General features: G+C 37.3%; 123 protein-coding genes and 2 other annotated features (2 of these 125 running past the window's edge). Of the genes, 104 read left to right on the top strand and 19 right to left on the bottom strand.

Annotated features, from left to right (window positions below; translation table 11 throughout):
* The 20 genes from MKY13_RS13125 to MKY13_RS13030 form a co-directional block, all read left to right on the top strand.
* Positions 1-343 carry the 3' portion of a Maf family protein gene (locus MKY13_RS13125; protein WP_191700360.1) on the top strand. The gene continues 251 nt to the left of window position 1, outside the view, so the window shows 343 of its 594 coding nt (coding positions 252-594); its start codon lies off the left edge, out of view; it ends in the stop codon at positions 341-343.
* Positions 344-354: 11 nt separating this feature from the next.
* Positions 355-1,053, top strand: coding sequence for a DNA repair protein RadC (gene radC / locus MKY13_RS13120; protein ID WP_318245204.1), 699 nt, complete (start codon positions 355-357; stop codon positions 1,051-1,053).
* A gap of 380 nt (positions 1,054-1,433) precedes the next feature.
* Positions 1,434-2,450 (top strand): rod shape-determining protein, encoded by a 1,017-nt coding sequence (locus tag MKY13_RS13115; protein ID WP_191700359.1) that lies wholly within the window; start codon positions 1,434-1,436, stop codon positions 2,448-2,450.
* A gap of 12 nt (positions 2,451-2,462) precedes the next feature.
* Positions 2,463-3,380, top strand: coding sequence for a rod shape-determining protein MreC (gene mreC / locus MKY13_RS13110; RefSeq protein WP_191700358.1), 918 nt, complete (start codon positions 2,463-2,465; stop codon positions 3,378-3,380).
* Positions 3,380-3,898, top strand: coding sequence for a rod shape-determining protein MreD (gene mreD / locus MKY13_RS13105; RefSeq protein WP_191700357.1), 519 nt, complete (start codon positions 3,380-3,382; stop codon positions 3,896-3,898). The genes mreC and mreD overlap by 1 nt, the downstream gene beginning before the upstream one ends.
* Positions 3,899-3,990: 92 nt before the next feature.
* The gene (locus MKY13_RS13100) at positions 3,991-4,659 is read left to right on the top strand and encodes a septum site-determining protein MinC (RefSeq protein ID WP_191700356.1); all 669 of its coding nucleotides are present in this window, start codon (positions 3,991-3,993) and stop codon (positions 4,657-4,659) included.
* Positions 4,660-4,746: 87 nt separating this feature from the next.
* Positions 4,747-5,544: a septum site-determining protein MinD gene (minD, locus tag MKY13_RS13095; RefSeq protein ID WP_191700463.1), complete on the top strand. Its 798-nt coding sequence runs from the start codon at positions 4,747-4,749 to the stop codon at positions 5,542-5,544.
* 117 nt (positions 5,545-5,661) lie between these two features.
* Positions 5,662-6,201, top strand: a complete 540-nt coding sequence (locus MKY13_RS13090; RefSeq protein ID WP_339213181.1) for a hypothetical protein — start codon at positions 5,662-5,664, stop codon at positions 6,199-6,201.
* Positions 6,202-6,813, top strand: a complete 612-nt coding sequence (locus MKY13_RS13085) for a site-2 protease family protein (RefSeq protein ID WP_191700354.1) — start codon at positions 6,202-6,204, stop codon at positions 6,811-6,813.
* A 45-nt stretch (positions 6,814-6,858) separates the two neighbouring features.
* Positions 6,859-6,935, top strand: a sequence feature (ribosomal protein L21 leader region).
* Between the two features lie 14 nt (positions 6,936-6,949).
* The gene (gene rplU, locus MKY13_RS13080) at positions 6,950-7,258 is read left to right on the top strand and encodes a 50S ribosomal protein L21 (RefSeq protein ID WP_008405205.1); all 309 of its coding nucleotides are present in this window, start codon (positions 6,950-6,952) and stop codon (positions 7,256-7,258) included.
* Positions 7,259-7,274: 16 nt separating this feature from the next.
* On the top strand, positions 7,275-7,616 hold the full coding sequence (locus MKY13_RS13075; RefSeq protein WP_008405207.1) for a ribosomal-processing cysteine protease Prp: 342 nt from the start codon (positions 7,275-7,277) through the stop codon (positions 7,614-7,616).
* Between the two features lie 13 nt (positions 7,617-7,629).
* Positions 7,630-7,926, top strand: coding sequence for a 50S ribosomal protein L27 (gene rpmA, locus MKY13_RS13070; protein ID WP_008405208.1), 297 nt, complete (start codon positions 7,630-7,632; stop codon positions 7,924-7,926).
* A 275-nt stretch (positions 7,927-8,201) separates the two neighbouring features.
* Positions 8,202-8,726, top strand: a complete 525-nt coding sequence (locus MKY13_RS13065) for a Spo0B domain-containing protein (protein WP_339213178.1) — start codon at positions 8,202-8,204, stop codon at positions 8,724-8,726.
* 5 nt (positions 8,727-8,731) lie between these two features.
* Complete coding sequence (gene obgE, locus MKY13_RS13060) at positions 8,732-10,021, top strand: GTPase ObgE (RefSeq protein WP_339213176.1); 1,290 nt, start codon at positions 8,732-8,734, stop codon at positions 10,019-10,021.
* Positions 10,022-10,038: 17 nt separating this feature from the next.
* On the top strand, positions 10,039-10,494 hold the full coding sequence (locus tag MKY13_RS13055; RefSeq protein WP_191700351.1) for an ACT domain-containing protein: 456 nt from the start codon (positions 10,039-10,041) through the stop codon (positions 10,492-10,494).
* 136 nt (positions 10,495-10,630) lie between these two features.
* Positions 10,631-11,503 carry a prephenate dehydratase gene (gene pheA / locus MKY13_RS13050; RefSeq protein ID WP_339213174.1) on the top strand — a complete coding sequence of 291 codons (873 nt, stop codon included), beginning with the start codon at positions 10,631-10,633 and terminating at the stop codon, positions 11,501-11,503.
* 10 nt (positions 11,504-11,513) lie between these two features.
* Positions 11,514-11,903 (top strand): thiol-disulfide oxidoreductase DCC family protein, encoded by a 390-nt coding sequence (locus MKY13_RS13045; RefSeq protein WP_339213172.1) that lies wholly within the window; start codon positions 11,514-11,516, stop codon positions 11,901-11,903.
* A gap of 350 nt (positions 11,904-12,253) precedes the next feature.
* Entirely contained in the window at positions 12,254-12,799 is a 546-nt protein-coding gene (locus MKY13_RS13040; RefSeq protein ID WP_339213170.1) for a sigma-70 family RNA polymerase sigma factor, read from the top strand.
* Entirely contained in the window at positions 12,792-13,187 is a 396-nt protein-coding gene (locus MKY13_RS13035; RefSeq protein WP_339213168.1) for a helix-turn-helix transcriptional regulator, read from the top strand. The genes MKY13_RS13040 and MKY13_RS13035 overlap by 8 nt, the downstream gene beginning before the upstream one ends.
* The gene (locus MKY13_RS13030; protein WP_339213166.1) at positions 13,177-14,469 is read left to right on the top strand and encodes an FtsW/RodA/SpoVE family cell cycle protein; all 1,293 of its coding nucleotides are present in this window, start codon (positions 13,177-13,179) and stop codon (positions 14,467-14,469) included. Before MKY13_RS13035 ends, MKY13_RS13030 begins: the two co-directional genes overlap by 11 nt.
* 51 nt (positions 14,470-14,520) lie before the next feature.
* On the opposite strand, the gene MKY13_RS13025 is transcribed toward MKY13_RS13030, so the two are convergent.
* Positions 14,521-15,048, bottom strand: coding sequence for a transcription repressor NadR (locus MKY13_RS13025; protein ID WP_339213164.1), 528 nt, complete (start codon positions 15,046-15,048; stop codon positions 14,521-14,523).
* A 124-nt stretch (positions 15,049-15,172) separates the two neighbouring features.
* Here MKY13_RS13025 and MKY13_RS13020 point away from each other — a divergent pair, with 124 nt between their 5' ends.
* The 8 genes from MKY13_RS13020 (at position 15,173) to MKY13_RS12985 (ending at position 22,369) form a co-directional block, all read left to right on the top strand.
* Complete coding sequence (locus tag MKY13_RS13020; RefSeq protein WP_339213162.1) at positions 15,173-16,231, top strand: LysM peptidoglycan-binding domain-containing protein; 1,059 nt, start codon at positions 15,173-15,175, stop codon at positions 16,229-16,231.
* Positions 16,222-17,064, top strand: coding sequence for a phosphotransferase (locus MKY13_RS13015; protein WP_339213160.1), 843 nt, complete (start codon positions 16,222-16,224; stop codon positions 17,062-17,064). The genes MKY13_RS13020 and MKY13_RS13015 overlap by 10 nt, the downstream gene beginning before the upstream one ends.
* A gap of 203 nt (positions 17,065-17,267) precedes the next feature.
* The gene (gene ruvA, locus MKY13_RS13010; protein ID WP_191700342.1) at positions 17,268-17,888 is read left to right on the top strand and encodes a Holliday junction branch migration protein RuvA; all 621 of its coding nucleotides are present in this window, start codon (positions 17,268-17,270) and stop codon (positions 17,886-17,888) included.
* A 17-nt stretch (positions 17,889-17,905) separates the two neighbouring features.
* Complete coding sequence (ruvB, locus tag MKY13_RS13005; protein WP_191700341.1) at positions 17,906-18,910, top strand: Holliday junction branch migration DNA helicase RuvB; 1,005 nt, start codon at positions 17,906-17,908, stop codon at positions 18,908-18,910.
* 15 nt (positions 18,911-18,925) lie between these two features.
* Complete coding sequence (queA, locus tag MKY13_RS13000) at positions 18,926-19,963, top strand: tRNA preQ1(34) S-adenosylmethionine ribosyltransferase-isomerase QueA (protein WP_339216937.1); 1,038 nt, start codon at positions 18,926-18,928, stop codon at positions 19,961-19,963.
* Positions 19,964-20,080: 117 nt separating this feature from the next.
* Positions 20,081-21,238 (top strand): tRNA guanosine(34) transglycosylase Tgt, encoded by a 1,158-nt coding sequence (gene tgt / locus MKY13_RS12995; protein WP_339213157.1) that lies wholly within the window; start codon positions 20,081-20,083, stop codon positions 21,236-21,238.
* 128 nt (positions 21,239-21,366) lie between these two features.
* On the top strand, positions 21,367-21,627 hold the full coding sequence (gene yajC / locus MKY13_RS12990; protein ID WP_191700339.1) for a preprotein translocase subunit YajC: 261 nt from the start codon (positions 21,367-21,369) through the stop codon (positions 21,625-21,627).
* 100 nt (positions 21,628-21,727) lie between these two features.
* Positions 21,728-22,369, top strand: coding sequence for a DUF421 domain-containing protein (locus tag MKY13_RS12985; protein ID WP_191700338.1), 642 nt, complete (start codon positions 21,728-21,730; stop codon positions 22,367-22,369).
* On the opposite strand, the gene MKY13_RS12980 is transcribed toward MKY13_RS12985, so the two are convergent.
* Positions 22,349-23,851 (bottom strand): oligosaccharide flippase family protein, encoded by a 1,503-nt coding sequence (locus MKY13_RS12980; protein WP_191700337.1) that lies wholly within the window; start codon positions 23,849-23,851, stop codon positions 22,349-22,351. The two genes, MKY13_RS12985 and MKY13_RS12980, sit on opposite strands and share 21 nt — an antisense overlap.
* Positions 23,852-23,950: 99 nt before the next feature.
* On the opposite strand from MKY13_RS12980, the gene MKY13_RS12975 reads away from it, so the two are divergent.
* From MKY13_RS12975 to MKY13_RS12935, 9 genes are all read left to right on the top strand, one after another.
* Positions 23,951-24,259 (top strand): post-transcriptional regulator, encoded by a 309-nt coding sequence (locus tag MKY13_RS12975; protein ID WP_191700336.1) that lies wholly within the window; start codon positions 23,951-23,953, stop codon positions 24,257-24,259.
* A 212-nt stretch (positions 24,260-24,471) separates the two neighbouring features.
* A complete protein-coding gene (gene secDF, locus MKY13_RS12970; protein WP_339213152.1) occupies positions 24,472-26,745 on the top strand; it encodes a protein translocase subunit SecDF in 2,274 nt (757 codons plus the stop codon).
* Between the two features lie 112 nt (positions 26,746-26,857).
* On the top strand, positions 26,858-27,232 hold the full coding sequence (locus tag MKY13_RS12965) for a lipopolysaccharide assembly protein LapA domain-containing protein (RefSeq protein WP_339213150.1): 375 nt from the start codon (positions 26,858-26,860) through the stop codon (positions 27,230-27,232).
* A gap of 171 nt (positions 27,233-27,403) precedes the next feature.
* Positions 27,404-29,725: a single-stranded-DNA-specific exonuclease RecJ gene (recJ, locus tag MKY13_RS12960; protein ID WP_339213148.1), complete on the top strand. Its 2,322-nt coding sequence runs from the start codon at positions 27,404-27,406 to the stop codon at positions 29,723-29,725.
* Between the two features lie 16 nt (positions 29,726-29,741).
* A complete protein-coding gene (locus tag MKY13_RS12955) occupies positions 29,742-30,254 on the top strand; it encodes an adenine phosphoribosyltransferase (RefSeq protein ID WP_191700332.1) in 513 nt (170 codons plus the stop codon).
* Positions 30,255-30,452: 198 nt separating this feature from the next.
* Positions 30,453-32,648: a bifunctional (p)ppGpp synthetase/guanosine-3',5'-bis(diphosphate) 3'-pyrophosphohydrolase gene (locus tag MKY13_RS12950; RefSeq protein WP_191700331.1), complete on the top strand. Its 2,196-nt coding sequence runs from the start codon at positions 30,453-30,455 to the stop codon at positions 32,646-32,648.
* 21 nt (positions 32,649-32,669) lie between these two features.
* Positions 32,670-33,116, top strand: coding sequence for a D-aminoacyl-tRNA deacylase (gene dtd / locus MKY13_RS12945; protein WP_339213145.1), 447 nt, complete (start codon positions 32,670-32,672; stop codon positions 33,114-33,116).
* Between the two features lie 70 nt (positions 33,117-33,186).
* The gene (locus MKY13_RS12940) at positions 33,187-33,393 is read left to right on the top strand and encodes a YuzF family protein (RefSeq protein ID WP_225223674.1); all 207 of its coding nucleotides are present in this window, start codon (positions 33,187-33,189) and stop codon (positions 33,391-33,393) included.
* A 66-nt stretch (positions 33,394-33,459) separates the two neighbouring features.
* Positions 33,460-34,353 (top strand): manganese catalase family protein, encoded by an 894-nt coding sequence (locus MKY13_RS12935; RefSeq protein WP_191700328.1) that lies wholly within the window; start codon positions 33,460-33,462, stop codon positions 34,351-34,353.
* A gap of 77 nt (positions 34,354-34,430) precedes the next feature.
* Here the strand turns inward: MKY13_RS12935 and hisA are convergent, their stop codons facing one another.
* Positions 34,431-35,192 carry a phosphoribosylformimino-5-aminoimidazole carboxamide ribotide isomerase gene (hisA, locus tag MKY13_RS12930; RefSeq protein ID WP_339213142.1) on the bottom strand — a complete coding sequence of 254 codons (762 nt, stop codon included), beginning with the start codon at positions 35,190-35,192 and terminating at the stop codon, positions 34,431-34,433.
* Positions 35,193-35,353: 161 nt separating this feature from the next.
* Between hisA and MKY13_RS12925 the strand changes: the two genes are divergently transcribed.
* The gene (locus MKY13_RS12925) at positions 35,354-37,849 is read left to right on the top strand and encodes an ATP-dependent RecD-like DNA helicase (RefSeq protein WP_339213140.1); all 2,496 of its coding nucleotides are present in this window, start codon (positions 35,354-35,356) and stop codon (positions 37,847-37,849) included.
* Between the two features lie 341 nt (positions 37,850-38,190).
* Positions 38,191-39,423, top strand: a complete 1,233-nt coding sequence (locus MKY13_RS12920; RefSeq protein WP_339213138.1) for a NupC/NupG family nucleoside CNT transporter — start codon at positions 38,191-38,193, stop codon at positions 39,421-39,423.
* Between the two features lie 69 nt (positions 39,424-39,492).
* Here the strand turns inward: MKY13_RS12920 and yeiL are convergent, their stop codons facing one another.
* Positions 39,493-40,161, bottom strand: coding sequence for a transcriptional regulator YeiL (yeiL, locus tag MKY13_RS12915; protein WP_339213136.1), 669 nt, complete (start codon positions 40,159-40,161; stop codon positions 39,493-39,495).
* A gap of 105 nt (positions 40,162-40,266) precedes the next feature.
* Between yeiL and MKY13_RS12910 the strand changes: the two genes are divergently transcribed.
* The 14 genes from MKY13_RS12910 to mtnN all read left to right on the top strand — a co-directional run bounded on the left by MKY13_RS12910 (position 40,267) and on the right by mtnN (position 53,992).
* Complete coding sequence (locus tag MKY13_RS12910) at positions 40,267-41,415, top strand: MFS transporter (protein ID WP_339213134.1); 1,149 nt, start codon at positions 40,267-40,269, stop codon at positions 41,413-41,415.
* Positions 41,416-41,469: 54 nt separating this feature from the next.
* Positions 41,470-41,677: a binding site (T-box leader), on the top strand.
* 66 nt (positions 41,678-41,743) lie between these two features.
* Entirely contained in the window at positions 41,744-44,416 is a 2,673-nt protein-coding gene (alaS, locus tag MKY13_RS12905; protein ID WP_339213132.1) for an alanine--tRNA ligase, read from the top strand.
* Positions 44,417-44,533: 117 nt separating this feature from the next.
* Entirely contained in the window at positions 44,534-44,806 is a 273-nt protein-coding gene (locus MKY13_RS12900; RefSeq protein ID WP_191700322.1) for an IreB family regulatory phosphoprotein, read from the top strand.
* Positions 44,803-45,219, top strand: coding sequence for a Holliday junction resolvase RuvX (gene ruvX / locus MKY13_RS12895; protein WP_191700321.1), 417 nt, complete (start codon positions 44,803-44,805; stop codon positions 45,217-45,219). The genes MKY13_RS12900 and ruvX overlap by 4 nt, the downstream gene beginning before the upstream one ends.
* A gap of 148 nt (positions 45,220-45,367) precedes the next feature.
* On the top strand, positions 45,368-45,658 hold the full coding sequence (locus MKY13_RS12890) for a DUF1292 domain-containing protein (protein WP_191700320.1): 291 nt from the start codon (positions 45,368-45,370) through the stop codon (positions 45,656-45,658).
* A 71-nt stretch (positions 45,659-45,729) separates the two neighbouring features.
* Positions 45,730-46,242: a DUF1292 domain-containing protein gene (locus MKY13_RS12885; protein ID WP_339213129.1), complete on the top strand. Its 513-nt coding sequence runs from the start codon at positions 45,730-45,732 to the stop codon at positions 46,240-46,242.
* A gap of 223 nt (positions 46,243-46,465) precedes the next feature.
* Positions 46,466-47,557, top strand: coding sequence for an endolytic transglycosylase MltG (gene mltG / locus MKY13_RS12880; RefSeq protein WP_339216934.1), 1,092 nt, complete (start codon positions 46,466-46,468; stop codon positions 47,555-47,557).
* Between the two features lie 537 nt (positions 47,558-48,094).
* On the top strand, positions 48,095-48,727 hold the full coding sequence (locus tag MKY13_RS12875) for an O-methyltransferase (protein WP_191700318.1): 633 nt from the start codon (positions 48,095-48,097) through the stop codon (positions 48,725-48,727).
* A 5-nt stretch (positions 48,728-48,732) separates the two neighbouring features.
* Positions 48,733-49,665: a peptidase U32 family protein gene (locus MKY13_RS12870; RefSeq protein ID WP_339213127.1), complete on the top strand. Its 933-nt coding sequence runs from the start codon at positions 48,733-48,735 to the stop codon at positions 49,663-49,665.
* Between the two features lie 19 nt (positions 49,666-49,684).
* The gene (locus tag MKY13_RS12865) at positions 49,685-50,962 is read left to right on the top strand and encodes a U32 family peptidase (protein ID WP_339213125.1); all 1,278 of its coding nucleotides are present in this window, start codon (positions 49,685-49,687) and stop codon (positions 50,960-50,962) included.
* Complete coding sequence (gene udk, locus MKY13_RS12860) at positions 50,963-51,598, top strand: uridine kinase (RefSeq protein WP_191700315.1); 636 nt, start codon at positions 50,963-50,965, stop codon at positions 51,596-51,598.
* A 352-nt stretch (positions 51,599-51,950) separates the two neighbouring features.
* On the top strand, positions 51,951-52,436 hold the full coding sequence (greA, locus tag MKY13_RS12855) for a transcription elongation factor GreA (protein WP_191700314.1): 486 nt from the start codon (positions 51,951-51,953) through the stop codon (positions 52,434-52,436).
* A gap of 158 nt (positions 52,437-52,594) precedes the next feature.
* Positions 52,595-53,257, top strand: a complete 663-nt coding sequence (locus MKY13_RS12850; RefSeq protein ID WP_339213122.1) for a DUF1510 family protein — start codon at positions 52,595-52,597, stop codon at positions 53,255-53,257.
* Between the two features lie 42 nt (positions 53,258-53,299).
* Entirely contained in the window at positions 53,300-53,992 is a 693-nt protein-coding gene (gene mtnN, locus MKY13_RS12845) for a 5'-methylthioadenosine/S-adenosylhomocysteine nucleosidase (protein ID WP_191700312.1), read from the top strand.
* A 121-nt stretch (positions 53,993-54,113) separates the two neighbouring features.
* Here the strand turns inward: mtnN and sigK are convergent, their stop codons facing one another.
* A complete protein-coding gene (gene sigK, locus MKY13_RS12840) occupies positions 54,114-54,815 on the bottom strand; it encodes an RNA polymerase sporulation sigma factor SigK (protein ID WP_339213120.1) in 702 nt (233 codons plus the stop codon).
* An 85-nt stretch (positions 54,816-54,900) separates the two neighbouring features.
* Entirely contained in the window at positions 54,901-55,440 is a 540-nt protein-coding gene (gene pssA, locus MKY13_RS12835) for a CDP-diacylglycerol--serine O-phosphatidyltransferase (protein ID WP_191700310.1), read from the bottom strand.
* Positions 55,441-55,597: 157 nt separating this feature from the next.
* On the opposite strand from pssA, the gene MKY13_RS12830 reads away from it, so the two are divergent.
* The 12 genes from MKY13_RS12830 (at position 55,598) to MKY13_RS12775 (ending at position 65,398) form a co-directional block, all read left to right on the top strand.
* The gene (locus tag MKY13_RS12830; protein ID WP_339213118.1) at positions 55,598-56,380 is read left to right on the top strand and encodes a phosphatidylserine decarboxylase; all 783 of its coding nucleotides are present in this window, start codon (positions 55,598-55,600) and stop codon (positions 56,378-56,380) included.
* Positions 56,381-56,414: 34 nt separating this feature from the next.
* On the top strand, positions 56,415-56,930 hold the full coding sequence (locus MKY13_RS12825; RefSeq protein ID WP_191700308.1) for a YqeG family HAD IIIA-type phosphatase: 516 nt from the start codon (positions 56,415-56,417) through the stop codon (positions 56,928-56,930).
* A 53-nt stretch (positions 56,931-56,983) separates the two neighbouring features.
* A complete protein-coding gene (gene yqeH, locus MKY13_RS12820; protein ID WP_339213116.1) occupies positions 56,984-58,087 on the top strand; it encodes a ribosome biogenesis GTPase YqeH in 1,104 nt (367 codons plus the stop codon).
* Positions 58,088-58,313: 226 nt separating this feature from the next.
* The gene (gene aroE / locus MKY13_RS12815) at positions 58,314-59,144 is read left to right on the top strand and encodes a shikimate dehydrogenase (RefSeq protein WP_191700459.1); all 831 of its coding nucleotides are present in this window, start codon (positions 58,314-58,316) and stop codon (positions 59,142-59,144) included.
* 5 nt (positions 59,145-59,149) lie between these two features.
* Entirely contained in the window at positions 59,150-59,455 is a 306-nt protein-coding gene (gene yhbY, locus MKY13_RS12810; RefSeq protein ID WP_191700306.1) for a ribosome assembly RNA-binding protein YhbY, read from the top strand.
* Positions 59,456-59,466: 11 nt separating this feature from the next.
* On the top strand, positions 59,467-60,060 hold the full coding sequence (locus MKY13_RS12805) for a nicotinate-nucleotide adenylyltransferase (RefSeq protein ID WP_191700305.1): 594 nt from the start codon (positions 59,467-59,469) through the stop codon (positions 60,058-60,060).
* Positions 60,029-60,589 carry a bis(5'-nucleosyl)-tetraphosphatase (symmetrical) YqeK gene (gene yqeK / locus MKY13_RS12800; RefSeq protein ID WP_191700304.1) on the top strand — a complete coding sequence of 187 codons (561 nt, stop codon included), beginning with the start codon at positions 60,029-60,031 and terminating at the stop codon, positions 60,587-60,589. Before MKY13_RS12805 ends, yqeK begins: the two co-directional genes overlap by 32 nt.
* A 6-nt stretch (positions 60,590-60,595) precedes the next feature.
* Positions 60,596-60,949 (top strand): ribosome silencing factor, encoded by a 354-nt coding sequence (rsfS, locus tag MKY13_RS12795; RefSeq protein ID WP_191700303.1) that lies wholly within the window; start codon positions 60,596-60,598, stop codon positions 60,947-60,949.
* Entirely contained in the window at positions 60,942-61,679 is a 738-nt protein-coding gene (locus MKY13_RS12790; RefSeq protein ID WP_191700302.1) for a class I SAM-dependent methyltransferase, read from the top strand. The genes rsfS and MKY13_RS12790 overlap by 8 nt, the downstream gene beginning before the upstream one ends.
* Before the next feature lie 139 nt (positions 61,680-61,818).
* On the top strand, positions 61,819-62,454 hold the full coding sequence (locus tag MKY13_RS12785; protein WP_318245203.1) for a helix-hairpin-helix domain-containing protein: 636 nt from the start codon (positions 61,819-61,821) through the stop codon (positions 62,452-62,454).
* 84 nt (positions 62,455-62,538) lie between these two features.
* Complete coding sequence (locus MKY13_RS12780; protein WP_191700300.1) at positions 62,539-63,114, top strand: ComE operon protein 2; 576 nt, start codon at positions 62,539-62,541, stop codon at positions 63,112-63,114.
* 217 nt (positions 63,115-63,331) lie between these two features.
* Positions 63,332-65,398, top strand: coding sequence for a DNA internalization-related competence protein ComEC/Rec2 (locus tag MKY13_RS12775; protein ID WP_339213111.1), 2,067 nt, complete (start codon positions 63,332-63,334; stop codon positions 65,396-65,398).
* 158 nt (positions 65,399-65,556) lie between these two features.
* Here the strand turns inward: MKY13_RS12775 and MKY13_RS12770 are convergent, their stop codons facing one another.
* Positions 65,557-65,730, bottom strand: a complete 174-nt coding sequence (locus tag MKY13_RS12770; protein WP_191700298.1) for a YqzM family protein — start codon at positions 65,728-65,730, stop codon at positions 65,557-65,559.
* Positions 65,731-65,974: 244 nt separating this feature from the next.
* Between MKY13_RS12770 and holA the strand changes: the two genes are divergently transcribed.
* Positions 65,975-66,985, top strand: coding sequence for a DNA polymerase III subunit delta (gene holA, locus MKY13_RS12765; protein ID WP_339213108.1), 1,011 nt, complete (start codon positions 65,975-65,977; stop codon positions 66,983-66,985).
* Positions 66,986-67,124: 139 nt separating this feature from the next.
* Here the strand turns inward: holA and rpsT are convergent, their stop codons facing one another.
* Positions 67,125-67,373, bottom strand: coding sequence for a 30S ribosomal protein S20 (gene rpsT, locus MKY13_RS12760; RefSeq protein WP_191700296.1), 249 nt, complete (start codon positions 67,371-67,373; stop codon positions 67,125-67,127).
* Between the two features lie 164 nt (positions 67,374-67,537).
* On the opposite strand from rpsT, the gene gpr reads away from it, so the two are divergent.
* The 14 genes from gpr to MKY13_RS12690 all read left to right on the top strand — a co-directional run bounded on the left by gpr (position 67,538) and on the right by MKY13_RS12690 (position 84,428).
* Positions 67,538-68,566, top strand: coding sequence for a GPR endopeptidase (gpr, locus tag MKY13_RS12755; protein ID WP_191700295.1), 1,029 nt, complete (start codon positions 67,538-67,540; stop codon positions 68,564-68,566).
* Between the two features lie 90 nt (positions 68,567-68,656).
* Complete coding sequence (gene spoIIP / locus MKY13_RS12750; protein WP_191700294.1) at positions 68,657-69,478, top strand: stage II sporulation protein P; 822 nt, start codon at positions 68,657-68,659, stop codon at positions 69,476-69,478.
* Between the two features lie 336 nt (positions 69,479-69,814).
* Complete coding sequence (gene lepA, locus MKY13_RS12745) at positions 69,815-71,644, top strand: translation elongation factor 4 (RefSeq protein WP_339213104.1); 1,830 nt, start codon at positions 69,815-69,817, stop codon at positions 71,642-71,644.
* A 121-nt stretch (positions 71,645-71,765) separates the two neighbouring features.
* Entirely contained in the window at positions 71,766-72,110 is a 345-nt protein-coding gene (locus tag MKY13_RS12740; protein ID WP_191700292.1) for a hypothetical protein, read from the top strand.
* Between the two features lie 74 nt (positions 72,111-72,184).
* Positions 72,185-73,720, top strand: coding sequence for a tRNA (N6-isopentenyl adenosine(37)-C2)-methylthiotransferase MiaB (miaB, locus tag MKY13_RS12735; RefSeq protein ID WP_191700291.1), 1,536 nt, complete (start codon positions 72,185-72,187; stop codon positions 73,718-73,720).
* Positions 73,717-74,154 (top strand): RicAFT regulatory complex protein RicA family protein, encoded by a 438-nt coding sequence (locus tag MKY13_RS12730; RefSeq protein WP_191700290.1) that lies wholly within the window; start codon positions 73,717-73,719, stop codon positions 74,152-74,154. Before miaB ends, MKY13_RS12730 begins: the two co-directional genes overlap by 4 nt.
* 178 nt (positions 74,155-74,332) lie before the next feature.
* Entirely contained in the window at positions 74,333-76,519 is a 2,187-nt protein-coding gene (locus MKY13_RS12725) for an EAL domain-containing protein (RefSeq protein WP_339213100.1), read from the top strand.
* A 120-nt stretch (positions 76,520-76,639) separates the two neighbouring features.
* Positions 76,640-77,209 (top strand): outer spore coat protein CotE, encoded by a 570-nt coding sequence (gene cotE / locus MKY13_RS12720; RefSeq protein WP_191700288.1) that lies wholly within the window; start codon positions 76,640-76,642, stop codon positions 77,207-77,209.
* Positions 77,210-77,389: 180 nt separating this feature from the next.
* A complete protein-coding gene (gene mutS, locus MKY13_RS12715) occupies positions 77,390-80,008 on the top strand; it encodes a DNA mismatch repair protein MutS (RefSeq protein ID WP_339213097.1) in 2,619 nt (872 codons plus the stop codon).
* A gap of 13 nt (positions 80,009-80,021) precedes the next feature.
* Positions 80,022-81,902, top strand: a complete 1,881-nt coding sequence (gene mutL / locus MKY13_RS12710) for a DNA mismatch repair endonuclease MutL (RefSeq protein WP_339213095.1) — start codon at positions 80,022-80,024, stop codon at positions 81,900-81,902.
* Between the two features lie 22 nt (positions 81,903-81,924).
* Positions 81,925-82,842: an alpha/beta fold hydrolase gene (locus tag MKY13_RS12705; RefSeq protein WP_191700285.1), complete on the top strand. Its 918-nt coding sequence runs from the start codon at positions 81,925-81,927 to the stop codon at positions 82,840-82,842.
* Entirely contained in the window at positions 82,835-83,734 is a 900-nt protein-coding gene (miaA, locus tag MKY13_RS12700; RefSeq protein ID WP_191700284.1) for a tRNA (adenosine(37)-N6)-dimethylallyltransferase MiaA, read from the top strand. The genes MKY13_RS12705 and miaA overlap by 8 nt, the downstream gene beginning before the upstream one ends.
* An 85-nt stretch (positions 83,735-83,819) precedes the next feature.
* Positions 83,820-84,050 carry an RNA chaperone Hfq gene (gene hfq, locus MKY13_RS12695; RefSeq protein ID WP_191700283.1) on the top strand — a complete coding sequence of 77 codons (231 nt, stop codon included), beginning with the start codon at positions 83,820-83,822 and terminating at the stop codon, positions 84,048-84,050.
* Between the two features lie 75 nt (positions 84,051-84,125).
* A complete protein-coding gene (locus MKY13_RS12690) occupies positions 84,126-84,428 on the top strand; it encodes a rhodanese-like domain-containing protein (protein WP_191700282.1) in 303 nt (100 codons plus the stop codon).
* A gap of 127 nt (positions 84,429-84,555) precedes the next feature.
* On the opposite strand, the gene MKY13_RS12685 is transcribed toward MKY13_RS12690, so the two are convergent.
* Complete coding sequence (locus MKY13_RS12685) at positions 84,556-85,164, bottom strand: trimeric intracellular cation channel family protein (RefSeq protein ID WP_339216931.1); 609 nt, start codon at positions 85,162-85,164, stop codon at positions 84,556-84,558.
* Between the two features lie 122 nt (positions 85,165-85,286).
* On the opposite strand from MKY13_RS12685, the gene MKY13_RS12680 reads away from it, so the two are divergent.
* The 3 genes from MKY13_RS12680 (at position 85,287) to glnA (ending at position 88,563) form a co-directional block, all read left to right on the top strand.
* Entirely contained in the window at positions 85,287-86,534 is a 1,248-nt protein-coding gene (locus MKY13_RS12680; protein WP_191700281.1) for a methionine gamma-lyase family protein, read from the top strand.
* Positions 86,535-86,782: 248 nt separating this feature from the next.
* Positions 86,783-87,166: a MerR family transcriptional regulator gene (locus tag MKY13_RS12675; protein ID WP_191700280.1), complete on the top strand. Its 384-nt coding sequence runs from the start codon at positions 86,783-86,785 to the stop codon at positions 87,164-87,166.
* Between the two features lie 62 nt (positions 87,167-87,228).
* Positions 87,229-88,563, top strand: a complete 1,335-nt coding sequence (gene glnA, locus MKY13_RS12670; protein ID WP_191700279.1) for a type I glutamate--ammonia ligase — start codon at positions 87,229-87,231, stop codon at positions 88,561-88,563.
* 93 nt (positions 88,564-88,656) lie between these two features.
* On the opposite strand, the gene MKY13_RS12665 is transcribed toward glnA, so the two are convergent.
* Positions 88,657-89,055 (bottom strand): gamma-type small acid-soluble spore protein, encoded by a 399-nt coding sequence (locus tag MKY13_RS12665; protein WP_191700278.1) that lies wholly within the window; start codon positions 89,053-89,055, stop codon positions 88,657-88,659.
* A gap of 294 nt (positions 89,056-89,349) precedes the next feature.
* On the opposite strand from MKY13_RS12665, the gene MKY13_RS12660 reads away from it, so the two are divergent.
* The 3 genes from MKY13_RS12660 to MKY13_RS12650 all read left to right on the top strand — a co-directional run bounded on the left by MKY13_RS12660 (position 89,350) and on the right by MKY13_RS12650 (position 91,494).
* Complete coding sequence (locus MKY13_RS12660) at positions 89,350-90,057, top strand: DNA alkylation repair protein (protein ID WP_339213090.1); 708 nt, start codon at positions 89,350-89,352, stop codon at positions 90,055-90,057.
* Positions 90,058-90,134: 77 nt separating this feature from the next.
* Positions 90,135-90,680 (top strand): 5'-3'-deoxyribonucleotidase, encoded by a 546-nt coding sequence (locus tag MKY13_RS12655; protein ID WP_339213089.1) that lies wholly within the window; start codon positions 90,135-90,137, stop codon positions 90,678-90,680.
* Positions 90,681-90,798: 118 nt separating this feature from the next.
* Positions 90,799-91,494, top strand: coding sequence for a gamma-glutamyl-gamma-aminobutyrate hydrolase family protein (locus tag MKY13_RS12650; RefSeq protein WP_339213087.1), 696 nt, complete (start codon positions 90,799-90,801; stop codon positions 91,492-91,494).
* 83 nt (positions 91,495-91,577) lie between these two features.
* Here MKY13_RS12650 and lexA read toward each other — a convergent pair whose 3' ends face one another.
* A complete protein-coding gene (lexA, locus tag MKY13_RS12645; protein ID WP_191700274.1) occupies positions 91,578-92,201 on the bottom strand; it encodes a transcriptional repressor LexA in 624 nt (207 codons plus the stop codon).
* Positions 92,202-92,363: 162 nt separating this feature from the next.
* On the opposite strand from lexA, the gene MKY13_RS12640 reads away from it, so the two are divergent.
* The 7 genes from MKY13_RS12640 (at position 92,364) to MKY13_RS12610 (ending at position 97,988) form a co-directional block, all read left to right on the top strand.
* Positions 92,364-92,711, top strand: coding sequence for a LysM peptidoglycan-binding domain-containing protein (locus tag MKY13_RS12640; protein WP_191700273.1), 348 nt, complete (start codon positions 92,364-92,366; stop codon positions 92,709-92,711).
* On the top strand, positions 92,698-93,354 hold the full coding sequence (locus MKY13_RS12635; RefSeq protein WP_339213085.1) for a recombinase family protein: 657 nt from the start codon (positions 92,698-92,700) through the stop codon (positions 93,352-93,354). Before MKY13_RS12640 ends, MKY13_RS12635 begins: the two co-directional genes overlap by 14 nt.
* Positions 93,355-93,527: 173 nt before the next feature.
* A complete protein-coding gene (locus MKY13_RS12630) occupies positions 93,528-93,755 on the top strand; it encodes a lactate dehydrogenase (protein ID WP_191700271.1) in 228 nt (75 codons plus the stop codon).
* A gap of 424 nt (positions 93,756-94,179) precedes the next feature.
* Positions 94,180-94,416, top strand: a complete 237-nt coding sequence (locus MKY13_RS12625) for a DUF896 domain-containing protein (protein ID WP_191700270.1) — start codon at positions 94,180-94,182, stop codon at positions 94,414-94,416.
* 136 nt (positions 94,417-94,552) lie between these two features.
* Entirely contained in the window at positions 94,553-96,547 is a 1,995-nt protein-coding gene (gene tkt / locus MKY13_RS12620; RefSeq protein ID WP_339213082.1) for a transketolase, read from the top strand.
* Between the two features lie 215 nt (positions 96,548-96,762).
* On the top strand, positions 96,763-97,326 hold the full coding sequence (locus MKY13_RS12615; RefSeq protein WP_339213081.1) for a DNA helicase: 564 nt from the start codon (positions 96,763-96,765) through the stop codon (positions 97,324-97,326).
* Positions 97,327-97,340: 14 nt separating this feature from the next.
* Positions 97,341-97,988, top strand: a complete 648-nt coding sequence (locus MKY13_RS12610) for a dienelactone hydrolase family protein (RefSeq protein ID WP_191700268.1) — start codon at positions 97,341-97,343, stop codon at positions 97,986-97,988.
* 24 nt (positions 97,989-98,012) lie between these two features.
* Here MKY13_RS12610 and MKY13_RS12605 read toward each other — a convergent pair whose 3' ends face one another.
* The 3 genes from MKY13_RS12605 to MKY13_RS12595 form a co-directional block, all read right to left on the bottom strand.
* Positions 98,013-100,193: an EAL domain-containing protein gene (locus MKY13_RS12605; RefSeq protein ID WP_339213077.1), complete on the bottom strand. Its 2,181-nt coding sequence runs from the start codon at positions 100,191-100,193 to the stop codon at positions 98,013-98,015.
* A 191-nt stretch (positions 100,194-100,384) separates the two neighbouring features.
* A complete protein-coding gene (locus MKY13_RS12600) occupies positions 100,385-100,582 on the bottom strand; it encodes a CsbD family protein (RefSeq protein ID WP_339213075.1) in 198 nt (65 codons plus the stop codon).
* Positions 100,583-100,647: 65 nt separating this feature from the next.
* A complete protein-coding gene (locus MKY13_RS12595) occupies positions 100,648-101,142 on the bottom strand; it encodes a 23S rRNA methyltransferase (RefSeq protein WP_339213073.1) in 495 nt (164 codons plus the stop codon).
* Positions 101,143-101,399: 257 nt separating this feature from the next.
* Here MKY13_RS12595 and MKY13_RS12590 point away from each other — a divergent pair, with 257 nt between their 5' ends.
* The 6 genes from MKY13_RS12590 to MKY13_RS12565 all read left to right on the top strand — a co-directional run bounded on the left by MKY13_RS12590 (position 101,400) and on the right by MKY13_RS12565 (position 106,574).
* A complete protein-coding gene (locus MKY13_RS12590) occupies positions 101,400-101,528 on the top strand; it encodes a hypothetical protein (protein ID WP_263617074.1) in 129 nt (42 codons plus the stop codon).
* Between the two features lie 161 nt (positions 101,529-101,689).
* Entirely contained in the window at positions 101,690-102,736 is a 1,047-nt protein-coding gene (locus tag MKY13_RS12585) for a P1 family peptidase (protein WP_191700264.1), read from the top strand.
* A gap of 353 nt (positions 102,737-103,089) precedes the next feature.
* Positions 103,090-103,773, top strand: coding sequence for a M15 family metallopeptidase (locus tag MKY13_RS12580; protein WP_191700263.1), 684 nt, complete (start codon positions 103,090-103,092; stop codon positions 103,771-103,773).
* Positions 103,770-104,564, top strand: coding sequence for a M55 family metallopeptidase (locus MKY13_RS12575; RefSeq protein ID WP_191700262.1), 795 nt, complete (start codon positions 103,770-103,772; stop codon positions 104,562-104,564). Before MKY13_RS12580 ends, MKY13_RS12575 begins: the two co-directional genes overlap by 4 nt.
* A gap of 12 nt (positions 104,565-104,576) precedes the next feature.
* Complete coding sequence (locus MKY13_RS12570; RefSeq protein ID WP_191700261.1) at positions 104,577-105,674, top strand: dipeptide epimerase; 1,098 nt, start codon at positions 104,577-104,579, stop codon at positions 105,672-105,674.
* Positions 105,675-105,764: 90 nt separating this feature from the next.
* On the top strand, positions 105,765-106,574 hold the full coding sequence (locus MKY13_RS12565; protein WP_339213070.1) for an SH3 domain-containing C40 family peptidase: 810 nt from the start codon (positions 105,765-105,767) through the stop codon (positions 106,572-106,574).
* A 59-nt stretch (positions 106,575-106,633) separates the two neighbouring features.
* On the opposite strand, the gene MKY13_RS12560 is transcribed toward MKY13_RS12565, so the two are convergent.
* The 4 genes from MKY13_RS12560 to MKY13_RS12545 all read right to left on the bottom strand — a co-directional run bounded on the left by MKY13_RS12560 (position 106,634) and on the right by MKY13_RS12545 (position 109,388).
* Positions 106,634-107,209 carry a hypothetical protein gene (locus tag MKY13_RS12560; RefSeq protein ID WP_191700259.1) on the bottom strand — a complete coding sequence of 192 codons (576 nt, stop codon included), beginning with the start codon at positions 107,207-107,209 and terminating at the stop codon, positions 106,634-106,636.
* Positions 107,210-107,227: 18 nt separating this feature from the next.
* Positions 107,228-108,337 carry a flavodoxin-dependent (E)-4-hydroxy-3-methylbut-2-enyl-diphosphate synthase gene (gene ispG / locus MKY13_RS12555; RefSeq protein ID WP_191700258.1) on the bottom strand — a complete coding sequence of 370 codons (1,110 nt, stop codon included), beginning with the start codon at positions 108,335-108,337 and terminating at the stop codon, positions 107,228-107,230.
* 130 nt (positions 108,338-108,467) lie between these two features.
* Positions 108,468-108,806, bottom strand: coding sequence for a hypothetical protein (locus MKY13_RS12550; protein WP_191700257.1), 339 nt, complete (start codon positions 108,804-108,806; stop codon positions 108,468-108,470).
* Positions 108,807-108,881: 75 nt separating this feature from the next.
* A complete protein-coding gene (locus MKY13_RS12545) occupies positions 108,882-109,388 on the bottom strand; it encodes a DUF1189 family protein (RefSeq protein ID WP_191700256.1) in 507 nt (168 codons plus the stop codon).
* Positions 109,389-109,519: 131 nt separating this feature from the next.
* Here MKY13_RS12545 and MKY13_RS12540 point away from each other — a divergent pair, with 131 nt between their 5' ends.
* On the top strand, positions 109,520-109,999 hold the full coding sequence (locus tag MKY13_RS12540; protein WP_191700255.1) for a DUF456 family protein: 480 nt from the start codon (positions 109,520-109,522) through the stop codon (positions 109,997-109,999).
* Positions 110,000-110,207: 208 nt separating this feature from the next.
* Positions 110,208-110,813 (top strand): superoxide dismutase, encoded by a 606-nt coding sequence (locus MKY13_RS12535; RefSeq protein ID WP_339213066.1) that lies wholly within the window; start codon positions 110,208-110,210, stop codon positions 110,811-110,813.
* A 132-nt stretch (positions 110,814-110,945) separates the two neighbouring features.
* Here MKY13_RS12535 and MKY13_RS12530 read toward each other — a convergent pair whose 3' ends face one another.
* The gene (locus MKY13_RS12530) at positions 110,946-111,524 is read right to left on the bottom strand and encodes a TetR-like C-terminal domain-containing protein (RefSeq protein WP_339213064.1); all 579 of its coding nucleotides are present in this window, start codon (positions 111,522-111,524) and stop codon (positions 110,946-110,948) included.
* A 151-nt stretch (positions 111,525-111,675) separates the two neighbouring features.
* Here MKY13_RS12530 and MKY13_RS12525 point away from each other — a divergent pair, with 151 nt between their 5' ends.
* The 3 genes from MKY13_RS12525 to MKY13_RS12515 form a co-directional block, all read left to right on the top strand.
* Positions 111,676-112,434 (top strand): SDR family oxidoreductase, encoded by a 759-nt coding sequence (locus MKY13_RS12525; RefSeq protein WP_191700252.1) that lies wholly within the window; start codon positions 111,676-111,678, stop codon positions 112,432-112,434.
* Positions 112,435-112,561: 127 nt separating this feature from the next.
* The gene (locus MKY13_RS12520) at positions 112,562-113,005 is read left to right on the top strand and encodes a universal stress protein (RefSeq protein WP_339213062.1); all 444 of its coding nucleotides are present in this window, start codon (positions 112,562-112,564) and stop codon (positions 113,003-113,005) included.
* A gap of 245 nt (positions 113,006-113,250) precedes the next feature.
* Positions 113,251-115,343 carry the 5' portion of a penicillin-binding protein 2 gene (locus MKY13_RS12515; protein WP_339213060.1) on the top strand. It continues 118 nt past the right edge of the window, so 2,093 of the gene's 2,211 nt are visible here — the first part of the coding sequence; the start codon lies at positions 113,251-113,253; its stop codon lies off the right edge, out of view.

Genomic DNA, 115,343 nt, shown 5'->3' with positions numbered 1-115,343 from the left:
ACACAAACCTACTTCAAAAGAAGAAGCTATTCAACATTTAACGCAGCTGGCGGGCAATCGTCATGAAGTGATGACGGCAGTAGCGATTATTTTAGCGGATGGAACAGAGCATACATTTGTTGAAAGGACTGCAGTTATTTTTAAACAGGTCTCTCCACAAATGATAGAAGCATATGTGCAGACAGGAGATCCATTTGACAAAGCAGGGGGTTATGGGATTCAAACGAGTGGCGCCATGCTCGTGGATCGCATAGAAGGAGATTATAACAATGTCGTCGGATTGCCGATTGCATCGTTAGTTCAAAAAATGCTTACATTGCAACTACTAAAACTAACCTTTTAGGAGTGATGTCAATGACTGGAACACCATTGTTGAATTTAAAAATCCATGATGTGCTTGAAGTAGACCGTCCGCGTGAGCGCCTTATACGTCAAGGTGCAAAAAGTCTGTCGAACCAAGAACTTATTGCAATTCTTTTAGGAACAGGTACAAAGAAAGAGTCGGTACTAACAGTCGCCAATCGGGTATTGATAAACTTTGAGAAATTGCATAATTTAAAACATGCAACACTTGAGGAAATTATGGATATTAAAGGAATTGGCGAAGCGAAGGCAGTATTATTATTAGCCGCGATTGAACTAGGGAGAAGGCTTGCAACAAAAGATTTAGAGGAACGTTTTACTATACGCTCTCCTGAAGATGCTGCTACCTTTTTAATGCAAGATATGACGTCATTGCAGCAGGAGCATTTTGTGTGCCTATTTTTAAACGTTAAAAATCAAGTGCTCCATAAACAAACAATTTTTGTTGGAAGTTTAAATGCAAGCATTGTCCACCCTAGGGAGATTTTCCGTGAAGCCGTTAAACGTTCAGCAGCATCAATCATCTGTGCTCATAACCATCCTAGCGGGGTACCTACACCTAGTCCGGAAGATGTAGATGTTACATCACGACTGTATGAGGCAGGTAAAATTGTCGGCGTTGATTTGCTTGATCATGTCATAATCGGTGATCATCAGTTCATAAGCATGAAGGAAAAAGGATACTTTTGATAGGGAAGACAAACGTAAGTGCACGTTTGTCTTTTTAATATGAGAATGATGAGAAAGAAATATAGGGAATGTTACATTACAATAACAATTATTATATATTTTAATGATTCATCGACATATTTCGCCTATGCAACTTTTATTTGTTATATTCGTCATATGGATGTGGTGATTTTGTTAAATCTTACATATTAATTTTATTTGTTTCAAAGCGAAAATAGAAATACAATAGTAAGGTAGTGTTATAGAAAAAAACATTCGACAAAAGTCGAGATTAGGAGCATATGACACTATAATTATTTGATGTAATTCGTTATAATAGAGCGTATGATTTTAGTAACATCATAAATAGAAATTGTTTTATAAGAAAGGGAGTACTTAATTTGTTTGGATTAGGGAATAAAGATGTCGGGATTGATCTTGGCACAGCTAATACATTAGTATTTGTAAAGGGAAAAGGAATCGTATTACGAGAACCATCAGTAGTAGCGAAGAATACAAAAACAGGTGACATTGTTGCTGTTGGTAATGATGCAAAAAATATGATCGGACGTACACCAGGTTCTATCGTGGCAATTCGCCCAATGAAAGATGGCGTTATTGCTGACTTTGAAATTACAACTGCAATGATTCAATATTATTTAAGAGAAGCAATGAAAGCATCAGGCTCTAACTGGAAAAAGCCAAATGTGATGATCTGTGTTCCTTATGGTATTACATCTGTTGAACAACGTGCTGTTATTGATGCAAGCCGTCAAGCTGGCGCAAAAGAGGCATTTACTATAGAAGAACCTTTTGCAGCTGCAATCGGTGCTAACTTACCGGTTTGGGAGCCAACAGGTTCTATGGTCGTAGATATCGGCGGTGGTACAACAGAAGTGGCTGTTATTTCTCTAGGTGGTATTGTAACTAGTGAATCGGTACGTGTCGGTGGTGACGCGATGGATCACTCAATTATTGCCTACATCCGCAAGACATATAATTTAACAATCGGTGAGCGTACAGCGGAGAGCATTAAAATGGAAATTGGTACAGCACTTGCTGAAGGTCCTGACGAAGTGATGGAAATTCGTGGTCGCGACTTATTAACAGGTCTGCCTAAAACGATTGAAATTACTTCAAGTGAGATTTCAAAATCTTTACATGAAGCAATCGTTGTAATTCTGGATGGCGTGAAGAAAACTTTGGAACAAACTCCTCCTGAATTATCTGCAGATGTTATGGAGCGCGGAATCGTACTAACAGGCGGTGGCGCACTATTACGCAATCTTGATAAAGTAATTAGTGACGAGACAAAAATGCCTGTATTTATCGCTGAAAATCCTCTGGACTGTGTAGCAATTGGAACAGGTAAAGCGTTGGATAATATTGATTTAATTCGTTCGCAACAAGTGAAATAAGGAGGACTCGCAGTGCCACATTTCTCAAATAAAAAATTAATTATTCTTTTAGTAAGTGTTATTTTTCTTGTGGCATTGATTGGGTTCTCTCTACGTGATCGTCATAACGCAACATTACCCGAGCAAATTATTAAAGATACAGTTGGCTTTGCACAATCGATTGTCGCAAAGCCGACTAATTACATAACAAGTATTTTTAGCAATATTGATTCGCTGTTAAATACGTATGAAGAAAATCAGCGCCTAAAAATGCGCCTTGAAGATTTTGCCGTTTTGCAGGCAGAAGTAAGTACTTTAAAAGCCGAAAATTCTTCATTGCGTGAACTCGCATCAATCGAGGAAAGTTTGCGTGATTTCGATCCGATTCAAGCGACGGTCATTGCGAGAAACCCTGATCAGTGGGAAGAGAAAATTATATTAAATAAGGGTACAGCACATGGTGTTGAAAAAAATATGGCGGTTAGAACTTCTCGTGGTCTAATAGGTAAAATTGTAATTGCTACACCTTATACGTCAGAAGTAGAGCTACTTTATACAAACAATGAAAATTATCGTGTATCTGCTATTGTAGTAGATGAAGACAATAAAGAAATTCATGGTTTAATAGAAGGGTATGACGATGAACGTAACGAATTACTATTAAAACGAATCGATTCCAATATAGATCTTGATGTCGGCGGTAAAGTATTGTCTTCTGGTCTAGGCGGGATTTTCCCGAAAGGTATTTTGATCGGTGAAATTACAGAAGTGACGACAGATGACTTTGGCTTGACGAAAATGGCCTATGTAAAACCGGCAGCGGACTTTTCAATATTAGATCATGTTATTATTGCCAAACGTAACACAATTTCGATAGACGGTTCAGATGGGTCTGGTACAAATGAAGATTTAACGAATGAACCGGTTGTGGAAGTTGAGGGGGATGAATAATGCTCGCTCGGTTTTTAATAGTGTTTGTAGGGATTTTGCTGTTTTTATTTGAATCTGGGTTAGCTATGTTTTCCCCCTTGCAGCTAGGTGAGGAAACTTACTATTTAATTCCGCGTTTTTTAATTTTATATTTAATCTTTTTAGCCATTTATTATAGTCGTAAAAAAGCCATGATTTATGGTCTTATTTTTGGATTATGTTTTGATGTATTCTATATTAATATTATTGGTTTGTACATGGTGTTATATCCGGCGGTTTGCTATATTGCAGCATGGTGTGTGAAGCGTGTCCATCCCCATTTAGTATTTTCAATGTTTTTGGCTTTATTATTAATGGTTATTTTTGAATTTGTAATATATGAATTTTTCTATATTATACAGTTTACAACAATGGCAGTTCAGCCGTTTATCGTAAATCGATTAGTTCCTACAACAATAGGGAATCTATTATTTTTAATAATGCTTGCATGGGCGTTTAAATATTGTATTAGCGCTCGAGTATTTCAACGTGCACAATAAGCATTGTAAAACAAGTGATGAAGAGACAACTCGAACATTGGATTCGGTTGTTTCTTTTCACCATTATGTAGCGCGAGGTGACTTGAAAAGCTATGAAAAAACAATTTATCCATATTAAAGGAACTAAAGATGGATTGGTCCTTCGTTTGGATGATCAATGTTCTTATTCCGAATTAGTGGAAGAACTTGAGAAAAAAGTTACAGAAGGACATCTTGATGGTAAAATAGATGTACAATTGCACTTAGGAAAACGTTACTGTACACCCGAGCAAAAAGACCAGCTTACAAAAGTTGTTGAAGAGCATCAAAAGTTATGTGTAAAAAACATTCAAAGTGATGTCATTACGATGGAAGAAAGTTTCAAACAGTTTGAAACAAATCGCTTTGAAACATACGTAGGAATTGTTCGGTCTGGACAAACACTACGCGTAACGGGAGATATTCTTGTTTTGGGCGATGTAAATCCGAATGGAAGAATTGAAGCAGGCGGTAATGTACATATTGCGGGTAAGCTAAAAGGAATAGTGCACGCTGGTGTAAATGGAAATGATGAAGCGATTGTTTACGCCTCTCATTTTGAACCTACACATGTATTAATTGGTAATCATGTTGAGGTCATGACAAATGAATCGCAATTTATATTAGACCATACTCATCAAATATTTGCATATCTTGGAGAAAATGACATAATTGCATATGATAGAATCCAAGAGTTAAGAAATATACGACCGAATTTATCAACATATAAAGGAGGAAGCTAAATGAGTGAAGACGAATTATTATTCTCTAAGAATATTGATGATGCAATTACTCAAGATGCTACCTTATATAAGGAAGGGGCCGCTAATGTGGGAGAAGCAATCGTTATAACTTCAGGGAAAGGTGGCGTAGGTAAAACGACTACTACGGCAAACCTAGGAACTGCATTGGCACTTCAAGGCAAGAAAGTTTGTTTAGTGGATACGGATATAGGTTTACGTAACTTAGATGTGATTTTAGGACTGGAAAATCGTATTATCTATGATTTAGTTGATGTAATCGAGGGCCGTTGTAAAATGCATCAGGCGTTAGTAAAAGATAAGCGAGTAGATGAACGTTTATACTTATTGCCTGCTGCTCAAAATACAGATAAAAATGCGATAAACCCGGAACAAATGAAGATCGTAATAGATGAGCTGAAGCGGGAATTTGATTATGTGTTAATTGATTGTCCTGCAGGTATTGAACAAGGCTACCGCAATGCTGTTGCTGGAGCGGATCGCGCTATCGTCGTGACAACACCTGAAATTTCAGCAGTGCGGGATGCGGATCGTATTATCGGTTTGCTTGAGCAGGAGCCAATTGAACCACCTAAGCTTATTATTAACCGTATACGTAAAAGCTTAATGACGAACGGAGATGCGATGGATATTACGGAAGTTACAACGCATTTATCGATTGATTTATTGGGAATCATTGTCGATAGTGAAGATGTGATTAGCTCTTCAAACAAGGGTGAGCCAATTGTAATGAATCCGAATAATAAAGCATCATTAGGCTATCGCAATATTGCCCGACGTATTTTAGGGGACTCTGTACCATTAATGAGTCTGGAAGATGACCAGCCAAAAGGTGTATTTGCTAAATTGAAATCATTATTCAAATAAAGTGTAAGCTGTATGGAATGTATCGAACTATTCCATACAGCTTTTTCTATTAGTAGCTTTCTTGAATTGAAATGTCTTTCATGACATATAATAGTTCAAAAAGATTGGATGGTGAGCTTGAAAAAATGGAAATGGCTCATCGCGAGCATCGTCTTTGTGATTATTTATGGCTGTAATTATTATGGGGATATATCTACAAAACGTGTTATTCATTCCATCGTATATAGCTCGGATGACTTAGTCATGATGAGAAAGGCAGTTGTAAATATACTGTCCAAGGATGAAACACAAATCCCTGTAAGTGCAGATATATCAATCAATCAATTACAACTTTTCCAGACGATTGATCGCTTTAACGATGGTTTTTTACTCGCTTATGATGAACCTTTTGTATTAAATGCCTTGTTTGATGGTCTAATTGTTTTTACTGGCCATACAAAATATAATGGGAAAGCAATTTCGATTGTATATGATACAGGGGATACAGTTACATTTGGTTTTGTCGATGATTTTTATGTATTACCCTACACAACTGTAAGTAAAGGGATGGTTGTTGCAACTAAAAAAGCTGGAAAACTGTATGTGCAAATTGAGCGAAATGGGCAAGTTTTGAATATGGAAGAAACGATTAGCTGGCTAAAGGAAAAGTCCATCTAAATGAAAATTTCGATTCACCCATTATTTTTGTTACTGCTCTTATCAATTGTTTTGTATGGGGATATTGCATTTTATACTGTTATTATTGTCTCGTTATTATTTCATGAATTGGGTCATTTTATCGCAGCGAAATTAGTCGGAGCGCACATTACACAATGTAAAATTGTTCCGTACGGCGGAGAAATGACGATAAAGGATGAGATGCGTTTATCCTACAATCAGCTCATTATTATTGCATTAGGGGGACCGCTTGCAACGTGCATTGGAATCTTCGTCAGTGTTTTTTTGCCTCCTATGCTCAGTGAGAGGTTAATAGAAGTTCAACTATTTATTCTAGCTATTAACCTCATTCCAATCTGGCCTCTTGATGGTGGTAGAATATTTTGCTATAGCTTATTAAAATGGCGGCCGTTTTCTAAAATTTTCGAATTTTATTTAACGGCTTCTTTTTATTTACTTACGGTAATAATTATCGTACTATTATATTTATTGCCGCAATCATTGTCATTAACAATCATTGGTCTCTTTTTATGGACCAAAGTTATAGGCGATTGGAAATTTCGAAAATACCGTTCTGCATTTGAAAAAATAGTAATGAATAGGTTGACTTGATATTTTAGATGTGGTAGTATTTGAATGTTATTGTTTGTAGCACCCGTGCTACTGCAACCGCGCTGAACAGGTTTAAGTACCTTTATGGTCACCTGCAATTCCGGGCGAGTCTGAGTCTAAGAGGAGGTGCATTTTAATGTACGCAATTATCGAAACTGGTGGTAAACAAATCAAAGTTGAAGCAGGTCAAGAAATCTATGTTGAAAAACTAGGTGTGGCTGCTGACGAAATCGTTACTTTTGACAAAGTTTTATTCGTAGGTGGAGAAACAGTTAAAGTTGGAGCTCCAACAGTTGCTGGCGCTACTGTAACAGCGAAAGTTGTTAAAGAAGGTAAGCAAAAGAAAATTACTGTTTTCAAACTTAAAGCGAAAAAGAACTACCGTCGTAAGCAAGGTCACCGTCAACCATACACTAAATTAGTAGTTGAAGCTATCAACGCTTAATAAGTAGGTGATGGACATGATTACAGTAACTATTTATAGTGATGAAAATCGTAAATCTTATGGATTTGAAATTTCAGGACATGCTTTATCGGATATCTATGGTCGTGATTTAGTTTGTGCAGGTGCTTCTGCTGTTGCCTTTGGTGCAGTAAACGCAATCCCACAAATTACAGGAATTACTCCTGAGATCGAACAAGGTGCTGAAGGTGGTTACTTAAAAGTAACTGTTCCACAAGCTGAACTGAATGATGAAACAGACGCTAAATTACAAGTTATTCTGAACACAATGGTTACACAGTTCTATACAATGACTGCGAGCTATTCAGAATACATCGAATTGAAATATAAAATGATCTAGGAGGTGGAACAGGATGTTATTATTAACTTTAGATCTTCAATTCTTCGCATCTAAAAAAGGTGTAGGTTCTACTAAAAACGGACGTGACTCAGAGTCTAAACGCCTTGGTGCTAAACGCGCTGATGGTCAATTCGTTACTGGTGGTTCAATTCTTTACCGTCAACGCGGTACAAAAATTTACCCAGGTACAAACGTAGGCCGCGGTGGTGACGATACATTATTCGCAAAAGTTGACGGCGTTGTTAAATTTGAACGCTATGGTCGCGACAAGAAAAAAGTATCTGTATACCCTACAGCTCAAGAAGCATAATTCTTGCAATGAAAGGACTGCATTTATTGCAGTCCTTTTTTTCACTTTTTCACCTTTTTTAACAGGTGTCATAGTTCAGGAGAAAAAGGCTAACTGATTCGCTATGGTCATATAGCTAAATCCGATGGCAATTATGCTAAGTATAATTGATATGAATGGTTGAAATTTTCTTAAGTATCGATTATGTCATTCTTTTGAGGAACAGATGAATAGAAGGAAAATAGATGTGAAACTTGTTATACTAGTAACGATACTGGAAAACGGAGAGTGGAAAAATGGCTGGTTCAAAATTAACTGTAACTGAAGCGTTACGCTATGCAAATCATGACTTTTTAAATCATCTTCATTTGATTCAAATGAATTTAGATTTAGGTCGAGTGGACGATGCAAAAAAAGTGATTTTTGAACAGTCAGAGCATTGTAAGATGCTTTCGAACATCAATCGACTTCAATTACCTAATACGATGGAATGGCTTCATACAGTACAATGGCGTTTCCCAGCTATACAGCTTCAAATGGATAGCGATGTAAATGCCCCAGTTGAAAGCAAGTACGATGAAGCTATTACTCAATACTTGGAAAACACAATTATTCATGTTTATGACACGCTTGATCCATATGAAGAGCACAAATTGCAGTTAAGTATCGAAACAAAAGAAAATAAGTGGAATATTTCATTTCATTTAACGGGAAAATGGGAACAGTCGCTATTTTCAATAGAACAGAATATTTTTGGTGTGGAAACATATGAACAAACGAATACAAGTTGGAAATATGTCCTTCACATGCATGAGGAGTGAAAGAAATGTTTGTCGATCACGTAAAGATTTACGTTAAAGGTGGAGACGGTGGAGATGGAATGGTTGCCTTCCGCCGTGAAAAATATGTACCAAATGGTGGTCCAGCAGGTGGCGATGGTGCCCGTGGTGGTAACGTTGTTTTTGAAGTAGAAGAAGGTTTACGTACGTTAATGGACTTCCGCTACAAACGCCACTTCAAAGCTGAACGTGGAGAGCATGGGATGAGTAAAGGGATGCACGGTCGTCGTGCTGAAGATTTAATCGTTAAAGTGCCACCCGGAACAGTTGTAATGAATGCTGAAACAAAAACAGTCATTGCCGATTTAGTTGAACATGGTCAACAGGCTATTATCGCTAAAGCAGGACGTGGCGGACGTGGTAACTGCCGTTTTGCTACACCATCAAATCCAGCACCGGAATTAGCCGAAAAAGGTGAACCAGGTCAGGAATTAGAAGTTATTCTAGAATTAAAAGTATTGGCTGATGTTGGTTTAGTTGGTTTCCCTTCTGTAGGAAAATCTACATTATTATCTGTCGTTTCTTCAGCAAAACCTAAAATTGGTGCTTACCATTTTACAACGATTGTACCGAACTTAGGAATGGTAGAAACAGATGACGGTCGTTCATTCGCAATGGCCGATTTACCAGGTTTAATTGAAGGCGCGCACCAAGGCGTTGGCTTAGGGATGCAATTTTTACGTCATATCGAACGTACACGAGTAATTGTACACGTAATCGATATGTCTGGGATGGAAGGCCGCGAGCCATATGACGATTATGTAACGATTAACAACGAGTTAGAACAATATAATCTACGTTTACTTGAACGTCCGCAAATTATCGTTGCCAATAAAATGGACATGCCAAATGCGGAAGAAAACTTGGAAGAGTTTAAAAAGAAAGTAGGAGAAGACGTAAAAATCTTCCCGATTTCAGCAGTTTCTCGTCAAGGTTTAAAGCCATTACTATTTGAAATCGCCGATCTTCTAGAAGTAACACCAGAATTCTTATTGCATGATGTATTGGAAGAAGAGTCGGATGCGGTAGTAATGTACAAACATGAAAGCCAAGGCAGCGATTTCGAAATTACACGTGATGATGATGGTGCATATGTACTTTCAGGTTACACTATTGAACGTTTATTCAAAATGACTGACTTCAGTCGTGAAGACGGTATTCGACGTTTTGCCCGCCAACTACGTGCTATGGGTGTTGACGAGCAATTACGCAAACGTGGTGCCCAAAATGGCGACACAGTACGTCTAATGGAATTCGAATTTGACTTTGTCGATTAATTAAGTGGGGGATGACGATGAAAAACGTAGCTAATCAACGATATTATTTAGTGCGTGAGGACGTATTGACAGATGCGATGCAAAAAACGTTAGAAGCAAAACAATTATTGCAAAAAGGCTCTGTTACTTCCATTTGGGATGCGGTAAAAGAGGTTGATTTATCTCGAAGCGCCTTTTATAAATATCGTGATGCTGTTTTTCCTTTCCATTCGATTGTGCAAGAACGTATTTTAACGGTGTTCATTCAACTGCAAGATCGTAAAGGTACACTTGCCAAATTACTAGAAACCGTATCGGATGCACATTGCAATGTGCTGACGATTCACCAAACAATTCCGATTCAAGGGCGTGCAAATGTTACGTTGTCATTGGACGTTACAAGTATGTCGTATGAGTTGGATGAACTCATTCGCAGCTTAAATCATCTTGAATTTATTGAATCGGCTGAAGTTATTAGCTCAGGTGCATTTTAACCTCTAGAATTTCACGCAAATGCACCAAGGAATAACCAAATAATTAGGGCTGTCCAATCTGCTAGGGCAAATGGACAGTCCTTTCTTATAAAAATATTTAACAGAAAATTTAGAACTTGAGACTGAGGTGTACATTATGTCAGAAAATAAATGGGAAAAACGAATTGCCTATCTAGGTCCAGAAGCATCTTTTACATATTTAGCTGCAAAGGGTTTATATCCGCATGATTGGCATATTCCATATAAATCAATTCCGGAATGTATTGAAGCTGTATCGGAGGGGAAAGTCGAGCTAGCAGTTGTACCTGTAGAAAATGCATTGGAAGGTTCCGTGCCATTAACAATTGACTATTTATATCATGAAGCAGAGCTATTTGTAACAGCTGAAGTAATGTCAAAAATTCAACAGCATTTATTGGTAAATAAAAAGTTCGCTGAAAATTTAGAGATGCTGGAAGAAATATATTCACATCCACATGCATTGGCACAATGTCATAAATTTTTATTTTACACACATGGCAATGTGAAGCAAACACCATATGCTTCTACTGCAGCAGCTGCCGAGCTTGTTTCCCAAACCGAAGATCGCTGTATTGCAGCCGTTGCAAATCTTTCAGCAGCTGAAAAATATAACCTACATATTGCAGAACATAATATTCATGATTTCCATTTTAATCATACGCGCTTTTTTGTATTATCAAAGCAAAATATAAAGCATGGTTTAGTACCGTTACAATCACAGCCGAAAACAACATTTATGCTTACATTACCGACAGATGTGTCCGGTGCGCTTCATCAAGTATTATCTGTATTTGCATGGCGTAAAATAAATTTAAGTAAAATAGAATCACGACCATTAAAAACAGGACTCGGGAATTATTTCTTCATTATTGATATACTAGACGATGAAGAGGAACCGATGATGAAAGGTGCTCTGGAGGAGCTTAAGGCTCTTGGCTGCACAGTGAAGTCACTCGGCACATATTTTACTTATGTAACACCAGAATGAGGTGGAGATCTTGAGACGTCTTATACTATTTGATGGAGAATGCAACTTCTGTGATGCAAGTGTTCAATTTATTATAAAGCGTGATCCGAAAGCATTGTTTAAGTTTACCTCACTTCAAAGTGATAGCGGGATTGATATGTTGAAAAAGTTTGGTGTCTCCGAAAAGACGGACAGCATTGTATTGATTGAAGGGGATAATTACTATACTGAATCGACAGCAGCGCTTAAAATTGCACGGAATCTTACAGGCCTCTGGAAGCTATGCTATATTTTCATTGTAGTGCCTAAACCACTGCGGGATATTTTCTATCGGTTCGTTGCAAAAAACCGCTACAAATGGTTCGGTAAAAAAGATGCATGCATGCTACCATCAGCAGAGCAGCGAAAAAGATTTTTATAAAATGAAGTTGTGCACTCGTGTCAATGGAGTGCACTTTTTTATGTTTATTTTAAAGGAATAATGTATGCGCGTCATTTTATTAGAACAATGCTGCGGGATATTAGAAGATGGCAATTGGATATTAGCAAATCCAACGGAGATATTAGATAAAAGTCATTGCATTTTAGCACAATGGGACGTTTTATTAGAAAATCGGGATTTTATTAGAAAAAATAAAATTATATTAGAAGATTTATAAATATATTAGAATTTTCAGGGTTCTATTTAATCCAGTATCCTATTAATTAATTGTAATTAAATCAAACTTTTTAAAAACGGGATTCGTCTAATTGATGAAAGGAGGTATTTCTGTGGAAAGTTATTTAATAAATGATACTGCTAACTTATCAAATGAAACGATTATAGATGAATTAATGCAACATTACGGAGAAGACGTATTAAAGCTTGTCATGCAATATGTACATAATAACGCTGTTGCCGAGGATCTAACGCAGGAGATTTTCGTGAAATGCTACAAGGCACTTCCTTCTTTTCAATATGATTCATCGTTAAAAACATGGCTTTGGCGCATTGCAATTAACCATTCAAAAGATTATTTGAAAAGCTGGTATGCCAAAAATGTCGAAGCAAAAGACGATGAAGTCTTTATGCAAGTAGAAAGCGGTACTTCTGTTGAACGAGAAGTCATACAGCAGCAGGAAGATGAGAACTTAGTCAAGGCGATCATGGCGCTGCCGATCAAATACCGTGAAGTTATTTATTTATGTTATTACGAAGATCAGGCGATGAAGGAAATGGCAGATGTACTGCAAATTAATGAGAACACAGTAAAAACAAGACTTCGAAAAGGGAAGCAGCTATTAAAAAAATATCTGGAGCGTGAAGAAAATGGATGATCGTTTAAAAAATTTGAAAAAAGCGATGGATCGCACTGCATTTTCCAGCACGAAGTTCACAGAGCAGCATAAAGAAAATGTTCAACGACAGTTAAACATGGACGAGTTGAAAAGGTTAATTTTATCACTTTTATTTGAAGCAAAGTCAGGGATTGAAATTACGCAATTACTGCATGTAAGGGGAATACAGGATGTAATCAATAATGAGGGAATCATCTATTCAATTCTTCATGAACAGGAAAGGAATGGGTTTGTGCTCGCAAATTGGACGGACGGCGTTAAGCGGTATGAGTTAACGAAGACCGGAAAAAAACAATTACAGCAAGAGGGGCAAATCAAACTGACATTGAAGGAGCGTCTATTGGGGGTGCGTATGCATGCAGAGTGAACGTTTTTTAAATAAAGTAACAGCTTTTATTCGTTCAAAAGAAGCTCAGGTACATGTATATGATGAATTAAAGCACCATATAGAGCATTCGAAAAATGCCTGGTTAAAAAAAGGGTATACACCCGATGAAGCGGAACGAAAAGCAATTGATGAAATGGGTTCACCATCCGCACTCGGAAAATCGATGGACAAGATTCACCGGCCCAAAGTCGATTGGCTGTTAATTAGTTTAGTTGCACTTCTATTAGGGGCCAGCTTTATTCCTATTTTAACATTTGATAGTACCGTTATTTTTGGGGCAGATATGACTGATTATTTTATTCGAAGCAAATGGGTGCACCTTGTTTGTGCCGCCATATTGATTGCAGCACTGATGTATATCGATTACCGGAAGCTGGAGCGGTTCAGTCTCGCTATATATTTGGGTGCACTTATTTTGTTAATGATATTATATTTCTTTCCGACAGCTATGGTTTCTGGGCAAAGCTATTTAATGGTAGGGCCGATACAGATACAAGCTTGGACCGTTTTACCATTGTTGCTGATTGCTTGGGCAGGCTTTTTTACACAGAAAAAATTTAAAAGTTGGCAGTTAATCGTCTTATTTGTTTTGCCGTTATGGTTTATTTTAAGTGCGCCAAACCTGACAGCAGCCCTTATTTATACAGGGGTAGTAACGGTTTTATTTTATTTAAGTGACTACTCACTAAAATCGAAAATTATGACAAGTATAACTTTAATAGGCCTAATCGCTAGTACAATGTTTCTGATTGCTCCGCAGCTGCATCATTACCAGCTTGTACGTATCTATGCTTTTCTGAATCCGGAAAGTTATGCTACACAGGAAGGCTATGTATATTTGGCAATCAAAAATGCATTAAATGAAGCTGGGTGGTTTGGGGCAGAGACGGTTCGTTATATTCCGGAAGGGCATACAGATTTTGCTTTAGTGCAGCTTATCCAGGAATTTGGTTATATTGCAGGAATTGCTGTCGTATCGGTATTATTCGCCATCGCAATTCGTATACTTTGGAAAGCAAAACAATTAGCCCGTTCCTATGGAAAAATGCTTGTAATTGGAGCAGTATCTTTTTATTGCATGCAGTTTGGATATTCTGTGGCTATGATTCTTGGTTGGTTGCCGATCATCGGATTGTCGCTTCCTTTTATAAGTTATGGTTTTACATCTCTCCTATTAAACTCATTTGTCATCGGGATTGCACTTAGCGTGTATCGCCGGAAGACATTTATCGGGAGTGGCGTGCAACAGAACTATTCATAAGAAAAACAGCTTATTCATTTGACAAGTGTCTTCTGAATAAGCTGTTTTATCTTAGTTTTCAATCAAAAATCCGCGCTGACGTAATTTCTCTTCGGCTAGATTCAAGCTTTCTTCAGAAGTCGAGCTAATGACGTGCAAATGTGTGCCATCGGTAAGAGCTGAAAGATAAAGGGCATTAGTTTCTTGGACCCGTTTTACAAAATGCTCCACTTCTAAGCGGTTAGATACCATAATCGAAGCGGTAATTTCTCCGTATACCGGATGCTCGACAATAACGCTTTCGACCATAACCCCACAATCGACCAATATAAATAACTCTTCTTTTGCTTCCTCTGCATTATGCATGCAGACAATTTTACGTTGTATACGCGTTTGTTGTACGTTATGCATATAAATATAACCTTGGCTTGTAGCGACAATAGGCTCGTTTCGTGCCTTTAATAAATTCATATCATTTACAATGACCTGTCTCGAAACATTTGTATGCTTTGCTAATTCTGTACCTGTTAGCGGTTGTACTGCATTCTTTAATAATGCAAGCAATTCTAGACGGCGTTCTTCGCCTAATAATTTTTTCATCAATTCCACCTCAATTAGCATACCAGTTACATTACATCTTATCATAATTATAGTGTACTTACTGTGAACATTGTGGCAATAGCACAATTTATGCATATGCTATTACGAGAAAAGGAGGAAAGATGTGCGCGTTCATATTGTTCAAAAGGGAGATACTTTGTGGAAAATCGCAAAGCAATATGCGATTGGTTTTGAAGATTTAAAAAGATTAAATGCACATTTAGCTAACCCTGATTATATTGTTCCAGGGATGGAAATATATTTACCAGATTCCGTGCATAAAAAAGAAGTGAAGCAAGTTGTAAAGGAACAGCCAAAAGTAGTGAAGGAGCAGCCAAAGCCTGTGAAAGAGCAACCCGTTCAAATGCCGGCACCCGTACCGACACCAACACCGGTACCTATGCCGCAGCCACAACCACAAAAACCGCTTTGGCAAGGGGATATTTACTTGCAGCCTACTCCTCAGCCAATGCCGATGCCGATGCCAAATTGGCAAACGAATGTTCATGTACAACCAACATTTGAAAACAATATTACACAACCACAACCCGTCTATATGCCACCGATGATGCCACAACAACCTATTATCATTCAGCAACAACCACAACCACAACCACAACCACAACCAATGCCGCAGCAACCAGTCTTCGAACATCAGCCACAGTTTATTCACCCAATGCCAATGCCAATGCCAATGCCTCAAATACCAGTGTGTCCTTCATGCCATAAAATGCCAGTGCATCAAATGCCAGTGCATCAAATGCCGGCTTGTCCGTCATGTCATCGGATGCCAATGGAAATGCCAATGCATCATATGCCAGTGTGTCCGTCATGTCATCGAATGCCAATGGAGTCGCTAATGCATATGCACCAAATGCCGGTGTGCCCATCATGTCAGCATATGCCAATGGAATCAACAATGTATATGCATCCGCAAATGCAACCATTTATGCATATGGAACATCCAATGCATATGCAAATGCAGCCAATCCATCATGATGAGTCTTCAGTAAAAAGAAAACATTGCCCGGATAAAGAGCAATTAGTAAACCATTACTATAATGAAATTGATTATATGATGCACCAACAAAACCCTTGCTGTCACCCACAAATGATGCCTTATCCAGCAAGTATGATGCCTCAAATGCAACCGATGCCACAACCGCCGAAGTCATGTCAATAGTCATAAAAGAGAATTGCTGGAAGTGGGATACACAAAAAGGGTCTTATTTTATGAAGTATTATGAAGATGGATTTATTGCACAAAAAGTGAAAATGATTCATCGTGAGCTTGAAAATATACAATTCCCATATCATATTCCTGTAGAAGAAAATGAAGAGCCAAATATTTTAAAACAACGGTGGTTTGATGGGAAAAGTGTTGATTATAAGCGGTTTGAACATCAGTATTTTGCTATTTATGCGCTCCAACAATTGCATGAAACCAATGAAAAAATTAATTGGGATGAAACAGGCATGCTTTCATTGTACCGAATGCCGGAGAAGTGGATGAGGCGCTTCGAACGCTTTATTGCAAATGAAAGAGAGCTAAGACGCTTATTAAAAAACAATTATGACGATTTAGTTAAGCATGCGTCCAATGCGTTAAATACAATGGCGCAAAGGACTGTACCTTCTGAAACTAAAACAATTTTACATGGGGATGTCGTTCATCATAACGTGATGTTACGTGGTGAAGAAGTAAAGCTTATTGATTTTGATTTAGCTTCTTTAGGAGAAGCATCAGATGAGATTATTTTATGGCTTCATCGCATAATGCCACAAACTAAATATAATTTACAGCAGGCAATGAATGATCATCCTTATTTACAGATTGTTCAGCCGAAGCTTCATTATTTGAATTACCCTAATGAAATTTTGAGGGAATGTTTATTTTATCTCAAATTAAGCGACCGACAAAAAATTGCCTGCTATCCATTCATCCAATCAATTGTGTATGAGTGGCTTAAATACAAAGATTCTTTAGCAGAACAAATTGAAATTTTGCAAAATTAAATTGTAGCATATAATTCTGTGATACAAGATAAAGAATATGATAAACTTAAGGCTGTCTTATAGGACAGTCTTTTTTGTATTTAAAAATGCATAAAACCGAAATCGGTATCCGCATGGCTGTTAGTCTCGAATAAAAGCAACGTACGTTCGGTAACTTACCTTTTCGTATGCTATAATAAATCGAGAAATGTGAGGGATGAACGATGTATGATTATTTAAAAGGACAAGTAACCAGAGTTACACCAGAATATATTGTATTAGAACAACAAGGCATTGGCTGGATGATCTTTACTCCCAATCCATATGCATTCCGAATTTCAGCAAGCGATCAGCAAATATTTGTGTCCTTGCAGGTAAGGGAAGACGCACAAAATTTATATGGATTTAATAGTTTGGAGCAGCGTGAATTATTTAAAAAACTAATTCAAGTATCAGGTATCGGTCCAAAAGGTGCACTGGCGATTTTAGCTAGTGGGAACCCTACTTCCGTAATACAGGCAATTGAAATGGAAGACGAAGCATTTTTAATCCGATTCCCTGGTGTAGGTAAAAAAACAGCACGCCAAATGATTTTGGATTTAAAAGGAAAGCTCGATATGCTGCTTGATTCGGTGGAATTACCGAGCGCAGAAAATGAGCTGCCGTTATTTGGTGTTAATCCAAATGAACATGAACTTCAGGAGGCAATGCTTGCTCTACTGGCATTAGGCTACTCCGAAAAGGAACTGGATAAGGTTAAACCACAATTAAGTGAAGATGAAAGTTTAACGACGACAGATGCCTATATTAAACAGGCATTAAAGCTATTGTTGAAATTGAAATAAAAAAGGAGTGAGATAACATGTCAGACCGTGTACTTTCAGGTGAAGCAACAGATGCCGAAGAGCAATTTGAGCTTTCTTTAAGACCGCAGCGTTTAGTGCAATACATAGGTCAAGATAAAGTGAAGGAAAACCTTAAAATATTTATCGAAGCCGCTAAGCTACGTCAGGAAAGTCTTGACCATGTACTCCTTTATGGTCCACCAGGTTTAGGGAAAACAACATTAGCTATCGTTATCGCTAATGAAATGAATGTAAACGTAAAAATGACAAGCGGTCCGGCGATTGAACGACCAGGGGATTTAGCAGCAATTTTAAGTTCTCTCGAAGCAGGTGACGTACTTTTTATTGATGAAATTCATCGTTTGCCACGTGCTATTGAGGAAGTACTCTATTCTGCCATGGAGGATTTCTGTCTGGATATTGTTGTCGGAAAAGGTCCAGAAGCACGTTCGATTCGTTTAGAGTTGCCGCCATTTACACTTGTTGGTGCGACGACACGAGCAGGCGCTCTTTCTGCACCGCTTCGTGATCGTTTTGGTGTTTTGGCGAGACTGGAATATTATGATGAACAGTCGCTGGCGGAAATTGTTATTCGATCGGGCGAATTGTTTGGGGTTGCATTAAATGAACAAGCGGCCTATGAAATTGCAAGACGTGCCCGTGGAACACCACGAATAGCAAATCGTTTATTAAAAAGAGTTCGTGATTATGCACAAGTATTAGCAGACGGTGTTGTTTCGCACAATTTGGCGAAGCAAGCATTGGAGCTTCTACAAGTTGATCCAAGAGGACTTGACCATATAGATCATAAACTGATGCAGTCGATGATTGAACGTTTCGGTGGTGGTCCTGTTGGTTTAGATGCGCTAGCAGCATCCATCGGAGAAGAAAGAATTACAATTGAGGATGTGTATGAGCCGTTTTTATTGCAAATTGGCTTTATTCAACGTACACCACGTGGTCGAATAGCAACAAACCTATGCTACGACCATTTCGGTTATCCACCGGCACAAAAAGAATAGAAGGAAGTTATGACCGTGAAAGTAGAAGATTTTGATTTTCATTTACCAGAAGAATTAATTGCCCAAACACCATTATTAGACCGTACAGCGAGCCGCTTGATGGTCGTTAACCCAAACTCATTGGAAGTTGAGCATCATACATTTGCCCATATTTTAAATGAACTAAAAGCAGGGGATTGTCTCGTATTAAATGATACACGAGTACTGCCGGCTCGGTTAATGGGGACTAAAGCAGACACAGGTGCCAATATAGAATTATTACTATTAAAGCAAACAAATGAGGATGAATGGGAAACGCTAGTTAAACCAGCCAAGCGTGTAAAGGTCGGAACGGTTGTCACATTTGGTGATGGACTGTTGACTGCAACATGCACTGGCGAACTAGATCATGGCGGACGTACATTTAAATTTACGTATGATGGCATTTTTTATGAAATCCTGGATAAACTGGGGGAAATGCCTTTGCCACCATATATCCGTGAAAAGTTAGACGACCAGGAACGTTATCAGACAGTTTTTGCAAAGGAACGTGGATCGGCAGCGGCACCGACAGCGGGACTACATTTTACTGAGCCTTTACTAGAAGCTATAAAAGCAAAGGGTGTAGAAATCGTGTTCATCACATTGCATGTAGGGCTGGGTACATTCCGACCAGTAAGTGTTGATTCCATTGAAGACCATGATATGCATTCAGAATTTTATAGTGTATCGGAAGAAGCTGCAGCTGCAATTAACCGTGTGAAGCAAGCAGGAGGAAACGTCATTTCGGTAGGAACTACTTCTACTCGTACCCTTGAAACAGTGGCAGCAAAAAATGACGGAAAAATTGTGGCATCACAAGGATGGACAAATATTTTTATTTATCCAGGATTTGAATATAAGGCAATTGATGGTCTTATTACGAATTTCCACTTACCGAAGTCAACATTAGTCATGCTTGTCAGTGCGCTTGCTACGAAAGAAACAATTATGAATGCCTACGAAAAAGCAGTTGAAGAAAAGTACCGTTTCTTTAGCTTTGGAGATGCAATGTTCATTCGTCCAGGGAAGTAATTTGCAATTAAGGTAACATATCGATACAATTATTATTTGTGTGCACCTACTACAACAGTGGTAGGTGTTTTCATTCGAAGTAGTGTTCTTACTTTAGAAACGAGAGGATTTTTTATTATGACAGAAACAACAAACCAATTACCAATTCGATATGAATTAATTAAAACTTGTGCTCAAACAGGTGCCCGATTAGGGATTGTGCATACACCACATGGCTCGTTTGAAACACCGACATTTATGCCCGTTGGTACACAAGCTACCGTGAAGGCGATGAGTCCTGAAGAATTAAAAGAAATGAATGCAGGAATCATTTTATCTAATACGTATCATTTATGGCTTCGTCCAGGAAATGATATTGTAAAAGAAGCGGGTGGCCTACACAAATTCATGAACTGGGACCGTCCTATTTTAACGGATTCAGGCGGTTTCCAAGTATTCTCTTTATCAAAGTTCCGTAAAATTGAAGAAGAGGGCGTTTATTTCCGTAATCATTTAAATGGAGACAAGCTATTTTTATCTCCGGAAAAGGCTATGGAAATCCAAAATGATCTAGGCTCTGATATTATGATGGCATTTGATGAATGTCCACCATTCCCAGCAACATATGAATATATGGAAGCATCTGTTGATCGTACAACGCGTTGGGCAAAGCGCTGTAAAGAAGCTCATGCACGTCCAGATGAGCAAGGATTATTTGGGATTATTCAAGGCGGGGAATATGAAGAGTTGCGACGTAAATCTGCTGAAGCTTTAGTAGAGCTTGATTTCCCAGGTTATGCAATCGGCGGTTTATCTGTTGGCGAGCCGAAAGATATTATGAATAAAGTATTAGATTTTACTGCACCAATGATGCCGGCAAATAAACCACGCTATTTAATGGGTGTCGGTTCACCAGACTCTCTAATTGATGGAGCGATGCGCGGAATTGATATGTTCGACTGTGTACTGCCAACACGTATTGCACGTAATGGTACACTCATGACTTCTGAAGGACGTATGGTCATCAAAAATGCAAAATACGCTAAAGACTTTACGCCAATCGATGAAAATTGCGATTGCTACACATGTAAAAACTATACACGTGCATATGTACGCCATTTATTACGTACAGAAGAAACATTCGGTTTACGTTTAACGTCATACCATAACTTACGCTTCTTAATTAAATTAATGGAAGATGTACGCCAAGCGATTCGTGAAGACCGTTTAGGTGATTTTAAAGAAGAATTTTTCGAAAAATATGGTTATAACAAACCAAATGCAAAAAACTTCTAATAATATGTTCGAAATCCGAAAATTAATATAATTTTTTAGAAAAAGTAGAGTTTTTTTGAGCAAAACTTAACAATTCTATACTATACTAGGTAAGTGAGAAAGAGATAGAGAAAGGGGGCAATATAAGAATGGAAGGCTTAGTACAATTTTTACCAATCATCGTAATGTTCGTTGCGATGTGGTTCATTTTAATTCGTCCAGCACAAAAACGTCAAAAAGCAACAGCAACAATGCAAAATAGCTTAAAACGTGGAGATAAAGTAGTTACTGTAGGTGGCTTACACGGAGAAGTAGATGCAATTGAAGATACGGTTGTTTATTTATTAGTTGACGGAAATACTCGTTTGAAATTTGAGCGCCAAGCAATTGGTCGTGTAGAATCAGTTTAAACGAATGAAAAAAGCTTGCGGAAATGTTAATTTTCCGCAAGCTTTTTGTATCTTTCCTACATTTTTGTACAAGCTAAAATGTAGGAAAGAGGTGAGCGAAATGAATGATTATATGATTATTATTATACGAACAGTTCTTTTGTATATTATTTTACTTGTTGTATTTCGACTTATGGGCAAACGTGAAGTTGGTGAGCTAAGCATTGTTGATTTGGCGATTTTTGTATTGATGGCTGAAGTTGCGGCACTTGCACTAGATGACATACATAGAGAGTTTTCAAAAGCAATATTACCAATTATATTATTGTTTTTAATTCAGTATTTAAACTCTTGGTCTATATTAAAAAATAAACGATTACGTGACTTTATCGAAGGCGATCCTACAATGGTCATTAGAGATGGCTGGATTTGTGAATCTGAAATGAAAAAACAGCGATACAACCTAGATGATCTGCTCCAGCAGCTTCGTGAACAGGGAGTCTGCTCTGTACAGGATGTAGCCTATGCATTTTTGGAACAGTCCGGTAAATTATCTGTTTACAAAAAAGATCAAGGTGGATTTATTTTGCCATTAATATTGGATGGTTATGTTGATAAAAGACATTTAAAAATAATGGGAAAAGATGAAGAATGGCTGGTGCATGAATTATTAGTCAATGGATATCCCAATATAAGAGACATTTTTTATTGTACGTATGAAAATGAAAAGTGGTTTGTCCAATTACGAGCGCGAAAAAATTGATCGGATGTAATGGAAATCATTAATTCGGATTTGTTTTGTAATGAATAGTAATAACATTACGACACCAATAGTAACGAAACAACTAGTAAATAACGGTATGCCTTTCGTGAACAATGGCAAAGCAATACAAGTAATGATGAAAATACCATAAGGCAGGAAAAAGAATCTAAAGCCAACATTGATTTTCTTCTGTTGCTTAATGGAAGCAATATGCAGGAAAGATGTGATTAATACGCCAAAACCAATGGCGATAATTGCCCCTTTTTCCTGAATGGATGGCTGTGATGCCAAGAAAAACAGAATGAAAAGTTTTCCAATACCACCATAAATGGAATTCATCATAGCAGCCTGAGCTTCATCAATTGCTTGTAAAATTGAATGAAGCGGACTTTGAATATAATAAAAATAAAAAATTGGTGCCAATATTTTCATATAGCCACGGTTTTCTTCCAAATGGAAAAGAACCATTGTCAGTTCATCTCCATGCAAAAAGAATAAAGAGGCGGCTAAACAGCCAATTAATGAAGACAGTCTTAAAGAATGTGTCACCCGTTTATTCACCAATGTGTAATTACCGCTGGCCATGGCACTGCTTACTGCAGGGATGAGGACAATTGCCAGAGCTGCTGGGATAAATGCCGGGAATAGTAGCAACGGTATGTGAACACCCGAAATAATTCCGTAAAGTGTTGTAGCAGCACCTGCTGCTAAACCAGAAACAGTTAGGGCTTTTAGGAATATAATCGGCTCTAAAAACCATGTAAATGTTCCGAATAATTTACTGCCTGCTGATGGAAGCGCAATATTAAAAATCGGTTTTGCAAACGAACCGCTGCTGTTGCCTTTTTTAAATGCTTTACTGGACCTTTTATAGAAGTAAGCCAAAAATAATAAAGAAAAGATTTCACCTATTGCTGTAATACCCATTGCTGCAGCTGCTGTTATGGCAGGTGATTCAGAAATAAAGTACGGTAATAATACAACAATTAGACCGATTCGAACAAGTTGTTCAAGAAGCTGTGCCCATGCAGTAGGAGCAATTTTTGCTAAGCCTTGCAAATATGCTTTTATCAAGCTTGAAAATACAACGATAGGAATTGTGAATATGCTAATATAAAGTGTGAAAATCAAATTTTCATTATGTAATAGCACTTTTGCAATATACGGGATGCTAAAATAAACGAATGGACTAAATAAAATAATAGAAATAGCAGAAATTTTTATAGCCGTTTTCATAATTGTTGCAACATGTTCAACTTTTCTTTTTGCGGAGTATTCTGCAATTAGCTTAGAAATTGCAATGGGAATACCTAATTGAATAAGAGAAATGAAAAAAATAAAGGTCGGATAAGCTGTCATATAAAGTCCGACAGCCTCTTCTCCAGCAATACGCATAAACTGCATTCTGTAAATAAACCCAAGACATTTAGAAATGAATATGACAAACATTAAAAATAATGTTCCTTTTAAAAATGAGCCCAAATAACTTCAATATTCTCCCTTCTCAATTTAATTTCATTCAGATACAATAAAGTATGCAATACTAATCGCAGTTAAAACCTAAGTATAGGAGTGATCGAAATGCAAATTCCATTTTTCAGTCTTTACGAAAAAGTTCAGCTTATATTGACGAACAAAATTGAGGAATTCCATTACTATGGATATGATGCTCTAACAGAACAGGATTTATGGAAATATTGTGTCGACAAAGTTTGGCGCAAACAAGATGTGCAGAACTTACGATTACATGAGTTAACGTCTGGCATTTTTGGCACTACCGCTTCAGAAGTACTAAATTATGTGCAAATTAGCGATTTCAAACGCAATGAATTAAATTTAAAACTTTCGGAAGAAGAGCTTCAGGGGTTATTCCATCCTCTTAAGGAATAGGGATAAAAGAGATAGTATAAAAACAAATTATCTAGTAATAATTTGACAGTTTCCACAAGCTGTTTCATAATGAGAGTGTTGCGCTTTTTAAAGTATCGATGTTATTTTTAAAAAGCGATAAAAAATTTGTGCTATAGATACATAGATTTTTGTAGTTATTTTTACGTTTTACATCACAGTGCTTTTCTTGTGATATTGAGGAGGATTTTTTAATGAAATTAGCAAACCGTATCATTACGTTTATCCTAGTAGTAGCATTGCTATTTACAGGGATGGGCACAACGGTAGAGAAGGTTTTAGACGACGTAAAGCTTGGTTTGGACCTTCAAGGTGGATTTGAAGTACTGTATGAAGTGGAATCTCTTGTGGATGGACAAAACATTACACAGAGTGTATTGGCAGATACAACAACTGCATTAAACAATCGTATTAATGCATTCGGGGTTAGTGAGCCAAGCATTCAAATTGAAGGAGAAGACCGAATTCGTGTACAGCTTGCAGGTTTAGCAGATCAAGCTTCTGCCCGTGAGCTTTTATCAAGTACAGCGAATTTAACATTCCGTGATGTAAACGATAATATTTTACTCGATGGGACTGATTTAAAGGAAGGTGGCGCAGCTGCGTCATTTGACCAGCAAAATCAGCCAATCGTAACATTAACTTTAAAAGATGCATCAAAATTTGCTGAAGTTACTCAAAAAGTAATGAGCATGGGTGCTCCGAATAACCTATTAGTTGTTTGGTTGGATTTTGAAGAGGGCGTAGATTCATACGCTACAGAAAGTCAAAAGCCGCCTGGCGAACAGAAATATCAATCAGCTGCATCAGTAACGCAAGTTTTAAATACAACAGATGTTATGATTTCGGGTAACTTCACAGTAGAAGAAACGAAAAACTTTGCATCTGTATTAAATGCAGGTTCTTTACCTGTAAAATTAACAGAAATATACTCAACATCGGTTGGTGCCCAGTTTGGTGAAGACGCATTAAATGATACGGTACTTGCAGGCGTTGTCGGCGTACTGTTAATCTTCTTGTTCATGCTGCTATACTACCGTTTACCAGGGTTTATCTCCATTATTACATTATCGGTATTCACGTATTTAGTGTTAATCGTCTTTAACGGTATTAATGCCGTATTAACATTACCAGGTATTGCCGCAATAGTATTAGGTATCGGGATGGCCGTAGATGCGAACATTTTAACAGCTGAACGTATTCGTGAAGAATTACGAGTTGGTCATTCTGTAAAAGATGCTTACAAAATGGGTTCTAAACAATCTTTATCAGCAATTATTGATGCACAATTAACAACGTTGCTTGCTGCAGTAGTATTATTCTATTACGGTACAAGTTCTGTAAAAGGTTTTGCAACAACATTAATTATTTCAATTTTATTATCCTTTATTACAGCTGTTTGGGGTTCTCGTATGTTGCAAGGTCTGCTTGTAAACAGCGGTTACTTCAATAATCCAGCATGGTTTGGGATTAACAGATCAAAACAACATTCACTAGATGAAGGAATTACTTCATTGGATTTAACTACGAAATTCGATAAACTAGACTTTGTTGGAAATCGTAAAAAGTTTTACGCGTTATCTACAATCATTTTAGTAGTTGGTATTGTAGTACTTGGTGTATTTAAGCTGAATCTCGGCATTGATTTCTCTCAAGGTACACGAGTGGAAATTGGATCAGATACAGCATTAACACAACAGGAAGTTATAGATTATTTAGATGAGATTGGGTTTGAAAATAACGATGTAGTCATCTCTGGCGACGAACAGAATATGGCTGTAATGCGTTATAAAGAAGACTTCTCGCAACAAGAGGTACTTGACTTTAAAGCACAGGTAAATGAGAGATTTGGTCAAGAGCCAAGCTTAAGTACAGTTTCAGCAACGGTCGGTAAAGAGCTGGCCAAAAATGCAATGTATGCTTTAGCGTTAGCTGCAATAGGAATAATCATTTATGTAGCTGTTCGCTTTGAATGGCGTATGGGTCTTGGTGCTATTATGTCATTATTGCATGATGTATTCTTTATTGTCGTGATTTTCAGTATATTACGTTTGGAAGTAGACATTACATTTATAGCAGCAGTATTAACAATTGTTGGGTATTCTATTAACGATACAATTGTAACGTTTGACCGTATTCGTGAAAATATTGATCGTCAAGAAAAAATTACATCAAAAGAAGAGCTGGCAGTTATCGTTAATAAATCACTTCGTCAAACGATGGGACGTTCTATCAATACTGTCTTAACAGTTATTATTGTTGTATTGGCGCTTATTTTCCTAGGTGCTCCTTCAATTCAGAACTTCTCAATCGCTTTATTAATTGGTTTAGTTACAGGTATCTATTCTTCTATCTGTATCGCAGCACAAGTTTGGTATTCACTGAAATGCCGCGAAATGGATAAAAAAGGTACATCTGTTGTGAAAAAAGAGAAAAAACAATGGGGTTCAGACGAGCCACAAGTATAATAGTATTAAAGCATGCAATTTTGTTTAAAGACAAAGTTGCATGCTTTTTGTTTAGGTTAAAACGATATAAGGAATAACATTTAATGGATACACCATTAAAGGAGGGCATTTTATGAAAATACAGTGGACATTAGTTGTAGGTCTTATTTTTGCTATTATTATCGCTATTTTTGCTACGGTAAATGTAGAAAGTGTCCCGGTAAACTATATTTTCGGAGAAGCCAATTGGCCATTAATTTTAGTGATTTTAGGATCAGTGTTAGTCGGATTTATTATTAGCTTTTGTTTTTCGGCATTTCGAATGTTAGGGAGCAAGCGTCAAACAAAATTAGTGAAAAAAGAGCTGGATGATACACGTGTTTTGTTAAATGAAAAGGATGCTGAAATTCTACGTTTAAAAGAGGAATTACGTAAGCGTGATGAATCTACATTAAAAGTAAAAGAAATTCCGGATGAATATGATACAAATAAAGAATGGACAAAATAATGGAATTCTTCAATGTTATGCTATCTAAAAGTGATAAACTTTTGGGTAGCACTTTTTTAAGTGTAAATTTATCTCTTCTAAACCCTATATTAGAATGGTATTTTACGAAATTATCTTTAGGAAACGCACGTGATTTTCGGTATAATGTACTGCATGAGGAAGTGAATATATATGATACAATCACAAAAAGTTTGGAAAATAGAGGAACAAGATGAACAACTAATTAAACAACTAAGTTCACAATTAAATATTTCATCTATCGCAGCAAAAATTTTAATTGCAAGAGGCTGTGAAAATTCAGAGCAGGCAGCCTCCATACTAAAAATTGATGAAAGCCAGTACCATGATCCTTTTTTAATGGCGGGAATGGAAGAAGCCATTACTCGTATTGAAGATGCATTAGAGAACGGGGAAAAGATTTTAGTATATGGAGATTATGACGCGGACGGGATTACTAGTACAACCGTGTTAATGAATGCCTTACTTGATATAGGGGCAGATGTGAGCTTTGTTATTCCTGATCGATTTACACATGGGTATGGTCCAAATGAAGAACTTTTCCGAAAAGCATATGCAGATGGCGTAAATTTAATAATAACTGTCGATAATGGTATTAGTGGCATCGAACAAGTGAAAGTAGCTCGGGAGCTCGGGATGGATGTTATCATTACTGATCACCATGAGCCAGGGGATGTATTACCAGATGCAAATGTTATTATTCATCCACGTATACCTGAAGGACATTATCCATTCGGAGAGCTTGCTGGAGTAGGGGTAGCCTTTAAGTTAGCGCATGCTTTATATGGCGAGATACCTGATCATTTATTTGAATATGTAGCAATTGGGACGATTGCCGATTTAGTACCTCTAGTCGGGGAAAACCGCTATTTGGTACAGCGAGGTCTCCAAGCGTTACAACAGTCTACAAACCCTTGGGTAAAAGCAATGTGTGAGGCGTCAGGAACCAATCAAAGAGAGATTAATGAAGAAACTGTAGGATTCTATTTTGGTCCTAGGTTAAATGCGATCGGTCGCTTAGGAAGTGCAGAGCCAGGTGTGCATTTTTTAATGAGTGAAGATCCGCTGCAGGCAAATGACCTTGCAAAACAGTTAAATGATAAAAATACTGAACGCAAAAAAATAGTTGAGGATATTAGCAATGAAGCAATTTCTATGATTGAAAATAATGAGGACTTAAAACAATCCCTTGTTTTAGTAGTTGCTGGAGAAGGATGGAATCCCGGGGTTGTTGGTATTGTGGCTTCCCGATTAGTGGAAAAATATTATCGCCCGACTATTGTTCTTTCCATTAATCATGAAAAAGAAATTGCAAAAGGTTCTGCCCGTAGTATCGAAGGGTTTCATTTGTACAATGAACTGGTGAAAAATCGCGATATTTTACCTCATTTCGGTGGACACCCGATGGCAGCAGGTATGACATTGCCAATTGAACATGTCGAAGCTTTGAGAACACGTTTAAATGAACAGGCTAAAGCATGTTTATCGGAGGAGCAACTCGTACAAAGATTGCAAATTGATGTTCCTATTGATTTAAATGAAATTACAGTTGATGCAATACAGGAAATACGTAAATTAGCGCCTTTTGGTACGGAATTTCCAAAACCGATTTTTGCTATTCAAAATGTGAAAGCAAAATCGCTTAGAAAAATTGGGTCAGCTGAAAATCATTTGAAGATGGAGTTGGAGGATGCTTACAATTCATTAGATGCAATCGGTTTTAATAAAGGTTATTTACATGACGAAATATCCTATGGCATCGCTTTATCTTTAGTAGGGGATTTACAAATTAATGAGTGGCAAGGTAATAAAAAGCCGCAATTTATGGTCCAGGATGTACGTATTAATGAGTGGCAACTATATGACTATCGTGGAAAAAGTCAAACAAGCAATTGGGTAGCGAAGGTCAATATTGAAAAAACGGATTTTATTGCGTTTTTTAAACAGACGAAAGATCACTTTGAACAAGCGATACCAAAAGAGATTATACACTTTACAGATGAGGTGAATCCCTTAACGCTTCATAAAAATATTGTTTTGCTTGATTTACCTGAAAACTTTTTACTGTTGGAGAAAATACTAAATAAAGTACAGATTGAACGGATTTATGCACATTTCCATACGGATCAATCTGCTTATTTTAATGGAATGCCGACACGAGATCATTTCAAATGGTATTATGGCTTCTTAAAAAAACGTCCTGCTTTTAACTTAAATGAGCATATCCAGAAATTGTCGGAACATATTGGCCTAAATATGGAAGTAATTAAATTTATGACAACAGTGTTTTTTGAGCTAGGATTTGTTACAATAGAGAATGGTCTGACGACAGTAAATGAAAATGTACCAAAACAAGCATTGTCAGAAGCCCCGTCATATAAAATGCGTTCACAACAAATCGAGCTTGAGCAGAAGCTTGTATATGCTACATACAGCGAGCTTAAACAATGGTTTAATGAACGATTGAGTTCTTGAGGAGGACATAGGAAGAATGGATTTAAAACAATACGTAACAACAGTTGAAAACTGGCCGAAAGAGGGCATCAGCTTTAAAGATATTACGACAATCATGGATAACGGTCCTGCATACAAATATGCAACTGATGAAATTGTTAAATATGCAAAAGAAGTTGGCGCAGAAATTATTGTTGGTCCAGAAGCGCGCGGATTTATTATCGGTTGTCCGGTAGCTTATGCTTTAGAAATCGGTTTTGCACCAGTACGTAAGCCAGGTAAATTACCTCGTGAAGTCATCTCTGCAGATTATGGTTTGGAATACGGAACAGATACGTTAACAATGCATAACGATGCTGTAAAACCAGGTCAAAAGGTTTTAATCTGTGATGATTTACTTGCAACAGGTGGTACAGTGGAAGCAACTGTACGCTTAATTGAGCAATTAGGCGGCGAGGTTGTAGGCGCTGCATTTATTATTGAGCTTACAGAATTAAATGGTCGTAACAAAATCGGATCTGTTCCGATTAAAACATTAATTCAATATTAATTTATTATCGAACTATCTCGCATGTTTATGTGAGATAGTTTTTTTCAATGAAATTAATTGCTAATAGCTGTTCAATAATTCTACAAATTTCTACTTTCTGCAAAACTAAATGACCGCGTGTCTTTACATTTAGTAGCTATCTTTTATACAATTGAAGTTATACTTATTGCGAAAATTAAAAGAACAGGTGGACTAATGATGGCGAAAGAACAAATATTGGCGCCCGAAGATGTTTTCGAGCTCGTCAAATCTTATATGAACGAAGAACATGTTACCTTTGTTGTAAAAGCATATGAGGTAGCAAAAGAAGCCCATAAAGAGCAGTTCCGGAGCTCTGGAGAACCATATATTATTCACCCAGTACAAGTAGCAGGTATTTTGGCAGAACTGCAAATGGATCCTGAAACAGTATCCGCTGGATTTTTACATGATGTCGTAGAAGATACAGACGTAACACGTGAAGATTTAGTGAATGAATTTAGTGAAGAAGTTGCCAAGCTTGTAGATGGTGTAACGAAGCTTGGGAAAATTAAATACATGTCAAAAGAAGAGCAGCAGGCAGAAAACCATCGAAAAATGTTTGTCGCTATGGCTCAGGATATCCGTGTCATTTTAATTAAACTGGCAGACCGTTTACACAATATGCGAACATTGAAACATTTGCCGGCTGAAAAACAGCGTCGCATTTCACAGGAAACACTGGAAATTTTTGCTCCTTTAGCGCACCGTTTAGGAATTTCGAAAGTGAAGTGGGAGCTGGAGGATACGGCATTACGCTATTTAAATCCCCAGCAATATTATCGGATTGTTAGTTTGATGAAGAAAAAGCGTGATGAGCGTGAAGCCTATTTAGACAATGTAATGGATGAAATTAATTCGCAACTTCAGGAAGTTGAAATTGAGGCGGATGTTTATGGTCGTCCAAAACATTTATATAGCATCTATCGGAAAATGGTTCTTCAAAAGAAGCAATTCAATGAAATTTATGATTTATTGGCTGTAAGAATTTTGGTCGATAGTATTAAAGACTGTTATGCAGTTATTGGTATTATCCATACATTATGGAAGCCAATGCCTGGCCGATTTAAAGATTATATTGCGATGCCAAAGCAAAACTTATATCAATCTTTGCATACAACGGTCATTGGTCCATATGGTGATCCATTGGAAGTGCAGATTCGTACGAAGGAAATGCATAAAATTGCTGAATTTGGTATCGCCGCACATTGGGCATACAAAGAAGGCAAAACAGTCGAGCGAAGTAAGGAAAATATAGACCAAAAATTAACGTGGTTCCGCGAAATCCTGGAATTCCAAAACGAATCATCAAATGCGGCAGAATTTATGGAATCATTAAAATTCGATTTATTTTCAGATATGGTTTATGTATTCTCGCCATTAGGGGATGTTATCGAACTTCCGGCGGGCTCTGTCCCAATCGATTTTGCGTATCGTGTCCATTCTGAAGTCGGAAATAAAACAATCGGTGCAAAAGTTAACGGCAAAATGGTGCCTCTTGATACTCCATTAAAAACAGGGGATATTGTGGAAGTTTTAACTTCAAAGCAATCATTTGGGCCAAGCCGTGACTGGATTAAAATTGCCCAAAGTTCCCAAGCAAAAAATAAAATAAAACAGTTTTTCAAAAAGCATGTGCGTGAAGAAAGTGTAATTAAAGGTAAAGAGCTGGTAGATAAAGAAATAAAAGCACAAGAGTTTGATATGAAGGTAGTTTTAACTCCAGAAAATATTAAACGCGTTATTGATAAATTTAACTATACACATGAAGATGATTTATATGCAGCTGTTGGTGTCGGCGGGATTACAGCCCAACAAATCGTTAACCGATTAGCTGAGAAAATGCGAAAAGAGCGTGAACAGGAAGAAGCGCTCGAAAAAATCGTTAAAAGCATGAACAATCCTACACCTAAAAAACGTACTGAATCTGGTGTTATTGTTAAAGGGATTGATAATTTATTAATTCGTCTTTCACGCTGTTGTACACCGGTACCGGGTGATGATATTGTCGGGTTTATAACAAAAGGTCGAGGTGTATCAGTACACCGAGCTGATTGTCCTAATATTCAGGAAGATGGCAACTTAGAACGTCTTATTGAAGTGGAATGGGAAAATGATGGTACACAAATACGCAAAGATTATCCGGTAGATATCGAGATTTCTGCGTTTGATCGTCCTGGTATTTTAAATGATGTGATGCACGCAGTAAGTGAAGCGAAAACAAATATTTTAGCAGTTACAGGTAGAGCTGATCGTGAAAAGATTGCTACGATCCATTTAACAATAGCGATTACAAATATTTCAGGGCTTCATCGAGTAGTGGAGAAAATAAAGCAGCTTCCGGATATTTATTCGGTACAACGTGTAATTAATTAATTTATAGATAGAGGTTATGTTATGCGAGTAATACTACAACGTTCAAAACAGGCTTCGGTAACAGTGGACGGACAGAAAACTGGTGCCATTGATAAAGGTTATGTGCTGTTAGTCGGCATTACACATAGCGATACAGAAGAGGATATTGCCTATGTGGCAAAAAAGATTGCTGATTTGCGCATTTGGGAAGATGATGAAGGGAAAATGAATCGTTCTATACTGGAAGTTGGCGGCGACATTTTATCCATTTCCCAATTTACTTTATATGCTGATACACGTAAAGGAAAACGACCGAGCTTCGTGGAAGCAGCAAGACCAGAGCAGGCTGAGCCTTTATGGAATGCTTTTAATGAACAATTAAAAGCACATGGCTTACATGTTGAAACAGGCGTTTTCGGTGCAATGATGGATGTAGCACTTATTAATGATGGACCAGTTACAATTACTATTGAGTCGAAAGCTAAATAATCAATGAACGAATCACTCCTTGAAAGCATATTGTACAGTATGCATACAAAGGAGTGATTTTTTGGTTCAAATGAGTACTTTTCCTAACGCTTATTGGTTGGAAGCAATTCAAAATTATTTAGGTCAAATGGTTGCGGTACAACAAGATGGGAATCGAGTTCAACAAGGAGTTCTAGCAGCTATCTGTCCAGATTATATTGTGCTTGATGTTTGCCAAACACCGTTTTATATTCGGATTGATAAAATTGTATCGATTATGCCGTTTTTGAAAAAATAAAGTATGATTTGGTCTATGCACCCCCTAATTGTCATAAGCTTACTATGACAATTAGGGGGTGCTTTATTGTTTCAACGCGTTAATCGTTTAGCAATTGATTTACCACAAGTTGAATATGGTGATGCAAATGCAGCGAGTGCTGTACAAGAACTGTTAGGCGGGAAATTCGGGGAGATGTCGACTCTCAATAACTATATGTATCAGTCGTTCAACTTCCGAGGAAAGAAAAAACTAAAGCCTTTTTATGACTTAGTTGCGAGTATTACAGCAGAAGAGTTTGGACATGTTGAACTCGTTGCCACTACCATCAATTTATTAAGCAAGGATACAACGTTTTCCGGAAACCCGAATCTTGCTCCGATGATGAACGCTAAAAATATGCGCAATACACAAAGTTTTATTGCATCTGCACAAACATCTTTACCTGTAGATTCGATGGGGAAACCATGGAATGGCGAATATGTATTTTCAAGTGGAAATTTAGTGCTTGATTTACTGCATAATTTCTTTTTGGAATGTGGAGCACGAACTCATAAAATGCGTGTATATGAAATGACTGATCATCCAACAGCACGTGAAATGATCGGCTATTTATTAGTACGCGGCGGAACACATGTTGTTGCTTATGCAAAAGCAATTGAGATGGCAACAGGATTGGATGTAACGAAGATGCTTCCGATACCTAGCCTTGATAATCATGTATTTGATCATGCGCGGAAGTATGAAGATCGCGGATATGGAAATGTACTGTTTACGTGGAATTACGTAGGAGATTATCAGGATATCAATAAAATCTGGAAAGGACCACATCCATGGACGAATGCTCCCCTCATTGTAGAGGAAGGAATGCCAAAGGGTGCAAAAATGCCGGATTTAGACGAATTACCGGAAGAATTTGCTCCGGGAATCGGTCCGGAAGAATTTCAGATGATTGCGAAACGACTCATGTCCAATATATAAAATAAAGGCTGTTTTGGGAAAGTACAACTTCCTATGACAGCCTTTTCTTCACGTTATTTTATTGTTTTATGATGTCATTAACTTATGCCTTCGCAGTAATTAACAACTGTTTGGAAATCCAAATCCCCACCGAATATGGACAGTGCACTACCGATCGTTACATGTAATTTACCGTTTGAAATGGCTTCAAACTTTTTTAAATCATCAAGCGAACGAACTCCTCCAGCATATGTCGTTGGAATCGTTGTCCATTCAGCCAAATCACGTACTAATTCCTCCTGCATGCCTCCGCGTTTTCCTTCAACATCCACTGCGTGAATAAGCAGCTCATCGCAATATGCTTCAATGTCTTTTATCGATTGTGCATTTACTTCAAAATCACTGAATTTTGTCCATTTATCTGTTACTACATACCATTTATCATCGCGCTTGCGGCAGCTTAAATCAATGACTAGATGTTCTTTCCCGATTTTTTCAACTAAGTTTTTCAATCGATTTAGATCAAGCAATCCATCGTGAAAAATATATGAAGTGACAATGACATGTGATGCACCGGATTCGATATATTTTTGTGCATTCTCTGCAGTAATGCCGCCACCAATTTGCAGTCCATTTGGATATGCATGTAATGCACGAATTGCTGCTTCCTCATTCCCAGGACCAAGCATAATAACATGTCCGCCTGTTAGTTTGTTTTGCTGGAATAATGAAGCGAAATACGAGGCATCTTGATCCGATGTGAAATTTTCAATGACTTCTTTATTATCATATCCAAGCGTACTCCCGACAATTTGCTTAACTTTCCCGTCATGTAAATCAATACAAGGTCTAAAGTTCATGTTCTTCACTACTTTCTCTTGAAATCTATTCCTATCATAACATTTTAGTGTGCTAAATTAATAGAAAAATCAGACGGGACAAGTCATGCATTATATAGTAAGACAGGGCGCTGCGTGTATGATAAAATGAGCATACAATTATTAGAAAGCGTGGCATGAAAATGGCGGAAAATCTAAATTTGTTTGACATAAATAAGCTATTTATTTTAGGTCGACCTATTGTAACAATTTTTCATAATACAACGAATATGTACTCCATTGTTCGTGTCAAAATACAAGAAACAAACCTTCAGTATGATGAAAAAGAAATTATTGTCGTAGGCTATTTTCCGAAGTTAGTAGACGATGAACTCTATCGATTCACCGGACAAATGAAAAGTCATCCGAAATACGGGATGCAATTTCAAATTGAAACTTTTGAAAAAGAAGTACCGACAACAGAGCAAGGCATTGTCCATTATTTATCAAGCGACTTATTTTCAGGGGTAGGCCGGAAAACGGCAGAAATAATTGTTGAAAAGTTGGGTATGGATGCGTTAACCAAAATATTAGAAGATCCATATGCACTTGATGCGGTTCCTCGTTTATCTGCTGAAAAGAAGTTGCTCATTCGTCAAACAATCGAAGAAAATTTAGGGTTAGAGAGGGTAATGGTTCGCCTCAATGAGTGGGGATTTGGACCACAGCTTGGTATGAAAATATATCAGGCTTATCGGGAAGAAACCTTAAGTTTATTAACAGAAAATCCTTACCGGCTTATTGAAGAAGTAGAAGGGGTCGGTTTTATTCGTGCCGATGAACTTGGTGCGAAGCTAGGGATAACGGGAAATCACCCGGACCGTATAAAAGCGGCTATATTTCATGTACTGACAAATGCAGCATTATCAGAAGGTCATGTCTACTTGGATGCAGAAATGGTTCTTCCAATGGTTAAAGAAATGCTTGAGCAAAGTCAGCGTATTGAAATTCCATACGAGGCAATTTCGAAGGCAGCGATTGAAATGCGGGAAGAATCAAAAATTTGCGGTGAAGAAACTCGTATGTATTTACCTTCTCTGTATTTTAGTGAAGTCGGCATTGCCAGCAAGATAAATGAGCTCAAAGAAAAAAATAAAAAAGCAGAGAATTTTTCGCGTGATGAAATTCGTAAAGCAATTGGTGATATTGAAGAACAGTATGATGTGACATATGCACCTACGCAAGCACTGGCTATTGAAACCGCTCTAAACTCTGCCGTTATGATTTTAACAGGTGGTCCAGGTACAGGGAAAACGACCGTTGTGCGTGGTTTAGTCGAAGTTTATGCAGAACTTCATGGATTATCATTGAATCCAAAAACTTATGCGGAAAAAGAAGAGCAGTTTCCTATTGTCCTGGCAGCACCAACTGGTAGGGCAGCAAAAAGGTTAGCCGAATCAACAGGTTTACCAGCGATGACGATTCACCGCTTATTAGGATTTAATGGTCAGGAAAAGGATGAGGAAACGGAGCGTGAAGTTGTCGGTCGTCTTATCATTATCGATGAGATGTCAATGGTAGACACGTGGCTTGCCCATCAGTTGCTTAAAGCGCTTCATGAAGATGTACAGGTAGTATTTGTAGGAGATCAGGATCAGTTACCGCCTGTAGGTCCTGGACAGGTATTGAAAGATTTGCTTGCATCCAAACAAATTCCAACAGTGGAATTAACCGATATTTACCGGCAGGCAGAAGGGTCTACGATTATTGAAATGGCCCATCAGATTAAGAAGGGGACCGTTCCGGAAACATTAACTGCTAAAACAACGGACCGCTCATTCATTCAAGCCGGAACTGCACAAGTGACAAGTGTTGTTACACAAATTGTAAAAGGTGCTCTTGCTAAAGGGCAGGCAATCCGTGACATTCAGGTACTTGCGCCAATGTATAAAGGTCCGGCTGGAATTGATAGCTTGAATAAAGAAATACAACAGCTTGTGAATCCAAATAATGGATCACGAAAGGAAATTGTTTTTGGAGATACGATATACCGAATCGGCGATAAAGTACTCCAGCTTGTCAATCAGCCGGATAATAATGTATTTAATGGTGACATGGGTGAAGTGATTTCCATTATTCGGGCAAAGGAAACAGTGGAAAAGCAGGATTTATTAATCGTAAGTTATGATGGAATTGAAGTTACCTATCAACGTGCGGATTTAAATCAAATTACTTTGGCCTATTGCTGTTCAATTCATAAATCCCAAGGTTCGGAATTTCAAACGGTTATTATGCCGGTAGTTCGCAGCTACTCTAAAATGCTACGTAGAAATTTACTGTATACCGGAATAACACGCGCAAAAAACTTTTTAATTTTATGTGGCGAGCCGGATGTATTAGCGAATGGGTTAGCCAAAAATGATGATTTAACACGACTAACAACATTAAAGGCTCGACTTGATCCTGAAATTACAGAAATACAGGAAGTAAATGAAATACCGGAAAAAGAGGTAAAAACAGAAGGAATTAGTGAAAAAAAACAATCAAAAACATCTTCTGAACAGTTAGGTCTACTAAATACTACCTCCTCACATAAAATCGGAGAATCATTACCGAATCATTTAACAGTGGAAACTGCACCGTATATTCATCCATTAATAGGCATGAATGACATTTCTCCATATGATTTTAATGAATAATAAAACCAGCTATTTTTTCATTTCTGAATGAAAATAGCTGGTTTTTTGTTTTATTAAAGTTTTTTTGACTTCAAAATGCTTTATAAAATGTGGATTGTTTATCTTCATCGAAAAAGGGAAATGTTTTTAAAATATAATATAAAGTTAAGGGAATTACGACATAACACTTTTAAGCATTAAAGTCGCAAAATATAAATGTCAGAAGTTTTTAAAGAAACTATTAATTAATAATATGTATGTGATTATGTTAGTATAATAAAAACTTATATGATGTCCGAAGTTTGATGTCAAATAATGTAAAATGAAAAGGTTTACAAAATTAAAGGAGAAGGTGCGCAAACATGGATTTCGTTTGGGGAATCATAGGTATTGTTGGAATCGTAGCGATTGCTATAGCATTGTCAAATAACCGTAAAGCAATTCAGTGGAGAATTATTATATCAGGTTTAATTGTACAACTAGTTTTCGCATTTATCGTATTAAAGTGGTCATATGGTCGTGAAAGATTAATGCAACTTTCTGAAGGGGTACAAAAGTTAATAAGTTATGCAAATGAAGGGATTTCCTTCGTATTTGGCGGATTAGCAGATCCGAATAATGTCGGATTTGTTTTTGCAATGAGTGTATTGACGATTATTATTTTCTTCTCTTCTTTAATCTCTGTTCTTTACTATCTAGGGATTATGCAATTTATCATTAAAATTATCGGTGGCTTTTTATCAAAAGTGTTAGGCACAACAAAAGCAGAATCAGTGAATGCTGCAGCAAATATTTTCGTTGGCCAAACTGAAGCACCGCTTGTTATTCGTCCATTTTTAAATAAAATGACAAAGTCACAAATGTTCGCTGTTATGACTGGTGGACTTGCATCGGTATCAGGTTCTGTATTAATCGGGTATTCTTTATTAGGTGTGCCTCTTGAATACTTATTGGCTGCAAGTTTCATGGCCGCTCCAGCAGGTTTGGTTATGGCAAAGCTAATGATTCCTGAAACAGAAGAAATCGATGAAGCAGATTTCAAACTAGAACGTAATTCTGAAGCGACAAACGTTATTGATGCTGCTGCATCCGGTGCATCTGACGGTTTAAAATTAGCAGTAAACGTTGGTGCAATGTTACTAAGTTTCATCGCATTAATCGCATTGCTGAATGGCCTTTTAGGAGGCGTTACTGGTTGGATCGGTAACTTTACAGGGTGGTCATTCTTAGATAACGTAACACTTGAAGGCATTTTAGGATATGTATTTGCTCCGTTGGCATTTTTAATCGGTGTTCCTTGGGATGAAGCAGTTCGCGCTGGTTCGTTTATCGGTCAAAAATTAATTTTAAATGAATTTGTAGCGTATTCTAACTTCGGTCCTGTGATTGGTGAATTTTCGGATAAGACAGCTATTATCATTTCATTTGCGCTATGCGGATTTGCTAATTTAAGCTCAATGGGTATTTTAATCGGTGGTTTAGGTGGTATGGCACCAGATAAACGACCAATGATTGCAAAGCTTGCGATTAAGGCAGTTGCTGCAGGTACGTTAGCATCTCTATTATCAGCTGCTATTGCAGGCATGTTTATGTAAACTTGTTTAAAACATAAGAAGTTCTTGTATAGGAGACTGTGCTAAAAGTTAGTTTAGCGCAGTCTTTTTTTAGTAAGTAATTTCGCTAGCAAGCTTTTCTAGTACTTGTCGATTTTTTAGGACATAACCCCGATCTTTCTTCGTTAAGTATCCTTCTTCGCAAAATTGTGCCAGAACAAATAATAAATGTCGGTATGATACCCCTAAATATTCGCATACCTCTGTATGTTTTTCTTTATAGAATTGTTTATCAGACGATAGTAAAATGAATGATGCCAGTCTATTTTCTAATGGATAAGCCTGGTTTTGAGTATATTTGGCTGTCATATCCATAGTTTTTTGACTTAAAAAAAGACAGAGCATTTTTAAAAATACCGGATCAGCTAATAATTTTTCTTTCACTTCACGGATGGAAATTGCAAAACAAATGGATGTTGTAACGGTCTGGATGCCTTTTGAGTAACGTTCTGCATTTAATAATTCCATTTCTCCCATAAATGTAGGAGATGTTATAAAATCAATTAGAGAAATTTTCCCGTTTTTATGTGTAACATATAATTTTGCTTTTCCTTCAATCATGTAATACAAATAGTCGGGAAAAGAATGCTCATGAAAAATATACTCCCCTTTATCAAATTCATAAACTTGTATAAAAGGATTAATATCAAATGAAAAATATTGAGAAATAGGGTATTGCTCAATATAAGGTTTACTTTCTTCTAGTGATAACTTTCTCAAATTATAAAGCAACTCCTTAATATAAAATATGAGATATCTCACATTATTGTACAAATTGTCGTGCTATTATTCAACATTATAAGAATGGAAGAAGGCTATATTATTATGAACAATCAGCGTTGGCTGGCAAAGAATTTTTTTATGTTCTTTATTACGTGGGGTATATTTTTGCCTTATTGGACAGGCTGGCTTATTAATGACAAAGGTTTAACCGTTTCAGATGCGAGTATTATTATGGGGTTTGGTTTAGTTGCACGAGCAATCTCGACAATCCTTATTTTCCCGTATGTCTCAAAAATAATGAGCAATAAAAATGTACTTATATTCTTCACAGTGGCGTCTTTAGTAACTGCACTACTTTATGTACCAATCGATTCTTTTGTAGGCTTATTCATCATGACGATGCTTTTTAGTGCATTGTATCCCGCATTATTACCTGCAGTGGAAAGCAGCGCAGCGACATTAATGCAGCAAGGTGGAATTCATTATGGAAAGGCGCGTTCACTAGGGTCATTTGGCTATGTAGTTGCTGTATTAATTATTAGTATGATTACGGGAATGTACGGCGAGCAAATGATTTTATGGGCGATGATTTTCGGTTTAACTGCATTATTAGCAATTCAACTCATGCCCGCTCCTAATGTATTGAGTTTAGCTCCCCCTAAAGAAACTGGGAAAACATTATCGATGAGAGGGCTTTTTGATGTAAAAAGTTTCATCGTCGTATTATTTGTAGTGATCTTACTTCAAGGAGCTCATGCCTCTTACTATAACTATGGATATATATATTTACAGGAGTTAAATGTAAATCCTTTTTATATTGGAATGATATTGAATGTCGCAGTGTTATTTGAGATTATTTACTTTTTAAAAGCAGATACGTTCTTAACGAAGTGGAAGCCATCATCGTTAATGTTATTGGCAGCGGTTGGTTCAACTGTACGTTGGATTATGATATATGCTTTTCCAAATATGCCTATGTTTATTGTGTCTCAGGCACTTCACGCACTGTCATTTGCAATGGCGCATTACGCATTCATCCGCTACATATCTCAAGCATTACCGAAAGAACAAATCCCGAATGCACAGGGGATTTATTCTGCGCTTGCAATGAGTTTAAGTGCTGCGATCTTAACGCTTTTAGGTGGAGCTCTGTATGAAGTTGAACCTAGTTTGGCATTTTTAGGAATGGTTATTTGTACAGGACCAGCTATTGTATTGATACTATTGACGAAAAATCGTTTTAATTATTAAGGAATGCGGATTGACAGCACGTAGTCAATTTTCTATAATGAAGAACATATATTAATGAAAACGATGATGGAACAAGTACGTATTGGACTTCGTGAGCAGAAAGAGATTTCTTGGCTGAAAAAATCTCCGCGAAAATTACGGAAAGCTACTCCAGAGTGCAGCTAATACCTGCCGTATGCTTACGTTATAAGCACTTGAGATATAATGCTTTATGCATTATAAATTAGGGTGGTACCACGAGATAACAGTCTTCGTCCCTTTACCGGGATGAAGGCTTTTTTTGTGCCCAATTCATCGTACTTCAAAAACATTACAGGAGGATATAATTATGACTACAAAAACAATGACAGGTTCTGAAATTCGTCGTCTATATCTTGATTTTTTTAAAGAAAAAGGACATCATATTGAACCATCCGCACCATTAGTGCCAATTAATGACCCATCACTTTTATGGATCAACTCGGGAGTTGCGACATTAAAGCCATATTTTGACGGACGTATTATTCCGGATAACCCACGTATTACAAATGCACAAAAATCTATTCGTACAAATGATATCGAGAATGTAGGGAAAACAGCACGTCACCATACTTTCTTTGAAATGCTGGGGAATTTCTCAATCGGGGATTACTTTAAAAAAGAATCAATTCATTACGCTTGGGAATTTTTAACGGACGAAAAATGGATGGGCTTTGATCCGGAAAAGTTATCAGTAACTATTCACCCGGAAGACCAAGAAGCTTATGATGTATGGCACAACGAAATCGGTATTCCGAAAGAGCGTTTAATTCGTTTGGAAGGAAACTTCTGGGATATCGGAGAAGGTCCATCTGGTCCGAACTCAGAAATCTTCTATGACCGTGGTGAAGCATATGGTTTTGGGGCACCTCCAGAAGAAATGTATACAGGTGGGGAAAATGAGCGATATTTAGAAGTGTGGAATTTAGTGTTTTCTCAATTCAATCACAATCCTGATGGAACATATACGCCACTGCCGAAGCAAAATATTGATACAGGTATGGGTCTGGAGCGTATAGTTTCTGTTGTACAAAATGTACCAACGAACTTTGATACAGATCTATTCATGCCAATCATTGAAAAAACTGAAAGCTTTGCTAACCGTTCATACAAACGCCCGCACGAAGTAGACTTAAAAGAAATCTTCGGTTCAGCAGAAGATATTAATACACCGTTCAAAGTAATTGCTGACCATATCCGTACAGTAGCATTTGCAATTGGTGACGGAGCATTGCCATCAAACGAAGGACGAGGCTATGTATTACGTCGTTTATTACGTAGAGCAGTTCGTTACGCGAAAAAAATCGGTATTGAAAAGCCGTTTATGTTTGAATTAGTTCCGACTGTAGGGGAGATTATGCAAGATTTCTATCCACAAGTAAAAGAAAAGGAAGCATTTATTCAACGTGTTATTAAAAACGAAGAAGTTCGCTTCCATGAAACACTTGATGGAGGACTTGCAATCTTTAACGAAGTAGTTGAGAGTCAAAAAGCAAAAGGTGAAACTGTAATTCCTGGACCGGATGCATTCCGTCTTTACGATACATTCGGTTTCCCAATCGAATTAACGGAAGAATATGCAGAAGAAGTTGGCATGACAGTTGATCATGATGGTTTCGAAGCTTCTATGGAACAACAACGTAATCGAGCTCGTAACGCGCGTGCAGATGTTGATTCTATGCAAGTGCAAAACGAAGTGCTTTCAAACTTAAAACAGCAATCAACATTTATTTATGATGCATTAGAAGCTTCAGCAAAAATTGCTGCGATTGTTGTAAATGGTCAAGAAACGACAACGGCTAATGAAGGTGAAGAGGCATTAATTATTCTTTCTGAAACACCATTCTATGCTGAAATGGGTGGTCAAATTGCTGATACTGGAGTTATTGAAGCAGACGGATTCACTGCCATTGTTAAAGATGTTCAAAAGGCGCCAAATGGTCAACCATTACACACTGTTGTAGTGGAATCAGGTGAAATGAATGTTGGGGATGAGGCTACTGCGAAAGTAGATGAATCAAAACGTAAATTAATCCTTAAAAACCATACAGCAACACACTTAATGCACCGTGCCTTAAAGGATGTATTAGGTGACCATGTAGCACAAGCAGGCTCTTACGTTGGACCTGACCGTTTACGTTTCGACTTCTCTCACTTCGGTGCAGCAACAAAAGAGGAACTTGCACAAGTAGAGCGTGCAGTAAATGAAAAAATTTGGGAAGACATCGAAGTTGTAATTCAGGAGATGGATATCGATTCTGCAAAAGCAATGGGCGCAATGGCTCTATTCGGTGAAAAATATGGTGATGTTGTACGCGTAGTAGCTGTTTCAGATTATTCGATTGAGCTATGCGGTGGACTGCATGTAAGCCGTTCTTCAGAAATTGGTATCTTCAAAATTGTTTCAGAAGGTGGTATCGGTGCAGGTACTCGTCGAATCGAAGCTGTAACAGGTAAAGCGGCGTATGAAGCAATCAAAGAAGAAGAAGCTATTTTAAATGAAGCAGCAGCTCTATTAAAAGCAAATCCAAAAGATGTTTCAACACGTGTAGCAGGTCTACAGGCAGACTATAAACAATTACAACGTGAAAATGAATCATTATCACAAAAAATTGCAAATGCTCAAGCGGGGGCAGTATTGGATGCAGCACAAAAAATCGGTGACGTAACAGTACTTGCAACAAAAGTGGATGCAAAAGATAATAATCAATTGCGTCAAATGATGGATGACTTAAAAGAAAAAATGCAGGCAGCTGTTATTGTACTAGGTGCAGTAGATGGCGATAAAGTAATGCTATGCGCAGGTGTAACGAAAGATATCGTAGGTGGTAACTACCATGCCGGTAACATTGTAAAGGTTGTTGCTGAAGCATGTGGCGGTAAAGGCGGCGGTCGTCCTGATATGGCTATGGCTGGTGCTAAAGATGCTTCAAAACTAGAAGAAGCGTTAAATGGAGTCTATGAAAAAGTAAAATCTTTCTAAACATCTAAAATTTACTACTAGCATATTTGAAGTGCTTGCGGGAATAAGTTATAATGATAAAAATGGAGATGGGCTTCTATGCTCCATCTCTTTATTGCTGAAAGCGAGGTGCTGGTCTTGAGTTCTTTCGATAAAACGATGAAATTTAGTTTTCCAGAGGAATCTATGGAACAAGAAGTAAAGCAAGTGATGCTGAAGGTGTATACGGCTTTAGAGGAAAAAGGGTATAATCCAACAAACCAAATTGTAGGGTATTTATTATCTGGTGACCCGGCATACATCCCTCGCCACCAGGACGCACGTAATTTAATCCGCAAGCTGGAGCGCGATGAAATTTTAGAGGAGCTCGTGAAGTTTTATATTAGAAGGAATGCTGAGGCAGAAAAATGAAGATTATGGGTTTAGACGTCGGCTCGAAAACAGTCGGCGTAGCAATTAGTGATGCGTTCGGTTGGACAGCGCAAGGAATCGAAACAATAAAAATTGATGAAGCAGCAGGCAAGTTTGGGATTGAACGTATTAACGAACTTGTAAAGGCACACAATGTTACTGAATTCGTTGTGGGTTATCCAAAAAACATGAATAATACTATCGGTCCGCGTGGGGAAGCTTCTGAGAACTATAAAAAGTTATTGGAAGATACTTTCGGTTTTCCTGTCAAACTGTGGGATGAGCGTATGACGACGATGGCTGCTGAACGCATGCTTATTGAAGCGGATGTTAGCCGAAAAAAACGCAAGCAAGTAATTGATAAAATGGCTGCGGTCATGATTTTACAAGGTTATTTAGACAGTAAAAACTAAACGCTCTATTCAATCAAGGCAATTAGTTTGAGCTTTTCTAACAATGTTGCTTTTGTTAGGGCTTATTTGTATTTAAATGCAATGGCTTTATGTATAATATACGAAGCAACAACCGGCAATACTTAAATTTAATGAAGAGGTGACTTTCATGTCAGAACAACAAAACAATATTACTGTAGTCGATGAAAACGGCAATGAACAACTTTGCGAAATTTTACACACTTTTGATTCGGAAGAATTCGGTAAATCATACGTGTTATATTCTTTAGTAGGTGCAGAAGAAGATGAAGATGGAGCAGTAGAAATCTTTGCATCTGCATTCGTACCTGCTGAAAATGGTGAAGATGGCGAATTAACGCCTATCGAAACTGAAGCAGAATGGGATTTAATCGAAGAAGTATTAAACCAAATTGAAGACGAATTAGGCGAAGAAGAATAATTCATTCGATATTATAAAAAAACAGAGTGGGTGACGAGCCTTCTCTGTTTTATTATTTAGGAGGAAATTTAATGGAAGAAAATATTTTTATTTTACAAACAGAAGATGGCGGGGAGCAACAATGCCGCGTCATATTCAATTTTGATTCAGATGAACATTCTTATGTACTGTTTACGCTAGTTGGTGATGAAGTGGCTGGTATTTCAGCATTGCGTTATGTTTTGGATGAAAATGGCGAGATGGGCGGCTTCTCTGATATTGAAACAGAAGAAGAATGGGCAATGGTAGAAGAAGTAATGAATACCGTAATGGCTGAGTTTGGTGCAGATCAAACAAATTACTTCACAATTACGAATGATAACGATGAAGAAATTATGTGCCAAATTTTACATCGTTTTGAAAATGGCGGGAAAAATTATTTATTTTACGCTACTTTAGAAGACGGTGAACCACAGCTAGAAGAAGTATTCGCTTCTGCGTACATTCCTGGTGAAAATGGTGAAGTAGAAGATCTTTTACCAATCGAAACCGATGCTGAGTGGGCAATGGTCGAGCAAGTTTTAAACTCATTATCACAAAATTAGTCCAAAACCTAACTGACGTTATTCGTTAGTTAGGTTTTTTTATAGTGCTGTGAGGTTTCTTAATATATTTGGAAAAAGAACATTTTTCTCTTTAAAACGTCGCTAATAAAATACAAAACATGCAACATTCATTGTTCATTATTGTATCGGAAGTAAAATTTATGTATCATATGAAAGAGAAAAAGGGGGGGCTCCCGTGCTAGATGAAAATTCAAAAAAGGAAATGTTCAATAAGATGAATGAACGTAAAGGAGAAGTTAAAACTGTGCGAAAAATTGTAGGAATCATCGCACTTGTCGTTCTCATCATTATCGCGATTGCAGGATACTCAGGTTATAACTATGTTACATCCGCATTAGAACCAATGGATCCAGAATCAAATAAGGAAATTGAAGTTGAAATTCCAATGGGTTCCGGGATTACTTTGATTTCAAGCATTCTAGAAGAAAAGGGAATCATTAAAGATGCGAGGATTTTTAAATATTATACAAAATTTAAAAATGAATCTGCATTCCAGGCTGGTGACTATTCTTTAACACAATCAATGACATTGGATGAAATTATTGAAAGCTTGAAAACGGGTAGAGTATATCGAGAGCCGGTATTTACAATGACGGTTCCAGAAGGATTGACACTTGAGCAGGTTGCTGGCGTCATACAGAAAAATACACCCCATAAAGCAGAAGATTTCATGAAAAAAGTTACGGACGTTGCTTATATAGAGCAGTTAATGACTGAATATCCAGATCTATTAACAGAAAATATTTTAAATGAAAATATTCGCCATGCATTGGAAGGTTATTTATATCCTGCAACATATCCGTTTTATGAAGAAAATCCATCGATTGAAGAAATTGTAAATACAATGCTCACTTCGATGAACACAATTGTTTCGGAATATACACCGATTTTGGAAGAACGTGAAATGACAGTGCACGAATTGTTGACTTTTGCATCATTACTTGAAGAAGAGGCAACAGCGCAAACTGACCGTGAAACAATCGCTAGTGTATTTTACAACCGTATGGATATTGATATGCCATTACAAACCGATCCGACTGTTTTATATGCTTTAGGTTCACATAAGGATCGTGTGTTGTATGAAGATTTAGAAGTGGACAACCCGTATAATACGTACCAGAATGTAGGATTACCTCCTGGACCGATAGCGGGGGCGGGGAAAACATCTATTGAAGCGGCTTTAAATCCTTCACAAACCGATTATTTATACTTCCTGGCAGATAAAGAAGGTACGAATCACTTTGCAAAATCATATGATGAGCACTTGGCAAATATTGAGAAGTATTTGCGTTAATTGATTCATCACCATAAGTTGAGGAAGTCAAAATTAAAAAAATAAGATTTTCTAATGAAGTGCGTTCTGTTGTGCTACGGGGCAAACGCGTTGAAGCAAGTGTTTTTGAAGCGCGCGTCCGTTGTACTACGTTCTTGATTAGGTGTTTTTTACTTCACTTTATAACGAGGGCATAATTTTGGGATTGGTGGGCCTCTCAAACGGTAATAAAGGCAGTGTTAAAGACACGTATCACGTGGGTTTATCGCGGCCTTACCGTAGCACACCAATCAACTAAGTGAAAATTTATTAGAAAAACACCCCCATGTTATGGTGAAGAGTCCGTTAATTAGAAGAAAAGGAACCGAATGGCTTCTAAATTCCTTCTAATGATGGTTTTTAGAAAAGATTGTTCGCATTCCTTTTCTTTTCATGCTATTATAAGTTGTGATTTTTTGTCCTTATATAACAATTTTGTAGGCGCAAACATCTTCGTTTCGTCTTTTTTCTTATGGATATAAGATATGCGTAAACAACCAGGTAAAGGGAGAATGAAGAATGGAATTATCAGACGCTTATATTGCTTCCTTCATTTCTGAGCGTGATGAGTTATTAGTAGAAATGGAAAACTTCGCAAAACAACATCATGTCCCAATTATGCAGCTTGCCGGAATTGAATCATTGAATCAAATATTGCGTATTCAAAAACCGAAAGCTATTTTGGAAATTGGTACGGCCATTGGCTATTCTGCACTGCGAATGGCGAAAGCATTGCCCGATTGTCAGATTGTGACAATTGAACGGGATGAATCACGCGTTCAATATGCTAAAGAGTTCATTGCAAGGTCAGAGGCGGCAAACCGTATACAAATAATTGAAGGTGATGCGTTAGAGGTAGATACGGAAATGCTTCCAACTACTTTTGATGCTGTTTTTATTGATGCGGCAAAAGGTCAGTACATGAAGTTTTTCGAGAAATACGCGCCACTCGTTCCATCGGGTGGGGTATTGTATATCGATAATATGTACATGCATGGGCTTTCGAATTTAGATATAAAAGAAGTGCCTAGAAGAAAAAGAACAATGATTCGTAATTTAAAAACATTCTCAGATTGGATTATGTCGCACCCGGATTATACGAGCGCCTTTTTCCCAGTCGGTGATGGATTGTTAATTTGTTTGAAGAGGTGATTAGAGTGAATAAACCAGAATTATTACTTACTCCCCAATCCGTTGAGCATGTGGCTGCATTACTTGATGCAGGAGCAGATGCTTTCGTTATTGGTGAACAGAAATTTGGTCTGCGATTGGCTGGAGAATTTACAGTAGCACAAGTGGAAGAAGCTACGAAATTAATCCATGCTGCAGATAAAAAAGTGTATGTAGCTGTCAATGCTTTATTTCATAATGACCGTTTAGATGCACTGGATGAATATTTAAAAGAAATGCAACGTATTGGCGTCGATGCACTCATCTTTGGTGATCCGGCGGTTATCGTAGCGGTACGTGAATTAGGTATTACTATTCCATTGCATTGGAACCCTGAAACGACAGCGACAAATTACTTCCAAGTGAATTATTGGGGCGAACGTGGCAGTAAGCGTGCTGTACTTGCCCGTGAACTTTCTGTTGATGAAGTCATTGAAATCAAAGAAAATACAAAACATGAAATTGAAGTGCAAGTGCACGGAATGACTTGTATGTTCCAATCAAAGCGTTCACTATTAGGGAACTATTTCTTATACCGTGATGAAGCGATGCAAATTGAAAATCGCAAAGAAAATAAAAATATGTTTTTACATGATAAAGAACGTAAAAATAAATACCCGATTTACGAAGATTTAAACGGTACGCACATTTTCTCACCAAATGATATGTGTATTATCGAAGAACTGAATGAATTATTTGAAGCAGGAATAGACTCATTGAAAATTGATGGTGTTCTCCAATCATTTGATTATGTTGTGACAGTGACAAATCTTTACCGTCAAGCAATCGATACGTACTTTGAACAAGGCGAAGATGCATATGACGATATTAAATCAGACCTTTTTGAGCAAGTGGAAGCAATTCAGCCAGCGTTACGCCCACTGGATACTGGCTTCATCTTCAAAGAAACAGTTTACTAGGAAGGAGAACGAAGGCAACATGCTACAGTTAATTCAAAACGAAAAAATCCGTGAAACAATTAACGGAAAAACAGTTATTACGAAAAAGCCTGAGCTGCTTGCACCAGCAGGAAGCTTAGAAAAATTAAAAGTAGCCGTACATTACGGTGCAGATGCGGTATTTATCGGTGGTCAGGAATTCGGGTTACGTTCAAATGCGGGTAACTTCACAATCGAGGAAATGAAGGAAGGCGTTGAGTTCGCCAACAAATACGGCGCGGTTATTTACGTAACGACAAATATTTTTGCCCATAATGAAAATATGGACGGGCTGGAAGAATATTTACAAGCAATCGAGGGTGCCGGTGCTAAAGGGATTATCGTTGCAGATCCACTAATTATCGAAACTTGTAAAAAGGCAGCGCCAAGTTTAGAAATCCACTTGTCGACACAGCAATCTTTATCGAACTGGAAAGCTGTAAAGTACTGGAAAGACGAAGGTTTAGAACGAGTAGTTTTAGCACGTGAAGTAGGCGGGGAAGAAATGCGCAAAATGAAAGAGGAGGTAGACATTGAAATCGAGGCATTCGTGCACGGTGCAATGTGTATTGCCTATTCAGGACGCTGTACGCTTTCCAACCATATGACAGCACGTGACTCGAACCGAGGCGGTTGCTGTCAATCATGTCGTTGGGATTATGATTTATATGAGAACAATGACGGTGAAGAAGTGGCATTATTTAACGAAGGTGAAGCACCTTTCGCAATGAGTCCAAAAGATTTGAAGTTAATTGAATCTATCCCTCATATGATTGAACTGGGCATTGATTCGTTAAAAGTGGAAGGCCGTATGAAATCAATTCACTATGTAGCCACTGTAGTTTCCGTATACCGCAAAGTAATCGATGCCTACTGTGCTGACCCGGAAAATTTCAAGTTTGAAAAAGAGTGGCTAGAAGAGCTAGCACGCTGTGCAAACCGTGCAACAGCTTCATCATTCTTTGAAGGTGAACCAAGTTATAAACAGCAAATGTTCGGCTTCCATTCACATAAAATGAAATGGGACTTCGCAGGATTTGTAATGGATTATGATGCTGAAACACAAATGGTTACGCTGGAACAACGAAACTATTTCAAACCGGGAGATACGGTTGAATTTTTCGGTCCAAATATGGAAACATTCAAAATGACAGTTGGTCAAATATGGGATGAAGACGGCAATGAACTTGATGTTGCCCGACACCCACTGCAAATTGTAAAATTTAAAGTAGATCGCTCATTATCGCACTTTGATATGATGCGAAAGGAGAATAACTAAATGTCAAAGCGACCAGTTGTCATCGGGATCGCAGGTGGCTCATGCTCAGGTAAAACGAGTGTAACACGTGCAATATATGATGTTTTTAAAGATCGTTCGGTAGTTGTAATCGAACAGGATTATTACTATAAAGATCAAAGTCATATGACGTTTGAAGAGCGTCTAAATACAAACTATGATCACCCTCTTGCGTTTGATAATCAGTTATTAATCCAACATATTAATGAGCTATTGTCTTATCAGCCGGTAGAAAAGCCGGTGTATGACTATGTTCAACATACACGCTCGGCCGATGTAATACATGTAGAGCCAAGAGATGTTATAATAGTCGAAGGGATTCTAGTATTGGAAGATGAAAACTTACGCGATTTAATGGATATTAAATTATTCGTTGATACGGATTCGGACTTACGTATTATCCGCCGTATTCAGCGTGATATTAAAGAGCGTGGTCGTACAGCTGATTCTGTTATCGAACAATACTTAACAGCAGTTCGTCCAATGCATAATCTGTTTATCGAGCCAACGAAACGATATGCCGATGTTATCATTCCAGAAGGTGGAGATAACAACGTTGCTATTGACTTAATGGTTACGAAAATAAAAACAATTCTTGAAACTGATGCAAACTTGTAATATGATGATGTAGTATTTACAATATTTACATTTTACTTTATACAACTCTCATATTTTTAATTGGTGGATGTAAAAGTTAGTAAATGGCAATGTCACAGATTTTTTTAGAAAGTTATTCGAGTGAACTTGAATAAAATCTGGACGTAGTTTATGCCGAAACTTTATTGATTGATAAATAAGTATTCATGAAATTCGGCTGCTAGTATTTGCAGTGTAAATCTCTTCTAAAAGAAGTAATTTACACATACTGTAAACTAGTAGTCGGGTTTTCTGTTATTTATGAACGCTAATACAGAAGAGAAAAAACGTAGAAAAGTAAACGTTTTCAAGTTATTACTAAGGAGTGGGAATAATGTCAAATGAAAAACAATATCCAATGACACTTGAAGGAAAGCAAAAATTAGAAGATGAACTAAACACACTTAAAACAGTTAAGCGTCCGGAAGTTGTAGAGCGTATAAAAACAGCTCGTAGCTTTGGTGACTTATCGGAAAACTCGGAGTATGATTCAGCAAAAGAAGAGCAAGGCTTTGTGGAAGGACGAATTTCGTTAATCGAGCAAATGCTTCGCAATGCCGTAATTATTACAGAAGATGATTCATCAACTTCTATTTCCCTAGGGAAAACTGTTACATTCGATGAGTTAATTAATGGAAAACGTGCTAATTTTGAAGAGTCGTACACGATTGTTGGTTCTGCAGAGGCTGATCCGATGGAAGGTAAAATTTCAAATGATTCACCGATTGCAAAGGCGTTAATGGGAAAACATGTTGATGATGTAGTTAAATTAACTACACCGGGCGGAGATATGGAAGTTGTTATTTTAGAAGTAAAATAATTTCTTAGCAGTTAGCATTAAAATCGCTAGCTGCTTTTCTTTTGTGGCAATGAATGGAAGGTATGTAAGGAATTCCGGAAATGATTTTCTTTCGTATGTTTTTAGTGCACAATCTGTTTTTCTAATGCTAAAATAATCTTGCATAGGAGGAGATTGGAATGGAACGTAAACGGCGATTTCAAACACGACAACAGTATGCGGAACAAAAAGCAAAACAATCGAAATTTCAAAAAGCGGATAAAAGCCTAAACTACCTGATCGCAATTGTTGCTGTATTAATTGTTGCGACATTGATTTTTATTATTTCCAGGGATCCAGCACCTGATAATGAAGCACAGCAAGACGAGCCGCCAGCTAATTCGGTTGCAGATGGATCGGAAGCTGCAGAAGATGGACAAGTAGATGAAGATGGGCAAGTTGTTAAGGAAGAGGATGAAGATGCATCTAATGACGCGGACTCATTACCTGAAGAAACTGAGGATACAGTAAGTAATTCTGATAATCCAGCCGTACAAGAAGTAATTACAAATCCAAATTGGCCAGTGTATCCAACTGCACAAACAGGTGAACATGTTTCCACATTCGAAAAAGGGCATATTGACTATGAGGAAAAGCTAAAGGCAATCTTCAGTGTAATTGAATTGGAGCAGGACAACAGTATAGTATTACGTGTAAATAATAACGGAAATGCTAAAAGTGCAATTGCTGTTGTGACATCAATGGATAAGGAACAAAAATATCGGGTAAGTATTGAATGGATTGACAATGAAGGATGGAAGCCTACTCAAGTGGAAGTGCTGAACACCCTAGAAGGTATTTAACTATATAATTTAAAGAAATAGTTTTATTGGAGGAATTAACAAATGAAGATTGCAGTAATTGGCGCAATGGAGCAGGAAGTGGAATTATTACGAGGTGCTCTACAAAATACGAATACTGAAACAATTGCAAACAGTGAATACACAACAGGTACATACGAGGGAAAAGAAGTTATCCTGTTAAAAAGCGGTATTGGAAAAGTAAATGCAGCTATGTCAACAACGATTTTATTGGAGAAATTTAATCCGACGGTTGTAATTAATACAGGTTCTGCAGGTGGCTTTGATGCCGCTTTGAATGTAGGGGATATTGTCATTTCTGATGAAGTGCGCCATCATGATGTAGATGTAACTGCATTTGGTTATGAAATCGGTCAAATGGCGGGTATGCCGGCAGCGTATAAATCAGACGAAAGCTTAATGGAAGTCGCAAAAGAAGCTGTAAAAGAAGTAGGGGAACATCACTATAGTGTTGGTCTCATCTGTTCAGGCGATGTGTTTATGAGCAATCCTGAACGTGTTGAAGCAGTTCGAAAAGATTTTCCAACAATGAAAGCAGTGGAAATGGAAGCAGCTGCAGTAGCGCAAGTTTGCCATCAGTTCAATACCCCATTTGTTGTTATTCGTGCATTATCCGATATTGCTGGACAAGAATCGGGTATGTCATTTGATGAGTTTTTACCTGTTGCAGCAAAGCACTCGACAGAAGTAGTGTTAAATGCCATTACAAAATTATAAGTAATTAATCTACCGAGATATTTAAAAACTGCCTAATCGCTAATAAAGGATTAGGCAGTTTTAATTAGCGGTCAATAAAAATCAATGTTTTCGGTATTCCTATATATTCGTAGAAAAGAACTTATTCTTTTTCACTATGTTTAAATTGCTGGTAAAGCTTAATAAGCGCACGCTTTTCAATGCGGGAAACATAGCTGCGCGAGATATTGAGACGCTTTGCAATTTCTTTTTGAGTGTGCGGGTCAAAATTCTGTAAGCCATAGCGATAAGAGATAATCTCAAGCTCACGGGGGTCTAACGTATCCAAATAACGATACAGCTGTGCGAAATCTTCCCGTAACTCAATTTTTTCAACTGTTGAAGGTTCATCCAGCTGAAGTAAATCCCGTATTTGCAGCGACTGTCCATCTTTGTCGACTCCGATTGGTTCGAATAATGATACGTCTTTTTGCACTTTTTTCTGAGCTCGCAAATGCATTAAAATTTCATTTTCAATACAACGAGCTGCATAGGTAGCGAGGCGGGTCTTTTTTTCGGGTGTAAAACTGCTTACTGCCTTCATAAGACCTATCGTTCCAATGGAAATATAATCGTCCAGTAAGTCATGAGGGGGATGGAATTTCTTTACGACATGGGCAACTAAGCGCATATTACGTTCGATTAGTTCGATACGTGCATTTTCGTCGCCATTAATATAGCGATTAATGACTTCTTCTTCTTCCTCACGTGATAAAGGTTTATAAAACGTCTGCCCTTTTAAGTAGCCCAATAGTGCGGGAAGCTCAAGCCAAAGTTGAAGCAATGCTGTCACAAAACCGCTCAAGCAATAAACATCCTTTCGTCTTTTCGACAGTATATGATAAATTTTGCGGAGAAATGAAAAAAAGTGTAAGAGCCAATTTTTGCTCTTACACTTTTTTTAATGTAAATGTACTTACCATCAGTAGTGCTAATACCGGGAATAAAATTAGGTAAAATGTTTCGGATAAAGAATTTGTAAAGAAATAAGAGAACGTGAGCAATGTACCTGCAGCTGTTATCGGTAACCCAACAAAGTATCCAGTCGAATCCATTACATTGAAACGTGCTAATCTTAATGCACCAGCTGCTATAAATAGCACCGGCATCATCATACCCGCAATCCCCGCATTCATTAATACCATTTCATACATTAACAAGGCTGGGGCCACACCGAAGGATATAATATCAGCCATGGAATCAAGCTGTTTTCCTAATTCTGATTCCTGGTTAAATTTGCGGGCAACTTTCCCATCATAACGATCTAAAAAAGCAGCAATAAAAATTAATAAAACACTGTAGCTATAGTATTCATTTAATGTTGCCATAATAGCGGCACCACCAAATGACATATTTGTAATTGTAATAATATTTGCAGCATTTGCTTTTATCTTTTTTAATGTTGAATCCACTTTTTGAAGTAAAAACATTGGTAAAACACTCCCTTGCGCATCGGCTATACTCTATTATACTTCTTCTTTAGAAAAAAAGGTAATAGTTTAATTCTGCATAATACCTTTCCTTGAGCGCCTATACATTATATAATTTATCTTTATTCCATATTTATTATAAATGGGAGGACACAGAATGAAGGAAAAATTATACCGCAATTTGATAGAACTATCAAACGGTAAGCTCTCTTCGAAAGTATTACAACATGTTGCTCAATCACGTATAAGTAAAAATTTTATTCGTAGTTATAGTGATATATACGGAATTAATATACAGGAAGTTTCAAAATCGCCAAAAGATTTTACAAGTTTACATGATTTTTTTGTTCGTGAGCTGAAAGGTGAGGTTCGCCCTGTAGATATACGGACAAATACATTTGCAAGCCCTGTTGATGCGAAATTGGAGGCATTTGGCGATATTACGGATGGTATGATGTTTTCAGTTAAAAATAAGCCGTATTCATTAGTCGATTTATTGGGAAATGAAACACAGGCTACAAGGTATAGTAAAGGCAAATATATTGTCTTTTATTTAAGCCCTGCAGATTATCATCGTATTCATAGTCCAATTGATGGTGTCATTAAGCGTCAATACATTTTGGGGAAGAAATCCTATCCAGTAAATCAAATGGGCTTACAATATGGGAAAAAACCAATCAGTCATAATTATCGTATGATAAGTGAAATTAACTATGAAAAAGATTTTTGTACAGCCTTTATTAAAGTAGGCGCAACATTTGTGAATTCCATTAAACTTACAAACAATTCAACACAGTGGAAAAAAGGGGAAGAAGTTGGCTATTTTTCTTTCGGATCGACAGTTGTTATGCTATTTGAACAGAATGCGGTTGAATTTACTGAGAATGTTTCTAGCGGTGCGAAGATAAAAATGGGAGAAGCATTTGCTACTATGTTATAATGAGTAAATAAATTTTGAGTTAGGGGTAACGGCTTTGTACAACTTTTTATTACCAGATGAATTTATTCGTAGTGTATTTGAGATTACGCCAGAAAAATTAAATGAATTAGGCATTAAAGGAATTATTACGGATTTGGATAATACCCTAGTGGAATGGGATCGTGCGGATGCAACAGATGAGCTTGTGCAATGGTTTGAAATGATGCGTGAATCAGGGATCAAAATTATTATTGCATCAAATAATAATGAAGCACGCGTTCGACAATTTGCAGAACCTCATGGTATCCCTTTTATTTTCAGGGCAAAAAAACCTTTAGGTGCGGCATATTATGCGGCGCTTGTACAGTTACGTCTGCGTCGCCATGAAGTAGCGATGTTGGGAGACCAATTACTAACAGATGTAATGGGAGCGAAGCGTCAGAAGCTGTATACGTTTTTAGTACGTCCAGTAGCGAACTCAGACGGACTAGTTACAAAATTTAACCGTTTTGTAGAACGCCGTGTTTACAATGATTTAAGAAGAAAAGGAAAGTACCCTTGGGAAGACTAATAAGTAGCCCAAGTTGCATAGTTTTTGCAATACCAGTTAGGAGGAAATAGTTAATGAACGAAATGCCACAATGTATTGGCTGTGGAACAGTGATTCAAACAGAAGATAAAAATGGATTAGGGTATGCCCCTGCATCCTCTCTAGAAAAGGAAATGATTATTTGCCAACGCTGTTTCCGATTAAAAAATTACAATGAAATTCAGCCAGTCAGCTTAACAGATGACGACTTTTTACGTATTTTAAATGGTCTTGGACAACAGGAAGGTCTTATCGTAAAAATCGTCGATATCTTTGATTTTAATGGCAGCTGGTTACCTGGTTTGCACCGCTTTGTAGGTAACAATCCTGTACTTTTAGTGGCAAATAAAGCAGATCTTTTACCTAAATCGGTGAAGGAAAAGAAAGTAATTAATTGGCTAAAGCGTGAAGCAAAGGCATTAGGGCTTAAGCCAATTGATGTAAAACTTGTATCGGCTCATAAAGGTATGGGCATGCAGGAAGTGGTAGAAGCGATAGAAGAATACCGCAACGGCAAGGATGTATATGTTGTTGGCTGTACAAATGTGGGGAAATCAACATTCATTAACCGTATAATTAAGCAGGCTACAGGGGAAGGTGAAATTATAACAACATCTCACTTCCCTGGAACAACATTGGACATGATTGGAATTCCACTGGATGACGGTGCATCGTTATTTGATACACCAGGTATTATTAATCATCATCAAATGGCCCACCATATTGATTCAAGCGAATTGAAATATATTATGCCAAAAAAAGAAATTAAACCAAAAGTGTATCAGCAAAATCCAGGACAAACTTTATTTATCGGCGCACTTGCCCGTTTTGATTTTATTCAAGGCGAACGTTCTGCATTTACAATACATGCAGCAAACGATTTACCGATTCACAGAACGAAGCTGGAACGTGCAGATAGCTTATATGAAGAACATAAAGGTGAATTATTGGCTCCACCAACTACAAAGCATATTGACCAACTACCACCGCTAGTACGCCACGAATTCTCAATTAAAGAAGCAAAAACAGATGTGGTCATTTCAGGATTAGGATGGGTAACGGTACAGCATACAAATGTAGTTGTAGCCGCTCATGCTCCAAAAGGGGTAGAAGTATTCATCCGCCCATCGTTAATTTGATAGAATGGACTCTTCACCTAATTAAGGTTGATATTTTATTATTCAAAGTTAGTTGATTGGAATGAAGGGGAGGCGACTCCAGCGGGACAAGCACGATGCCTGAGACTACAGGCTCAGGCCGTGCCCGCGGAAAGCGTCCGACCCGTAATGGAAATCAACGGCATTTAATGACGGAAGCTAATACTTTGTGGTAAATGAAATGGTAGCTGGAAAGAAGGAAAAGATGATGAAAAAGTGGTTTGCGGTTATTGGGGATCCGATTGCACAGTCAAAATCTCCGGAAATGCATAATGCATGGTATGAAGAAGAGAATGTGGATGCGGCTTATATCCCGGTACACGTGAAGCCTGAACATTTACAACAAGCTGTAGCATCATTCAAGCTGTTGGGCACAAGTGGCTGGAATGTAACAATACCGCATAAGCAAACAATTATTCCCTTTTTGGATGAACTTGATGAACTCGCTGCAAAGATGGGCGCGGTCAATACTGTCGTTCGTACAGCTGAAGGGAAACTAAAGGGCTATAATACAGATGGTCCGGGATTTGTGAAAGCATTAGAGCAAGTAATTGGCACAAATAAGCGTGATGCACCGGTTTTATTAATCGGCGCAGGCGGGGCAGCACGTGGCATCGCATTCGCTTTACAGCTTATAGGCTATTCGGACATTACTATTGCCAATCGTACGGTTGAAAATGCACAGCAAATTATAGATGAGATGTCTGAGGGGCGGGCTATTTCATTGGAACACGCAGAAAAGAACTTAGATGCTTTCCAAATTTTTATTCAAACAACACCGGCAGGAATGTCAACGGGCGACTTTGCTTTGCCATTTTCGCTTGAAAAGTTCCCTGCAGGCGCAATTGCTGCAGATATTGTGTATAATCCATTAATGACGCCATTTTTGCAAGCGGCTGAGCAAAAAGGGGCGACAATTGTTAATGGTTTAGGCATGTTCGTGCATCAAGGAGCGATTGCCTACGAATATTGGTTAGGCCATTATCCAAATACAAATGCAATGATTGCCCGTTTGACGGCGCAATTAGGAGGAAATTAAATTTTATGTTAACAGGTAAACAAAAACGTTTTTTACGTGCTGAGGCACATCACTTAGATCCAATTTTTCAAGTTGGGAAAGGTGGCGTAAATGATGCAATGCTTGCACAATTACGCGATGTATTAGAAGTACGCGAACTTATTAAAGTACGTATTTTAGATAACTGTGAAGAAGATAAAAATGTTGTGGCAGAAGAACTTGCTGCAGGAACACGCGCAGAATTAGTCCAACTTATCGGATTAACAGTTGTTTTATATAAAGAATCACGCAATAACAAAAAAATCGTATTACCAAAAGTAGCTACGAAATAAGGTGAAGCGAAATGAAGAAAGTCGGTCTTTTTGGCGGTACATTTAATCCACCGCATATCGGACATTTAATGATGGCCAATGAAGTATATGCTGCCCTCGATTTAGCGGAAATACGTTTTATGCCCAATGCAAAGCCGCCACATAAGGATAAGTTGAGTTCTACAACTAATGCACAGCGTCTTCGGATGGTTGAGCTGGCAATTGAAGAAATCCCCTATTTTCATGTGGAGACCTTTGAACTGGACCGTGGAGGTGTATCCTATACATTCGATACGATTAAAGCTATGCGTGAGCGTGAGCCGCTAACGGAGTTTTATTTCATTATTGGTGGGGATATGATTGATTCATTACCTACATGGCATCGGATTGACGAGCTCATGCAGCTTGTGACGTTTGTAGGAGTGAAGCGTCCAGGCAGTGAAGCGCAAACGTCTTATAATGTACACATGGTTGATGCGCCCCAAATAGACCTTTCTTCAACTTATATTCGAAACCGATTACAGCAACATAAGGCCAATTTGCATTTTATATTGCCTAAGGCTGTTGAACAGTATATTCGAGAGGAAGGTTTGTATGGATCGTCAGACGTTATTAGCAGCAATTAAAGAGCGAATGCCCGAAAAGCGGTATCTTCATACGATTGGTGTTATGGAAACGGCGATTCGTTTAGCCGAAAAATATCAGGAAGATCCGAAAAAAGCGGAAATTGCAGCCATTTTACATGATATTGCGAAATATGCAGATGTCGAATGGATGAAAAAAGTTGTGATTGAGCAGCAATTGGATCCTCGCTTACTTGATTGGGACGCTGAGATTTTACATGGTCCTATCGGGGCATGGATTGCAGAGACGGAATTTCATATTGATGATGAATCAATTTTAAATGCAATTCGTTACCATACAACTGGGCGAGCGGATATGACAACTTTTGAAAAAATTATCTTTGTGGCAGATATGATTGAACCAAACCGTAAATTTCATGGTGTAGAAAAACTAAGAGCCGATGCAAACATTAATTTGGATGATGCATTCCGGGCATGTATAACTCATACCCTCAGCTTTTTAGTTTCATCACAACAGGCAATTTACCCTGTATCAATTGAATGCTATAACTTTTTAATGAGAGAGGAATAAACATACATGAATGAAACGTTATTAAATATTACGTACAAAGCAATAGATGACAAGCGCGGGGAAGATATTGTTGCCCTAAATATGCAGGGGATTTCTTTATTAGCTGACTACTTCATCATTGCAGAAGGTAGTTCAGAACGCCAAGTACAGGCTATTGCAAGAGAAATTAAAGAAAAAGCTGAAGAAGCGGGCTACACTGTTCGTAAATTGGAAGGCTTTGATACAGCTCGTTGGATTTTAGTTGATATGGGGGATGTTGTTGCGCATATTTTCCACAAAGATGAGCGTGCATACTATAACTTGGAGCGTTTATGGGGAGATGCAGCACAATTAGACGCACCACAAGCTGATAATGAATAGTTATGAGCGTTTTGCAGAAGTATACGATGAATTGATGACAGATATCCCGTACGCGGAATATGTGGAGTGGATTCAATCGCATGCCCCTGCACAGAACTATAAAAATTTATTGGATATTGGCTGTGGTACTGGAACACTTGCTTTATTATTGCATCAAGCAGGCTACAATGTATCAGGTATCGATTTATCTGAGGAAATGCTTTCGATTGCAAGTGCTCGTATGGATGTCAATGGGGTTACAATACCACTTTATGCAATGTCGATGGACGAACTAGACGGTTTCAGTGACTTGGATGTGGCAATCATTCCAATAGATTCGATTAATTACGTAAAAGAAGAACATCAAGTCATCGAAACATTAAAACGGATTTTTGAAAGTCTTCGTACTGGAGGACAATTATTTTTTGATGTGCACTCGTTATATAAGATGGACGCTATTTTCTTAGACGGTCCATTTACGTATGATGACGGAGATATTTCCTATGTATGGCATACAGAGCATGGGGAGTATCCACATTCAGTCTATCATCAAATGACATTTTTCTTACAGACAGAAAATGGTTTATATGAACGATTTGATGAAGAACACTTTCAAAGAACTTTTAACTATGAACAATATGTTATTTGGCTAAAAGAAATTGGTTTCTCACATGTCGAGGTTTCGGCTGATTGGACAAAAGCCGAGCCGACTGAAGAAAGTGAACGGATTTTTATCCGTGCTGTAAAATAAATAAAATGCCCGAAAAAGAATGTTTCGGCAGTTTTAGATGAAATACCTTTTCATAAAGAAGTGAAATTTGTATAGTGGAAGTAAGCTCCATATATAAAACCTTCTTTATGAAAGGGTGTTTTTTAATTTGCAGCCATTTGTGGAGAAGTATAAAAAGCAAATCACTATTTTTGGTAGTGTACTTGCGGTAATAGTTGTCTATTTCTTTTTTATTCAAGATTCCTCGAACAGTGCCACGATTGAAACAATTGACCAAATGGCCATGGCTACTATTGGCTCTACTCCAAATATTCCGGAAACAGAATTGGAAGACACTCCACAAACAATTATTGTTGATGTAAAAGGCGCAGTAAAATATCCGGGTGTTTATACCTTGTCAGAAGAGCAGCGAATTGTCGATGCAATTGAAGCGGCAGGGGGCTATACGGATGATGCAAATCCAATACTTATTAACCATGCGCAAAAATTACAGGATGAAATGGTTGTCTATATTCCTAATTCTAGTGAAGATGCATTGGAAGAAATGGAACTGCTTCTGCAAATGACGGAAACAAATTCTACAAGCAGTGGTAACAGCTCAGGGAAAATCAATATAAATAAAGCAACTGAATCAGAGTTAACCCAATTGCCTGGCGTAGGACCTTCAAAAGCTAGTGCAATTATTCAGCATCGATCAGAACACGGAAATTTTCAAAAAGTAGATGATTTAAAACAGGTAACCGGCATCGGGGATAAAACATTTGAGCAGTTAAAGGACTTAATTGATGTAAAATAAAGTGAAATTTCAAAAAATCATACATTGCGAATGGTTCGAACTATGTATAAACTGATAAGTGATATAAATTTTGGGGGTTATCATATGGAGCGAATTACTTGGGATCAATTTTTTATGGCACAAAGCCATTTACTTGCATTAAGAAGTACATGTGCCCGTCTTGCAGTAGGGGCAACTATTGTGAGAGAGAAGCGTATTATTGCCGGTGGATACAATGGTTCAATCTCCGGTGATGAACACTGTATTGAAGAAGGGTGCTATGTAGTGGACAATCATTGTGTCAGAACAGTCCATGCTGAAACGAATGCGCTGTTGCAATGTGCGAAATATGGTACACCAGCAAATGGGGCGGACCTATATGTGACGCATTTTCCATGCTTACCTTGTTCGAAGACGATTATTCAAGCAGGAATTAAAAACGTGTACTATGCAAAAGATTATAAAAATAATGTATATGCTTTGGAACTATTCAAGAAGGCTGATGTCCATGTTCAGCACATCCCATTCGATGAAGCAAAAATAGATTTTCTGCAAGATGAAAAGTTTGCCTTAACATTTGAAATGCTCGAGAAGCTTCGTGAGTTAGGTGCAAGTAATGAACAGTTGCTCCCTTTAGAGGAGAAGATGCATGCTTTATTTGGTAAACTTGTTCAAGCATAAGTGGATATTTTATGCCTTGTCGATTTGTATTAGTGCAATTGCTGCATTTGAATCGATAAGGCTACTTATATTATTAGTTATATTGTTGTTATTTTGTCATTATAAGCGTTTCCTCAAAATACATCTTGTCTTAATTTTTTCTACGGGCGTTGTGAGTTATTTTTTTTTCACCCAAGAAGTAAACAAGCTTTTGGTGCCGGTAGAACTTCCCGCAATCTTGACATGGTCTGATGAATACAAAATTAACGGTGTTATGCTGCGAGGTTTTATGACCAATGAAGAGGGCGAAAAGCTATATGTAACCTACGAAATAAAAAGTGAACAGGAAAAGCAGCTCCTGGAAGCCCAGCAACTCGCTGGTACGAATTTTTTTGTTGCCGGAGAGCAAGTATCCCCATCTATTCCCGCACACCGCTATGGCTTTTCTATGGGTCGGTATTTACAAAGTAAAAATGCCCGAGGAATTATCGAAATTCAACATCTAACTTTTGTGGACAAGGAAAACTCTTTGTTCCAGCCTTTATATGACCAACGCTTTAGATTGAGGCTCCATATTGAAGATACATTCCCTCCTTCGCTTGTTGCTGAGGCACAGGCCCTTTTAATCGGTTTACAACATAATGTCGATGATGAATTAAATAGAGCGTACCAAAAGTTAGGGATTACACATTTATTTGCGATTTCAGGACTTCATGTCGCCCTCGTTTCTTTCCTATTTTTCCAGTTGTTATTACGTTTGGGCATCCGTAGGGAACCAGCCACAATTCTGCTTCTTGCCATATTACCGATGTATGCGGTTGTAGCAGGAGGTGCTCCATCAATATGGCGTGCGGTAAGTGTTGTGGAATTTATCATGCTTGCTCGGTATTTACGGTGGAATATTCCAATGGATGACGCCCTGTCAATAAGTTTTATCATTTTTGTCCTATTGGAGCCCGGTATTATTTTTCAAGTAGGTTTCCAGCTTTCCTATTTAGCTACATACAGTCTAGTCTACTCGAATCGAATTTTAGCGCGGTATTCTAACTTCTTGGTTCAATCCTTTTTTATTACCTTTGTATGTCAAATCCTCGTTTACCCACTGTTACTGTTTCATTTTTTTGAAATCAGTCTTTCATCTTTTATAGCGAATATTTTCTTTGTGCCACTATTTTCTTTTGTAATTCTTCCGATTAATCTTGTTGTTTTAATTCTTACGTTTTTGCCGCTCCCGTTTGATTCTATTATTTTTCACCTATATGAGCCATTGCGAACAGCACTTACAAACTTCATCTTCTTCATTCAACAGCCGATTGTCCAAATGTGGAACCCGGGAAAACCATCGATTATATGGCTTGTCATATTGTACAGCTCTGTTTTCATTACCTTCTATTTCCTTGATAAACAAGAGATATTAAAAGCAATTTTACTTTTAGTAATGCCTGCATTGCTTTTCCATTTTCAGTCCTATTGGCATAATGATTTAAAAATTGCCTTTGTAAATGTAGGGCAGGGAGACTGCATTGTTATTGAATTACCTTACCGGAAATCCGTTATAGTGATTGATGCAGGAGGGTTATTAAGATTTGATCAGGAGAAATGGAAAGAGCGTCAAACGCCATATGAGGTGGGTCGGCAAATAGTAGTACCTTATTTAAAAGGGCGTGGCATACAGTCAATTGACACATTTGTATTATCTCATGCCGATGCCGACCATGTAGAAGGGGCTGAAGAGGTTCTGCGAGAAGTGCTTGTGAAAGAGGTACATGTGACCCCAGGCTCGATTTCAAAGCCTGTAATGAATGATTTTTTACAGGAACTGAAGAATACAAATACAAAACTTATCGAAAAGATGGCAGGGGATTACTGGAATGTTGGTACGACGACGTTTGAGTATTTATGGCCTGTTGATATTGAATACGAAGGGAATAATGATTCGCTTGTTATTCTGGTAACGCATAATCAGTATAAGGCACTGTTTACAGGAGATCTTGAAAAAGAAGGGGAACAGCAATTAATTCAACTATATACAGAAAAGCTAAGGAATATTGATTTGTTAAAGGCCGGTCATCATGGGAGCAAAACTTCAAGCATTGAAGAGTTTGTTGCGCTGACAAACCCGAAATTTGCAGTGTTTATGGCTGGGGAAAACAATCGGTACAATCATCCGCATATTGATGTAGTAAATCGTTTTGAATCATACAATATCCCACACGCAACAACTGGAATGGAAGGAACGATAGAAATAACGATAAAAAAAGGTGAGATGGCAATAGAAAAATCGAATTCAATTTATTTGCAATAAAAATGGCTCATCACCATAACATGAGGAAGATTTTCTAATAAAATTTCACTTGAATGATTGGTGGGCTACGGCAAGACAGTGCTAAAGCCACTTATGGTGATGAACTATAAAAATGGAGTGATTTCTATGTAAATAATAGAAATCACTCCATTTTAGGATTACATACGTGTAGCTGCTTCTACAATAATTGCAATGATAAAAATTGTAATAAAGAAACCGCCACCAATTACGAAACCGTAACCAGCATCTGGGAAGTCGTTGCCTTTCATCGCACGGCCACGACCTTCAAATGGGTTTTCAGTTACATAGTTTGGATCTTGATGTCCTGCCATAAGTATCCCTCCTAATCTTCAATCATTATAGAATAATCTAATTAAAAATGCTATATGAAATGCTAATTATTCCTTTTATTGGTGATAATAATAAGTGTAAATTTCAAGAAAAGTCCACAAAGTAATTAGCTTGTTATTTTAATTTGTTTTTTCCTGTTCTGTAGGATTGTAAGCGAATCTGTACATTCTCAATTAATTAAAAAATGTTATACTAAGAAATACGAAAGTAAAGGAGGTTCCCCAGATGATAACAAAAATATGGCAGGATTTTAAAAAAGGGAATTTCGCACCGGTTTACTTGCTTGTAGGAGAAGAATCTTATTTTATAGATGAAACAATAAAGCAATTGAAATCTGCACTTCAAAAAGAGGAAGAAGCAGAAGTGATGACCTTTGATTTAAATGAACAACCGATAGATTTTGTCATTGATGAAGCGGACACAATCCCGTTTTTTTCAGAACGCAAACTGATAATCGCCAAAAATACATCTTTTTTAAAAGCAACTGAAAAAGGAAAAGAAAAGATTGAACATGACTTAAAACGTCTTGAAAGCTGGCTCGAGCATCCTACCGATACTGCAATTACGGTATTTATAGCTCCATACGAAAAATTGGATGAACGAAAAAAAATCACGAAGCTTATGAAGGATAAATGTACGGTTATCCTTGCGCAAACACCTCAAAATAATGATTTAAATGTTTGGGTGCAAAATGAAGCGAGGATTCATGGGAAAGCCATTACGGATGAAGCAATCGTGAAATTGCTTGAAATGGTGGGGCCAAATATGCTCCAACTACAAATGGAAATAGAAAAGATGGCGTTATATTTAGGGGAAGAGTTGGAAATTACACGTGAACTTGTGGAAGATTTAGTAGCGAAGACACTTGAACATGATGCTTTCAAAATGCTGAATGCCTATTTGGAACATAATCAGGAAGAGGCACTTAAAATTTATCATGATTTATTGCGCCAAAAAGAAGAACCGATCAAACTCGTTGGATTACTTGCAAGTAATATTCGTACAATGACACAAGTTTTCTATTTGCAAAAAAAGGGCTATCATCAGCAACAAATTGCAAAGCAACTAAAAATTCATCCTTACCGTGTCCAAATTATTTCGAATCAAAGAAGCCGTCCAACGGATCAACGATTACTCCAAGCACTGTACAGTCTGGCTGAGGTTGATCTTCAACTAAAAACCACAGGTGGCAATCGCGAACGCCACTTGGAACTATTTTTATTGAGAAAGCTATAGGAAAAGTTTTTATATATTTTTTTGAAGTAAGATTTACCCGTCTACTTGTGGATTCTACTAGTAGCGTTCTATAAAACTAATTATATAATACGAAAAAAGCCAACTGCACAAATGCGCAGTTGGCTTTATAACTTTACAATTAAGCTTTTTTCGCTAAACGAGACTTTTTACGAGAAGCCGCGTTTTTGTGAATAAGACCTTTAGAAGCAGCTTTATCTAATGCTTTAGAAGCAGCAACTACTAATTCTTGAGTGTTTTCAGCACCTGTAGCGATCGCTTGTTCAGCTTTTTTAACTGTAGTACGCATAGCAGATTTTGCTTGTACGTTAGCAGCGTTTGCTTTTTCGTTAACTTTTACACGTTTAATAGCAGATTTAATGTTTGGCATTTCTTTCACCTCCTAGATTTAGGTACGAGATGAGTATTTTCTCACTGTTTCATGTGTCAATACAACAAAAATCATTCTACCAAAGGATTGAAAGAATTGCAATACATAAACGCAAAGAATATTTACTTGACAGTTTGAACAAACTGGAATGTGGAGGTGCAATTATGAAAAAAGTAGATTGGAATCGCACAGATTTAATTGATGAAACAGCTGGAGTACTGCTTCAACAAACGCCTGCGGATAAGGAAAAATTAAAGCATGAACGTGGCGTTCATATGGAGGAGTCGCAACAAAACCGAGTAAAAATTACAAAGGTTGAAGTAAATGCGGCTGGGCAAGAGCAAATTAGTAAAAAACAAGGAGTGTATATTACATTATCGATACCTACGTTGACTTCGGAAGACCAACATGGCTTTTCGCAACTACAGGAATCACTAATCCATTATTTACATGACTTGCATAAAGATTTAAAAATTACTGCAGAATCAAAAATTTTAGTCATAGGATTAGGAAATAAGACGATTACACCAGATGCAATTGGTCCATATACTATTGATGCCATGCATAAAAAACAATCGGAACTGCAGGAGCCTAAATTTATTTTATATGCGCCAGGCGTAACGGGACAAACAGGATTTGAAACGAGTGATTATATTCATGCTTTAACAGAAAAAATAAAGCCATCGCTAGTAATTATAATTGATGCACTTGCAACAAGTGGCAGTGCACGTTTATGTAGAACTATTCAATTAACGGATACTGGTATTCATCCTGGTGGGGGTGTAGGTAACCACCGAAAAGAAATTTCAAAGGAAGTTCTAGGTGTACCTGTAACAGCTATCGGAATTCCAACAGTTGTAGAAGCACCGATATTAATTGCAGATGCAATTGATGTTGCTTTCAGGTCAATCGCAGCAAAAATACAAGAAAAGGGTAAACCTTCCGGGAAGTTATCTGTAACAAATTGGACACCTGTGAATGAAGAAGTGGATTTATCGAAAGTGGAGCCGATTTTTGGACAATGGGCGACTTGGCCGACAGAAGATCGTCGTCAATTATTTGAAGAAGTATTTAGTACCCATCCTGAACGACTTATGGTTACACCAAAAGAAGTTGATTTTTGGCTGAGTCAATATGCATTTTTGTTAGGGGAAAGTTTGTTTAAATGGATAGAGCAAAAACAATCTACTTAAAATTAGAAAAGAATAAATTTTAGATACACTAAAAACTAGTTATACGTTCTAAGTTTTGCTCTTTCCCCATATTGTATTGGAGAAAGGGTGATGTGTTTGCGGAAACTAAAACGCTTCTCATTATTGTTCTTATTTTTATTTTCACTGCCTATTATTATTGGGCAATTCCCTTTTCCAAATAATGAAATGTCCACAAAAAAATCTGAAAATACACACGTCGTTTATGCTGCAGCAGAACCGCTACCAATTGTAGTCGAAGAACCGCCGTATAATCCAGATCCATTTAATGTATTGCTCATGTTTACACATTCTCATGAGTCGTATAAGCCGATTGTTAAACAGACTAAAGGGATGCAGGCAGTATATGATGAGGAAATGAATATTTTCTCGTTACAGCAAATGATGCAGTATTATTTCGAATTAAATGAAATTACACCACATGTTGTCGATGTTGATGTAATGAACGAAATGAAGTTAGTGGATGCAAGGTTACCTCAAGCCTACAAAGTTGCTCGCCCTATATTAAAACAATATTTGGAAGAGCGTGAATACGGACTGGTAATTGATTTTCATCGTGATGCAGTTCCGAAAAAGGCTACTACACATACAGTGAATGAGGAAAGCTATGCAAAAGTGGCATTTGTCGTGGGGGCGGAACACCCGGCATATGAAGCGAATTTAGCGTATGCAACAATGCTGGATAAACAGTTAAATAACATGTTACCTGGTATTTCACGCGGCATATTAAAACAACAAGGGGATCATGTGAATGGTGTTTATAACCAGGATCTTGCACCGAATATGTTGCTGATCGAACTTGGCGGTATTGACAATACGGAAGAAGAACTTCACCGAACAATGGCTATATTAGCGCAGGCCATCCGACTTGCATTTGTTGAAGCGGCGGTGTAATTATTTTAGAGGGAATTTTATAAAATGAAAGTGAGTAGTACATTCTTAAAAGGAACTTAAACACTACTCCTTGCTCAAATATGTAAAAGCGCATTTCGCAATAGTGTGAGCGAAATGCGTTTTTCCTATGGCAGTTGAAGGTTCGCTGTTGTCGTTTTACTACGATTCATAGTATAATTTAAATTAAGAAAGCCTCTATTGTTCCATTACTTTCAAATTTGATGGATATAGAGGCTGTATTTTAGTAGAAAAGTAAATGGATGATAATCTACATACGTAGTGACACCAACCCATAATGGGCTCAGGTGTTTTTTCTAATTAGGAGAGGAATTATACATGAACCGAGAACAACGTTTAAAACGTCAAGAAAATATCCGAAATTTCTCGATTATTGCACATATCGACCACGGGAAATCAACTTTAGCAGACCGTCTTTTAGAATCAACACAAACAGTTACACAGCGTGAAATGAAATCACAGCTATTAGACTCAATGGATTTGGAGCGCGAGCGCGGAATTACGATTAAATTAAATGCCGTACAGTTAAAATATAATGCTAAAAATGGTGAGATCTATACATTCCATCTAATCGACACACCTGGTCACGTCGATTTCACATATGAGGTGTCGCGATCGTTAGCGGCTTGTGAAGGTGCCATTTTAGTTGTGGATGCAGCACAGGGAATTGAAGCACAAACATTGGCAAATGTATATTTAGCATTGGATAATGACCTGGAAATCTTACCGGTAATCAATAAAATCGATTTACCGGCTGCAGATCCTGAGCGTGTTCGCCAGGAAGTTGAGGATGTTATTGGGCTTGATGCATCTGAAGCAGTACTTGCATCTGCAAAAGCTGGTATTGGAATCCAGGATATTTTAGAGCAAATTGTTGAAAAAGTACCGGCACCACAGGGCGATCCTGATGCACCATTACAAGCATTAATTTTTGACTCAGTTTATGATGCTTATAAAGGGGTAATTATCAGCATTCGTATCGTAAATGGTACAGTAAAAGCCGGCGATACAATAAAAATGATGGCAACCGGTGCCGAGTTTGAAGTTATCGAGGTGGGCATTCATACACCAAAAGCGATTCCTCAAGCTGAATTAACTGTAGGCGATGTAGGCTATTTAACTGCATCAATCAAAAATGTACAGGACACACGCGTTGGTGATACTGTAACTTATGCTGGCAGTCGTGCAGCGACAGAGCCGCTACCAGGCTATCGTAAATTAAACCCGATGGTATATTGCGGTCTTTATCCTATCGATACAGCTCGCTATAATGATTTGCGAGAAGCATTGGAAAAATTAGAATTAAACGACTCAGCACTTCAATATGAAGCGGAAACATCTCAAGCATTGGGCTTCGGTTTCCGTTGCGGATTTTTAGGTCTTCTCCATATGGAAATTATTCAGGAGCGTATTGAACGTGAATTTAATATTGATTTAATTACAACAGCTCCTTCAGTAATTTATGAAGTAACTAAAACAGATGGCACAGTATTGAAAGTCGATAACCCTTCAATGATGCCGGACCCACAAAAGATTGACGAAATTGAAGAACCATATGTTAAAGCAACAATAATGGTGCCAAACGATTACGTAGGGGCAGTTATGGAGCTTTGTCAGAAAAAACGTGGAAACTTCTCAGGTATGGATTACATTGATGATAGCCGAGTTAAAATCGTTTATGAGATGCCATTAGCTGAAATTGTTTACGACTTCTTCGATTTCTTGAAATCCAATACAAAAGGCTATGCATCATTTGACTATGAATTAATCGGATACAAACCATCGAAATTAAGCAAGATGGATATTTTATTAAATGGTGAACAAGTCGATGCACTAAGTTTCATCGTGCATAAAGACTTCGCTTACGAGCGCGGAAAAGTGATTGTAGAGAAATTAAAAGAACTAATTCCTCGTCAACAGTTTGAAGTACCCGTGCAAGCAGCAATCGGTCAAAAAATTATTGCCCGTTCAACAATTAAGTCAATGGGTAAAAACGTACTTGCAAAATGTTACGGTGGTGACATTTCGCGTAAACGTAAGCTACTTGAAAAGCAAAAAGCAGGTAAAAAACGTATGAAACAAGTAGGTTCAGTAGAGGTCCCACAGGAAGCATTTATGGCGGTACTGAAAATGGATGATAGTAAATAATGTTTTTTTAAAAGGCAGATGGAGCAATCTTTCTGCCTTTTGCTTTTTGGATGAGAAATATTTACTAATCTGCTACAGTAAGAAGGAAATGAAATCCAATTTTAAAATGGGGCTGTATGCTATGACGGACATTTTAAACTTTCTACAATATAAAAACGAAAAACTTGAGGGCGAACTGGCGAAACTGTTCGAGCGGGCCAACTCACCTGCATGCAGAGTGGATGCCCTAATAGAAAATAAAGAATTACAGTTAGAGGATCATAAGCTGTTCTTGGCTTTTCTGGCATATTTAGCACAGCATGAGCTTGATGCAAAAACAGTGTTTCAAGATGTTTTACGTTTGCCAAAACACCAATTTGAAGCAAATTATGAAATGGAATGGACACAAGTAATAAAGTTAAGTGTCACATTTCTTACAATTTTGCGGACGAATGATGTAAATAGTTATAAACAATTCATGGACTAACTTGTCGGAACTAGTAACAATTCGCTATAATGATGAAATGAGTAAATGTATTAAATGAGAGGGGCTCTGGGTCGATGAATGAGGAACAACGACTAGCTAGTCAGCAGATTAAGCAACCTAAGGAAGAAAAAGACTATAGTAAATATTTTGAAAAAGTATTTACTGCTCCTTCACTTAAAGATGCAAAAAAACGCGGTAAAGAAGAAGTGAAATATCATAAAGATTTTGATATTGATGAAAAGTATATAGGTATGGGACAAGACCGTAAGTTTTATATTCGCACATACGGCTGTCAAATGAATGAGCATGATACTGAAGTAATGGCCGGTATTTTCATGCAGCTTGGCTATACACCGACTGAATTAATCGAAGAGGCTGATGTTGTATTGCTAAATACTTGCGCCATTCGAGAAAATGCAGAAAATAAAGTATTCGGTGAGCTTGGCTTCCTGTTAAAATATAAGCGTAAAAATCCAGAAATGCTAATTGGTGTTTGTGGATGTATGTCGCAAGAAGAATCCGTCGTCAACAAAATCTTAAAACAATACCAACATGTCGATATGGTATTTGGAACACACAATATTCACCGTCTGCCAAATATATTACACGATGCATACATGTCAAAAGAGATGGTCGTAGAAGTTTGGTCAAAAGAAGGCGATGTAATTGAAAACCTTCCGAAGAAGCGCTTAGGCTCAATTAAAGCATGGGTAAATATTATGTACGGTTGCGATAAATTCTGTACATATTGCATAGTTCCGTATACGCGCGGCAAAGAACGTTCACGTAGACCTGATGAGATTATTCAGGAAGTGCGGGATTTGGCAGCGCAAGGATATAAAGAAATTATGCTTCTAGGTCAAAATGTAAATGCCTACGGGAAAGATTTTGACGACATCGACTATCGTTTAGGTGATTTAATGGATGAACTTCGCAAAATCGATATACCACGTATTCGCTTTACAACAAGTCATCCACGAGACTTTGATGATCACTTGATCGAAGTACTGGCCAAAGGTGGTAACTTGGTGGATCATATCCATTTGCCTGTCCAATCAGGTTCGAATGAGATTTTGAAAATCATGGCACGTAAATACACTCGTGAGCACTTTTTACAATTAGTAGATAAAATTAAAGTCGCGATTCCAGGTGTAACATTAACGACTGATATTATCGTTGGATATCCAAACGAAACGGAAGAACAGTTCCAGGAAACGCTTGATTTGTATCGCCAAGTAGGTTTTGATATGGCATTCACGTATATTTATTCACCACGTGAAGGTACACCTGCAGCAAAAATGACAGATAATGTAACGGAAGAAGAGAAGAAAGACCGCTTACAACGTCTTAATGCAGTTGTAGGAGAGTATTCTGCTAAAGCGCTAAAAGATTTAGAAGGTCAAACAGTAGAAGTTTTAGTTGAAGGTAGCAGTAAAAGACGGGATGATGTTTTAGCTGGTTATACACGAAAAAACCGTCTTGTAAACTTCAAAGCAGATCCAAAGTATATAGGTAAGCTTGTACAAGTGAAGATTTTAGAAGCAAAATCATATTCATTGTTAGGTGAGTTTGTAGAAGAAGTAATCGAAGAGGTGGAATTTGTAAAATGACAACAAAATTGTATACTAAAGACGAAATTATTGAAAAAGCAAAAGAAATTGCCCATATGATTGCCAATACAGAAGAAGTTGAGTTTTTCAAAAAAGCAGAAGAGCAAATTAATGAAAATCAATTTGTTCGTGAAAAAATTGCATCTTTAAAAACTTTACAGAAGCAGGCAGTAAACTTCCAGCACTTAGGAAAAGAAAAAGCATTAAAAATGATTGAAGGCAAAATAACGGGTATTGAACAAGAAATTGACGATTTACCAGTTGTTCAACAATTTAAACAATCTCAAACTGAGGTAAACGGTTTACTGCAACTCGTGTCGAATGCCATTGCGAACAATGTTACAGACGAAGTTATTGCTACAACAGGTGGAGATTTATTAAAAGGCGAGACTGGTTCAAAAGTACGCAATAGTACTCCAGGCTCTTGTTCTTAATTTAAATATGAGGGGGCTGTGTTAAAAGTGAAATTAGCTTTTAATACAGTCCCCTTCTTTTTGTTCAACTTAATGGGGCTAAATTATAAACATAAATTGGGAAGAAAACCCGTCGATATTCCTAATATATTTTGATATACTGTTCAGTAAGTGGTAACTAATAGGAAGGACATTGTCTATGAATGAATTTGATAAACGAATTTTAAGTGATGATGAATTGTTTTTTTGGTTATGTCAGATGGCTAGTCAACTTGATTCAGCGGTCGTGATTATTAATCCAAAAAAAAGTTTTACTATTGAATATGTAAATCATATGTTTATGTATATGACAGGATATAGTGAAACTGACATGATTGGTTCCACGCTTTCTTTTCTCCATGGACAGCATACGGATCTGTTAAATGAAAAGGATATTCAGGAGAGCATTGAAAAAGGTGTTACATTTAAAACTTCATCCTTTCTTTATAGGAAAGACGGTTCTTCATTTTGGAGTGATGTAAGTCACTTAGCGATGCGCAATCCACAAGGAGAACTGCAATATTGCGTGCTCACTTTAAGAGATGTGACTGATTCGATGAATATAGAGTCATTAATTAAACTAGAGCGCGATGTTTATTTTAGTTTGGAAAATGGCGGAACGCTTGAAAGTGTAATGGGGAATATTTGCGATACGGTTGCAACAACCTTTTGGAAAGAGTGCTATTGCTCCATTGTGCTCAGGGACGATAATGAACGTTCGCTGAAGATATATGGAGACTTGTTCAATGATTTAAATAAGCTTGATGAAAATGCCTTGTTAATGGGAATTAGAACTGGAGATATGGGGCGATTACATAAAACGGTTATTTTAGGAGACATAGCTAAGTCTGAATATTATGAATCATATCGTGATTTAATGAGGAAACACCAGATTGTAACATTGTGGGGCGAACCTATTTTAAATATGGAAGGCAAAATCATCGGAATATTTACGATGTATTTTAAACAACATATAGAGCCAAAAGATATCGATTTGAAATTTCTAAACCGTATTGCACCAATTGCAACGCTAGCAATGAAGTACTTTGATCAAAAAAAAGCGATTCGTCGACTTGCCTATCAGGACGTTGCATCAGGGTTAAACAATTTTGAAAGATTTAAAATCATCTTAAATGAAATGATTGCTGAAGGAAATGCAGGTCACTTATATATTGTGAAGCCGGGTGAATATCAAACGATAATCGATTTATATGGACGACGTGGTGGAGATGAAGTTTTAAGTCAGTTAGCAAACCGAATTCAAAGTTTATCGACATTTGAGGACTCTATAATTGCACGTTATACACATTCCACTATTATTGTAGCAACACGATTATCACTTCGGGAAATGAGTATTCCACAGAAGGAAGTCGATTTAATATTATCGGATCCTTATTATATTGACGGAAAAGAAGTGTACGTTACATTAAAAGTCGGAACTTCTATCTATAGCCCTCAAGTAACATTAACAGAAGCAGTTCACCGGGCGGACACGGCTTTATCGAGTGCTCTGAAAATAAACGGTACAGTGATTAAGAAATTTAACCAAAGTTTAATCGAGTCAGTAGAGCAGGAAATGAATGTACTATCTCATTTTTCAAGAGGGATAAAGAATAGTGAATTTTTCCCGGTACTCCAGCCTAAAGTCAACATAAGAACTGGCGAAATTGAAAGTTTTGAAGCTCTGGCGCGTTGGGTGTCAGCAGAGCTTGGATTCGTTTCACCTGCTTTGTTTATTCCTGTCGCAGAAAATACAGGCAATATTTATAAAGTAGATCTGGTAATTTTCCGGAAAGTATTGCAGTGGCAAAAAAACCGTCTTGATGCGGGACTTAAATTGTATCAAGTATCGATCAATATTTCGCCGAGTCATTTTTATAATGCATCGTTTGTAGAAAATTCAGTAGCGCTCATAAAAAAATATAGTATTGATCCTAAATATATAAAATTTGAAATTACCGAAAGTGTCGAGTTAGACAATGTTTTACGTGCAAAAAAAATTATCAATGAATTGCAACAATACGGTGTCGCAACTTCAATTGATGACTTTGGGGTAGGGTATTCATCCCTCAGTTACTTGCAAGAGTTGCCTTTTGAAGAAATTAAAATTGACAAAAGTTTCGTCGATAATCTATCCAATCCACGGATGAATGCAGTAATTAAAACGATTATCCAGCTTTCAGGCAACTTGAATATGATTTCTGTAGCTGAAGGCATTGAAACTGAAGATCAACATAACGAATTAAAAAAGTTAGGGTGCAATATTGGTCAAGGATATTATTATTATAAACCAATGCCTATTGAGCAAATCAATGACTTATTGGCAGACCAAATGACCGTACACTAGTGAAAGATACTACTACAATACTTCATTGTAGTAGTTTTTTCTTTTGTAAAAACTCATTTCACCCTTTAGGCACCTGCCGCATACAATAAATCGAGTAGTTGAAGAAAGGAGAGATGTTCGGTGAAGCGTTTACGCCAAATTGTGACAAAAGCAGTTATAGCGAAAGGGAAAAAGCGTACCGAATGTGTTGAAACGCTCAGTCCACCGAATGCGCCAACAAGCATTTTAGGTTGCTGGGTAATCAATCATCATTATCAAGCAAAGCGTAATGGTAAATTTGTTGATGTGACAGGGAAGTTCGATGTGAATGTGTGGTATGCTTATAGCAACCATTCAAAAACGGCAGTTCATACAGAAACAATCACTTATAAGGATCGTATTAAACTGTCATTCCGTGATGGAGAAGAAGTCGATTCAAATGATGTGAAAACTCGTGTATTACAGCAACCAAATTGTATAGAGGCTGTAATTACGAAGCAGGGGGATAAATTCCAAGTAACAATCGAACGCGAATTTTTAGTGGAAATTATCGGTGAAACAACTGTAGTCATTAATGTACACCCACTTGACTATGAGGAAGATTGGTCTTACGAGGAAAGCTCACAGCAGCCATCAAGTTCGTCATCTTCCAGCTCGTCTAGTTCATCTAGTTCGTCTAGTGGAGACTATGAATCCTCGTCATTCTCATAAACGATTTAATTAAAAAACTCACTTATTAAAGAGCGAACATTATCAGCATTATAGGCTGGACAGTTTGGGATTGTTTGAAGATTTCTTTCAAACAATCCTTTTTTCATTGCGTATACAAGGAAAATTACGAGGCTAATGGTATAATACTTGTACAAGTTTTAGCAAGTGAGGGAAATAAACATGACTACATATACACCGATGATGCAACAATACATGCTCGTAAAGCAGGATTATAAGGATGCTTTTTTATTTTATCGTTTAGGCGATTTTTATGAATTATTTTTTGATGATGCTATAAATGCATCACAATTATTGGAAATTACATTAACAGCACGTGCAGGCAATACGGATAATCCGATCCCAATGTGTGGGGTTCCACATCACTCTGCACAGGGCTATATTGAAACACTCGTCGCAAAAGGCTATAAAGTCGCTATTTGTGAACAAACAGAGGATCCGAAACATGCAAAAGGTGTTGTAAAACGTGAAGTTGTCCAAGTTATTACGCCAGGAACAATTACAGAAGGAAAAGCGCTTGATGGCAAGTCAAATCATTTTATTGCAGCGGCAGAAAGTATAGGGGAGACCGAAATTGCGTTTGCCTATTTAGATGTTTCTACAGGTGAATCTAATTGTTCCATAATTGAAGGCAGTGCGAAACAATTAATTCAGCAAGTACAATCTTATGCAATTAAAGAAGTGATTGTTACAGAGCAGCTACAGTTACTGTTGGCGGAATATGCCGAGGCAGGGGGTATTGTTTTATCATTGGAGATGGAGGAAATGGAAGCAGTACGTGCTGCGCAATATGTAAATCATTTGCCGGCCAATCTGCAAGGAGTGGCTAAACGGCTATTGCAATATGTGGAACGAACACAAATGCGCTCTTTATCCCATATCCAGCCGTTTAATTATACGGAGGCAAACAACTTTTTGCGAATTGATACTAATTCCAAACGTAATTTAGAGCTTATACAGTCAATCCGTAGCGGAGATTCAAAAGGCACGTTATTATGGCTGTTGGATGAAACAGTTACAGCAATGGGTGGACGGAAATTAAAGCAATGGCTACACCAACCATTGGCTAATAAAAAGGCAATCGAATCGCGACAATCAATTGTGACCGAGTTGTTAGAGGATTTCTTTTTACGCGATGAATTAACGGGATTATTAAAAAATGTGTATGATTTGGAGCGATTAGCGGGACGTGTTGCATTTGGTTCTGTTGGAGGGCGTGACTTAGCCCAACTGCGGGAATCTTTACGCCAAGTACCAAAAATTCAGGAAAAATTAATTAATAGTGGTCTTGAAAAATGTAGCATTCTAGGGCAAAAGCTGGATGTTTGTGATGATGTTGAGCAACTATTGGCAGAGGCAATTACGGATCATCCTCCGATTTCGATTAAGGAAGGTGATGTGATTCGTGATGGATATAATAAGCAGTTGGACGAATATCGCGATGCATCACGCAACGGTAAAGATTGGATAGCGCAGCTTGAACAGAAAGAACGTGAAATAACAGGCATTAAAAATTTAAAAATAGGCTATAATCGTGTTTTTGGCTATTATATCGAAATCACAAAGTCTCATTTAAATAATACGGATTTAAGCCGATTTGAACGAAAACAGACCTTAGCAAATGCAGAGCGCTTTATTACGGAAGAGCTGAAAGAAAAAGAAGCACTCATTTTAAATGCAGAAGAACAAAGTTTAGCACTTGAATATAATTTGTTTGTTGCATTACGTGACCGTTTGAAGGTATTTATTCCACGTGTTCAGGCATTAGCCGCAGAAATTAGTGAGCTTGATGTTTTGATGAGCTTTGCAGCGGTGACAGACAAGTATCGTTTTACAAAGCCTGAATTCCATGAAGGGCGCGGACTGCGAATTATTGAAGGACGACACCCTGTCGTAGAAAAGATGCTTAATAAACAAAGCTATGTACCAAATGACTGCATATTGACAGATGATAAAAATATGATGCTTATTACCGGACCGAATATGTCGGGGAAAAGTACGTATATGCGTCAAGTTGCCTTAATTGTAGTATTAGCGCAAATTGGATGTTACGTACCTGCAGATGAAGCGATATTGCCAATTACCGATCAAATTTTCACACGTATAGGGGCAGCGGATGATTTAGTCGCAGGACAATCGACATTCATGGTTGAAATGCTCGAGTCACAGCATGCTATTACACATGCGACGAAGAACAGTTTATTGCTGTTTGATGAAATTGGACGCGGAACTTCAACGTATGATGGTATGAGTTTGGCCCAGGCAATGATGGAATATATTCATGAAGAAATAGGGGCAAATACTTTATTTTCAACCCACTACCATGAGTTGACTGATTTAGAGAACGAACTAGTTCGATTGCAAAATGTTCATGTGAGTGCAACAGAACAAGATGGACGGGTCGTATTTTTGCACAAAGTAAAAAAAGGGGCGGCTGATAAAAGCTACGGTGTACATGTAGCAGAACTTGCAGAAATGCCTGAAGCTATTTTACAGCGTGCCCGTATTTTACTTGAGCAGTTTGAAGCGACACATACTGCGGAAAAATCATCTAAAAGTGATCTTAAACAGACTCCAGCCGTTGTGGAACAGCCCCCTCAAAAACAATCAGACGAAGAATTGCAGCTTTCGTTATTTTCAATTTCTGAGGAGCCTGCTATAGCACCAGAGCAGCAAGAAGTGCTTGATACGTTAACAAAATTAAATGTTATGGGAACGACACCAATGCAGGCAATGACATTACTATACGAACTCCAACAAAAGCTTTTAGGAAATAAATAAGGAGGGAACAGCTTTGGGGAAAATTCAAATAATGGATGAGTGGCTATCCAATAAAATTGCCGCCGGTGAAGTAGTGGAACGTCCCTCGTCCGTCGTCAAAGAATTAGTTGAAAATGCAATTGATGCCGGTAGTACATCGATTGAAGTTTTTCTTGAAGAAGCTGGTCTTAGCTCCATTCAGGTAATAGATAATGGTAGTGGAATGGATGAAGAAGATGCACTTAAATCTTTTTCTCGGCATGCCACATCAAAAATCGAAAAAGAGCAAGATTTATTTAGAATCAGAACACTCGGCTTTCGCGGTGAAGCATTAGCATCAATAGCCTCTGTCTCTAAATTAACATTACGGACATCCGATGGTGAGGGTGGTATGCATTTATATTTAGAAGGAGGACATTTAAAAGAGCATAAACCTGCTGCACTTCGTCGTGGGACAGATATTACTGTAGCCCAGCTCTTTTTCAATACACCGGCTCGACTAAAATATTTAAAGACCATTCAAACGGAACTCGGTCATACAATTGACTTTATTAACCGAATAGCGCTCGGCTACCCAAAGATCGCGATAAAATTGGTGCATAATGATCAAACATTGCTTCAAACAAATGGACGGGGTCAAGTACAGCAAGTATTAGCTGCAATATACGGTGCACATCATGCAAAAAAAATGCTGCCGTTTGAAGCGAGTAATAATGACTATAAAATTCACGGCTTTGCCAGCCTGCCTGAAGTTACCCGTGCATCAAAAAACTATATGTCATTATTCGTCAATGGGCGATGGGTCAAGCACTTTGTTATTCAAAAGGCGATTATTAATGCGTACCATACGTATTTACCGATTGAGCGATTCCCGATTGTCCTTCTCTATGTTGAGGGAGACCCGCAGTTAACCGATGTCAATGTCCATCCTGCAAAGCATCAAGTTCGCTTAAGTAAAGAACCAGAGCTATTAAAGCTAATTGAAGATACAATCCGCTTGGCTATTCGGGAAGAAATACGCATTCCACTGGCAGAAAAAAAGGAAAAGCCAATTCGTCCCGCACAAGAGCAGATGAATATTTGGAATCCTGTAAAAGCATCGGAGCCAGTATTTGATGAGGATAAGCTAACTTCTATTGTGGAAAGATTATCAGGTGATACATCCGTAGTAAAAGAACCGTATGCTCCGCTTTCAGTAGAAAATCAGGATTCCATACAATACGAAGATGCCCATGAAGTGATGTCCCAGATGGAGTTACCTGCAGAACCATTTATGAAATCAGTACCTTCCGAGGAAGAACGGCCAATTGTTCAACCTGAAATAAAACGTCATTTTCCGGATGTTGAAATTGTCGGTCAAATTCACGGGACGTATATAGTGGCACAAATGGAAGACGGCTTTTATTTAATCGACCAGCATGCTGCACAAGAAAGAATTAAGTATGAATATTACCGTGATAAAGTGGGAGAAGTAAATGCAAATGAACGTCAAACATTACTGATGCCTTTAACTTTCCATTATGCTGCAGATGAGGCATTGCGTTTAAAAGAATCTAAAGAAGCGCTTGAGGAAGTGGGCGTTTATTTAGAAGAATTTGGACTTTCTTCATTTGTTGTAAGAGAATATCCGACCTGGTTTCCAAAAGGGGAAGAACAGGAAGTTATTGAAGAATTGATCGAACAGGTTTTAAAAGCTAGAAAAACAGATATCAAAAAATTACGTGAAGATGCAGCGATTATGATGAGCTGCAAAAAGTCCATTAAAGCAAATCATTTTTTAAATAAAGAGCAAATGGAAAGACTGATTAAGGATTTACGAAATGCAGATAATCCATTTACATGTCCACACGGACGCCCTGTTTTAATTCATTTTACATCATATGAAGTCGAGAAAATGTTCAAACGAGTAATGTAAATTCCTAAAAGGGGTGGAGTTTTTGGAACAGCAATCTTTCTTTATAACAATGTCAGATGGGCACGATATATTTGTGCGCACTTTTAAACCAAACCAAGTAACGATGGGGCATGTTCATATTTTGCATGGAATGGCCGAGCATAGTCAACGCTATGAAGCTTTTGCCGAAAAACTCTGTGAAGAAGGCTATTTCGTAACAGCCCATGATCATCGAGGTCACGGATATACAGCACAAAAAAATGGTATGCCCGGTTATTATGGTGATCAGAATGGTTTTGAACGTGTAGTGGAGGATGTATATGAAATACTCGCAAATTTAACAGAAAAAACAACAGGTCGTCCAATTTTATTTGGCCATAGTATGGGCTCATTTATTGCTCGACGCTTCATACAGCAACATAGCGGAATGATTGAACGCTTAGTATTGAGCGGTACAGGTTCTGCAAAATTACTACATGAAGCTGGTCATGCCATTGCAGGTCAATTAGTGAAATTGCAAGGCGCAAAAGAACAAAGTCTCCTAATGCATAAGCTTAGTTTCGCAGGTTTTAACCGGCACATAGAAAATCCAAAAACAAACTTTGACTGGCTCACTACTGATGAAGACGAAGTGAAAAAGTATATTGAGGATCCTTTATGCGGTTTTATCGCGACTCACCAATTTTTTTCAGATTTAACCGGTGGGATTCTTACGTTAAAAAACAAAAATCAAAATGCACGCATTCGTCCTGATTTAAAAATATTGCTCATAAGCGGTACACTTGACCCGATTGCAGATGAAAATGGGAAAAGTGTTCTGCGTACAGGTAAACAGCTTGTGGACGCTGGGCTGGAGCATGTGAAGGTACATTTGCTTGAAGGAATGCGACATGAAATATTAAATGAAAAAAAGAAGGATCAAGTAATGGAAATAATAGTACGGTGGTTAAAAGATGAATAATAAAATTGATGTAGTGGCCATTATTGGCCCTACAGCATCTGGTAAAACAGCGTTGAGCATACGTTTAGCAAAAGAAATAGATGGGGAAATCATTAATGGGGATTCAATGCAAGTCTATCGCCATATGGATATCGGTACAGCAAAAATCACTGTTGATGAAATGGAAGGGATTCCACATCATCTGTTAAGTATTAAAGAACCTACAGAAGCATTTTCCGTAGCAGAATATCAACAGCTAGTCCGAGGGAAAATTGAAGAAATTCAAGCCCGCGGTAAAATGCCAATTATCGTAGGGGGAACGGGACTTTATGTACAGTCAGTACTCTATGATTTTCAATTTACAAAACAAGAAGTCGATGAAGAAGCGCGTCTTAAATATTATGAGGAATTGGAGAAATTAGGTCCAGAAGCGATGCACGCCAAATTAGCAATAATTGATCCAGCTTCTGCAGCAGAAATTCATCCGAATAATACGAGACGCGTCATTCGTGCATTGGAAATGGCAGAGCTTGCCGGTGTATCCCGCGCAGAAGAGCAATTTAACCGCGGTAATATTCCCCTATACAATCATTTAATTATCGGACTGGACATGGACCGTGCGAAATTATATGAACGTATAAATTTACGTGTAGATTTGATGATGAAAGCTGGTCTGCTTGAAGAAGTGCGAGCATTATATAATGCGGGTATCCGGGATGTACAGTCGATTAAGGCGATTGGCTATAAAGAGTTGTATGCATATTTTGATGGTTTAGTAACACTTGAAGAAGCAATCGAACAAATTAAGCAAAACTCCCGTAGGTACGCTAAACGCCAATTGACATACTTCCGAAATAAAATGGATATCTCTTGGATTGGAAATGATTGGGATGCCGTTAGAAGTATAATCTAAAATATTTTAAATTTAAAAGGTAAATCTTACATGAATAACGAATAATTAACTATTGCATGTATACTATGGTAAGGGAGATTAGACGATGATGAAATCACTGAATTTGCAGGATACGTTTTTAAATAATTTACGCAAAAACAATACTTTTGTAACGGTATTTTTACTGAATGGTTTCCAACTAAAAGGCTTAATTAAATCTTATGATAATTTTACTGTTTTACTGGAATCAGAAGGGAAGCAGCAATTAATTTACAAGCATGCCATTTCTACTTTTGTTCCTGCCAAAAATGTTGCATTACTTGATGAAGAAGAGTAATCCGGCTAAACGGTAGCGCAATATTAATTGTTTGATTATAATGACTAAGATGGTACTAGTATTGGAGGAATTATAATGAAAACAATGACGACAGATGAACTGATTAATTTATTGGATGCGAATGAAGATTTGAATGTAATCGATGTACGTGAAGATTTTGAAGTGGAGCACGGAATGATCCCGGGTGCAGTACATATTCCACTTGGTTCTGTTCCGGAACGTACAGATGAATTGGATAGTTCAAAATCATATATAGTTGTATGTAAAGGTGGCGTTCGTAGTGCGAATGCTTGTGAATATTTAGAGGGAAAAGGCTTTGATGTAACGAATCTCGAAGGCGGAATGATGGCCTATGACGGAGAGTTGGAATTCAAGTAATAATTGACAGGGGAATGTTTAGCAGTCATTTAGGACACGCCCTCTTTCAATTGTAGCCGCACATATTTTCCAACTAAAAAAGCTGTATCAAAAGTAAATTTGACTTTTGATACAGCTTTTATTTTGCTTATTTTACTATGCTTATTTTTTTCGAAGGCAATCCCCAGCCCTTTGTATACGATAAAATACGCAAAGCAGTAATTAGGACAAATAAGATATACAAAAATATATCACCTTTAAAGATTTCAAGCCCAAGTAAGAAACCGGCACATGCAGCCCAAACCCCATATATTTCATGACGTAGAACTATCGGTTTTCTTCCAGCAAGAAGATCACGTACAACACCACCACCAGCTCCTGTTAATACTGCTGCTACGATAACAGCGGCAAGGGGCAAATCTAAATGGACAGCATACATCCCGCCCTGAATTGCAAAAGCAGACAATCCAATTGCATCGGTTACATTTCCCCAACGATTCCAATGTTTTATAAAGTGATTCGGTATTAAAAAGAAAATGGTAATGGCAGCTAGTGCAATTTGAAACATCATTTCCTGATTCCATAAAGTCGAAACTGGTAAACCAATCAATATATTACGGATTGCACCCCCACCAAAAGCTGTAACAATTCCTAATATATAAACTCCAAATAAATCGTACTCTTCTTCCATAGCTACAATTGCGCCTGATATTGCAAATGCTATGGTCCCGATAACACTGAATACCTCCCAAGCCATATTCATCTCTCCCAATCCAACTAATACTATCGCCATGAGGATAGCAGTTTTTCAAACATTCGTCAAAACTAATTTTTTTAAGGTATAATAGTTACAGTTTGAACAGAATGGAGCAGTAAATCATGGCATTTCAATCATTATTAACACCAGAAACTATAAAGCTAGCGACGAAAGTTGAAGAAAAGGTTCGTACTTATCATCAACAAGTAGATGACCGCGCATTTTTTAACCAACAAAAAGTACTAGCTGCTTTTCGAAATAATCAAGTAAGTGATTTTCATCTGCATCCTTCTACAGGATATGGTTATGATGATGAGGGTCGGGACAATTTAGAGCGTGTATATGCGGAAACTTTCGGAGCGGAAGCAGCAATTGTACGTCCGCAAATTATATCTGGCACACATGCTATAACATTAAGTTTATTTGGCATTCTACGACCTGGTGACGAACTTCTTTATATTACCGGGAAACCTTACGATACACTTCAATCAATCGTCGACGGCGGCGAAAAAGATACGGGATCATTAAAGGATTACAAAATTGGCTATTCCCATGTTGATCTAATCGGAAATAAGGAAATCGATTGGGAAGGTGTGAAAAATGCAGTTAACGAAAATACAAAGATGATTGCAATTCAGCGCTCAAAAGGCTACGCAACACGTCCATCCTTTACAATTGAACAAATTTCACAAATGGTTTTAAAAATTAGGGAAATTGCACCGAATGCAGTTATTTTTGTTGATAATTGTTACGGTGAATTTGTGGAGTTGCTTGAACCTACAGAAGTAGGTGTAGATTTAATGGCTGGTTCTTTAATTAAAAATCCTGGTGGGGGCTTTGCAAAAATAGGCGGCTATATTGCAGGACGCGCAGATCTAGTAGAAAAATGCGCATACCGTATGACTTCACCTGGTATTGGTGCTGAAGCGGGTGCATCATTGAATACGTTAGCAGATTTTTATCAAGGGTTTTTCATGGCACCGCATATTGTTGCGCAAAGTTTAAAAGGTGCGATTTTTACATCGGCAATGTTAGAAGAAATCGGAATGACGACATCTCCTCATTATACGGATGTACGAACAGATTTAATTCAATCTGTAGCATTCCGGACTCCAGAACAAATGGTAGCGTTTTGTCGTGAAATTCAGGCAGCTTCTCCTATCAATGCTCATTTTGCCCCGGAACCTGCATATATGCCCGGTTATGAAGATGACGTTATTATGGCAGCGGGAACATTTGTTCAAGGATCAAGCATTGAATTAACTGCTGATGGTCCAATTCGTCCTCCATATACAGCTTTTGTCCAAGGCGGCTTAACATATGAACATGTTAAATATGCGATTTGCGCAGCTGTCCAAAAACTAACTTAATTTTAAAAAAAATCGTCTATTTTATGGACGATTTTTTTAATTAAATAATAATATTAGGAAAATATTTAAAATACACGCTGTTTTTATAGAATTTAGGGTAATAGTATATAGTCTGTTCAATTTGTGATGGTCACTTCTCTAAGTCTAGTATGTAAAATGCTGATTTATACAACGTATGTCAGTTTTTCTAACATATAATTGACAATGTACGTAACAAGTCGTAATATAGCGGTAAGGGGGTGAATTAAATGAGTAGTGAAATTCGACGTTCAATGCCACTATTATCGATAAGTATCGTCATGCAATTAACGGATCTTACAGCCAGACAAATCCGTTATTACGAAGAGCATGATTTAATTCAGCCACACCGTACAGAAGGTAATCGTCGAATGTTTTCATTAAACGATGTCGATATCTTATTGGAAATTAAGGATATGCTCGAACAGGGTATTAATATGGCAGGTATAAAGAAAGTATTTGACATGAAAAATGACCCAGCAATACAACAGGCGAGTAAAGAAGTTATTTCGGATTCAGATTTACGTAAAATTTTGCGTGAAGAGATGCGACAAGCTCAGCGCATGCAAAAGACATCTCTTCGACAAGGGGATTTATCACGCTTTTATCAATAGCGTGTAAATTATATAAATTTGATAAAAATCGGTACTGAACAATTATAGGAGTGTGGAATTTAGTGGGTAAATATACAAAAGAAGATATTAAGCAACTCGTACAAGAACAACAAGTAAAATTCATTCGTTTACAGTTTACAGACATTTTAGGGACAATTAAAAACGTAGAGATTCCAGTAAGCCAACTAGATAAAGCATTGGATAACAAAATGATGTTTGATGGCTCTTCAATCGAAGGTTTTGTACGTATTGAAGAATCTGATATGTACTTATACCCAGATTATGATTCATTTATGATCTTCCCATGGACTGCCGAAAAAGGGAAAGTAGCGCGATTCATCTGCGATATTTATAATCCAGACGGTACTCCATTTGCGGGTGATCCACGTAATAACTTAAAGCGTGTATTGAAGGAAATGGAAGAGTTAGGTTACACTAACTTCAACTTAGGACCTGAACCAGAATTTTTCCTATTTAAGTTAGATTCAAAAGGTGAACCAAGTCTTGAAGTAAATGACCATGGTGGCTACTTCGACTTAGCACCAACAGACCTTGGTGAAAATTGCCGCCGTGACATCGTGTTAGAGTTAGAAGAAATGGGCTTTGAAATTGAAGCTTCACATCATGAAGTTGCACCTGGCCAACATGAAATTGACTTTAAATATGCTGATGCCATTACGGCTTGTGACAATATTCAAACATTCAAATTAGTTGTTAAAACAATTGCTCGTAAGCATGGCTTACATGCTACATTCATGCCAAAACCTTTATTCGGTGAAGCTGGATCAGGAATGCACTTTAACGTTTCTTTATTTAAAGGAAAAGAGAATGCTTTTTATGATCAATCTACTGAATTAGGTCTATCTGAATCGGCAATGCAGTTTATGGCAGGTATACTTGAGCACGTACAAGGTTTTACAGCAATTACAAACCCAACAGTTAACTCTTATAAACGTTTAGTACCGGGTTATGAAGCGCCATGTTATGTAGCATGGTCAGCGCAAAACCGTTCTCCGCTTATCCGTATTCCTTCTTCTCGTGGAGTTTCAACACGTATAGAAGTTCGTTCAGTGGATCCATCGGCAAACCCATATTTAGCGATGGCAGTTATTTTAGAGGCTGGTTTGGAAGGTATTCGTAGAAAGTTAACTCCACCACCAGCAATTAACCGTAACATTTATGTAATGAACGAAGAAGAGCGTAAAGCAAACGGTATCGATAATTTACCAGCAGCATTAGACGACGCTTTAACATTACTATCAAAAGACGAGGTTGTGCAAAAAGCATTAGGCAACCACATTTATGCAAACTTTAAAGAAGCAAAAGAAATCGAGTTTGATATGTACCGTTCAACTGTTCATCAGTGGGAACGCGATCAATATATGAAGATGTACTAATAGTAGTGTTGGGGCGTTTTGTCCCAACGCTTTTTTTCTTTTTTAAGGAGAAAAACCGGCAATATTAATTGCCGGTATGGGGATGATATTCAATTATTTACCGTTTTGGGAACGATTCTTTGCAAATAATCCAGAAGCTTGCTGCTTTTTGGCTTCAGCTTGTTGGTTTTGCTTTTTGACTTGGCTTACATCTGTTTCCATTCCAAACTCCGCGTTTATTGAACTAAGTTTCTTTTGTAAACCACTATTAGCAAATAAGCCGGAAGCTTGCTGCTTTTTAGCTTCAGCTTGTTGGTTTTGCTTTTTAACTTGGTTCACATCGGTCTCCATTCCAAATTCCGCGTTCATTGAACTAGGGCTTTTTTGTAAACCGTTATTAGCGAATTGACCAGAAGCTTGCTGCTTTTTAGCTTCAGCCTGCTGGTTTTGCTTAATAACCTTGTTAACGTCTGTTTCCATCCCAAATTCAGTATTCATGTTTTTGTTTTTCATGAATATCACCTCCTGAATTTATTCTGTTCAGAGGTTGTTTTATTATTCTATGGAATATATTTACTTTTAAATGATAAAAGGGATTTTATCTGTTATCTTGAATTCATATTACATACTCGTGAAGATGTAGAGGAGAGCTATAAAGATTTGTTGGAAATTCAGTTATAAAACATTTTTTAGAAGATCAAAATGAGTGTAAAAACTATACAATGGTTATTATGTACATTTAATTGCAGATCATATATATAAGGGTTAAAAAACCGTTTTACATCCAGATTAAAGGAGCAGATTAATATGGATTTCAATATGATAATACATGAACTAGAAAAATTAGGAAAAGAACGAACGAAAAAAATTTACATGTCTAACGGAGCAAAGGAACCGCTATTTGGTGTAACGATTGGCTCGATGAAACCATATGTTAAGCAAATCAAAATAGACCAGGAACTTGCGGAACAATTATATGCAACTGGGAACTATGATGCGATGTATTTTGCCGGAATCATCGCAGATTCAAAAGCAATGTCGGAAGCAGATTATAATCGATGGATTGAGCAGGCCTATTTTTATATGATATCTGATTATATTGTTGCAGTTACATTAGCGGAATCTGAGATTGCCCAACAAGTAAGCGATAAATGGATTGCAAGTGGAGAAGAGCTGAAAATGTCTGCTGGCTGGCATTGTTATTGCTGGCTCCTCGGTAATAGAAAAGATGAGGAGTTCTCAGTTCAGAAAATGAAGGAAATGCTTGAACAGGTAAAACAAAATATCCACCTAGTACCACCACGTACACAAGTTGCGATGAATAACTTTGTAATGACTGTCGGTATTTCTTTTAAGCCATTACATAATGAGGCGTTGCAAATTGCAGAGGATATTGGTGAGGTAGAAATTAAGCATAAAGGAAAAAAGCCTGGAAAAGTACACGCGTATGCAGAAATTGTAAAGCAAGTTGAAAAAGGGCGTATCGGATTTAAACGCAAATATGTTCGTTGTTAGTTGTGGAGAGTAATACCTTGTTATTTCACGATATAATTGTATAAACTTAAATTAGGAAATTTCAAGGAGGAAATTATATGAAGAAAAGTATTGCGATTGATATGGACCAGGTTTTAGCTGACTTTTATTCTAAGTTACGTATTACTTACAATGAGAATTTTGGCACTTCCTTTACGGACGAGGAATTTTTATTAACTACGCAGCGTGATTTACCACGTGAAGATGCGAAGAAACTATTTGCACTATTAAATGAGCCAGATTATTTCCGTGATTTGGACTTACTGGATGAAGATGCAATTGAAGTCATTCAGGAGCTGCAGGAGCATTATGAAATCTTTATAGCTACTGCTGCAATGGATGTACCGGGATCATTCACAGCCAAATATGATTGGCTAATCAAGCATTTTCCATTCATTAAAACACAAAATATTGTATTTTGCGGAAATAAAGCAGTTATACATACCGATTATTTAATTGACGACAGTCCAAGACAACTTGCGGCATTTAAAGGAACAGGACTATTGTATTCAATGCCATACAATCGGGCAGAAGAAGGATATACAAGCGTCCATAATTGGAAAGAAATTAAGGAATATTTTATAAAACAACTTGAAATTGTTTAGTCAAACAGGGTCTGCATTTAGCAGCCCCTTTATTTGTAAATTTTAGTAGTCATTTAAGGCGATATAATAGTATAATTTAAAATATTTGAATTATTTTTTAACTTTAAGGGGATAGAAAATGAAGCCGATTATTGGATTAACGATGTATGACTTTGACAAGAAAATGGATATTAATAATGTCTATTTAACATCAATTGAACAAGCAGGGGGAATTCCGATTTGTATTCCGAATGCGACGAAAGGAAATGTTGAGGCTTTATTGGATATTGTTGATGGTATTGTATTAATTGGTGGTGCGGATATCGATCCGTTATTATTTAATGAAGAGCCGCATCGTAATATCGGGAGTGTAGTACGAAAGCGTGATGACAGTGATCTTTTATTAATGAATGAAGCATTTAAAAGACAAATGCCCATTCTAGGTATTTGCCGAGGACAGCAGATTATGAATGTAGCCTTTGGAGGTACGATTATTCAGGATATTCCATCACAGGTGGAAAATATAGTCCAACATAAGCAACCATCCAAGCGCGGAGAATTAGCCCACACTGTTGATGTGAAAACACCAAAGTTTAAAGCTATTTTTGGAGAAGAATCATTTCGTGTGAATACTTTCCATCACCAGTCAGTAGGGAAATTAGGGAAAGGTCTGATCACATCGGCTGTTGCAAAAGACGGTATAATTGAGGGAATAGAGCACGAATCCCATCCATATTGTGTGGCTGTACAGTGGCACCCTGAAGAGTTGGCACCAAACGGTGATATTTATGCACAACGTTTATTTAGTAGTTTTATAAATGCATGTAAAAAATAAAGGAGGACCCAGTCGATTTCGGCTGGGTTTTTTGTTTGAAAAAGAAAAAGCTTGCCGATTCTATTAGAATGGCAAGCTTTTAATTAATGAATATTTCGATATAGCCCTACTACTTTACCTAAAATTGATACTTGATTAACAATAATCGGCTCCATTGAACTGTTTTCAGGTTGTAGACGGAAATGAGTTTTTTCTTTGTAGAAACGCTTCACAGTCGCCTCATCTTCTTCGGTCATTGCAACAACAATTTCTCCATTGCTTGCAGTAGAAGTTTTCTTGACGATAACGTAATCCCCATTTAATATGCCTGCTTCAATCATTGATTCACCCATTATTTCAAGCATAAATAACTCATCTTCTGATGATCCATATGCATCGGGCAGCGGGAAATATTCTTGGATATCTTCAATAGCTGAAATAGGTAAACCAGCTGTAACTTTACCGATTAATGGTACGTGAATTACACCTTGCTTAGCTATTGATAGCTCTTCTTGATCTAAAATTTCAATGGCACGCGGTTTAGTAGGGTCGCGACGTATAAGCCCTTTACTTTCTAATCGAGCTAAATGCCCGTGGACAGTTGAACTAGAAGCTAAACCTACTGCCTCTCCAATTTCACGAACTGAAGGCGGATAGCCTTTTGAACGAACTTCCTCTTTTATAAAAGTTAGAATAGCTTCTTGTCGCTTGGAAATTTTTTGTGTCAACTAACTCACCTCTTTATCATGCTATTTTTCTTAGTGTAAGTATAGCAGTATGCGAACACGAATGCAAACATAAGTTCGAAAAAACGGTTGACAAAAACATATGTTCGTATTATTATGGGAACAAACATTCCGAACGTATATTCGAAAAGAGGGGTATTTATTATGAAAAAAATTAAATTAAACAGCTTCACATCAATGTTTCTCATGTTTTCTATTCTATTATTGGTATTAATATTCCATAAAGACGATAATATAGAATTATACGAACAAGTATCTATCGAACAAGGAGATACTTTATGGTCGCTTGCAGACCATTATCGTGGTAAAATGGCAACGCATGATTGGATAAACAAAGTGAAAAAAGAAAATGGTCTACGAGATGGAAAAGTTGTTTCAGGACAAATATTGGTTGTACCAGTTGAAAAGGAAGCCCAATATATTGTTCAGTTGAATGAATCATCCGATGTGTCGACAATTAAGGTAGCGAGAGATAATAATGACAAAAACTAAAGCAGTTATTTATTGCCGTGTCAGTACCGAAAAAAGTGCGCAAGAAACATCGTTGCTGCGTCAGAAAGAGGAACTTACGAAATATGCAGGCGCATTCGGTTTTAAAGAAGTAGAGATTTTTACGGATCAACATAGCGGCTATGACGTGGAACGTGATGGATTACTGGATATGCTCGATTATATGAGGGAAAATAAAATCAAATCGTTATTTGTACAGGATGAAACACGTTTAGGACGAGGGAATGCAAGAATGGCAGTTCTCCATCTATTACAAAAATACGAAGCGACTGTTTATACATTGAATGATGCTGGTCCTGTAGTATTAAATGAGATGGATACGATGCTGCTTGAAATATTGGCTGTAGTTGAAGAGTATCAGCGTCGTATGCACAATGCTAAAATTCGTCGTGGAATGCGTCGAGCAGTAGAAAATGGGTATCAACCCCAAAATAATTTAAAAAACCGTGGGAATATTGAAGGTCGCGAACGAAAGGATGTACCAGTTGAAGAAATTGTTCAGCTCCGTCAAAAAGGCTTAACGTTTGCTGAAATAGCCACTACCATATCAGGCTTGGGTATACCCATAAGTAAAGCAACAGTACATAGACGATATATTGAATATATGGAGCATTTTGAAGATTAAAATTGTCCTTAAGAATATCGCAACACAATTACAGGAATTCTATAGCAATTATAAAAATTAACTAAAGTATTACAGAAGAGTCACGTTCATTTGAGCGTGGCTTTTTATTATGATTTATTTAGTTTGTGGAATGATATGAATCAGAAGGTATTAAAGTTTTAGGAGGTGATATTTTGGACGTATTATTAGAACAAATTCGTAAAGATCTGGACTATTTAAATTCACAAGGTAAGCACGTAAAAAAAATTAAAATGAATTCTAAGGTTTTTGAAAGGATGACTAACAAGCTTACTGATGTTGAAGTTAATAATGATGCCGTTACTGTATTTGGCATTATTATTGAAGCAGATGACAATACCGAAAAATTTGCATTTATTTTAGATGAGGCGACTAGGACTTAAGTAGAAAAGCTCTGTAGTGAGCATAACATGTATGAAAAAAATTGACTCTATTTAAAATTGGTTGAAGGGAAGGGTCCGACTCCAATGGGAACAGGGAAATTTATTTTGCGACGAGTAATCGCAGGAGAACCAACGTCTAAGACGACAGACTTAGGTCATTCCCATGGAAAGCGTACCCGGATCGGATACCGATTTTTCACGCATCAGAAAAAGCGCTTTTTTATAGTGATGAGGAATAAATTAGTGATTATAAACTTAAGTTTAATGCATTACATAGTAAAGTTATGTCATGTTTTTAGCTCAAACCTTATTATTTCAATGTTTTTACGCTGTAAGAGTAGTTACTTTCAAAGCGTTTTTACTTGCCCTTCCAGTCTTTTTTTTATACCTTTGTATTATTGGTATGTAGAAAGGTGAGATTGAAATGTTATCAAAAGAAAAATTGGCTCGTATTAATGAGCTTTCTAAATTAGCAAAAGAAGGAAAGTTAACGGAAGAATTAGCAAAGGAACGTACAGCACTCCGCAAGGAATATTTAGACACATTCCGTTCGACTATGCGCGATACGATAGAACATATGAAAGTGATTGATGAAGAAGGCAATGATGTAACGCCAGAAAAATTAAAACAAATAAAATCGCAAAAAAACTTTCTAAATTAGAATGTTTAATAATATGACACATTTCTTATAAAGTATGACATATTTTAATAAACTCAATTAGAAAAGATTGTTTTCTTAGGGGAATTTGTCTAAACTATAGGATGTAGAATTATCGTACGAGAAAGGATGTCACACAATGACACAACAGATGGATCAGTTAGCAATTAGCGCAATCCGTACATTATCAATCGATGCAATAGAGAAGGCAAACTCAGGTCACCCAGGTTTACCAATGGGTGCAGCTCCAATGGCTTATACTTTATGGACGAAGCAATTACGTCATAACCCACAAAATCCAAATTGGTACAATCGTGACCGCTTTGTATTATCGGCTGGACATGGCTCAATGCTTTTATATAGTTTATTGCACTTAGGTGGATATGGTTTAGAGATGGAAGAGATAAAAAATTTCCGCCAGTGGAATTCTAAAACTCCAGGACATCCGGAATATGGTCATACAGTAGGTGTTGAAGCAACTACAGGTCCATTAGGGCAAGGTATTGCGATGTCAGTAGGTATGGCAATGGCTGAGCGTCATCTAGCTGCAACATACAATAAGCCAGGTTTAGATATTGTAGACCACTATACATTTGCGCTATGTGGCGATGGTGATTTAATGGAAGGTGTTGCTGCAGAAGCGATTTCACTTGCAGGACACTTGAAATTGGATAAGTTGATTGTGCTATATGATTCAAATGATATTTCACTTGATGGTGATCTGGAAAAGTCATTCTCAGAAAACATCCAAAAGCGTTTTGAATCTTATGGTTGGAATTATTTAAAAGTTCAAGATGGCACTGATCTTGTTGAAATTAATACAGCGATTGAAAAAGCAAAACAAAATACTGGCGGACCAACAATTATCGAAGTTAAGACTGTCATCGGTTTTGGTTCTCCAAATAAATCAGGTAAAGCGGATTGCCATGGTGCGCCACTTGGATTTGATGAAGTTGCTTTAACGAAAGCTGCATATGCTTGGGAACATGAGTCATTCTTCGTACCAAATGAAGTGTACGAAACATTTAAAGCGGCAAGCGAAATACAGGGTGTACAAGCGGAAGCTTCTTGGAATGAACTGTTCGAAAGCTACAAAAATGAATATCCGGAGCTAGCTACACAATTTGTAAATGCAATGGAAAACAATTTACCGGAAAACTTTGCTTCTGAATTACCAGTGTACGAAGCTGGCACTGCTGTAGCTACGCGTTCATCTTCTGGTGATGCAATCAATGCCATTGCAAAAACTACTCCTTCATTCTTTGGTGGTTCTGCAGACTTGGCAGGTTCAAACAAAACAACGATTAAAGGCGCTGGAGATTTCTTCGCTGATACCCCAGAAGGTCGTAATATTTGGTTTGGTGTACGTGAATTTGCAATGGGTGCTGCAATTAACGGTATGGCATTACACGGAGGATTAAACGTATTTGGCGGTACATTCTTCGTATTCTCTGACTATGTTCGTCCTGCAATTCGTTTATCAGCATTAATGGGCTTGCCTGTAACGTATGTATTTACACACGATTCTATTGCAGTAGGGGAAGATGGCCCTACTCATGAGCCTGTCGAGCATTTAGCATCATTGCGTGCAATGCCAAATCTTTCGGTTATTCGCCCGGCAGATGCAAATGAATCTGTTGCAGCATGGAAATTAGCTTTAGAAAGTAAGTCAGTTCCAACTGTATTAGTTTTATCTCGTCAAAATTTACCGGTATTGGATGTAGCGAAAGATGCTGTATATGAAGGTGTTGAAAAAGGTGCCTATGTCGTTGCTGCATCAGTAAAAGAAACACCGGATGCTATTTTAATTGCAACGGGTTCTGAAGTAGGATTGGCTGTAAATGCTAAAAAAGCACTACTAGAAGAAGGAATTGATGCGTCTGTTGTATCAATGCCGTCAATGGACCGTTTTGAAGAGCAGTCTAAGGAATACAAGGAATCAGTATTGCCAAAAGCTGTGACAAAACGTTTAGCAATAGAAATGGGTTCATCATTCGGTTGGCATAAATATGTTGGCTTTGAAGGTGACGTACTAGCAATTGATAAGTTCGGTGCATCAGCGCCTGGAGAGATTGTTATAAAAGAATATGGCTTCACTGTAGAAAACGTAGTTGCTAAAGTAAAAGCACTTTAATTTAAAGTTTAAATGTCACTTGTCTACTAGACCAAGTGGCATTTTTTTAACTTCTTATCGTGTGCATTCCCGGTTATTTTAGAAGAACATACTAAATTACATATTTCCGATGCAAACTGCCCAGGTATAATGTATTGGATACGTGCGATATTATATGAGGAATGGTACGATAGTAAATGAAAAAAGAAGCCAATAGATTAAGGAAGTGATTGATTATGACAGCCGAAAATATACAAAAGGACATTGCTACATATATAGAAAAAGCATTATTTTTATTATCCAGTAAAGCAGATCCCGAAAAATTTGAAAAGATTATCCAACAAAATATTAATGATAAACGAAAATCGTCCACTTCAACAATAGACTTTTATGACCGGCTCATGTTAAACATGGCTTACTTCGTTGAAAATAAAATGGCATGGACAGATCTTGTTCGTGCTACATTTACTGCTGGGGAGTTACCGACTGTATCATATATTGAAAATGAACTAATGGTACATCAAATGCAGATTCGTAACAGTGTAGCAGAAAAGATGGATGATTATACGAAAGCTTTCCATCTGCAATATGAAGCATTAAAAGTAGAAGATGCAGATGTAATTTATGATTATGCATATGCATCTGTGGAGCATGGATTACGCGTCGATTTTTTAACATTAATTTGTGCGAATAAAGCAACACTTTTAGCACAAGGTGATATTGACGAAACGTTAAAAACGATGGACGGTTATATTGCTTATTTTACCGACCAAATCGTCAATAAAATGACGCTTTCTTAAAAGGAGATATAAAAATGAATACACCATTTACTTATTTACACAAAGCCCCTGTGATGAATACAGAGAAAAAACCTGCAATCTTCTTATTGCACGGTTTAGGAAGTGATGAAAACGATTTATTACAATTAGTTAATTCGTTTTCTACGCAATGTCACATTTTTAGTTTGCAAGGCCCTATTCAACATCGACCTGGCTATGCTTTTTATACATTTGAAGAAGAAGGTAAGCCAAACCGTACTATTTTTGATAAAGTATTAAAAGGAATTGAAGCATTTATTAAAGAAGCTGTTCAAGAATATAATTTAGATGAACAACAACTTTATGTCGTTGGATTTAATCAAGGAGCAGCATTGGCACAATCCCTTGCAATGGTAATGGGAGATACGATTCGTGGTACAGCAGCGTTAAGTGGCTATTTACCTGAGTTTGCTGCACTTGAGTATAGTAAAAAAACGATGGATGGTTCTAAGATTTTCATTTCACATGGTGAATATGACTACGACTATCCGTTTGAATGGGCTGAGCATGCAGTCCGTTTCTTCAATGACTATGGCACGAAAGTTACATTTAAATCATATCCGGTAGGTCATGGTGTCAGTGAGCAAAACATACACGATTTAATCGCATTTTTATCTGAAGATTTGCCAAATAATTTAAACTAAAAAAACAGCTGATGGAAATAAAAACTATTTCTCGTCAGCTGTTTTTTTTGTGTCTAATAATTGTTCCGCATCACTAATCGACATCGGTTTATAGAAATAGTAACCTTGACCAGCAGGACAGCCGAGTTGCTGAAGCATAGCCAGTTGTTCCTTAGTTTCAATACCTTCAGCAATCGCTCGCATTTTAATATTTTTTGCAAGTAGAATAATCGTTTGTACTATTGCATACATACCTGGTTCATCCATTGAGCTAACAAAGCTACGGTCAATTTTTATTTCAGAAAAAGGCAATTGAGGTAAATAGCTTAAGGAAGAAAAACCTACACCAAAATCATCGATGGAGCATTCAATACCAATTGCCTTTAATTGATCTAAAATATCCTTTGCTCTCTTGAAGTCGACTAATTCAATACTTTCTGTTACTTCGAGTTTAATAAATTGTGGTGGAACATGGAATTGGTTAAACGTATTCTGAATGTTTTCCAAAAATAGTGGATCATAAAAATGATCCGGAGAAATATTAAGGGATACAGGCAATATTCTTTTGCCCTTGTTCAGACGTTTTTGTAGCCAAATAAGTATATTTTTAAAGTTCAGTAGATCAATCTCTTTTATTTTTCCGGTTTCTTCAGCTATTGGAATATACTTATTTGGTGGAATGAAACCGAGTCTGCTTGAATTCCAACGGGACAGTGCCTCGAAACCTTCCACTTCAATCGTAGTAAAATTAATTTTTGGCTGTAAATATACTACAAATTCTTCGTGGTGTAGCGCATATGCCAATTGATTGATAATCTCCATTTCCTCTATCAGTTGCTTTGTACTGTTCTCTTCATAAACCTCAAAACTATTGCCGCTTCGGTTACGAGCTTTTGATAAGGCAATATCTGACTGATGGATAATTTGATCTACTGTCAACGATTGATCAAAAGTTGTATAGCCAATTTTTAATGTAATATAAGTTTCGTTATTATCAATTAAAAAAGGAATAAGGGTAAGTAGATCAATCTTTTGGTAATAAGTTGTGAAACCAATTTCTCCTTTTATCCCTAGAACTATGGAATTTGAGAATCGTGAAATGAGCACATCATCTACAGCTAAATACTCGCGTAATCGGTTGGCCAATTGACTTAATAGGTCAGCACCTGCGTTACGCCCATATAAATCCACGATTTTGTTAAATTCGGTAGGGTGGATAATTGCTACAAAACCTAATTCACCTGTATTTAACCATTCAGATAAGTGCGTTTTAAAAAAATGTATGTTAGGTAAAGAAGTCTCTGAATCATAAAAAGCTAAATGGCGCAATTGTATTTTCTGTTCTGCATATTTAATGGCAAGTTGAATAAGCAGCGTCAAACGATTTAAATAATTAATATCAATTTGTTTTAATTCCGTACTGTCCTGATTAAATAATGTTAAGATACCGCTAACTTCGTTTTGTGGTGTCAAAATCAACTTTGTCCAGGAACCTTTAATCGCATCCAATTCGTAATTTTCTGAAATATCGGTGTACAGTGGAGTAGCTGTAAAATCTTTTAAGTAAACAGCGCTCTTATTAAAGTTGGAATTTGGTGTAATCTCAAGAAGATCTAGTTTATTAATTACGTACTCTGGTAATTTATAAGAACCCATAGATTTAATCTCATAGTTCTTGTTATATAAATGAATCGTACAATAGACATCCCGAATATAAAATAGTTCAATTTTTTCCGAAATTAAATTCAAAATCGATTGCAGGTTATTCTCATTATCGATCGCTTGATATACTTCGTGTTCCAATTTATAAATCATTTTATTTAATGTTTCTTCTGTTGTATCTTCGCATGTTAATAAAACGTATTGAATGATCTTTTCATCATTCCTGATAGGATGAAGGGTAATCGAATTCCAAAAGGCAGAACCTTCTTTAGTGTAATGTAAAATTGTTAATTTTTTTGGAGAACCGGATTTTAAATGTAAATTTAAATCTTCAATTGTTTTTTCATTTGTTCTTTTGCCGTTTAAAATGTTGATATTTTGATTAATGACTTGTTTGTTTTCAAATGTAGTTAATTTTGAAAAATATGGATTTGCATGTAGAATGGGTAGATTCTCATCGTTAATGTCAATGATGAGCGTTCCTTTCGAAAGTTGGTTACTTAAGGTTTTTAACCAATTAAATAATCGATCTTTTGATAGGGGTATAGATTGATCAATTGTCATAATTACTTCCCCTTTTTAGTTATAAGATTTACTTAAAGTATAACAAATTTCCTATAAATAGAAAGTATAATTATTGTAATATATAAAAACTTTATTCTACTTGAGCCTTATTTCCTGTTTGAATAAAACAAATGGATGCAAAACAAAAAGAAACTAGTAATGGAAAATTACTAGTTTCTAGAATTAGGACTTTATTTTCTATTGTCCATTCTATTGGAGATATTCTCTTTTGCATCACCGATTTTTTCTTGTGCTTTACCTTTTACTTGGTCACGTTTTCCTTCAGCTTGTAGGGATGGGTCGTTTGTATTACGTCCGACTGACTCTTTTACTTCCCCTTTTAGTTTGTTGCCTGTACCTTTTATTTTATCTGAAAATCCATTTGACATAGTAAAACCTCCTAAAAGTATTTACATATGTCTATTTCCCTTAACATGAAAGAGTAAACAAAATATTAATTTTTCGTGTAGATCGTGTAGAAATTGAGAAGGGCTTCGGTGCCTTTTTGGTCAATAATTGTTTGTCTATTTTGAGACATAGTGACAGTTGTTTTTTCCTCATCAATCACACCATTTTGGAAAAACAAAATGACCTCAATTTTACTAATTTCAATTAATTGTTGTTTCTCGATTTCCGAGAAGTTTTCTTCTGCAAATAGCCCATTATCCTGCCATGTACCTGTTATTTTTAATTGTTGCTCGTTCCCGTTTTCGTCATAATACCATTGCACATCGCGTAATATAGTTTTAAATAAGTCGTTAATTGTAAAAGTCTGATTGTCGAACTCCATTTCAACTGCCCGGATGGAGTGCACATCAGTTGATATGGCAGTAGCGGCTTCATTTGCCTTAGAATTAATACCAGCTGCCGCCTGTTTAATATCACCAATCGTATCTCCACAACCCGCTAACAAAATTGCTGTAAATAAAAATAATATAGAACTTCTCATTAGAGTCCCTCCAATGTTGTCATTACTATCATTTTACTAAAATGTGTAAAAGGAAACGCATCATTTTTGTAGTAGAATGTGAAATATTTGCAACAGATTGTAATTAGAAATTGAAGAGGAATTTTGCTTGGAAATATAAATTTTTTATTTCAATATCTGTTCATGTATACAGTGCTTAAAGTTGGGTCACAATAGTTTATAAATGAATAGTATATCGAATAGGTAGTTTTGAAAAAAGTGGAAAGTGAGTGTTGGAGATGCGAATTGACGATGAGTTACTTGAAAAACTTGGTAGTTATTTTGTTTATCATGAAGTATATAACCGGTACGGTATTACATTTGAAACTTTTGTAGATCGTTGGACGAGAGGGATTCTTGAATTATAAAAATTAATTACACGTTCGTTCTTAATAATAGCGTATTCATTTTGAATGGACTTTAAAATACACTCCCTATTTAAGACTGGGTAGTGTATTTTTATTTTTGCTATCCTTTTTTGGAAATTATTATTACGATAGATTTATAAAAAGTCCAATACAAAGGAGCAATGATAATGAAAGTACGTGATATGGGCATTAAAATAGGGCAATTAAATACAGGCAATAAAAATTGCATTACGGATGTCGAAGGAGTAATGGTCGGTCATGTTACACTGGATTATCCAATAAATGATTCGGGAGATGCGGCATGTACAGGGGTAACCGCCATTTTACCGCATTCAGGAAATGTGTTTCGCGAAAAAGTAACGGCAGCAAGCTATGTATTAAATGGATATGGAAAAACAACTGGTCTAGTCCAAGTGGACGAACTAGGGGTTTTGGAATCTCCAATTATGCTCACAAACACTTTTGGTGTGGCAAACGTTACACAGGGCACACTCCAATATTTACTTGAAAATAATGAAGAAATTGGAGTAACGACCGGGACAGTGAACGTAGTAGTTGGTGAATGTAATGATAGTCATTTAAATTCAATTCGTCACTTTCCTGTGAAACCTGAGCATGCCATAGAGGTGATACATAGTGCTTCGAACAATCGTGCCGAAGAGGGCGCAATTGGGGCAGGGAAAGGAATGATGTGCTTTGGTCATAAAGGGGGCGTTGGCACTTCATCACGTATCGTAAATGATACTGATGAAAAGCAATATATGGTTGGCTGCCTCGTATTAAGTAATTTTGGAAAGGCAAACGAATTCTTGAAGGGACGCTACACCAATACTGCAAACAGCAGTGAACCGACAATGAGTCCGACTGACGGATCGATTATTATAATACTCGCAACAGATGCTCCTCTTAGCAGCCGCCAGCTAAAACGTGTAATTAAACGTTGCGGTATCGGATTAGGCCGTACAGGGAGCCATTTCTCAAACGGGAGTGGGGATATCGTAATAGGATTTACAACTGCGAGAAAAATCCAACATCATTACGATGATACTCTAGAAACACGCCAGCAATTACGCGATGACCTAGAAGTAATGAACTCATTATTCATGGCAGCGGCCGAAGCTACAGAAGAGGCGATACTTAATTCAATGTCACAAGCTGAAACAACAACTGGGAGAAATAATCATATAGTAAAAAAATTAATATTTTAATAAATATGCAATCTACATTGATTTGTCTTTCACATTATTATTCTGTGAAAGGCATTTTATTTTAAAAAAACAAATATAATGAGGAGAAATGTCAGGAAAAAGGTAATCTTCTTCTTTTGCACGATTAGTAAACTACTAGCAAATTTTCAAGAAAAAACTTTCACTATCGAAATATATGTGATATTTTAAATTTATACTTAGAAGTTTGAAAACTCTAAATTTTTAGATATTATTTTTGGGAAGTATTTTTCATATCGAAATTATTTTAGGAAATCATATGAAGTCCTACCAGGTAGGAGGTATCCACTAAGATATATTATTTATTTCCAATATTCATAAAGACTGCATCGGAAATGATTCCAGATTTACTGGAAAACGGGGAGCCTTTAGTGGAAATTAAACCGATAGCAAATAAATTGTATATTGAGCCGCAATATTTTTTGAAAGGTATTCCGGATAGCTTGAGTAAGCTATATTTGCGTCGGGAAGCTGCTAGTAAATTATTTAAAGCACTTCAACTTTTACCGGAAACGATGAGCTTTATTTTATACGATGGGTTTCGCCCACTACAAGTTCAGTCGTTTTTATATAACGACATTAAAAATAAAATAAGATTAAAACATCCACATTGGACGGCTGAACAACTTGAACTTGAGACGTTGAAGTATGTTGCATTTCCAAGCACGGAAAACAGTTCTCCTTCGCCGCACTTAACAGGTGGGGCAATTGATTTAACGTTAGGCGACGAGCAAGGACGTCCATTGGATTTAGGTACAGCATTTGATGCGACTGAAGAAAAATCGGCTACCGCTTATTTTGAAAAGCATCGTTCGGAAAATGAAGCAGCGCATATTAATCGGCGAATCTTGTTTCATTGCATGACACAAGCAGGATTTCAAAATTACGAAGAAGAGTGGTGGCATTATGATTATGGAAATAGAGCGTGGGCGCGAAAATTATATAAAGACCAATGTATGTACGGACCAATTATCGCCACTATTGAACAGAATGAACTAAAGGAGTATCAATTCAGATGAGAGTATATATAAGCGCAGATATCGAAGGAATTACAGGGACGACTGTTTGGAGTGAAACAGAACTAAACACATCCGACTATGCACAATTTCAGCAGCAAATGACAAAAGAAGTGCTTGCTGCGATAGAGGGTGCAACTGCCGGGGGTGCGACTGAAATATTACTGAAAGATGCACATGATTCTGGTCGGAATATTTTAATTGAAAACTTACCGGAAAATGTAAAAATAATTCGCGGTTGGACACAAGAGCCGATGTGTATGGTCGCTGGACTGGATGAAAGCTTTGACCGTGCCATTTTTATCGGGTATCACAGTGAGGGCGGAAGTGAAAAAAACCCGCTTGCCCATACGTTAAGCTTATTGGCAGATGTCAAAATCAACGGTGAATATGCAAGTGAGTTTCTAATTAATACATATGCCGCAGCACTACATGGCGTGCCAGTAGCATTTGTAAGTGGCGATAAAGCATTAACAGAGCACATCGCCCGCTATAATGACGAGATCGTAACGTTTGCAACAAAAGAGGGAATTGGTCATGCAACGATTAGTGTAAGTCCACAAACGACATTAAAAGAAACGAAAAGACTGATTGAAGTAGCAATGAAGATTGAACGCAGTAAGCTTCAAATCGAATTACCTCAACAGTTTAATGTGGAGATTATATATAAAGACCATATAAAAGCATATCGTAATTCATTTTATCCCGGCGCAAAATTTAAGGCGCACAATACCGTGCAGTTTGAAACGACAGATTATTTTGAGGTACTTCGACTGCTGCAGTTTTTAACATAAGGTGGATGGTTTATGAAAATTACAAAAGTTGATGTTGGCTTAGTTGAAGCACCCCTTATTACACCTTTTAAAACAGCATTGCGCACTGTATATAATATACAAAACATCGTCGTAACTATATATACGGACAATGGATATATTGGAATTGGGGAAGCAGCACCAACGCATGTTATTACAGGAGAATCACTTCAATCAATTCGCTATGCGATTGAAGAAGTGATTGCGCCACTCATTATTGGAATCGAAATTGATGAGATCGCACTCCTTTGTGATCGGATCGATAAATGTATGTATCAAAATACGAGTGCAAAGGCAGCTGTTGAAATCGCCCTATACGACTTATGGGCAAAAAAATACGATGCACCCTTGTATAAATTGCTCGGTGGCTATCGAAGTAAGATTACGACAGATATTACAATCAGTGTGAATGACGAGGAAGAGATGGTGAAGGATAGCTTAGAGGCTATTAAACGTGGTTTTTCCATTTTAAAAGTTAAAGTAGGGAAAAATCCACATAGTGATGTTAATAGTATATTAGCTATTCGAAATGCTGTCGGTCCAGACGTCGTGTTACGTGTCGATGCGAACCAAGGATGGACACCGAAAGAAGCTGTTAAAATTATCGGTCAGCTAGAAGATCGCGGTGCTGATATGGAACTGGTTGAACAGCCTGTTCATTATAGTGATATTTCCGGAATGCAATACGTAACGAATCAAACGTATACGAATATTTTAGCAGACGAAAGTGTGTTTTCTCCTAAGCAAGCAATCGAAGTGATTGAGAAGCGTGCTGCGGATTTAATAAATATTAAACTGATGAAAACTGGTGGTATTTCAAAAGCACAGCAAATTAATGCTATTGCAGAAGCCAATGGGGTGGAATGTATGATTGGCTGTATGCTAGAGACAAAAATCAGTGTGAGCGCCGCAGCACATTTTGCAGCAGCAAACAAAAATGTCACGATGGTGGATTTAGACGGACCGAGCTTATGTGTTAAGGATCCTATCGAAGGGGGACCGTTCTTTGAAGGAGAAAACATTCAAATGAGCGATGCTTCAGGAATTGGATTTTTAATAGAGGCTTTTATAGCCAATAAAAAAACACTATAGGTATAAAAAGGAAATAGCCTTATTCGACTAAAGGAATCCCATCGATATTTTTCGAGAAAATAATAGGGAAACGGGGAGGAGATAGTTTGAATGAACGCAGTAGTGAAGGTAATGATAGCCAATATCCACAAAAGTACAGATATAAATACGGAGTTAACCGATGAAGCGTTATATGGGATGCCAGTTGAAGTGTTAGAAGATATTGATGATACTTGGGTGAAAATTCGAACGTTTTATCGCTATGAAGGCTATACATTAAAAACGAATTTACACATGGAAAGTGAAGATATCCTTACGTGGATTGATGCTAATTATGTTGTAATTCAAAACTTTGCCGATGTACTGACAAGGCCGAAAATTCAAAGCAGTAAAATTATTACGTTAACACTCGGTGCGTTTATTCAAGTTTTGAAGGAAGCAGATTTGGATCCTGCCTGGACAAAGGTACGGTTAGTAACAGGTGAAGTTGGTTATGTCCGTTCCCAATGGATTCAAAAGCGTGTGAAAGTATATACGACAAATGAATTGGCTTTCCGTGAGCAAGTTGTTCAGGACGCGTTTCGATATATCGGTACACCATATCGTTGGGGCGGGAAATCTCCTCTAGGCATCGACTGTTCAGGTCTTGTATCTATGGCATATATGTTGAATGGTGCATACATTTACCGGGATGCAAAAATATTGGATGGCTTCCCAATTCGCAAAATCGAAAAAGCTGAACTAAAGCTTGGCGATCTAATTATGTTCCCTGGCCACGTAGCAATGTATATCGGCGAAGACTTGTATATACATTCTTCTCTAGGTGGCAATGAAGTGAACGTCAATAGTTTAAACCCACAGCATTCAGAGTACCGCGAAGACTTGGCCACGACGATTACTGAATATGGGAGTATATTTTAAAAATAAGAGGCGAGTTAAAAGTATCTGCTTTTAACTCGCCTCTAAACATGTGATGTATTTTAAAAGTTCTTTTGAATCCATTCGTTTGCTTCTGTCCAATTATAAACACGAATAACGTTATTCGGTACGCTCAATTGGTTGTACGGGGTATCAAAAAGAATTACAGGGATTTTTAGTTCCTCGGCAATTTCCACAGCATTATCATGTTTATCCTCGAAAAAGGCCTCTACGCGATGCTTTTTTGCCACTTCTATTTTGTTGTGACTACCGATACATTCGATATGATCATAAGGTACTTTATAGTTTTCAAACCATTTTTTTGTGATATCGAAAACATTTTCCCCACGTGCCGAAATATAATAAAGTTCATATTGTTTTTGCCATGCTGACAAAATACGATGCGCATCGGCAGCCAGTTCACTCACTTCATACAGGCGAGGTTCATTTTCTTGAAACCAGGCCTGAAATTGAGCTCGATCGACTGGATATGGAAATCCGCTTAAAAAATCATATTCCGTTACATCCTGTAGCGTCATATTAATATTGTATTGTTTATTAATATGTGGAATTAATGTGGCAGGACATGTAACTGTCCCGTCAATATCAATACCGAATCGATGCTTTAAGTTTGTCATTTCCATTGCTCCATTCTTTTACACGCTGGCATTTGCTTCTGCTTCACGCTTTGCAACCATTTCAGCAGCTAATTTATCGATTTCTTTTTTCAGTTCTTCCACCATTGTTTCTTCTGGTACTTTACGAACTGTTTTACCTTTCATAAATAAAAGTCCTTCGCCACGTGCACCGGCAATACCGATATCCGCTTCACGAGCTTCACCAGGGCCGTTAACAGCACAGCCAAGTACAGCTACTTTTAAAGGAACACTCAATTTAGAAATATATTCTTCCACTTCATTGGCAATCGAGATTAAGTCGATTTCAATACGACCACAAGTCGGACATGAAATTAATGTTGCCATATTTGAAGCTAAACCAAATGATTTTAATAATTCACGCGCAACTTTAATTTCTTCAACAGGATCAGCTGATAAAGAAATACGTAAAGTATTACCAATACCTTTAGATAAAATCGCGCCTAATCCAGCAGCGGATTTTACTGTTCCGGCAAATAATGTACCAGACTCAGTAATGCCTAAGTGTAGTGGGTAGTTAAATGCTTTCGAAGCTTTTTCATACGCTTCGATCGCAAGGTTAACGTCAGACGCTTTCATTGATACGATTATGTCATGGAAATCTAAGTCTTCTAGAATTTTGATATGGTGTAACGCAGATTCAACCATACCATCTGCAGTAGGGTAGCCGTACTTTTCAAGAATATGACGCTCTAAAGAACCGGCATTTACACCAATACGAATTGGAATTCCTTTTGCTTTAGCAGCATTTACTACGGCTTCTACTTTTTCGCGACGACCAATATTACCCGGGTTGATTCGAACTTTATCAATACCACCTTCAATGGCTTTTAATGCTAATTTATAATCAAAGTGTATATCCGCAACTAAAGGTATATTGATTTGTTTTTTTATTTCCGGTATTGCATCAGCTGCACGCTCATCCGGTACTGCTATACGTACGATCTGACATCCAGCTTCTTCTAAACGTTTAATTTCAGCAACAGTTGCTTCGACATCATGTGTTTTTGTCGTACACATACTTTGTATTATGACTTCGTTATTCCCACCAATTGTTAAGTTACCGACACGTACAGGACGCGTTTTCGTACGGTGAACGATTTCACTCATGAAAAATTCTCTCCTTCTCAGGCTTGTTAATGTTGTTATATCACCTAAATGATATAACGATATGTAAGCCGTCACTGTTCCTTATTTTATCAGTGTATGAAAAGAAGAACAAGGAAGAAACGTTAAGAATTCAATTTGTGCAATTTTCTTTCGCATGAGAGATGATTGGAACGAATACCGTATCACCCGGAACTAGTGGCTGTAGGTTCAAATGTGGGTTCAATTTATAGAAATGTGCAAGTCGTTCAGGGAAAGTTGTTTTTACGGGAGAGGGCGTTGCTGAGAATAGGCTGTAAATTGTATCGCCTTGTTGGATTTTTACGACAACATAGCTTTCTTGCGGTATTTCATCACACGACGGTATGGAAGAAGCATAAAAGGATGCTAAGGGCAGAGAGCCTTCTTGTAAATCTACTTTAATGACAAAAGCAATTAATAAAAGCACTATGGAAGCTATTAAAAAGCGCAAAAAAATCCTCCTTATCTCTACAATTTAACTCACAAAAACAAGTTGTTAAACTATATGATTCATAAGGAGAATTTATTATTTTTCGATCGGATATTTCGTTAGGGCAATTATAATAAACAGCATTGTAATAAATATACTAATTAAGGTAGCAACTGTAGGGGAAATGGGGAATAGGTTACCGAACATCGTTATAAATGTTCCCCAAGTACTGGCAAATACAGCTGTCCGCCATACTTGTCGATATTCTCCGCGACGCTTCATCGGTTTAATAAAGAACTGTCCTGCAAGCGCAAATAGACTTACTTTAACAAAATAGATTGAAGTATTTAAAACGAATAAAAAAATAATAGCAATAGGGTAAACAATCCATTGCACATCCTGGGCATACTGTTCGATTTCAGAATAACTGAAAATTTCGTCCGTTCCGCCATTAATAAACTGACCGAAAGAAAATGCCGTTACTAGCGCAATCATTAAAAAGGCATATTGCATTACTTTTCCTATTGAAAGAATTCGATAAGGTCCTAATTTTTTAGGGTTAGTTAAGCTATGAATAAATAGTTGCATGTGAGAAATTTTCATATGTATGAGGCTCCTTTAAACAGTAGTTTAACATGAACAAAACGTTATTTGAACTTGATAAAGTAAAATTGAATCTTTTCGTTATTTTTTTCGTATAATTTGTGAATATACTTTTAAAAGGATGTGAACATATGGATATCATTGCATGGGTGCTTATTATAGCTTTATTTGTCATCGCTTTTATTGGTTTAGTATATCCGATCATACCCTCTGTCATATTTTTACTAGGAGGGTTCATTGTTTATGGTTTATTTTACGGCTTCAGTGAATTGCCTTGGTGGTTTTGGTTAATTGAACTATTATTTGTAGCTTTATTATTTGTCGCTGATACGATTTCCAATTTAGTGGGAGTTAAAAAATTTGGTGGCTCTAAAGCAGGGATGTGGGGGAGCACAATCGGTCTTTTAATAGGACCATTCGTCATTCCATTCGCTGGTATTATTGCGGGACCCTTTATCGGAGCTGTTATTGGAGAGCTGATTGTTACACGCAGTAATTTACAGCAGGCCATTCAAGTAGGTATTGGCTCTGTAGTAGGATTTTTAACTTCTGTTGTTACAAAAGGGATTATACAAGTAGTCATGATTGTATTATTTATTATTGCGATTTAAGGAAGAGCAAATATTTGTAAATACGAACTTATATCGCTTACACTAGTAATGAAAAGGTTACAGACAAAGGTGAAGCAAGAAATAGATGGTTTCGGTCAAAAGGCTGAAATGTTATTATTACGGTTTTTTTGATTGAATGACGAATCATTTTTTGATAACCTAGTATTGTAATCAACATTAATTATATGTTCCAGGGAGGAATAAAAACATGGCTTTCAAATTACCAGAATTAACTTACGCTTACGATGCATTAGAACCACATATCGATGCAAAAACAATGGAAATTCACCATTCTAAACACCACAACACTTACGTAACAAACTTAAACGCAGCAGTAGAAGGTACTGAATTCGCTGATAAAGACATCAACGAGTTAATCGCTAACATCGATGCTTTACCAGCTGACAAACAAACTGCTGTACGTAACAACGGTGGCGGACATGCTAACCACACATTATTCTGGGAATTAATCGCTCCAGGCGGTTCAAACACTCCAGTAGGCGAAGTTGCTAAAGCAATCGACGCTAAATTCGGTTCATTCGACGCTTTCAAAGAAGAGTTCGCTAAAGCTGCAACAACTCGTTTCGGTTCAGGCTGGGCTTGGTTAATCGTTGAAGGTGACGGTGTAGCTGTTACTTCAACTCCAAACCAAGACTCTCCAGTAATGGAAGGTAAAACACCAATCCTAGGCTTAGACGTTTGGGAGCACGCTTACTACTTAAACTACCAAAACCGTCGTCCAGACTACATCGGTGCATTCTGGAACGTAGTGAACTGGGACGTAGTAGAAGCAAAATTCCAAGCAGCTAAATAATTAAATTTGACCACTCAAATTTAATTATTACTGCACCGAAAGCAAAGCGACAGGTGCAGTAATATTCTAGAAATTTACGCATGGGAAGAATTAATCTTCCCATGTGTTTTTTATTTTTCTCTCTCAAATTAGTTAACTTTTTATTTTCTTCTGCAATACCTCTCTTAAACGATGAAAGTCATAAATATATTGATTCAACGTTTCCGGTAATAGAATATAATTTTCTTTATGCCACTGAAGGAGTAATCCGATGATGGAGTTTGCAGTATAGCTTGCTAAATATTCAAGCTGCTGTTTGGACATATGTTCCGTCTCTTCAGTATGTGATTCCAAAACGAACGAGCGAATCGTCTCTAACAATTTATGATAATAAAGCATCGGTGTTTTTTCATCAAAAACAATGCGGTAAAATGCTTCGTATTTTTTGACGTGGTGAAAAATTTGAATCATTTCAGGAGTTAGCCTGGCTAAATTATCTTTTGTAATGTCATATGGAAAATCATAAGAAAATTTTAAGTCTTTCACAATTTCGTTAAAATAGCGTTCGAATACACCGTGGACATTTTTATAATGCAAATAGAATGTTCCTCGGTTAATTTCGGCAATACGGCATAATTCTGCAACCGAAATATTTTCTAAAGACTTTTGATTTAATAGTATTATTAATGCCTTTTGTAGATTGTCATGTGTTTTCTTTACACGTAAATCCATAATATTTTCCCCTTTAATGAACATAAATTTCAAAAAGTGTTGAATAATAAACTAAACTTCATATAACTGTCGTTTGTGCGTTTTTTTTCTTTCAATTATAATTTTTATTGAACAGATGTACAATAACTTGAATTTTAAAGGAGAGATTTTAATGAAATTACAGGATAAAGTAGCGATCGTTACAGGAGCTGCATCTGGTATGGGAAAGGCAATTGCTGAAGCATATGCTAAAGAAGGTGCAAAAGTAATTGTTTCCGATATGAATGAAGAAGGCGCAAAAACTGTTGCAGATGAAATTGCTGCAAATGGTGGTACAGCATTTGCCATTGCAACAAATGTAACTAAAGATGAAGATTTACAAAAATTATTTGATACGACAATCGAAAAATTTGGCCAATTGGATATTTTAGTGAACAACGCTGGAATTATGGATGGTTTTGAACCAGTAAATGAAATTACTGATGCTCGCTGGGATATGATTTTTGCGGTAAATACAACATCTGTAATGAAATCGATGCGTATTGCGACAGATATGTTCCTTAAACAAGGTCATGGTGTCATTGTAAACAATATTTCCGCAGGTGGTTTAAACGGTGGTCGGGCTGGTGCGGCATATACAGCTTCAAAGCATGCGGTTGTAGGGTTAACGAAAAATACAGCATTCATGTTCTCACAGTCAGGTATTCGTGTTAATGGAATTGCTCCTGGTGCGGTTATGACGAATATCCAACAATCCATGCAAAACATAAGCCAGTACGGTGCTGGGCAACAACAGAAAGGTTCTGCATTGATTCCACGTGTGGGTAATCCAGAAGAAATTGCAAACTTAGCAGTATTTTTAGGCTCAGAGGATTCAAGCTTCATTAATGGCCAGATTATTACAGCTGATGCAGGCTGGACAACTTACTAATAATTATTTTAAACAGCTTTGGAACTTCGGTTTCAGAGCTGTTTTTTTTATTTAAAACGCTCTTTTGATTAGGAAAGTACATATAAAGTAATTGTGCATGAATAAAGTGTAAAGAGGTGATGAATAAATGAGCATGACGTACAAAAATATATTGGTTGCTGTGGATGGGTCAAATGAAGCAATGATTGCATTTAAAAGAGCGGTGCAAGTTGCAATCAATAACGCCGGCAGTAAACTGTATATCATTCATGTAATTGATACTCGCTCCTTTGCATTTTCAGAAGGATACAATTTTGATTTAGCAGATCAATATTCTAAAAGTAAAAAGGATATGCTAGATGGGTATGCAGAAGTTGCCGTAAAATTGGGATTCGACAGAACTTATAAAATAATGGAGTATGGGACACCAAAGCACATCATAGCTAGGGATATCCCGAAGCAAAAACAAATTGATTTAATTATTTGTGGTGCCACTGGTAAAGGTGATGTGGCGCGCTTCTTTCTCGGTTCAGTATCTGAAGCAATTGTAAGAACTGCAAAATGTGATGTACTTGTTGTGAGAAATCGATAATTGTTCTAGCGTCAAGAAAGGGTTCACTATTGGATAATTCTTGCAAAGAGGGGCTATGTTAAATGTCATTTTGACCTTTAGCATAGCCTCCATCTTTTCCTATGAAACTTTACAACAACAGAACCGTCTAAAAGATAAAGGATATAAATCTGAAGTCTTTTTTCAATAGGTTTTCAGTGTTATACTAAAAGGCATGACTAAGCATTCATGTACAACTTACATAAAGCAAGAAAGGGGAGTTTCAGTTGCGCAAAATTATGCCAAATCGTCAGCAAAATCCGAAGGCAAAGCAAAGGTCAAGTTTAACATTTCGGATGAACATCCTTTTCTTTTCCATATTTGTTCTGTTCTCTGTACTAATTTTTCGTCTAGGGTATTTACAAATTGTTAAAGGTGAAGATTATGTGCGTGAATTGGAACGTACTGAGGAAGTGCGTGTTAATACGAGTGTACCGCGGGGGAGAATCTTTGACCGTTATGGGCGCATATTAGTTGATAATCAGCCTGAAAACGCAATTACGTATACAAAAATGCAAACGACAAAATCTGCTGAAATGCTTGAAATAGCTGAAAAGCTTGCAAATTTAATCGATCAGCCAACTGATAAAGTAACACATCGAGATAAATTGGATTTTTGGATTATACGTAACCAGGAAGCTGCGCTAAAAAAAGTATCACAAGAGGAAATGACAAAATTCAGAAATGAAAACGAAGAGCTAGAGACGAAAGAAATCAACCAAGAATTCGACCGTCGAATCCGTGATCGTATTACAGAAAAAGAGCTTGAGCAACTTACTGAGTTTGATTTAGAAGTTCTGGCGATTTACCGTGAAATGATGACAGGGTATAATTTATCTCCACAAATTATTAAAGGAGAAAATGTTACACCTGAAGAATTTGCACGAGTTTCTGAACAATTGGCTGATTTACCTGGTGTGAATACAACAACCGATTGGAAGCGTGTTCGCCAATCACCTTTAGCTATTTTAGGGCGTACAACTGTACCAAGTAAAGGTGTCCCAAAATCAAAACTGAACTTTTATTTAGCACGGGACTATTCTCGAAATGATCGTGTAGGCGAGAGTTATTTTGAAGCTCAATATGAGGAAATTTTACAAGGTGAAAAATCGGTAGTAAAAAATATTACGAACAAAAAAGGTCAAGTAGTGGAGACTGTAACGACTTTCGATGGTTTGCCAGGGAAAGATTTAGTCACTACATTAGATGTAGAACTTCAGCAAAAAGCGGATGAAATTTTAGAACGTCAGTTACTTGATTTAAAATCAAAAAGAGGGTCGGAATTATTAGACCGTGCATTCTTAGTGGCGATGAGCCCAAAAACAGGGGAACTATTATCTGTTGTAGGTAAAAAAATAGAAAAAGATAAAGAAACAGGAAAACCTTATATTGTCGATTATTCATATGGTACGTTTACTACTGCCTATGAAGCAGGGTCAACAGTAAAGGCAGCAACTGTATTAATGGGTTATAATGAAGGAATTATAAAACCAGGAACAAGGATGCTCGATTCTCCAATGCGTATCGGGAATATTACATTAAATACACTATTTAATAAGCACGGTAGTGTCATATTAGATGATTTAACTGCATTAGAGCGATCTTCTAATATTTATATGTTCAAAATTGCGATGGGGATTGGCGGGCGTACTTATTCACCGGGTATGCGTTTTAGTCTAGCTCCAGGAACGCTGCAAACGATTCGTAATGAATATGCACAATTCGGTTTAGGCGTGCCAACAGGTCTTGACTTGCCAGGAGAAACAGTTGGGTACCAGGCTGAGCCTGATACGGATGTGAAATTGCTGAACTTAGCTATTGGACAGTTTGATACGTACACAACGATGCAGTTAGCGCAATATATTTCCACAATTGCAAATGGTGGGTACCGTATTCAACCACGAATGCTGAAAGAGATTCGTAATCCTTCAAAAGATGGTAAATACTTAGGCCAAGTAGTTGAAGAAGTTTCACCAACGATATTAAATAAAATTGAGAACAGTGAATCAGAAATTGCTCATGTCCAAGAAGGTTTGCGCCGGGTATACTTTGGAACAAATGGCTCGGCTAAACGTCAATTTGCAACAGCCGATTATACAGGAGCGGGTAAAACTGGTACAGCAGAGGTAGTTTATTATGGGCCACAACGAGAAAAATGGAGAACAAATACGATTAATATTGTACACGTTGGCTATGCACCATTTGAAGACCCTGAAATTGCCTATGCCATCATTTATCCTTGGGCAACTACAATCTTTGAAAATAACTACTTGCCACATGCAAATTTAACAGCTCGAGAATTAGTCGATTCCTATTTTGA

The organism is Solibacillus sp. FSL W8-0372, from assembly GCF_037969735.1.
Taxonomy (GTDB): domain Bacteria; phylum Bacillota; class Bacilli; order Bacillales_A; family Planococcaceae; genus Solibacillus; species Solibacillus faecavium.
Note: the sequence above shows the minus strand (reverse complement) of the source record. Positions and strands in the feature narration are given on the sequence as shown.

Bases quoted from the DNA above. Each gene is read 5' to 3' on its own strand.
- radC (WP_318245204.1), top strand. From the start codon at position 355: ATGACTGGAACACCATTGTTGAATTTAAAAATCCATGATGTGCTTGAA.
- mreD (WP_191700357.1), top strand. From the start codon at position 3,380: ATGCTCGCTCGGTTTTTAATAGTGTTTGTAGGGATTTTGCTGTTTTTA.
- MKY13_RS13100 (WP_191700356.1), top strand. From the start codon at position 3,991: ATGAAAAAACAATTTATCCATATTAAAGGAACTAAAGATGGATTGGTC.
- MKY13_RS13085 (WP_191700354.1), top strand. From the start codon at position 6,202: ATGAAAATTTCGATTCACCCATTATTTTTGTTACTGCTCTTATCAATT.
- rplU (WP_008405205.1), top strand. From the start codon at position 6,950: ATGTACGCAATTATCGAAACTGGTGGTAAACAAATCAAAGTTGAAGCA.
- MKY13_RS13075 (WP_008405207.1), top strand. From the start codon at position 7,275: ATGATTACAGTAACTATTTATAGTGATGAAAATCGTAAATCTTATGGA.
- rpmA (WP_008405208.1), top strand. From the start codon at position 7,630: ATGTTATTATTAACTTTAGATCTTCAATTCTTCGCATCTAAAAAAGGT.
- MKY13_RS13065 (WP_339213178.1), top strand. From the start codon at position 8,202: ATGGCTGGTTCAAAATTAACTGTAACTGAAGCGTTACGCTATGCAAAT.
- obgE (WP_339213176.1), top strand. From the start codon at position 8,732: ATGTTTGTCGATCACGTAAAGATTTACGTTAAAGGTGGAGACGGTGGA.
- MKY13_RS13055 (WP_191700351.1), top strand. From the start codon at position 10,039: ATGAAAAACGTAGCTAATCAACGATATTATTTAGTGCGTGAGGACGTA.
- pheA (WP_339213174.1), top strand. From the start codon at position 10,631: ATGTCAGAAAATAAATGGGAAAAACGAATTGCCTATCTAGGTCCAGAA.
- MKY13_RS13035 (WP_339213168.1), top strand. From the start codon at position 12,792: ATGGATGATCGTTTAAAAAATTTGAAAAAAGCGATGGATCGCACTGCA.
- MKY13_RS13030 (WP_339213166.1), top strand. From the start codon at position 13,177: ATGCAGAGTGAACGTTTTTTAAATAAAGTAACAGCTTTTATTCGTTCA.
- MKY13_RS13025 (WP_339213164.1), bottom strand. From the start codon at position 15,048: ATGAAAAAATTATTAGGCGAAGAACGCCGTCTAGAATTGCTTGCATTA.
- MKY13_RS13015 (WP_339213160.1), top strand. From the start codon at position 16,222: ATGTCAATAGTCATAAAAGAGAATTGCTGGAAGTGGGATACACAAAAA.
- ruvA (WP_191700342.1), top strand. From the start codon at position 17,268: ATGTATGATTATTTAAAAGGACAAGTAACCAGAGTTACACCAGAATAT.
- ruvB (WP_191700341.1), top strand. From the start codon at position 17,906: ATGTCAGACCGTGTACTTTCAGGTGAAGCAACAGATGCCGAAGAGCAA.
- tgt (WP_339213157.1), top strand. From the start codon at position 20,081: ATGACAGAAACAACAAACCAATTACCAATTCGATATGAATTAATTAAA.
- yajC (WP_191700339.1), top strand. From the start codon at position 21,367: ATGGAAGGCTTAGTACAATTTTTACCAATCATCGTAATGTTCGTTGCG.
- MKY13_RS12985 (WP_191700338.1), top strand. From the start codon at position 21,728: ATGAATGATTATATGATTATTATTATACGAACAGTTCTTTTGTATATT.
- MKY13_RS12975 (WP_191700336.1), top strand. From the start codon at position 23,951: ATGCAAATTCCATTTTTCAGTCTTTACGAAAAAGTTCAGCTTATATTG.
- secDF (WP_339213152.1), top strand. From the start codon at position 24,472: ATGAAATTAGCAAACCGTATCATTACGTTTATCCTAGTAGTAGCATTG.
- MKY13_RS12965 (WP_339213150.1), top strand. From the start codon at position 26,858: ATGAAAATACAGTGGACATTAGTTGTAGGTCTTATTTTTGCTATTATT.
- recJ (WP_339213148.1), top strand. From the start codon at position 27,404: ATGATACAATCACAAAAAGTTTGGAAAATAGAGGAACAAGATGAACAA.
- MKY13_RS12955 (WP_191700332.1), top strand. From the start codon at position 29,742: ATGGATTTAAAACAATACGTAACAACAGTTGAAAACTGGCCGAAAGAG.
- MKY13_RS12950 (WP_191700331.1), top strand. From the start codon at position 30,453: ATGGCGAAAGAACAAATATTGGCGCCCGAAGATGTTTTCGAGCTCGTC.
- dtd (WP_339213145.1), top strand. From the start codon at position 32,670: ATGCGAGTAATACTACAACGTTCAAAACAGGCTTCGGTAACAGTGGAC.
- MKY13_RS12940 (WP_225223674.1), top strand. From the start codon at position 33,187: ATGAGTACTTTTCCTAACGCTTATTGGTTGGAAGCAATTCAAAATTAT.
- hisA (WP_339213142.1), bottom strand. From the start codon at position 35,192: ATGAACTTTAGACCTTGTATTGATTTACATGACGGGAAAGTTAAGCAA.
- MKY13_RS12925 (WP_339213140.1), top strand. From the start codon at position 35,354: ATGGCGGAAAATCTAAATTTGTTTGACATAAATAAGCTATTTATTTTA.
- MKY13_RS12920 (WP_339213138.1), top strand. From the start codon at position 38,191: ATGGATTTCGTTTGGGGAATCATAGGTATTGTTGGAATCGTAGCGATT.
- MKY13_RS12910 (WP_339213134.1), top strand. From the start codon at position 40,267: ATGAACAATCAGCGTTGGCTGGCAAAGAATTTTTTTATGTTCTTTATT.
- alaS (WP_339213132.1), top strand. From the start codon at position 41,744: ATGACTACAAAAACAATGACAGGTTCTGAAATTCGTCGTCTATATCTT.
- ruvX (WP_191700321.1), top strand. From the start codon at position 44,803: ATGAAGATTATGGGTTTAGACGTCGGCTCGAAAACAGTCGGCGTAGCA.
- MKY13_RS12890 (WP_191700320.1), top strand. From the start codon at position 45,368: ATGTCAGAACAACAAAACAATATTACTGTAGTCGATGAAAACGGCAAT.
- MKY13_RS12885 (WP_339213129.1), top strand. From the start codon at position 45,730: ATGGAAGAAAATATTTTTATTTTACAAACAGAAGATGGCGGGGAGCAA.
- mltG (WP_339216934.1), top strand. From the start codon at position 46,466: ATGTTCAATAAGATGAATGAACGTAAAGGAGAAGTTAAAACTGTGCGA.
- MKY13_RS12875 (WP_191700318.1), top strand. From the start codon at position 48,095: ATGGAATTATCAGACGCTTATATTGCTTCCTTCATTTCTGAGCGTGAT.
- MKY13_RS12865 (WP_339213125.1), top strand. From the start codon at position 49,685: ATGCTACAGTTAATTCAAAACGAAAAAATCCGTGAAACAATTAACGGA.
- udk (WP_191700315.1), top strand. From the start codon at position 50,963: ATGTCAAAGCGACCAGTTGTCATCGGGATCGCAGGTGGCTCATGCTCA.
- greA (WP_191700314.1), top strand. From the start codon at position 51,951: ATGTCAAATGAAAAACAATATCCAATGACACTTGAAGGAAAGCAAAAA.
- MKY13_RS12850 (WP_339213122.1), top strand. From the start codon at position 52,595: ATGGAACGTAAACGGCGATTTCAAACACGACAACAGTATGCGGAACAA.
- mtnN (WP_191700312.1), top strand. From the start codon at position 53,300: ATGAAGATTGCAGTAATTGGCGCAATGGAGCAGGAAGTGGAATTATTA.
- pssA (WP_191700310.1), bottom strand. From the start codon at position 55,440: ATGTTTTTACTTCAAAAAGTGGATTCAACATTAAAAAAGATAAAAGCA.
- MKY13_RS12830 (WP_339213118.1), top strand. From the start codon at position 55,598: ATGAAGGAAAAATTATACCGCAATTTGATAGAACTATCAAACGGTAAG.
- yqeH (WP_339213116.1), top strand. From the start codon at position 56,984: ATGAACGAAATGCCACAATGTATTGGCTGTGGAACAGTGATTCAAACA.
- aroE (WP_191700459.1), top strand. From the start codon at position 58,314: ATGAAAAAGTGGTTTGCGGTTATTGGGGATCCGATTGCACAGTCAAAA.
- yhbY (WP_191700306.1), top strand. From the start codon at position 59,150: ATGTTAACAGGTAAACAAAAACGTTTTTTACGTGCTGAGGCACATCAC.
- MKY13_RS12805 (WP_191700305.1), top strand. From the start codon at position 59,467: ATGAAGAAAGTCGGTCTTTTTGGCGGTACATTTAATCCACCGCATATC.
- yqeK (WP_191700304.1), top strand. From the start codon at position 60,029: ATGGATCGTCAGACGTTATTAGCAGCAATTAAAGAGCGAATGCCCGAA.
- rsfS (WP_191700303.1), top strand. From the start codon at position 60,596: ATGAATGAAACGTTATTAAATATTACGTACAAAGCAATAGATGACAAG.
- MKY13_RS12790 (WP_191700302.1), top strand. From the start codon at position 60,942: ATGAATAGTTATGAGCGTTTTGCAGAAGTATACGATGAATTGATGACA.
- MKY13_RS12780 (WP_191700300.1), top strand. From the start codon at position 62,539: ATGGAGCGAATTACTTGGGATCAATTTTTTATGGCACAAAGCCATTTA.
- MKY13_RS12770 (WP_191700298.1), bottom strand. From the start codon at position 65,730: ATGGCAGGACATCAAGATCCAAACTATGTAACTGAAAACCCATTTGAA.
- holA (WP_339213108.1), top strand. From the start codon at position 65,975: ATGATAACAAAAATATGGCAGGATTTTAAAAAAGGGAATTTCGCACCG.
- rpsT (WP_191700296.1), bottom strand. From the start codon at position 67,373: ATGCCAAACATTAAATCTGCTATTAAACGTGTAAAAGTTAACGAAAAA.
- gpr (WP_191700295.1), top strand. From the start codon at position 67,538: ATGAAAAAAGTAGATTGGAATCGCACAGATTTAATTGATGAAACAGCT.
- spoIIP (WP_191700294.1), top strand. From the start codon at position 68,657: ATGTGTTTGCGGAAACTAAAACGCTTCTCATTATTGTTCTTATTTTTA.
- lepA (WP_339213104.1), top strand. From the start codon at position 69,815: ATGAACCGAGAACAACGTTTAAAACGTCAAGAAAATATCCGAAATTTC.
- MKY13_RS12740 (WP_191700292.1), top strand. From the start codon at position 71,766: ATGACGGACATTTTAAACTTTCTACAATATAAAAACGAAAAACTTGAG.
- miaB (WP_191700291.1), top strand. From the start codon at position 72,185: ATGAATGAGGAACAACGACTAGCTAGTCAGCAGATTAAGCAACCTAAG.
- MKY13_RS12730 (WP_191700290.1), top strand. From the start codon at position 73,717: ATGACAACAAAATTGTATACTAAAGACGAAATTATTGAAAAAGCAAAA.
- MKY13_RS12725 (WP_339213100.1), top strand. From the start codon at position 74,333: ATGAATGAATTTGATAAACGAATTTTAAGTGATGATGAATTGTTTTTT.
- mutS (WP_339213097.1), top strand. From the start codon at position 77,390: ATGACTACATATACACCGATGATGCAACAATACATGCTCGTAAAGCAG.
- miaA (WP_191700284.1), top strand. From the start codon at position 82,835: ATGAATAATAAAATTGATGTAGTGGCCATTATTGGCCCTACAGCATCT.
- hfq (WP_191700283.1), top strand. From the start codon at position 83,820: ATGATGAAATCACTGAATTTGCAGGATACGTTTTTAAATAATTTACGC.
- MKY13_RS12690 (WP_191700282.1), top strand. From the start codon at position 84,126: ATGAAAACAATGACGACAGATGAACTGATTAATTTATTGGATGCGAAT.
- MKY13_RS12685 (WP_339216931.1), bottom strand. From the start codon at position 85,164: ATGGCTTGGGAGGTATTCAGTGTTATCGGGACCATAGCATTTGCAATA.
- MKY13_RS12680 (WP_191700281.1), top strand. From the start codon at position 85,287: ATGGCATTTCAATCATTATTAACACCAGAAACTATAAAGCTAGCGACG.
- MKY13_RS12675 (WP_191700280.1), top strand. From the start codon at position 86,783: ATGAGTAGTGAAATTCGACGTTCAATGCCACTATTATCGATAAGTATC.
- MKY13_RS12665 (WP_191700278.1), bottom strand. From the start codon at position 89,055: ATGAAAAACAAAAACATGAATACTGAATTTGGGATGGAAACAGACGTT.
- MKY13_RS12660 (WP_339213090.1), top strand. From the start codon at position 89,350: ATGGATTTCAATATGATAATACATGAACTAGAAAAATTAGGAAAAGAA.
- MKY13_RS12655 (WP_339213089.1), top strand. From the start codon at position 90,135: ATGAAGAAAAGTATTGCGATTGATATGGACCAGGTTTTAGCTGACTTT.
- MKY13_RS12650 (WP_339213087.1), top strand. From the start codon at position 90,799: ATGAAGCCGATTATTGGATTAACGATGTATGACTTTGACAAGAAAATG.
- MKY13_RS12640 (WP_191700273.1), top strand. From the start codon at position 92,364: ATGAAAAAAATTAAATTAAACAGCTTCACATCAATGTTTCTCATGTTT.
- MKY13_RS12635 (WP_339213085.1), top strand. From the start codon at position 92,698: ATGACAAAAACTAAAGCAGTTATTTATTGCCGTGTCAGTACCGAAAAA.
- MKY13_RS12625 (WP_191700270.1), top strand. From the start codon at position 94,180: ATGTTATCAAAAGAAAAATTGGCTCGTATTAATGAGCTTTCTAAATTA.
- tkt (WP_339213082.1), top strand. From the start codon at position 94,553: ATGACACAACAGATGGATCAGTTAGCAATTAGCGCAATCCGTACATTA.
- MKY13_RS12615 (WP_339213081.1), top strand. From the start codon at position 96,763: ATGACAGCCGAAAATATACAAAAGGACATTGCTACATATATAGAAAAA.
- MKY13_RS12610 (WP_191700268.1), top strand. From the start codon at position 97,341: ATGAATACACCATTTACTTATTTACACAAAGCCCCTGTGATGAATACA.
- MKY13_RS12605 (WP_339213077.1), bottom strand. From the start codon at position 100,193: ATGACAATTGATCAATCTATACCCCTATCAAAAGATCGATTATTTAAT.
- MKY13_RS12600 (WP_339213075.1), bottom strand. From the start codon at position 100,582: ATGTCAAATGGATTTTCAGATAAAATAAAAGGTACAGGCAACAAACTA.
- MKY13_RS12595 (WP_339213073.1), bottom strand. From the start codon at position 101,142: ATGAGAAGTTCTATATTATTTTTATTTACAGCAATTTTGTTAGCGGGT.
- MKY13_RS12590 (WP_263617074.1), top strand. From the start codon at position 101,400: ATGCGAATTGACGATGAGTTACTTGAAAAACTTGGTAGTTATTTTGTT.
- MKY13_RS12585 (WP_191700264.1), top strand. From the start codon at position 101,690: ATGATAATGAAAGTACGTGATATGGGCATTAAAATAGGGCAATTAAAT.
- MKY13_RS12580 (WP_191700263.1), top strand. From the start codon at position 103,090: ATGATTCCAGATTTACTGGAAAACGGGGAGCCTTTAGTGGAAATTAAA.
- MKY13_RS12575 (WP_191700262.1), top strand. From the start codon at position 103,770: ATGAGAGTATATATAAGCGCAGATATCGAAGGAATTACAGGGACGACT.
- MKY13_RS12570 (WP_191700261.1), top strand. From the start codon at position 104,577: ATGAAAATTACAAAAGTTGATGTTGGCTTAGTTGAAGCACCCCTTATT.
- MKY13_RS12565 (WP_339213070.1), top strand. From the start codon at position 105,765: ATGAACGCAGTAGTGAAGGTAATGATAGCCAATATCCACAAAAGTACA.
- MKY13_RS12560 (WP_191700259.1), bottom strand. From the start codon at position 107,209: ATGACAAACTTAAAGCATCGATTCGGTATTGATATTGACGGGACAGTT.
- ispG (WP_191700258.1), bottom strand. From the start codon at position 108,337: ATGAGTGAAATCGTTCACCGTACGAAAACGCGTCCTGTACGTGTCGGT.
- MKY13_RS12545 (WP_191700256.1), bottom strand. From the start codon at position 109,388: ATGAAAATTTCTCACATGCAACTATTTATTCATAGCTTAACTAACCCT.
- MKY13_RS12540 (WP_191700255.1), top strand. From the start codon at position 109,520: ATGGATATCATTGCATGGGTGCTTATTATAGCTTTATTTGTCATCGCT.
- MKY13_RS12535 (WP_339213066.1), top strand. From the start codon at position 110,208: ATGGCTTTCAAATTACCAGAATTAACTTACGCTTACGATGCATTAGAA.
- MKY13_RS12530 (WP_339213064.1), bottom strand. From the start codon at position 111,524: ATGGATTTACGTGTAAAGAAAACACATGACAATCTACAAAAGGCATTA.
- MKY13_RS12525 (WP_191700252.1), top strand. From the start codon at position 111,676: ATGAAATTACAGGATAAAGTAGCGATCGTTACAGGAGCTGCATCTGGT.
- MKY13_RS12520 (WP_339213062.1), top strand. From the start codon at position 112,562: ATGAGCATGACGTACAAAAATATATTGGTTGCTGTGGATGGGTCAAAT.